General features: G+C 61.8%; 99 protein-coding genes, 1 tRNA gene, 2 pseudogenes and 1 riboswitch (2 of these 103 only partly in view). Of the genes and pseudogenes, 62 read left to right on the plus strand and 40 right to left on the minus strand.

The window, feature by feature from the left end; all coding sequences use genetic code 11:
- The 3 genes and pseudogenes from FHX14_RS03945 to bfr all read left to right on the plus strand — a co-directional run.
- A protein-coding gene (locus FHX14_RS03945; RefSeq protein WP_184376368.1) for an error-prone DNA polymerase crosses the window boundary here: on the plus strand, positions 1–2728 show its 3' portion. It extends 737 nt beyond the left edge of the window; only the last 2728 of its 3465 coding nucleotides appear in the window; its start codon lies off the left edge, out of view; it ends in the stop codon at positions 2726–2728.
- A gap of 122 nt (positions 2729–2850) precedes the next feature.
- On the plus strand, positions 2851–3249 hold the full coding sequence (locus FHX14_RS32975; RefSeq protein WP_082366254.1) for a (2Fe-2S)-binding protein: 399 nt from the start codon (positions 2851–2853) through the stop codon (positions 3247–3249).
- Positions 3215–3701, plus strand: a pseudogene (gene bfr, locus FHX14_RS03955) (bacterioferritin). Before FHX14_RS32975 ends, bfr begins: the two are co-directional and overlap by 35 nt.
- Positions 3702–3785: 84 nt before the next feature.
- Here bfr and FHX14_RS03960 read toward each other — a convergent pair.
- The 6 genes from FHX14_RS03960 to rsfS form a co-directional block, all read right to left on the minus strand.
- Positions 3786–4319 carry an RNA pyrophosphohydrolase gene (locus FHX14_RS03960; protein ID WP_184376369.1) on the minus strand — a complete coding sequence of 178 codons (534 nt, stop codon included), beginning with the start codon at positions 4317–4319 and terminating at the stop codon, positions 3786–3788.
- A 37-nt stretch (positions 4320–4356) separates the two neighbouring features.
- A complete protein-coding gene (locus tag FHX14_RS03965) occupies positions 4357–5550 on the minus strand; it encodes a divergent polysaccharide deacetylase family protein (protein ID WP_184376370.1) in 1194 nt (397 codons plus the stop codon).
- 74 nt (positions 5551–5624) lie between these two features.
- Complete coding sequence (locus tag FHX14_RS03970; protein ID WP_003543943.1) at positions 5625–6947, minus strand: S41 family peptidase; 1323 nt, start codon at positions 6945–6947, stop codon at positions 5625–5627.
- Complete coding sequence (locus FHX14_RS03975) at positions 6937–8337, minus strand: murein hydrolase activator EnvC (protein ID WP_184376371.1); 1401 nt, start codon at positions 8335–8337, stop codon at positions 6937–6939. Before FHX14_RS03975 ends, FHX14_RS03970 begins: the two co-directional genes overlap by 11 nt.
- Before the next feature lie 163 nt (positions 8338–8500).
- Positions 8501–8983 (minus strand): 23S rRNA (pseudouridine(1915)-N(3))-methyltransferase RlmH, encoded by a 483-nt coding sequence (gene rlmH / locus FHX14_RS03980; RefSeq protein ID WP_184376372.1) that lies wholly within the window; start codon positions 8981–8983, stop codon positions 8501–8503.
- A 116-nt stretch (positions 8984–9099) separates the two neighbouring features.
- Complete coding sequence (rsfS, locus tag FHX14_RS03985) at positions 9100–9543, minus strand: ribosome silencing factor (protein ID WP_003589592.1); 444 nt, start codon at positions 9541–9543, stop codon at positions 9100–9102.
- A gap of 209 nt (positions 9544–9752) precedes the next feature.
- On the opposite strand from rsfS, the gene FHX14_RS03990 reads away from it, so the two are divergent.
- Positions 9753–10112 carry a winged helix-turn-helix domain-containing protein gene (locus FHX14_RS03990; protein WP_003589594.1) on the plus strand — a complete coding sequence of 120 codons (360 nt, stop codon included), beginning with the start codon at positions 9753–9755 and terminating at the stop codon, positions 10110–10112.
- A 6-nt stretch (positions 10113–10118) separates the two neighbouring features.
- Here the strand turns inward: FHX14_RS03990 and modC are convergent, their stop codons facing one another.
- The 7 genes from modC to obgE form a co-directional block, all read right to left on the minus strand.
- A complete protein-coding gene (gene modC / locus FHX14_RS03995) occupies positions 10119–11186 on the minus strand; it encodes a molybdenum ABC transporter ATP-binding protein (protein WP_184376373.1) in 1068 nt (355 codons plus the stop codon).
- The gene (gene modB / locus FHX14_RS04000; protein WP_003589596.1) at positions 11183–11884 is read right to left on the minus strand and encodes a molybdate ABC transporter permease subunit; all 702 of its coding nucleotides are present in this window, start codon (positions 11882–11884) and stop codon (positions 11183–11185) included. The genes modC and modB overlap by 4 nt, the downstream gene beginning before the upstream one ends.
- A 267-nt stretch (positions 11885–12151) precedes the next feature.
- A complete protein-coding gene (gene modA, locus FHX14_RS04005; RefSeq protein ID WP_184376374.1) occupies positions 12152–12943 on the minus strand; it encodes a molybdate ABC transporter substrate-binding protein in 792 nt (263 codons plus the stop codon).
- A gap of 484 nt (positions 12944–13427) precedes the next feature.
- On the minus strand, positions 13428–14027 hold the full coding sequence (locus FHX14_RS04010; protein ID WP_246713356.1) for a nicotinate-nucleotide adenylyltransferase: 600 nt from the start codon (positions 14025–14027) through the stop codon (positions 13428–13430).
- A 37-nt stretch (positions 14028–14064) separates the two neighbouring features.
- Entirely contained in the window at positions 14065–15348 is a 1284-nt protein-coding gene (locus FHX14_RS04015) for a glutamate-5-semialdehyde dehydrogenase (protein WP_184376376.1), read from the minus strand.
- The gene (proB, locus tag FHX14_RS04020; RefSeq protein WP_184376377.1) at positions 15341–16510 is read right to left on the minus strand and encodes a glutamate 5-kinase; all 1170 of its coding nucleotides are present in this window, start codon (positions 16508–16510) and stop codon (positions 15341–15343) included. The genes FHX14_RS04015 and proB overlap by 8 nt, the downstream gene beginning before the upstream one ends.
- Complete coding sequence (gene obgE, locus FHX14_RS04025; RefSeq protein ID WP_003589602.1) at positions 16497–17591, minus strand: GTPase ObgE; 1095 nt, start codon at positions 17589–17591, stop codon at positions 16497–16499. The genes proB and obgE overlap by 14 nt, the downstream gene beginning before the upstream one ends.
- Positions 17592–17675: 84 nt before the next feature.
- Here obgE and FHX14_RS04030 point away from each other — a divergent pair, with 84 nt between their 5' ends.
- Positions 17676–18542 carry an endonuclease/exonuclease/phosphatase family protein gene (locus FHX14_RS04030; RefSeq protein WP_184376378.1) on the plus strand — a complete coding sequence of 289 codons (867 nt, stop codon included), beginning with the start codon at positions 17676–17678 and terminating at the stop codon, positions 18540–18542.
- A gap of 92 nt (positions 18543–18634) precedes the next feature.
- Here the strand turns inward: FHX14_RS04030 and FHX14_RS04035 are convergent, their stop codons facing one another.
- The 4 genes from FHX14_RS04035 to rplU all read right to left on the minus strand — a co-directional run bounded on the left by FHX14_RS04035 (position 18635) and on the right by rplU (position 20621).
- Positions 18635–19222, minus strand: coding sequence for a GNAT family N-acetyltransferase (locus FHX14_RS04035; RefSeq protein WP_184376379.1), 588 nt, complete (start codon positions 19220–19222; stop codon positions 18635–18637).
- Positions 19219–19875 (minus strand): GNAT family protein, encoded by a 657-nt coding sequence (locus FHX14_RS04040; RefSeq protein WP_184376380.1) that lies wholly within the window; start codon positions 19873–19875, stop codon positions 19219–19221. Before FHX14_RS04040 ends, FHX14_RS04035 begins: the two co-directional genes overlap by 4 nt.
- Positions 19876–20000: 125 nt before the next feature.
- Entirely contained in the window at positions 20001–20270 is a 270-nt protein-coding gene (rpmA, locus tag FHX14_RS04045; RefSeq protein WP_003543909.1) for a 50S ribosomal protein L27, read from the minus strand.
- A gap of 33 nt (positions 20271–20303) precedes the next feature.
- Positions 20304–20621: a 50S ribosomal protein L21 gene (gene rplU, locus FHX14_RS04050; RefSeq protein ID WP_003543907.1), complete on the minus strand. Its 318-nt coding sequence runs from the start codon at positions 20619–20621 to the stop codon at positions 20304–20306.
- A 304-nt stretch (positions 20622–20925) separates the two neighbouring features.
- On the opposite strand from rplU, the gene FHX14_RS04055 reads away from it, so the two are divergent.
- Positions 20926–21015, plus strand: a tRNA-Ser gene (locus tag FHX14_RS04055).
- 53 nt (positions 21016–21068) lie between these two features.
- On the opposite strand, the gene FHX14_RS04060 is transcribed toward FHX14_RS04055, so the two are convergent.
- Both FHX14_RS04060 and FHX14_RS04065 read right to left on the minus strand, forming a co-directional pair.
- The gene (locus FHX14_RS04060) at positions 21069–21629 is read right to left on the minus strand and encodes a thioredoxin domain-containing protein (protein WP_179611945.1); all 561 of its coding nucleotides are present in this window, start codon (positions 21627–21629) and stop codon (positions 21069–21071) included.
- Positions 21630–21661: 32 nt separating this feature from the next.
- Positions 21662–23092: a DUF6880 family protein gene (locus tag FHX14_RS04065; RefSeq protein WP_184376381.1), complete on the minus strand. Its 1431-nt coding sequence runs from the start codon at positions 23090–23092 to the stop codon at positions 21662–21664.
- Between the two features lie 243 nt (positions 23093–23335).
- Here FHX14_RS04065 and FHX14_RS04070 point away from each other — a divergent pair, with 243 nt between their 5' ends.
- On the plus strand, positions 23336–23590 hold the full coding sequence (locus FHX14_RS04070; protein WP_003589609.1) for a DUF2934 domain-containing protein: 255 nt from the start codon (positions 23336–23338) through the stop codon (positions 23588–23590).
- A gap of 22 nt (positions 23591–23612) precedes the next feature.
- Here the strand turns inward: FHX14_RS04070 and FHX14_RS04075 are convergent, their stop codons facing one another.
- Both FHX14_RS04075 and FHX14_RS04080 read right to left on the minus strand, forming a co-directional pair.
- On the minus strand, positions 23613–24179 hold the full coding sequence (locus FHX14_RS04075) for a GNAT family N-acetyltransferase (protein ID WP_184376382.1): 567 nt from the start codon (positions 24177–24179) through the stop codon (positions 23613–23615).
- A 64-nt stretch (positions 24180–24243) separates the two neighbouring features.
- On the minus strand, positions 24244–24888 hold the full coding sequence (locus FHX14_RS04080) for a ThuA domain-containing protein (RefSeq protein ID WP_184376383.1): 645 nt from the start codon (positions 24886–24888) through the stop codon (positions 24244–24246).
- 225 nt (positions 24889–25113) lie between these two features.
- Here FHX14_RS04080 and galE point away from each other — a divergent pair, with 225 nt between their 5' ends.
- Together galE and FHX14_RS04090 are read left to right on the plus strand one after the other, a co-directional pair.
- On the plus strand, positions 25114–26097 hold the full coding sequence (galE, locus tag FHX14_RS04085) for a UDP-glucose 4-epimerase GalE (protein ID WP_184376384.1): 984 nt from the start codon (positions 25114–25116) through the stop codon (positions 26095–26097).
- Positions 26075–27634, plus strand: a complete 1560-nt coding sequence (locus FHX14_RS04090; RefSeq protein ID WP_184376385.1) for an alkaline phosphatase family protein — start codon at positions 26075–26077, stop codon at positions 27632–27634. Before galE ends, FHX14_RS04090 begins: the two co-directional genes overlap by 23 nt.
- A gap of 5 nt (positions 27635–27639) precedes the next feature.
- On the opposite strand, the gene FHX14_RS04095 is transcribed toward FHX14_RS04090, so the two are convergent.
- The gene (locus tag FHX14_RS04095) at positions 27640–28137 is read right to left on the minus strand and encodes a DUF1993 domain-containing protein (RefSeq protein ID WP_184376386.1); all 498 of its coding nucleotides are present in this window, start codon (positions 28135–28137) and stop codon (positions 27640–27642) included.
- A 373-nt stretch (positions 28138–28510) separates the two neighbouring features.
- Here FHX14_RS04095 and FHX14_RS04100 point away from each other — a divergent pair, with 373 nt between their 5' ends.
- From FHX14_RS04100 to opgC, 13 genes are all read left to right on the plus strand, one after another.
- On the plus strand, positions 28511–29440 hold the full coding sequence (locus tag FHX14_RS04100; RefSeq protein ID WP_183692477.1) for a sugar ABC transporter substrate-binding protein: 930 nt from the start codon (positions 28511–28513) through the stop codon (positions 29438–29440).
- A 64-nt stretch (positions 29441–29504) separates the two neighbouring features.
- Positions 29505–31046: a sugar ABC transporter ATP-binding protein gene (locus tag FHX14_RS04105; RefSeq protein WP_184376387.1), complete on the plus strand. Its 1542-nt coding sequence runs from the start codon at positions 29505–29507 to the stop codon at positions 31044–31046.
- 34 nt (positions 31047–31080) lie between these two features.
- Entirely contained in the window at positions 31081–32106 is a 1026-nt protein-coding gene (locus tag FHX14_RS04110; RefSeq protein WP_003583093.1) for an ABC transporter permease, read from the plus strand.
- Positions 32107–32243: 137 nt separating this feature from the next.
- Positions 32244–33302: a dipeptidase gene (locus FHX14_RS04115; protein ID WP_184376388.1), complete on the plus strand. Its 1059-nt coding sequence runs from the start codon at positions 32244–32246 to the stop codon at positions 33300–33302.
- Between the two features lie 98 nt (positions 33303–33400).
- Positions 33401–35044, plus strand: coding sequence for an ABC transporter substrate-binding protein (locus FHX14_RS04120; RefSeq protein WP_184376389.1), 1644 nt, complete (start codon positions 33401–33403; stop codon positions 35042–35044).
- A gap of 18 nt (positions 35045–35062) precedes the next feature.
- Positions 35063–36130, plus strand: coding sequence for an ABC transporter permease (locus FHX14_RS04125; RefSeq protein ID WP_184376390.1), 1068 nt, complete (start codon positions 35063–35065; stop codon positions 36128–36130).
- Positions 36127–37062, plus strand: a complete 936-nt coding sequence (gene nikC / locus FHX14_RS04130) for a nickel transporter permease (protein WP_184376391.1) — start codon at positions 36127–36129, stop codon at positions 37060–37062. The genes FHX14_RS04125 and nikC overlap by 4 nt, the downstream gene beginning before the upstream one ends.
- Positions 37059–37892 carry an ABC transporter ATP-binding protein gene (locus FHX14_RS04135; protein WP_184376392.1) on the plus strand — a complete coding sequence of 278 codons (834 nt, stop codon included), beginning with the start codon at positions 37059–37061 and terminating at the stop codon, positions 37890–37892. The genes nikC and FHX14_RS04135 overlap by 4 nt, the downstream gene beginning before the upstream one ends.
- Complete coding sequence (locus FHX14_RS04140) at positions 37889–38638, plus strand: ABC transporter ATP-binding protein (RefSeq protein ID WP_183692492.1); 750 nt, start codon at positions 37889–37891, stop codon at positions 38636–38638. The genes FHX14_RS04135 and FHX14_RS04140 overlap by 4 nt, the downstream gene beginning before the upstream one ends.
- 162 nt (positions 38639–38800) lie before the next feature.
- The gene (locus FHX14_RS04145) at positions 38801–38989 is read left to right on the plus strand and encodes a hypothetical protein (RefSeq protein WP_003589625.1); all 189 of its coding nucleotides are present in this window, start codon (positions 38801–38803) and stop codon (positions 38987–38989) included.
- A 158-nt stretch (positions 38990–39147) separates the two neighbouring features.
- Positions 39148–39312, plus strand: a complete 165-nt coding sequence (locus FHX14_RS04150) for a hypothetical protein (protein WP_179611955.1) — start codon at positions 39148–39150, stop codon at positions 39310–39312.
- A 555-nt stretch (positions 39313–39867) separates the two neighbouring features.
- Positions 39868–48387, plus strand: coding sequence for a glucoamylase family protein (locus FHX14_RS04155; protein WP_184376393.1), 8520 nt, complete (start codon positions 39868–39870; stop codon positions 48385–48387).
- 100 nt (positions 48388–48487) lie between these two features.
- Positions 48488–49726, plus strand: coding sequence for an OpgC domain-containing protein (gene opgC, locus FHX14_RS04160; protein ID WP_184376394.1), 1239 nt, complete (start codon positions 48488–48490; stop codon positions 49724–49726).
- 51 nt (positions 49727–49777) lie between these two features.
- Here opgC and FHX14_RS04165 read toward each other — a convergent pair whose 3' ends face one another.
- On the minus strand, positions 49778–50131 hold the full coding sequence (locus tag FHX14_RS04165) for a VOC family protein (RefSeq protein ID WP_184376395.1): 354 nt from the start codon (positions 50129–50131) through the stop codon (positions 49778–49780).
- A 629-nt stretch (positions 50132–50760) separates the two neighbouring features.
- The gene (locus tag FHX14_RS04170; protein ID WP_003589633.1) at positions 50761–52524 is read right to left on the minus strand and encodes a glucan ABC transporter ATP-binding protein/ permease; all 1764 of its coding nucleotides are present in this window, start codon (positions 52522–52524) and stop codon (positions 50761–50763) included.
- 324 nt (positions 52525–52848) lie between these two features.
- Here FHX14_RS04170 and FHX14_RS04175 point away from each other — a divergent pair, with 324 nt between their 5' ends.
- From FHX14_RS04175 to FHX14_RS04185, 3 genes are all read left to right on the plus strand, one after another.
- Positions 52849–53604, plus strand: coding sequence for a LuxR family transcriptional regulator (locus tag FHX14_RS04175; protein WP_012559328.1), 756 nt, complete (start codon positions 52849–52851; stop codon positions 53602–53604).
- Positions 53605–53820: 216 nt separating this feature from the next.
- On the plus strand, positions 53821–57285 hold the full coding sequence (gene pyc / locus FHX14_RS04180) for a pyruvate carboxylase (protein WP_184376396.1): 3465 nt from the start codon (positions 53821–53823) through the stop codon (positions 57283–57285).
- 185 nt (positions 57286–57470) lie between these two features.
- Complete coding sequence (locus FHX14_RS04185) at positions 57471–58043, plus strand: NAD(P)H-dependent oxidoreductase (protein WP_012559326.1); 573 nt, start codon at positions 57471–57473, stop codon at positions 58041–58043.
- Positions 58044–58087: 44 nt separating this feature from the next.
- Here FHX14_RS04185 and FHX14_RS04190 read toward each other — a convergent pair whose 3' ends face one another.
- The 4 genes from FHX14_RS04190 to FHX14_RS04205 all read right to left on the minus strand — a co-directional run bounded on the left by FHX14_RS04190 (position 58088) and on the right by FHX14_RS04205 (position 61540).
- Positions 58088–58849, minus strand: a complete 762-nt coding sequence (locus tag FHX14_RS04190) for an amino acid ABC transporter ATP-binding protein (protein WP_183692508.1) — start codon at positions 58847–58849, stop codon at positions 58088–58090.
- Entirely contained in the window at positions 58846–59526 is a 681-nt protein-coding gene (locus FHX14_RS04195) for an amino acid ABC transporter permease (protein ID WP_003589639.1), read from the minus strand. The genes FHX14_RS04190 and FHX14_RS04195 overlap by 4 nt, the downstream gene beginning before the upstream one ends.
- Positions 59527–59743: 217 nt before the next feature.
- Complete coding sequence (locus FHX14_RS04200; RefSeq protein ID WP_003589640.1) at positions 59744–60517, minus strand: amino acid ABC transporter substrate-binding protein; 774 nt, start codon at positions 60515–60517, stop codon at positions 59744–59746.
- Between the two features lie 153 nt (positions 60518–60670).
- Positions 60671–61540, minus strand: coding sequence for a DMT family transporter (locus FHX14_RS04205; protein ID WP_184376397.1), 870 nt, complete (start codon positions 61538–61540; stop codon positions 60671–60673).
- Between the two features lie 213 nt (positions 61541–61753).
- Between FHX14_RS04205 and FHX14_RS04210 the strand changes: the two genes are divergently transcribed.
- The 4 genes from FHX14_RS04210 (at position 61754) to hisC (ending at position 66213) form a co-directional block, all read left to right on the plus strand.
- Positions 61754–62530, plus strand: coding sequence for a DeoR/GlpR family DNA-binding transcription regulator (locus tag FHX14_RS04210; protein ID WP_184376398.1), 777 nt, complete (start codon positions 61754–61756; stop codon positions 62528–62530).
- A gap of 64 nt (positions 62531–62594) precedes the next feature.
- The gene (locus FHX14_RS04215) at positions 62595–63788 is read left to right on the plus strand and encodes an MFS transporter (RefSeq protein WP_184376399.1); all 1194 of its coding nucleotides are present in this window, start codon (positions 62595–62597) and stop codon (positions 63786–63788) included.
- Between the two features lie 96 nt (positions 63789–63884).
- Positions 63885–65135: a flavodoxin-dependent (E)-4-hydroxy-3-methylbut-2-enyl-diphosphate synthase gene (gene ispG / locus FHX14_RS04220; RefSeq protein ID WP_003589644.1), complete on the plus strand. Its 1251-nt coding sequence runs from the start codon at positions 63885–63887 to the stop codon at positions 65133–65135.
- A gap of 16 nt (positions 65136–65151) precedes the next feature.
- Positions 65152–66213 (plus strand): histidinol-phosphate transaminase, encoded by a 1062-nt coding sequence (gene hisC / locus FHX14_RS04225; protein ID WP_184376400.1) that lies wholly within the window; start codon positions 65152–65154, stop codon positions 66211–66213.
- An 8-nt stretch (positions 66214–66221) separates the two neighbouring features.
- Here the strand turns inward: hisC and FHX14_RS04230 are convergent, their stop codons facing one another.
- On the minus strand, positions 66222–67136 hold the full coding sequence (locus tag FHX14_RS04230) for a polyprenyl synthetase family protein (protein ID WP_184376401.1): 915 nt from the start codon (positions 67134–67136) through the stop codon (positions 66222–66224).
- A 134-nt stretch (positions 67137–67270) separates the two neighbouring features.
- Between FHX14_RS04230 and mtgA the strand changes: the two genes are divergently transcribed.
- The 5 genes and pseudogenes from mtgA (at position 67271) to FHX14_RS04250 (ending at position 70493) form a co-directional block, all read left to right on the plus strand.
- Positions 67271–68008, plus strand: a complete 738-nt coding sequence (gene mtgA / locus FHX14_RS04235) for a monofunctional biosynthetic peptidoglycan transglycosylase (protein WP_184376538.1) — start codon at positions 67271–67273, stop codon at positions 68006–68008.
- A gap of 95 nt (positions 68009–68103) precedes the next feature.
- On the plus strand, positions 68104–68826 hold the full coding sequence (locus tag FHX14_RS04240) for a DUF1868 domain-containing protein (RefSeq protein WP_012559317.1): 723 nt from the start codon (positions 68104–68106) through the stop codon (positions 68824–68826).
- 13 nt (positions 68827–68839) lie between these two features.
- Positions 68840–69484, plus strand: a pseudogene (locus tag FHX14_RS04245) (glutathione S-transferase family protein); the annotation flags it as partial.
- 159 nt (positions 69485–69643) lie between these two features.
- Positions 69644–69829: a 50S ribosomal protein L32 gene (rpmF, locus tag FHX14_RS32980; protein ID WP_003543812.1), complete on the plus strand. Its 186-nt coding sequence runs from the start codon at positions 69644–69646 to the stop codon at positions 69827–69829.
- A 256-nt stretch (positions 69830–70085) separates the two neighbouring features.
- On the plus strand, positions 70086–70493 hold the full coding sequence (locus FHX14_RS04250) for a hypothetical protein (RefSeq protein ID WP_003589652.1): 408 nt from the start codon (positions 70086–70088) through the stop codon (positions 70491–70493).
- On the opposite strand, the gene phaR is transcribed toward FHX14_RS04250, so the two are convergent.
- Positions 70488–71060: a polyhydroxyalkanoate synthesis repressor PhaR gene (gene phaR, locus FHX14_RS04255; protein WP_003583046.1), complete on the minus strand. Its 573-nt coding sequence runs from the start codon at positions 71058–71060 to the stop codon at positions 70488–70490. The genes FHX14_RS04250 and phaR overlap by 6 nt on opposite strands.
- A gap of 238 nt (positions 71061–71298) precedes the next feature.
- Here phaR and FHX14_RS04260 point away from each other — a divergent pair, with 238 nt between their 5' ends.
- Positions 71299–72480 (plus strand): acetyl-CoA C-acetyltransferase, encoded by a 1182-nt coding sequence (locus FHX14_RS04260; protein WP_184376403.1) that lies wholly within the window; start codon positions 71299–71301, stop codon positions 72478–72480.
- Between the two features lie 68 nt (positions 72481–72548).
- Positions 72549–73274 (plus strand): beta-ketoacyl-ACP reductase, encoded by a 726-nt coding sequence (locus FHX14_RS04265; protein WP_003589654.1) that lies wholly within the window; start codon positions 72549–72551, stop codon positions 73272–73274.
- Between the two features lie 90 nt (positions 73275–73364).
- On the opposite strand, the gene FHX14_RS04270 is transcribed toward FHX14_RS04265, so the two are convergent.
- The 3 genes from FHX14_RS04270 to FHX14_RS04280 all read right to left on the minus strand — a co-directional run bounded on the left by FHX14_RS04270 (position 73365) and on the right by FHX14_RS04280 (position 74160).
- Positions 73365–73523, minus strand: coding sequence for a hypothetical protein (locus tag FHX14_RS04270; protein WP_003589655.1), 159 nt, complete (start codon positions 73521–73523; stop codon positions 73365–73367).
- Between the two features lie 196 nt (positions 73524–73719).
- Complete coding sequence (locus FHX14_RS04275) at positions 73720–73977, minus strand: YMGG-like glycine zipper-containing protein (protein WP_003589657.1); 258 nt, start codon at positions 73975–73977, stop codon at positions 73720–73722.
- A gap of 27 nt (positions 73978–74004) precedes the next feature.
- Positions 74005–74160 carry a DUF3309 family protein gene (locus FHX14_RS04280; protein ID WP_003543790.1) on the minus strand — a complete coding sequence of 52 codons (156 nt, stop codon included), beginning with the start codon at positions 74158–74160 and terminating at the stop codon, positions 74005–74007.
- Between the two features lie 795 nt (positions 74161–74955).
- On the opposite strand from FHX14_RS04280, the gene FHX14_RS04285 reads away from it, so the two are divergent.
- The 5 genes from FHX14_RS04285 (at position 74956) to FHX14_RS04305 (ending at position 81369) form a co-directional block, all read left to right on the plus strand.
- On the plus strand, positions 74956–78219 hold the full coding sequence (locus tag FHX14_RS04285) for a helicase-related protein (RefSeq protein WP_184376404.1): 3264 nt from the start codon (positions 74956–74958) through the stop codon (positions 78217–78219).
- A gap of 2 nt (positions 78220–78221) precedes the next feature.
- Positions 78222–78626, plus strand: a complete 405-nt coding sequence (locus FHX14_RS04290) for an RNA-binding S4 domain-containing protein (protein WP_054182351.1) — start codon at positions 78222–78224, stop codon at positions 78624–78626.
- Between the two features lie 194 nt (positions 78627–78820).
- On the plus strand, positions 78821–79159 hold the full coding sequence (gene fdxA, locus FHX14_RS04295; RefSeq protein ID WP_003567552.1) for a ferredoxin FdxA: 339 nt from the start codon (positions 78821–78823) through the stop codon (positions 79157–79159).
- Positions 79160–79554: 395 nt separating this feature from the next.
- The gene (locus tag FHX14_RS04300) at positions 79555–80127 is read left to right on the plus strand and encodes a CarD family transcriptional regulator (protein WP_003543775.1); all 573 of its coding nucleotides are present in this window, start codon (positions 79555–79557) and stop codon (positions 80125–80127) included.
- 378 nt (positions 80128–80505) lie between these two features.
- Complete coding sequence (locus FHX14_RS04305; RefSeq protein ID WP_012559312.1) at positions 80506–81369, plus strand: RNA polymerase factor sigma-32; 864 nt, start codon at positions 80506–80508, stop codon at positions 81367–81369.
- A 102-nt stretch (positions 81370–81471) separates the two neighbouring features.
- On the opposite strand, the gene FHX14_RS04310 is transcribed toward FHX14_RS04305, so the two are convergent.
- Together FHX14_RS04310 and FHX14_RS04315 are read right to left on the minus strand one after the other, a co-directional pair.
- Positions 81472–83016, minus strand: coding sequence for a M48 family metalloprotease (locus FHX14_RS04310; RefSeq protein ID WP_184376405.1), 1545 nt, complete (start codon positions 83014–83016; stop codon positions 81472–81474).
- A 382-nt stretch (positions 83017–83398) separates the two neighbouring features.
- On the minus strand, positions 83399–84937 hold the full coding sequence (locus tag FHX14_RS04315; protein ID WP_184376406.1) for an MDR family MFS transporter: 1539 nt from the start codon (positions 84935–84937) through the stop codon (positions 83399–83401).
- 115 nt (positions 84938–85052) lie between these two features.
- Here FHX14_RS04315 and FHX14_RS04320 point away from each other — a divergent pair, with 115 nt between their 5' ends.
- From FHX14_RS04320 to FHX14_RS04335, 4 genes are all read left to right on the plus strand, one after another.
- A complete protein-coding gene (locus FHX14_RS04320; RefSeq protein ID WP_184376407.1) occupies positions 85053–85580 on the plus strand; it encodes a MarR family winged helix-turn-helix transcriptional regulator in 528 nt (175 codons plus the stop codon).
- 120 nt (positions 85581–85700) lie between these two features.
- Positions 85701–86357 carry a thiamine diphosphokinase gene (locus FHX14_RS04325; RefSeq protein WP_184376408.1) on the plus strand — a complete coding sequence of 219 codons (657 nt, stop codon included), beginning with the start codon at positions 85701–85703 and terminating at the stop codon, positions 86355–86357.
- A gap of 3 nt (positions 86358–86360) precedes the next feature.
- Positions 86361–88181: an ABC-F family ATP-binding cassette domain-containing protein gene (locus FHX14_RS04330; protein WP_184376409.1), complete on the plus strand. Its 1821-nt coding sequence runs from the start codon at positions 86361–86363 to the stop codon at positions 88179–88181.
- 171 nt (positions 88182–88352) lie between these two features.
- Positions 88353–88982, plus strand: a complete 630-nt coding sequence (locus FHX14_RS04335; RefSeq protein ID WP_246713352.1) for a DUF5666 domain-containing protein — start codon at positions 88353–88355, stop codon at positions 88980–88982.
- Between the two features lie 46 nt (positions 88983–89028).
- Here the strand turns inward: FHX14_RS04335 and FHX14_RS04340 are convergent, their stop codons facing one another.
- Positions 89029–90894, minus strand: a complete 1866-nt coding sequence (locus FHX14_RS04340) for an ABC transporter ATP-binding protein/permease (RefSeq protein WP_054182356.1) — start codon at positions 90892–90894, stop codon at positions 89029–89031.
- Positions 90895–91049: 155 nt separating this feature from the next.
- Positions 91050–91127, plus strand: a riboswitch (SAM riboswitch).
- 49 nt (positions 91128–91176) lie between these two features.
- Between FHX14_RS04340 and metA the strand changes: the two genes are divergently transcribed.
- The 6 genes from metA (at position 91177) to FHX14_RS04370 (ending at position 97062) form a co-directional block, all read left to right on the plus strand.
- Positions 91177–92100, plus strand: coding sequence for a homoserine O-succinyltransferase (metA, locus tag FHX14_RS04345; protein WP_012559304.1), 924 nt, complete (start codon positions 91177–91179; stop codon positions 92098–92100).
- A gap of 93 nt (positions 92101–92193) precedes the next feature.
- Complete coding sequence (locus FHX14_RS04350; protein ID WP_003589669.1) at positions 92194–93216, plus strand: aldose epimerase family protein; 1023 nt, start codon at positions 92194–92196, stop codon at positions 93214–93216.
- A gap of 147 nt (positions 93217–93363) precedes the next feature.
- Positions 93364–94137, plus strand: a complete 774-nt coding sequence (locus FHX14_RS04355) for a GntR family transcriptional regulator (RefSeq protein ID WP_012559303.1) — start codon at positions 93364–93366, stop codon at positions 94135–94137.
- Positions 94134–95165, plus strand: coding sequence for an SIS domain-containing protein (locus FHX14_RS04360; protein WP_184376411.1), 1032 nt, complete (start codon positions 94134–94136; stop codon positions 95163–95165). Before FHX14_RS04355 ends, FHX14_RS04360 begins: the two co-directional genes overlap by 4 nt.
- Positions 95165–96316: an N-acetylglucosamine-6-phosphate deacetylase gene (nagA, locus tag FHX14_RS04365; RefSeq protein WP_184376412.1), complete on the plus strand. Its 1152-nt coding sequence runs from the start codon at positions 95165–95167 to the stop codon at positions 96314–96316. The genes FHX14_RS04360 and nagA overlap by 1 nt, the downstream gene beginning before the upstream one ends.
- Before the next feature lie 17 nt (positions 96317–96333).
- Positions 96334–97062 carry an SIS domain-containing protein gene (locus tag FHX14_RS04370; RefSeq protein WP_054182360.1) on the plus strand — a complete coding sequence of 243 codons (729 nt, stop codon included), beginning with the start codon at positions 96334–96336 and terminating at the stop codon, positions 97060–97062.
- Between the two features lie 157 nt (positions 97063–97219).
- Here the strand turns inward: FHX14_RS04370 and efp are convergent, their stop codons facing one another.
- Positions 97220–97789 carry an elongation factor P gene (gene efp / locus FHX14_RS04375; protein ID WP_003589676.1) on the minus strand — a complete coding sequence of 190 codons (570 nt, stop codon included), beginning with the start codon at positions 97787–97789 and terminating at the stop codon, positions 97220–97222.
- A 147-nt stretch (positions 97790–97936) separates the two neighbouring features.
- Here efp and epmA point away from each other — a divergent pair, with 147 nt between their 5' ends.
- The 9 genes from epmA (at position 97937) to FHX14_RS04420 (ending at position 110822) form a co-directional block, all read left to right on the plus strand.
- Complete coding sequence (gene epmA, locus FHX14_RS04380; RefSeq protein ID WP_184376413.1) at positions 97937–98998, plus strand: EF-P lysine aminoacylase EpmA; 1062 nt, start codon at positions 97937–97939, stop codon at positions 98996–98998.
- Positions 98995–100047, plus strand: a complete 1053-nt coding sequence (locus FHX14_RS04385) for a lysine-2,3-aminomutase-like protein (RefSeq protein WP_184376414.1) — start codon at positions 98995–98997, stop codon at positions 100045–100047. The genes epmA and FHX14_RS04385 overlap by 4 nt, the downstream gene beginning before the upstream one ends.
- Positions 100048–100309: 262 nt before the next feature.
- On the plus strand, positions 100310–100561 hold the full coding sequence (locus FHX14_RS04390) for an acyl carrier protein (RefSeq protein ID WP_012559298.1): 252 nt from the start codon (positions 100310–100312) through the stop codon (positions 100559–100561).
- Positions 100561–101742: an acyl-CoA dehydrogenase family protein gene (locus FHX14_RS04395; RefSeq protein ID WP_184376415.1), complete on the plus strand. Its 1182-nt coding sequence runs from the start codon at positions 100561–100563 to the stop codon at positions 101740–101742. Before FHX14_RS04390 ends, FHX14_RS04395 begins: the two co-directional genes overlap by 1 nt.
- Before the next feature lie 4 nt (positions 101743–101746).
- A complete protein-coding gene (locus FHX14_RS04400) occupies positions 101747–102655 on the plus strand; it encodes an amino acid--[acyl-carrier-protein] ligase (RefSeq protein WP_184376416.1) in 909 nt (302 codons plus the stop codon).
- Positions 102646–103626: a DUF1839 family protein gene (locus FHX14_RS04405; protein WP_184376539.1), complete on the plus strand. Its 981-nt coding sequence runs from the start codon at positions 102646–102648 to the stop codon at positions 103624–103626. The genes FHX14_RS04400 and FHX14_RS04405 overlap by 10 nt, the downstream gene beginning before the upstream one ends.
- A 16-nt stretch (positions 103627–103642) precedes the next feature.
- Positions 103643–106123, plus strand: a complete 2481-nt coding sequence (locus tag FHX14_RS04410; protein WP_184376417.1) for a glycoside hydrolase family 2 protein — start codon at positions 103643–103645, stop codon at positions 106121–106123.
- A gap of 45 nt (positions 106124–106168) precedes the next feature.
- On the plus strand, positions 106169–107347 hold the full coding sequence (locus FHX14_RS04415; RefSeq protein ID WP_184376418.1) for a glycosyltransferase family 4 protein: 1179 nt from the start codon (positions 106169–106171) through the stop codon (positions 107345–107347).
- Positions 107348–107510: 163 nt separating this feature from the next.
- Positions 107511–110822 carry an alpha/beta fold hydrolase gene (locus FHX14_RS04420; RefSeq protein WP_184376419.1) on the plus strand — a complete coding sequence of 1104 codons (3312 nt, stop codon included), beginning with the start codon at positions 107511–107513 and terminating at the stop codon, positions 110820–110822.
- Between the two features lie 19 nt (positions 110823–110841).
- Here the strand turns inward: FHX14_RS04420 and FHX14_RS04425 are convergent, their stop codons facing one another.
- The 3 genes from FHX14_RS04425 to FHX14_RS04435 all read right to left on the minus strand — a co-directional run bounded on the left by FHX14_RS04425 (position 110842) and on the right by FHX14_RS04435 (position 113382).
- The gene (locus FHX14_RS04425; RefSeq protein WP_184376420.1) at positions 110842–112020 is read right to left on the minus strand and encodes a glycosyltransferase family 4 protein; all 1179 of its coding nucleotides are present in this window, start codon (positions 112018–112020) and stop codon (positions 110842–110844) included.
- Between the two features lie 146 nt (positions 112021–112166).
- Entirely contained in the window at positions 112167–112403 is a 237-nt protein-coding gene (locus FHX14_RS04430) for an Lrp/AsnC ligand binding domain-containing protein (protein ID WP_003567502.1), read from the minus strand.
- 70 nt (positions 112404–112473) lie between these two features.
- Positions 112474–113382, minus strand: coding sequence for a LysR family transcriptional regulator (locus FHX14_RS04435; RefSeq protein ID WP_184376421.1), 909 nt, complete (start codon positions 113380–113382; stop codon positions 112474–112476).
- Between the two features lie 84 nt (positions 113383–113466).
- On the opposite strand from FHX14_RS04435, the gene FHX14_RS04440 reads away from it, so the two are divergent.
- Together FHX14_RS04440 and FHX14_RS04445 are read left to right on the plus strand one after the other, a co-directional pair.
- Positions 113467–114897: a VOC family protein gene (locus FHX14_RS04440; protein ID WP_184376422.1), complete on the plus strand. Its 1431-nt coding sequence runs from the start codon at positions 113467–113469 to the stop codon at positions 114895–114897.
- A 65-nt stretch (positions 114898–114962) separates the two neighbouring features.
- Positions 114963–115343: the 5' portion of an FAD-binding oxidoreductase gene (locus FHX14_RS04445; RefSeq protein ID WP_184376423.1), read on the plus strand. 903 nt of this gene lie beyond the right edge of the window; 381 of the gene's 1284 nt are visible here — the first part of the coding sequence; its start codon is at positions 114963–114965; its stop codon lies off the right edge, out of view.

Here is a 115343-nt window from a genome sequence, read left to right on the forward strand (position 1 = left end):
AGCCGGATTCCTGCTGGCGCCAAATGCCGAGCGCTACCTCAAGGATTCACGTGAAATGGTCCGGATCTTCCGGGACTATCCTGGTGCGATCGAAAATACCCAGGTCTTCTTCGGCAGGTTGACCTTTTCGCTGAAGGAGTTGGAGCATAATTATCCGCCTGAAAACGATCCCGGCGAAACGCCGCAGGAGACGCTCGAGAGGCTGACGAGGGCGGGAGCGGCAAGGCGCTATCCCGAGGGTATCCCGGCCAAGGTGGCAAAGCAGATCGATTATGAGCTAAAACTCATCGGCGATAAGAACTATGCCTCCTATTTTCTGACGGTTCACAGGATCATCCATCACGCCCGTTATGACCTCAAGGTCCTGTGCCAAGGGCGCGGATCGGCGGCAAATTCGGTCATCTGCTATTGCCTCGAAATTACGGAAGTCGATCCTCAGAAGAGCACGCTGCTCTTCGACCGCTTCATTTCGATGGACCGTGACGAGCCGCCGGATATCGATGTCGATTTCGAGCATGATCGGCGCGAAGAGGTCATCCAGTTCATCTACAGAAACTACAAGAGAGAACATGCCGGGCTGACGGCTGGGGTGACCACCTACCGCACCCGTTCAGCCGGCCGCGAAGTCGCCAAGGCCTTCGGTCTGTCGGAGGATGTGCAGTCGGCGATCAGCAGCCTCGTCTGGGGCTGGTCGGAGGACAATCTCTCCGAGCGGGATGCAAAGGCGGCTGGTCTCGACATCAAGGATCCGGTCACCAGGAACGTGCTGAAATATGCCTCCGAGCTTCTCGGCTTCCCGCGCCACCTCACCCAGCATGTCGGCGGTTTCGTCATCACGCGGGACCGGCTCGACGAGGTGGTGCCGATCATGAAGACGGCGATGCCGGATCGTTACATGATCGAATGGGACAAGGACGACCTCGACAACGTCAAGATCCTCAAGGTGGATGTGCTGGCGCTCGGCATGCTGACCTGCCTGCGGAAGGGGTTTTCGCTGCTTGAACTGCATTACGGCGTGAAGAAGACGCTGGCGGATCTCGGCAACAGGGAACATGGGGAGGAAGGCAGGCCGGTTTACGAGATGATGGGCCGGGCCGATACGCTTGGCGTCTTCCAGATCGAGAGCCGGGCGCAGATGAGCATGCTGCCGCGCCTCAAGCCGAAACTGTTCTACGACCTCGTCATCGAGGTGGCGATCGTCCGGCCGGGACCGATCCAGGGCGATATGGTGCATCCCTATTTGAAGCGCCGGGAGCAGCGGGCCAAGAACATCCCGATCGAATATCCGAGTGAGGAGCTGAAAGCGGTTCTGGAAAGAACCCTCGGCGTGCCGCTGTTTCAGGAACAGGCGATGCAGATCGCCATTACTGCTGCAGGCTTCAAACCGGCAGAGGCCGACAAGCTTCGCAGGGCGATGGCGACATTCAAGAGAACCGGCACGATCGGCAATTTCGAGACGCGGTTCATCGAGGGAATGACCTCAAAAGGGTATGCTCGGGAATTCGCGCAGCAGTGTTTTAGCCAGATCAAAGGCTTCGGTGAATATGGTTTCCCTGAAAGCCATGCCGCCTCCTTTGCGCTGCTCGTCTATGCCTCCTCATGGCTCAAGGCCTATTATCCCGACGTCTTCTGCGCGGCGATGCTGAATTCCCAGCCAATGGGGTTTTATGCGCCGGCGCAGCTGGTGCGGGATGCACGCGAGCACGGGGTCAAAATCCTGCCGGTCGACATCAACGAATCCGACTGGGATTGCGGTCTGGAAGAGGCCGCTTTCGATCCGAGTGCCGTCGATTTCCGCCACCGCGAGATGCGCGGGATCATCAGGGCCCGGCACGCGGTGCGGCTCGGCTTCCGGCAGATCAAGGGCGTCTCGGATAAGGAGATGGAGCTGCTCGTCAAAAATCGAGGCAAAGGCTACGGTTCCGTTCGGGATCTCTGGCTGCGGTCCGGCCTGCAGAAATCCGTCATCGAGCGACTGGCGGATGCGGATGCGTTCCAATCCCTGAGGCTCTCACGACGTGACGCGCTCTGGGCGGTGCGGGCGTTGGATGTGAAGAGCGCGGCCGAGGAGCTGCCGCTTTTCGAACAGGCCCGTCATGTCGATCTCCAGGCCGAACCGGCAACGAAGCTGCCGGAAATGCTGCCGGGAGAGCAGGTCATCGAGGACTATCGTTATCTCTCGCTGTCGCTGAAGGCGCATCCGGTCTCCTTCCTGCGCGAGGAATTGCGGCATGCGGGTGTGACGCGCAATGTCGATCTGCTGACGGTTGCAAACGGGCGTAGGGTGACGATCGCCGGCCTTGTGCTGGTGCGCCAGCGGCCGGGGTCGGCCAAAGGTGTGATCTTCATGACGCTTGAAGATGAGACCGGCGTCGCCAATGCGATCGTCTGGCCGAAAATCTTCGACACATACCGCTCGGTCGTGATGGGCGCCCGGCTGGTGAAAATCCGCGGCAGACTGCAAAGCCAGAGCGGCGTGATCCATACGGTCGTCGAGCATATCGAGGACATGACGCCGGCGCTCGGCATTCTGCAACGCGAGGCCCGGCGTTTCGGCGTCTGTGAGCGGGCAGACGAAGTGCTGAGTCCCGGTGTCGATCAGCGGCAGAGAAAGCTTGCGCAGGCGCAGGAGAGAGCGGAGCTGGAAAAACGGATGGTGGCCACAGGCCGCAATTCCGGCGCAACGGAAACCGCCGAGGTGATGCCGCGCGGACGCAACTTCCATTAAAATGCGTGGGCATCGATCAGGATCGTCCGGTCCCCGTCATTTTCCTGATGGGGTCATCACCCTGGAAGCACTGCATAATCCAGGACGATATGCATTGGCTTGTCATTCCGACATCGCGTCCGATGAAGCGGGGCTCGAATTTTTTCTTGACAGCCACCATCTTCTTTAGCAGAAAACACGATAGTCAGTGTCATGTTTGGAATGAAGACGTGCTTGTCTGCAGCTGCAATTATATAACCGACAAGGAAATCCGGGAGGTTATCACCAATCTTCTCGATGAAGACTGTTGGCAGCTTATCGTGCCGGCGAAGGTCTATCACGCTATGGAAAAACGCGGCCGTTGCTGCGGCTGTTTCCCCAATGTCGTCGACATCATTATCCAGACGACCGAGGAATATCACGCCCGTCGCCACTCGACGGAGACCGAAATATTTGATTTCATGTCCCGCTTGAAACAATTCCATGAGGAAAACAGGAGAGCGGACATTGAAAGGCGACAAAAAAGTCATCGAGCGGCTTAACGAGGCGTTGTTCCTCGAGCTCGGGGCAGTCAATCAATATTGGGTTCATTATCGTCTTCTTGAGGACTGGGGTTACACCAAGCTCGCCAAGAAGGAGCGCGCCGAATCGATCGAAGAGATGCATCATGCCGACCGGCTTGTTGCGCGCATCATTTTCCTTGAAGGCCATCCCAATCTGCAGACCCTAGCACCTCTGCGCATCGGCCAGAACGTCAAGGAAGTGCTGGAGGCCGATCTTGCCGGCGAATACGACGCCCGCGCAGCATACAAGAAGTCGCGCGATATCTGTCACGAAGCCGGCGATTACGTTTCCATGAAGCTCTTCGAAGAGCTGCTGATGGATGAGGAAGGCCATAATCGACTTCCTCGAAACGCAGCTCGATCTGCTCGGGAAAATCGGCGAGAGCAAATACGGCCAGCTCAACGCCGATTCCGCCAACGAGGCAGAATAAGCTCCCACGAGATGCCGGCCGCCTTTGGGCGGCCGGAACTTCTCCCGCTTGCCGAGCGCAAACGGAGGCGTCACTCCGGCATGATCAGTCTTCCGATTGCAGTGTCGCCAGATGCTGGAATTCGGCGATGACCTGATCGTAGACGGCCCGCTTGAAAGGGACGATCAGGCTGGGCAGTTCCTGCATCGGCTTCCATTCCCACGCATCGAATTCCGGCTCGTGGCCGCCGGGCGGCGGGTTGATGGCGATCTCGCTGTCGCCGCCGTCGAAGCGGAAGGCGAACCAGCGCTGCGTCTGGCCGCGGAATTTTCCCCTCAGCCCGATACCGATCAGTGCCGGCGGCAGATCATAGTTGATCCAGTCTTTCGCTTCGGCAAGCAAGGTCACCGTCTTGATGCCGGTCTCCTCGTAGAGTTCGCGGTAGGCGGCGTCCAATGGATCCTCGCCCTTGTCGATGCCCCCCTGAGGCATCTGCCAGAGCTGCGGCGAGCCGTCATATTCCGAATTGCCGTCGGGAATGCGTCGCCCGGCCCAGACCAGGCCAGCGCGGTTCAGGATCATCACGCCGACGCAGGGGCGATAGGGCAGATCCTCGGCTTTCACGGTCGCCTGGCTCATCTTTTTCTCCGTTCGGGAATATTCTCGGGAATTATTTTCACGGGTTACGGGGATCGGTGGAAAGGGCGGCGACGCCGACGATCTCGATGCCGCGCATCGCGGCCTCCTCGCTCCATTTGGCGATGGCGTCGACGCTTTCATCGAAAGCCGAGGCGACGCCGATCGCCTGGCCGTTCGTGCGGGCGATGCGCTCGAGCTCGTCGAGTTTCTTCAGGACGGCGTTGATATCGAGCTGGCCGTCGAGCTGCAGGTCGGCGAAGGCATAGGGCAGTTCGGTTCCCTTGGCGACATCAGCCGTCTTCGACTGCGCCGAGGTGCCGTCGTCGAGGAACAGCAGGCCGCGCTTGCCGATATCGCGCATGACCGGTTCCATGGCGGTGGAATCGGACAGGAAACGACCGCCGAGATAATTCATGACGCCGGTGTAATTGGTGATCTCGCCCATCGCCTTGTGCAGGTTCTCGATATTGCGGGCCACGGGTTTTGTGGTCAGCAGCGTCTCCGGGCCGGGATCATTCGCCGGGTAATCGAAAGGCTCGAGCGGCACCTGCAGCAGAATCTCGTGGCCGCCGCGGCGGGCTTCCTGCATCCAGCGCTGCAGGCTGTTGCCGCTTGCGGCAAAGGCGAAGGTGATTTCCTCTGGCAATTCGGCGATGGCGCGCTGCGTCCCGGTCTGGCTGAGCCCGAGACCGCTGACGACAATGGCGATACGGACGCCACGCGCGCTGGACGAGGGACGGGCATATTGATCCATCGGCCGTCGGCCATCGGGGCCGACGATCGGCAGCCTGCCGAAAGGGGTGTCTTCGAGCAGCGCTTCATTCGGCTGGGCCGCCATGCGTGGATCCTGGCCGATCTGCATGGCGTCGACCAGCACCGGCCCGCTGCCGTCGCGCGGGCGGGGGCTGTATTTGGTGACGACGGAGCCGTCGCCGGTGACCATCTGTTCGACATTTGCGCCCGAGCGCGGTTCGGCGCGCGGCATGCCGTCCGCCGGCTGGTTGGCGGTCGTCGTCGGTGGTTGAAGGGTATCGGAGGGGGGCGTTGCGGCTTGTTCGGCCGGCGGTTTGGTGCGTTCGAGCCCATCGCCGCGAAACGCCGTATAGAGGGAAAAGCCGCCTATCGCGAAAAGACAAAGACTGGCGGCGATGCGGCCGAGGCGCAGAACACCCGGGCGCCGGCTGCCGGCTTTGCGGTTGCGGCCCAAAGGCGCATGCAGGTCCGTTCCCAATTTTTCACCCGCTCCAAAACCGGGAAACAGCAGAAAGGGTCAAGGCCGGGCAGTGCCCGGCCTTGAGGTGATCATTACTTGGCGACGACGGCCTTATCAGGGTTCGGCGGGAAGGCCGGATCGGTCTTCTTGCCGCGCAGCAGATCGAGCGCGTAGTTCAACTGAACGTCGTCCTTCGGATCCGGGGGCACATAGGCAACCGAGCCCGAACCCTCATCGGTCTCGCTCTGGCCCTTGATATGGCCGCGCAGGCTGGATTCGCCTTCGGTCACCATCTTGCCCTGCAGTTCTTCCGGCAGCGGCTCCTCGACCTTGATGTCGGGGGTGATGCCGGTGCCCTGGATCGAGCGGCCCGACGGCGTGTAATAGAGCGCGGTGGTCAGGCGCAGCGCGCCATTTTCGCCGAGCGGGATGATCGTCTGGACGGAACCCTTGCCGAAGGAGCGGGTGCCGAGAACGGTGGCGCGGCGCAGATCCTGAAGCGCGCCGGCGACGATTTCCGATGCGGAAGCCGAACCGCCGTTGATCAGCACGATAACCGGCTTGCCATCCGTCAGGTCGCCCGGGCCGGCATTGAAGCGGCGGGTTTCATCGGGATTGCGGCCGCGGGTGGAAACGACCTCGCCGCGCTGCAAGAGGGCGTCGGAGACGTTGATCGCTTGGTCGAGCAGGCCGCCCGGATTGAGGCGCAGGTCGAGGACGTAACCCTTCAGCTTGTCGGCCGGCACGGTGTCCTTGATCTTCTTGATCGCCTTTTCCATGTCGGGATAGGTCTTCTCGGTGAAGGAGATGATGCGGAGATAACCGACATCGTCCTCGACACGCGACTTGACGGCCTGGACGGCGACGACGTCACGGACGATCGTCAGCTCGATCGGCTTGTCGGCGCCCTTGCGGATCAGCGTCAGCTTGATCGGGGTGTTGACGGCGCCGCGCATCTTCTCGACGGCGTCCTCAAGCTTCAGGCCGCGCACGGACTGGCCGTCGATCTCGGAGATATAATCGCCGGCGAGAACGCCGGCCTTGGCGGCGGGCGTATCGTCGATCGGGGTGATGACCTTGACTAGTTCGTCTTCCATGGTGACTTCGATGCCGAGGCCGCCGAACTCACCCTTGGTCTGGGTGCGCATATCCTCGGCGTCCTTCGCATTCATGTAGCTCGAATGCGGATCCAGCGAGGAGAGCATGCCGTTGATGGCGTTTTCGATCAGCTTGTCCTCGGCCGGCGGCGTCACGTACTGGGCGCGCACACGCTCGAAGACATCGCCGAACACCGAGAGTTCCTTGTACGTGGACGATCCGGCCGCTTCTGCCGGCACACCCGCCGAGTAAATGACGCTCATGGCGGTCGCACCCATCAATGCGCCGACCAGAACAAGAGAAGCCCTACGAATCATTGCGTGCCTTTCCAGTGTCTTTGGCGGTCCACCACGGTCGGGAATCGACCGGTTTACCGTCCTTTCGAAATTCAATGTAAAGCGTTGGCCGGTCCGTTTCCAGCGCCAATGCAGTTGCGCTTGCGACTCTTTTCGCGCCCATCACGGCGAGCGGCTCGCCGGCGAAAACGAATTTTCCCTGACGGGTATTGATCGTCTCCATTCCCGAGAGAACCAAGTGGTAGCCATCGCCGGTGTCGAGGATGATCATCTGGCCGTAACTGCGGAAAGCGCCGGCGAAAACCACCAGGCCATCGGCAGGCGCCGTCACCACCGTCTCCGGATTGGTGGCGACCGTCATTCCCATTGCCTCGTGCCCGGTGCCGTCGGCATCGCCGAACTGGCGCAGGATATCGCCCGCAACGGGCACCTCCAATTTCGCCTTCAATTCTCCGAAGGGATATGCGGGCGCAATGCGGTTTTTATCGGGCACACCGCTGTCGGCCAATGCCTTGGCCTGAGCGCGCTGCTCGTCGCTCATCAGCCTGCGATTCTCCTCGGCCTGGCGGGCGGCGGCGGCCGCGTCGCGCACCGAAGCGATCTCGGATTCCATCGAGGCGACGAGGCCCTCAAGGCTGGTCGCCTTACCTGCCAGTTCCTCGGAGCGTTTCCTCTCGGCCTCGAGTTCGGCGGCATTGCTGCGGCTGAGCTTGTCGTTTTCGGCAAGCAGCAGGTCCATGCGCCGTTCTTCCTCGATACTGTCCGTCATTGTTGCGGTCAGGCCGGCCTTCTCGGCCGCACTTGCGGTCTGCAAAGCGGCGAGGCTTGCAAGGTCTCCGGCAAGCTTGTCGGTCTCCTTGCGGATGCCTGGCACCACGGCGCCGAGCAGGATGGCGCTGCGCACCGAGGCGAGCGCGTCATCGGGGGTGACGAGCAAAGCGGGCGGCGGGTTGCGGCCCATGCGCTGGAGGGCTGCCAGCACCTCGGCCAAAAGGCCGCGGCGCTCGTGCAGGGAACGGCGGATGCCATCCTCCTTGACGCCGAGATCGGCAAGCTTCTTCTCGCTTGCGAGGATCTGCTTGTCGAGCGCCTTGCGGCGGGCGGCGGACTCGATCAGCGCCTGGCGGATGCTCTGCGTGCTCTTGTCCAGATCGGCGATGCTCTGTTGAAGCGCGCTCACCTTGTCGCTGGAAAGACTGATCGTTTTCGACAGGGTTTCCAGTTCGGCACGGGTCTTATCCCGTTTGGCGGCCAGTTCGGCGGCCGGATCGGGTCGCGGCGGCTCGGCGGCCGGCTGCGACGCGGATTGTGCCGCTTCAGGTGCGGCATCCTGCGCCCGGACGATGAAGGGATCTGCCGACACGGCAATCACCGCCACACCGACACCGGCCGCGATAGCCGGCAGGATCATGCGGTGTCGCCTGGTTGCTTCTCTCGTCATGCGTGTTAGGGCACTTTCTCAAATCGCGCGGAGACTAAGCTGATTTGGCGCGCTTTGCCAGAAAGTTTGACGGGCAAAGGCCGGCAGGCAGAACACGGCTGCGTGACCATGCGAATTGCCGAGCGGTGGGGCATCAGACGCGGTGATAGGGGTGGCCGGACAGGATGGTCACGGCGCGATAGAGCTGTTCGGCAATCAGTATGCGCACGAGCTGATGCGGCCAGGTCATCTCGCCCAGGCAAAGCGTGGCGTCGGCACGGTCGTAGAGGGAAGGATCGAGGCCGTCGGCGCCGCCGATGGCGATGGTCAGGTCACGTTTGCCCTGGTCGCGATAGGAGCCGAGCAGGCTGGAGAAGGCTTCGCTGTCGAGCGCCTTGCCGCGTTCGTCGAGAAGAATGAGGATGCTGCCATCGGCAAGCGATTTCAGAAGCATCGCCGCTTCCTCGCGCTTGCGGGTTTCCGCATTGGAGGCGCGGCTTTCGGCCACTTCGGCAACACGGGCAAGTTCGAGGCCGACGGCAGGGCCGGCCTTGGCGAAACGGTCGAAGTAACGGGCCGCAAGATCCTTTTCGGGGCCGGATTTCAGCCGTCCCACCGCAAAAAGACCAATTCGCATTCATCCGCTCCCGCTGATGCGGCACATTTTGCGCACAAGGCGCCGCCGGCCGGTTTTCATGTCGTCCGGCCAGCCAATGCCACGTTCAGGCGCCGGACAAAATGCCGGCCCGCCTGTCAGTGCCGTGTTTCTTCATCCATATCCGGAGCCGCCCACATCTTTTCGATGTTGTAGAACTCGCGGATTTCAGGACGGAACACATGCACGATAATGTCACCGGTGTCGATCAGCACCCAATCGCCGCCCTCCTGACCTTCGACGCGGGCCGTGCCGAGGCCGTCGTCCTTCAGGTCGGTGAGCAGGTGATCCGAGATCGCCATGACATGCCTGTTCGAGCGGCCGGAGACGACGATCATGTAGTCTCCCAGCGCCGATTTTCCGGCAATGTCGATGGTGACGATATCTTCAGCTTTGGAGTCCTCGAGGCTGGCGAGGACGGTTTCTAGGGCACGGGCGGCGGCATCGGCGCCACGTTCCGCACTCTTCGGGATAACGGCGAACGTTTTTCCCTTGGCGTGTACTGTTGTCAGTGCTTTCCCTTTCCTGGAATGACAAACCATGCACAACACGAGATCCGATCGAGACCGGATCATGGTTAAGATAGGCATCAAACCATTAATGTTTCAAGACGTGCTAAGATACAGAACGGTCGAAAATCCGATCTGGCGTCCGAATTGAAGAATATTGCCGCGCGGGCTGCTTGTGGGGGCGGTGTACAGTTTCCGTACCGCGGCGTAAAGTGCGGCAAATTTCACGATTTCACGATTCGATGACCGATCCAGCCGCCAAAACACTCGTGCCCGTCCTGCGAATCAGCTTCCCGGATGAGGATCGGCTCGGTCACGGCAAGATGGAGCTCTTGGAGCATATCCGCGCGACCGGGTCGATCTCGGCGGCGGGGCGGGCAATGGACATGTCCTATCGCCGCGCATGGCTGCTGGTCAGCGAGATGAACCGGATGTTTTGCGAACAGGTGGTCGAGCCGCAGCGCGGCGGCCAGAAGGGCGGCGGCGCGGCGCTGACGCCGTTCGGTGAGGAATTGCTGGACCGTTTCCGCCGAATGGAGAAGACGATGCGCGAAAGCCTCGCCGAGGATCTTGCCTGGCTCGAAGCAAAACGTAGTCTGTAAGGAACCTCAGGCCTCCAGAGCAACCGTCTTGATGACGGCGAAGACGGTCTTGCCGGGGCGAAGATCGAGGCGCTCGCAGGACAGCGCGGTGATGCGGGAAAGAATGGTGTCGCCGCCGCAGTCGATCCGGATTTCGACCGTTCCGTCCTCGTCCGACGATATGGCTTCGATCCTGCCTTCGAGAATGTTCAACGCGCTGAGGCCCTCGGGCCTGGCGGTCGCCAGCATGACGTCGCGCGACGGAATGCGGATGCGCACTGGTCTGCCGGAAGCGAGTGCCGCACTCGGAATATGCAGCTGCGATGATTTCAAGGCGACAGTCGACAGGCGGTGACGCGCATCGAAGCTTTCGACGGTGCCTTCGATCAGCGCGCCCGCCTCTTTCCGGTCGGCCGCCGCAGAGGGACGGCTCAAGATGTCGACGGCCGGGCCGGTCGCTTCCACCTTGCCGTCGCTGAGGACGACCACCTGGTTTGCCAGCCGCGCCACCTCCGCGATCGAATGGCTGACATAGATGATCGGAATTTCGGTCTGATCGCGCAATCGCTCCAGATATGGCAGGATCTCGGCCTTGCGCGCCTCGTCGAGGGCCGCCAGCGGCTCGTCCATCAACAGCAGGCGGGGCGCGGAGAGAAGGGCGCGGCCGATTGCGACGCGCTGCTTCTCGCCGCCGGAAAGTTTTGCCGGGCTGCGCTCCAGCAGCGGCTCGATGCCGAGCAGGTCGACGATGCGATCGAAACTTTCACCGCGTAGGGTTTTCGCCGTGAACCAGCGGCCGTAGGAAAGATTGGCGCGGACGCTGAGATGCGGAAACAGCCGGGCCTCCTGGAAGACATAACCGAAGCGGCGGCGATGTTTCGGGACGAAGGTGCCGGTTTTGGTCTCGGTCAGGATCTCGCCGTCAAGGACGACGCGGCCTTCGTCCGGGCGGGCGAGGCCGGCGATGATGCGGATCATCGAGGTCTTGCCGGAGCCGGAGCGGCCGAACAGCGCGGTGACGCCACGCTCGGAGGTGAAAGCGGCGTCGAGCAAAAAGCCGCCGAGCTTCTGTTTTGCTTCGACGATCAGCGTCATTCCGGATCGATCCTTTGGCCGGCGAGGCGGGCGAGGAATTCGGAGGCGAGCAGTGCGGCCATGGAAATGACGATGGCGACGAGCGTCAGGCGCAGCGCGCCGGCATCGCCGCCCGGCACCTGGGTGAAGGTGTAGATTGCGGCGGACAGCGTCTGGGTTTCGCCGGGAATGTTGGAAACGAAGGTGATCGTCGCGCCGAATTCACCCATCGCCTTGGCGAAGGAAAGGATCATGCCGGTGATGATGCCGGGCAGCGTCAGCGGCAGGGTGATCGTCAGGAAGACCCAGGCGGGACCGGCGCCAAGGGTTCCGGCCGCCTCCTCCAGCTTGCGGTCGACCGCCTCGATCGACAGGCGGATGCTGCGCACCATCAGCGGAAAGGCCATGACGGCGCAGGCGAGCGCTGCGCCCGTCCAGCGGAAGGAAAAGACGATGCCGAAATACTGGTCGAGCAGGCTGCCGACCGGACCGCGGCGGCCGAACAGGATGAGAAGGAGGAAGCCGGTGACGACGGGCGGCAGGATCAGCGGCAGGTGAACGATGCCGTTCAGCACCGACTTGCCCCAGAAGCGGCCGCGGGCAAGCAGCAAGGCGACGAGGATGCCGAGGGGCAGGCTCGCCAGCATGGCGACAAAGGAAACGCGCAGGCTGAGCAGGATCGCCGTCCATTCCTCGTTACTCAGGCCCAATATGTCCAAACGCGGCTATCTCCCCCGGAAATTAGGTGTCACCCGGTGCCTGCCCCTCATCCGCCTGCCGGCACCTTCTCCCCGTAAACGGGGCGAAGGGGATATGCTGCGACCTCTCCGTCCCCTCCAACTTCTCGCTGGGCACGTCCCCTCGCCCCGTTTACGGGGAGAGGGTTAGGGTGAGGGGCGGCCATCGGCTCGAACCGAACAGGAGGCGCGCCTAGGTGAGCCTTCACGCTAAGCTGTCGTCGCCGATTCCGCAATCAATTCAGGCCATCACTTGAGAATAGTGAAACCCTGCGCCGTGAAAAAGGCGGCTGCCTTGTCGGACTTCAGGAAGTCGAGATAGGCTGCCGCATCCGGGTTCTTGCTCTCGGCAAGAATTGCGACCGGATAGATGATCGGTGGATGGGAATCGGCCGGGAAGGTGCCGACGACGGCCACACCCTTATCGGCGGCGGCGTCGGTCTGGTAGACGATGCCGTAGGGCGCTTCGCCGCGGGAGACGAGGGCCAGGGCGGCACGGACGCTTTCGGCGCCGGCGACCTTGGTTTCCACCGATTTCCAGACGCCAAGTTTGTCGAGTGCGGCCATGCCGTATTTGCCGGCCGGAACCGATTTCGGCTCACCCATGGCCAGCTTGCCGTCACCCAGAAGTCCTGCGAGATCGAAGCCCTGCTTGATCTCGACCGGCTTTGCCTTGGCCTTCTCGGCAACGAGCACGATTCGGTTTCCAAGCAGGTTCGAACGGGTATCGGCCTTGATGAGGTTCTTCTCGGCGACGTAATCCATCCAGGCAAGGTCGGCCGAGATGAAGACATCGGCGGGTGCGGCGTTTTCGATCTGCTTGGCCAGTGCTCCGCTCGCCGCATAGGAGGCGACGGCTTCCTTGCCGCTTTCCTTGGCCCAGGCGGCATTGGCGGCATCGAGCGCATCCTTGAGGCTTGCCGCGGCAAAGACGGTGAGCTTCTCGGCGGCTGCGGCAGGCGTCGGAAGCGCTGCTGCGCCAAGCCACAGGGCTGATATTGCGGCGGTTGCCAGTTTCATCCATTGGCGGCGGTTCTGCATGATTTACTCCCCAGGGTTCGAAATATTGCGACGAATATAACGATGCTCATGGCTTGGCTAGGGATATATCCAACAAAATATAACCGTATCGGCCGGGCACCTGACATTCACGTATTCAGAAAGCGCATGGGTTTCGGAGAAAACAGATCCGCGGGAGCGAAACTGGCCCGGGGATATACGATGACATGCTATGGGCCTCCCCGGACAAAGGGTGTCTGGCTGGTCCTGCCGATAAAAATGGCATCGTTCCGCGGTTTGTCTTCGACAGGATTGCATCGCTCGCATTGCTGCATTGCACAAAACGATATTCACCTTCCTGCGGAATATGATAAAACATACTCGTCGAAACGGCTTTCTCCTCCTCCCATAAGCCGTTCGACAGGGTCGACAACACTCCTCCTCCCAGTTGTCGATCGAGTTTATAAGCCCGACGGATCCTCCCCCGTCGGGCTTTCTCGTTTCTGGGATTTCCCTAAGAATTTGCCTATTCGGCGCTGTCCGGCACCGAACCGTTGCGGATTGCCGTCGAGCTCAGGCCGGAGCGCGGGCCGTGGATGAAGGTCCAGGCCGGCGCGGGTTTCTTCCAGAGAATGCGCGCGTCGTCCTCGTCGACACGGGCGAAATCGAAGGTCCTCGTCATTTTCGAGGAGAGGTAGGAGAGCGTTGCGCCCGGCCGGTCGATCACGGCGATCGGAAAGGTGCGGACGATTTCCTGCCATTTCTGCCATTTGTGGAAGGTCTGCAGGCCGTCGGCGCCCATGATCCAGATGAAATGCACATGCGGATTGCGGGCCTTGACCCAGGCGAGCGTATTGGCGGTGTAGCTGACGCCGAGCGACTGTTCGAAGGCGGTGACCTTGACGCGCGGATCGGCGGCGACACGCTCGCTTTCGGCAATGCGCTCGGCAAGCGGTGCCAGCTGGTTGCGGCTCTTCAGCGGATTGCCGGGGGTGACCATCCACCAGAGCTGGTCGAGGCCGAGCCGCTTGATGGCGATCTCGGCGACGAGTGCGTGGCCCTGGTGCGGCGGATTGAACGAACCGCCGAACAGGCCGACGACCATGCCGCGCTCGCTGTGCGGCATGCGGAGATAATGCCGGTCCACACTCTCCGCCGTCACGTCAGGGCCGCGTCTGTCCGGCGCCGTGCACCCGATATTTGAAGGAGGTGAGCTGTTCGACGCCGACCGGGCCGCGGGCATGCATCTTGCCGGTGGCAATGCCGATTTCCGCGCCCATGCCGAACTCGCCGCCATCGGCGAACTGCGTCGAGGCATTGTGCAGCAGGATCGCTGAATCGACCTCGGTGAAGAACCGCGCGACGACGTCGGGATCCTCGGCGATCACGGCCTCGGTATGGTTCGAGGAATATTTCTGGATATGGGCGATCGCGCCCGATATGCCGTCGACGATGGCGACAGAAATGATCGCGTCGAGATATTCGGTCGACCAATCGTCTTCGGTCGCGGGCTTCAGGCCGGGTGCGACCTTCAGCACCGTTGGCGAAGCGCGGACCTCGCAGCCGGCGCTGGTGAGCACCTCGAGCAACGGCGTCAGATGCGTGCCGATCGCGGCGCCATCGACGAGCAGGGTTTCAGCCGCGCCGCAGATACCGGTACGGCGCATCTTGGCATTGACGACGATCTGCTTCGCCATCTCGATATCGGCCGAGCCATCGACATAGATATGGCAAAGGCCTTCGAGATGGGCAAAGACCGGCACGCGGGCCTCGCTCTGCACGCGGGCGACCAGGCTCTTGCCGCCACGCGGCACGATGACGTCGACCGCTCCATCCAGGCCGCGCAGCATGGCGCCGACCGCGGCGCGGTCGGTGACCGGGACGAGCTGGATAGCATGCTCTGGAAGTCCTGCCGCCTTCAGACCTTCGACAAGGCAGGCATGGATCGCTTGCGATGAACGGCGCGAATCCGAGCCGCAGCGCAGGATGACGGCATTGCCCGCCTTGAGGCAGAGGGCGCCGGCGTCGGCCGTGACGTTCGGTCGGCTTTCGAAGATGACGCCGATCACGCCGAGCGGCGTGCGGACGCGCTCGATCTTCAAGCCGTTCGGCCGGTCCCAAGCGGCGATGACTTCGCCGACCGGGTCGGCAAGGGCGGCGATGGCGCGGATTCCCTCGGCCATCTCGGCGACGCGCTTGTCGTTCAATGTTAGCCGGTCGACAAAGGAGGCGAGCATCTCGCTGCCTTCGGTGTCTTTCAGGTCCTTGGCATTCTCGGCAAGAATCTCAGCCTTGTTCGCCAGGATCGCATCGGCCATGGCGTTCAACGCCCTGTTTTTGACCTCGGTGGACGCAAAGCTCAGCGGTCGTGCGGCAGCCTTTGCCTTGCGGCCGATGTCGTTCATCAGCGCGTCAATCTCGGGGCTTAGCGCAACGGTATCAAGCATGGGCCGCGTCCTTCTTCTGCCTTTCCGATTTCGATCCGATCTGCGCGGTCATCACCATGTCGTCGCGATGGACCATGGCGGCGCGGCCGGGATAACCGAGAATCGCCTCGATCTCCGCCGACTTGCGACCGGCGATCCGGCGGGCGTCCTCGGCATCATAGCTGACAAGGCCACGGGCGATCTCGCGGCCGGCGGGACCGATGATCGCCACCGTATCGCCGCGGCCGAAGAGGCCGGAAATGCTGCGTACGCCGGCCGGAAGCAGGCTCTTGCCGGCGCCGAGGGCCGTGACGGCGCCGTCATCGACATGCAGTCCGCCGGCCGGCTGCAGCTGTCCGGCGATCCAGGTCTTGCGGGCGGTGACCGGTGTGCCCGACGGGGCGAACCAGGAGGAACGCGCGCCGTTTTCGATCGCCGACAGCGGGCTGTCGGTCTTGCCGGAGGCGATGATCATCGCGCAGCCGGATGTCGTCGCGATCTTGCCGGCATCGATCTTGGTGCGCATGCCGCCGCGCGACAACTCGGAGGCCGCGCCTCCTGCCATCGCCTCGATCTCGGGGGTAATTTCGGAAATCGTCTCCAGGAATGTTGCGTTCGGGTCGAGATGCGGCGGCGCGGTGTAGAGCCCGTCGATATCGGAGAGCAGGACGAGGAGGTCAGCGCCGGTCATCGTCGCGACCCGGGCGGCCAGGCGATCATTGTCGCCATAGCGGATTTCGCTGGTGGCGACCGTGTCGTTCTCGTTGATGATCGGCACGGCGCCGATTTTCAGAAGCTGATTGATGGTGGCGCGCGCATTGAGATAGCGGCGGCGCTCCTCGGTATCCCCCAGCGTCAGCAGGATCTGGCCGGCGACGATCTCGCCGCGCGACAGGCTTTCCGACCATGCGCGCGCCAGCGCGATCTGGCCGACGGCGGCAGCCGCCTGGCTTTCTTCCAGCTTCAGCGCACCGGAAGCCAGGTCGAGCACCGAGCGGCCGAGCGCGATGGCGCCGGAGGACACGACGAGCACATCGATGCCTTTGGCTTTCAGGCCCGCAATATCGGCGCACATGGCGTTGAGCCAGGCCTTCTTCAAGCCGGCCTTGCGGTCGACCAGCAGCGCCGAGCCGATCTTGATGACGATGCGGCGGTAGCGTCCAAGCGGCTTACGGCTGGTCATCGGCCCCATCCTCGCCAACGTCCTCGCCCTCGTCGGCGACAACAATGTCGCGGTGGCGCTGCTTCGGCACCTTAGCCGGCTTTTCCTCGGCATTTTCCTCGACGATGATGTCGCGCAGCGCGCGCAGCACCTCGGTCATGCCCTTGCCGGTGACGGCCGAAATCTGGAACGGCGTCTTGCCGCAGGCCTTGGCCAATTCCTTGGTCTTCTTCTTCAGTTCGGCCTCATCGAGCACGTCGATCTGCGACAGCGCCACGATCTCCGGCTTATCAGTCAGCTCGTTGCCATAGGCTTCGAGCTCGTGTTTGACCGTCTTATAGGCTTTGCCGACCTTTTCCTCCTGGGCGGAGACGAGGTGCAGCAGCACGCGGGTGCGCTCGACATGGCCGAGGAAACGGTCGCCGATGCCGACGCCCTCATGGGCGCCTTCGATCAGGCCCGGAATGTCGGCCAGGATGAATTCCCGTTCGTCGATGGTGGCGACGCCGAGATTGGGATGCAGCGTGGTGAAGGGATAGTTGGCGATCTTCGGCCGGGCGCGGGTGACCGATGCCAGGAAGGTCGACTTGCCGGCATTGGGCATGCCGACGAGGCCGGCATCGGCAATCAGCTTGAGCCGCAGCCAGAGGGTCTTTTCTTCGCCGGGCAGGCCGGGATTGGCCCAATCCGGCGCCTGGTTGGTCGAGGTCTTGAAATGGGCGTTGCCGAAGCCGCCATTGCCGCCATGGGCGAGGCAATAACGCTGGCCTTCGACGGTGAGATCGCAGATCAGCGTTTCCCGATCTTCCTCGAAGATCTGGGTTCCCACGGGAACCTTCAGCGTCACGTCGCTGCCATTGGCGCCGGTCCGGTTCCTGCCCATGCCATGGGTGCCGATCGTCGCCTTGAAATGCTGCTGAAAACGGAAATCGATCAGCGTATTGAGGCCGTTGACGGTCTCGACCCAGACGTCGCCGCCACGTCCGCCATCACCGCCGTCGGGGCCGCCGAACTCGATGAATTTCTCGCGTCGGAAGGAAACGCTGCCCCCGCCGCCGTCTCCGGATCGGATATAGACCTTTGCTTCGTCGAGAAATTTCATTTTACTTCCAGTATCCGGTGGCAGTTGGACGGCCCGTCTTGGCCCATTCGATATAGGCGGTTCCGACGGAGGTCAAAGATTATCGTGAATTTAGCGAGCTATAACATACAGTACGGCTTCGGTCTCGACGGCAGATACGATCTCGCGCGCATTGCGCGGAGCCTCGAGGGCGCCGATGTCATCGCGCTGCAGGAGGTGACCCGCGGCTTCTCGCGCAACGGTTTTGCCGACATGGCGGCCGAGCTCGCAGCCTTCTTTCCCGACTATTTCTGGGTGTATGGGCCGGCCTGCGATATCCATGTCGAGGCTGATGGCGGCGGCCGTCAGCCGCTGCGGGGCACCCGCTTCCAGTTCGGCAATATGGTGCTGTCGCGCTGGCCGATCCTTTCGACCCGGACGCTGCTTCTGCCGCGCAGCCGCACGATCGGCAAGATCAACCTGCAGCGCGGCGCAACCGAGGCGGTGATCGCGGTGCCGGGCGGGGCGATCCGCGTCTATTCCGTTCATCTCGACCACGTCTCTCCCGACGAACGCATCCGCCAGCTGCAATTTTTGAACGCGCATATCAATGCTTTCGTCCAGGAGGGCGGGTCGCTGACGGGGGGTAGCGAATTCGATCTGCCCGAGCCGCCGCTGCCGGAGGATTACGTCATCCTGGGGGATTTCAACATGGAGCCGGAATCGCCGGAATATTGCGCGCTTGCCGGTGCCGGCGGCGGATATTACGGCCGGGTCGCCAGGATCGGCACGCCGGTCGACGCCTTTGCGGCGCTCGAAGCCTATGGCCCGGGCAGCTACAGCTGGATGAATCCCGACGATCACGGCGAACGCATGCATCTCGATTATTGCTTCGTCAGTTGCGGCCTTGTGAGCCGGTTGCAATCCGCCCGGATCGATACGCAATCCGTCGGCTCCGATCATTTCCCGCTATGGGTGGAGATCGGCAATTGACGGAGACGCCGCCGCGGGCGGCGGCATCTCCTTTCTTGGTATGAGCATGATGTTATCCGAAAACCGCTCACACTTTTCGGCATCATGCTCTGTTACGCCACCTTGCGCGGCTGCAGCATGCCCGGCTGCAGCACGGTTTCGATGTGCGAGACCATGGTGTTGCGGGCGAAACAATAGATTTCGCCGCAGCCCACCATGCGGAAACCGAGCTTCTCCTGCAATCTGAGCGATGCCGGATTGTCGGCGAAGACGCCGGAATGGATCGGCGTCTCCGGCATGCGGCGCGAAAAGCGCTCGATAATTCCAGCCACCGCCTCGCTCATATAGCCGCGACGCCAGTAGTAGCGGTTCAGCCAGTAGCCGAGGTGCCAGCGGCCGTGGCGGAGCTCGATCGAGACGTTGCCGATATGGACATCGTCCTTACCGGTGATCGCTAAGGGCCAGTCCGGCAGGGCGCCCGAGGTGACCGGGACCAGCCAGTCCAGCGCATCCTGCCGGTCGAACGGCGAGGGCACGCGGGACAGCATGCGCGTGACGGCGAAATCGGAAAGCGATTCCGCAATGTCAGGCGCATCGCTCAGCCTGTGGGGGCGGAGCGTCAGCCGGGCGGTCGAGATGACCGGCGCGGGGCCTGGAATCATCGCCTTGGTTTCCGGCCTTTGCAGCGCGGTCGTGCTCATGCGATGTTCCCCCAGCTTCTGAGCGACATCCAGGTCTTGCGGTCGAGCCTGTACCATTCCACCGGCACGTTGCTGCCGAGCGCCAGCGAGGCGGCGAGCCCCGATCCCTGGAACTGGAAACCGCACTTCTGGATGACGCGGCGCGAGGCGACGTTCATCACCCGGCAACGGGCGTCGATCTGATCGACGTCCTGGCGGGTCCTGAACACCATATCGACCAGGGCATGGCAGGCCTCGGTGGTATAACCCTTGTTCCAATAGGGTTCGCCCAGCCAGTAACCGATCTCGACGGTCCTGCCGTCGGCATGCGGCTCCACACCGCAGCAGCCGATAAAGGCGCCGTTTTCGGCTTTGGTGATCGCATAGACGCACTTGCCAATCTCGCCTTTTTTCGTGCGAAGCACGAAGTCGGCAGCATCATCGGCGGTATAAGGGTGCGGCATACGCGATACCATGGTGGCGACTTTGGCGTTATTGGCGAGATGGGCAAGGGCGTCGATGTCTTCTTCGTGAGGCGCGCGCATGACGAGCCTTTCCGATAACAAGACAGGGCAATCGGTCCTTAACCGCTCCGGCCTCAGCCGTTCTTCGGAAGACACCTGGCCTTCCCGGGGCGACCGTGATTGGTCAACCCTTAACAATTCGCCTTGCATGTTCAGTCCTCCTGTTTGGACAAAGAAAAAGGGGAGATGGCGCCCCATCTCCCCTGTTTTCTGGACTGAACCTGATACGGACAGCCGGGTCGATGAGACGCCGGCTGTTTTTGAGCGCTACCGGCTTATTCCGCTGCTTCCGCTTTCGGCATGACAGACACGTAGACGCGACCGTTGGCCTTCGTTCGGTAGTTCACATTGCCGGCGGTAAGCGCAAAAATCGTGTGATCCTTGCCGAGGCCGACGTTGGAACCCGGATGCCACTCAGTGCCGCGCTGACGCACGATGATGTTGCCTGCGATGACGGCTTCGCCGCCGAACTTCTTCACGCCAAGGCGCTTGGACTGAGAATCGCGACCGTTGCGCGATGAACCGCCAGCTTTTTTGTGTGCCATTGGAGTTCTCCTTTAAACCCTGTCCCGTTGATCTTACTTGGCAGCCACGATGTCCGTGATACGGACGACCGTGTGATGCTGACGATGGCCGCGCGAACGCTTCGAATTCTGACGGCGGCGCTTCTTGAAGGCGATGACCTTCTTGCCGCGGTTCTGTTCGACGACTTCTGCCTTGACAGAGGCGCCGGTGACGAAGGGCGCACCGATCGCAGCGTCGGCGCCTTCGCCGATCACGAGCACTTCGGTGAATTCAATGGAATCGCCAGCGGTGGCTTCCAGCTTTTCGATGGTCAGCACGTCGTTGGCTGCCACACGGTACTGTTTACCGCCGGTCTTGATGACTGCGAACATTTTTTATCCTTTCATGTTCGTTCCAGCTCTCCCCGCTGCTTCAGCAGGGCGGCCGTCTTTTTATCAGTCGAAGTTAAGCAGGGATTTCAGAGGCTAATCCTCGAATTCGTCCTGCCGGTGAAGCCCCGCGCGAGCGCGGGACGGCTAAGGCACGGATTACTCCGAACCTAGTGCGCAGCCGAGATACGCGAGTGACAAAAAAGTGTCAAGGCAAAAGGATGGAATGCTTCGACTTTTCGGCTTGCCAACCTGTCATAGGCCCGTTATGAGAACGCCCGCGCCGAACAAGCGCCGACCAGACCGCGGAGAGGTGGCAGAGTGGTCGAATGCACCGCACTCGAAATGCGGCATACCTGCAAGGGTATCGTGGGTTCAAATCCCACCCTCTCCGCCATAAGCTTCCGGGGCGCCAGCGATTGCGATTTTAGCCCGTCAACATAGCCGGCGTCAGTGCCCCAGCACCTTCTTCACCCAGGCCGCAACCTCATCGCCGCTGCCCATATCCGATTGCACCAGCCCGTCGATCATAAAGGTCGGCGAGACGTGGATGCCGTTTTGCCGGGCATATTTGCAGTGCCATTTGATCTCCCGGTCGAGATCCGGGATAGCGAAGGCGTCCTTCAGCGACACACCGCTATAGCCTTCCAGGCGCTCGATGATCTGGTTCGGCGTCACATCCATGTTCGGCCCGCCGGCATGGTGCTCGAACTCGAACTCCTCCCGATGCGCGGCGATGGCGGCCATGACCTTCTTTGCCGTCTCCTTGCCGCCTGCCAGCGTCGAGGCCGCGATGATGCAGCGGACGAGGACGCCGGAATACATGTGCCAGGGCTGTGACTGCAGACGGATCTTTATGGTGATCTTGTCTCTGCCTGTTTGATCGAGAAGGGCGTCGAGCTTGCCGAACGCCCTGACCGAGTAAGGGCAGGTCGGCTCGAGGAAGGCCTCGAAGATGCGCGGGCCGTTGCCCCAAGTCAGCGGATCGGCGTGCCAGGAAGTTCCGGTCATGGTGATGTCCTTTTCGTTGGGGGCTGTTCTGCCTAACGCAGCAGGCTCCAGAAGCCATGCTTATTTCCATGTTGGCGCTTCAGCTCGGCAACATAGGCGTCGTGAGGCCGGGCGCTGCCGAAATCGTCGATATGAGGCGCGAGCGATGCGCATTCCGCCAGGTGGCGCGCGGCATGCCTGTAACGGCTGGATCGGCCGTAATCGAGGGCGAAGCCGATCATCGAGCGTAACAAGATTGTTGCCGCGAGCGGGTGTTTCTCCTGCAGCATTTCGGCGCCCGACGTCATCAGTTCGTAGAGATTGCCGTCCAGTTCCGCCTGGCGCTTGAAGATGAGTTTCGCGGCTTCGGCCGATAAGGGCCAGGCAAGGAAAAAGGCAAGGGCTCGATGAACATCCGGAAAGCCGTGCGCGAAGGCGAATGCTTTTTCCTCGGCTTCGATGTCGTCGAAGTCGGCGAGTTTTCGCAGGAAAGCGCGAAGGTGCTCCCCGTTCAGCGACTGCTCGAAACATTGCCATTGATAGGCCTGCGCTTCCTCCCCCCGTCCGAGCGCTTCGAGCACTTCGACGCGGGCTTCCTGCCATTCAAAAGGCATTTCGAACCGGTGATCAACGCCGTCCAAAATCCTCAATGCTTCCTCGGCGCGTCCAGCCAGGAGCAAGCGGTCGGAAATCGCGATCGCGACCATCGGCATCCTTAAGGTCTCTTCCGGCTGCTGGGCGATGAAGGCATCAGCATCATCCTGGGCATCGGCAATGTCCTGCAGAGCGATGCGCGCCCTTTGTTGCCGATGCCTGGCATAGATCTCGTCCAGGTAGGTCGTTCCGCCGCCGCCCCAGTCGAGAGTTTCCCGGTCGGCGTCGGCAGACTCCTTCTCCTCTTCGTTCAACCATTGCACCAGGAGACCCTTCAAACGTTCCAGGCCGTCCTTACCAAGCACCGGAACCATCTCGGCGATCAGCGGGTCATATTGGCCGTGGTCGTTATCCTGCAACGCTGTGAAAACCTTGTCGGCAAGGACATCGATATCGATCCCCGCCGACCTGGCGATGACGGCGGCATCGGCGCATGCCTGATGGAACGTCTCGGTGAAGGCGATGTCGTTGCTGTTGGATCGGTGGAATATCGAATCGGCAACGGTAAGGAATTGCCAGATGAGATCGAACGCTTCCTTCGGATCATCGGCGGCCACGACGGTGACGATCGCGGATCGCTGCGTTTCGAGGTCCGCGTTGATCTTCTTCACCTTGTGCCATTCGATGACGGTTCGTGCCCGCGCGATGCTGGCGAGACGCTTGCGGATCTCACGAGCCACTTCCGCACTGCCTTGATCGCCGGCCAGCTCCATGCGAAGCCGCCGTTTGTGGGCAGCGCTGCCCGTGCTGATCTCGATCAGCAGTTCGGCGAGACGCTGCGCGCCGAGGGTTTCCAGGTTTTTCGCGTTGAGAGTTGTCTTTGCTGCCATGGACCGTCGCTATCGTTTCAGACCGACAGTATCTCGGTGCTCACGTCAATCCAAGATGCTAAGCGCGGCGGCGGTAAAGCAGCGCTTCTACCGCGAATTCGTATGACTTTATCGGCGGTTAGTCTCGCCGAATCATGGACGTTAGCTAAAAAATAACGCTGCCTCGTAACGACTCCTAAAGCCCGCTTTGGCACCTTGTTGCCTATCGATATTTGCTTCCAAATTTTTCCGCTGGGGTTTGTCATGAGTCATAATAAAGACGCCTGGGTCAGCCAGCGCGCCTATTCGCTATGGGAATCGGAAGGCAGGCCGGATGGGCGCGGGGAAAGCCATTGGGCGCAGGCGCTGAGGGAGTTCGAGCAGTTGGAGCTGACGAAGGCCTCGCCCGATGGAAACGATCTCATCGCGAAGCTGAAGGCGGCCGGGCGGCTGATGCGGGTCTATGACGAGGCGGCTCCCGGCGTCGACGACGACCGGCAATTAAAGGCGGCCCGTTAGGCGCCGGCCGCTCCCCGAATATTCAGCGGCATTCCAGGCGGACGATCCGTCTTGTGGGCAGGCGTCTTGCCACTTCGACGAAACCCTCATCAAGAAATATGGCGAGCGTTCCCGGGTAGAGGCCGCCCACTCTTGATGGGCGAATCTGGTCGACGGGGTATGCCTCGAGACATTCGGCGCCGTTTGCCCTTGCATATTCGACGGCATGTTTCAGGAGAAGGCGCGACAGGCCCTGCCGCCGAAACGGTTTGCGGACGACGAAGCAATTGATCGACCAGACGGGCCTGTCGTCGACCGGGGCAAAGGGTTTCGAGCGGTGCAGCCGGTCGAAGACGATGCGCGGCGCCACGCCGCACCATCCGGCCGGCTCGTTCTCGTGAATGGCGAGAATGCCCGGCGGGCGCGGCTGGGCGACAAGGCCTCGAAACCAGCTGCGATTTCCTTCGCCCCATCCGGCCTTGTAGTCGGCATTCGGAGGATACCAGTAGGCGCAGCGGCAATTGCGGGCGTCGGCGCAATCATCGAAAACCGCTTCGATATCGGCCAGGCGATCGGCTGTGGCGGGGACGAATGAGAAACGGTCCTGCATGCCGGCAAATTATGGTGCGGGCGGTCGGTCGGCAAGCGGCCGCTTTTTACGGCCCTTCCCAAATCTACTGGCGGGCGGCCCAGCTGAGGCCACGGCGCAGGATGAGCGGCATGTAGGGATGGTCGAATTCGGCGGCGACATGGCCGAGCGCGGAATAGAAGATGCGGCCGGCGCCGAAATGGCGCTTGAAGACGACCGGCATCACGACATTGCGGGCAGCAGGATCGTAAGCGCCGGTAAAGGTCGTGGTCGCCAGGATTTCGACAGTCGGGTCATAATGCAGATAATATTGCTCCGACCGGTAGTCGAAGTCGGGAATGCCCTCCATGACGGGATCGTCCTGGCGGGTGACGGCGACGCGGAAGTCGATGATGTTGCCGGGATGAGCAACCCAGGTGACGCCAGAGACATAGCGGAAAGGCGCGCTTTCCTTGAAGGAGGTGGCGAGCGCGCCGTGATGGCCGGCAAGCCCCAGCCCGCCGCGCACCGCTTCGACCAAGGCGCTCGCATGGGGTTTTTCCAGCGTTTCGCCGGTGATGATCGGCACCAGCAAGTCGGCTTTCGCGAGCGTCGGCGATCCGAATATGCCGAGATCGCCGGTGATCTCGACCGTAAAACCGTCCTCGCGCAGGAGGTCGGCGACGATATGAGCGCATTGCTCCGGCTCATGGCCTTGCCAGCCGCCCCAAACGACCAAAGCCTTCCTCATTCGCGCGCTCCCTGGCTGCCACATGGTGGTAAAGCCCCTTAAAACGGGCGGTTATGCAAATCACGCGAATAATTCACCGATCGCCGATCCGGCACAATTCGCACGCGGCCGGAGCAGTTCGGCGTTTGACGTATTGACCGTTCGCGCCTATCGCAATTCCTTCTTTTTATTGACGTGTATCTCGTCTAGGTTTCTTTCATCTCTCGCTAATAATAAGGGTGGTGCATGGCAGGTGAAACGGTTCTTGTCGTCGGCGGCGCTGGTTATATCGGCTCGCATACGTGTCTCGACCTGGCGAACAAGGGCTACAAGCCTGTCGTCTTCGACAATTTTTCGAACGGCCATCGCGAGTTCGTCAAATGGGGACCGGCCGAGGAAGGCGATATTCGCGACCGCGCTCGGCTGGACGAGGTGCTGGCCAAACACAAGCCGGCGGCGATCCTGCATTTCGCGGCGCTGATCGAGGTCGGCGAATCGGTCAAGGATCCGGTTTCCTTCTATGAGAACAATGTCATCGGCACGTTGACGCTGCTGTCGGCGGCGCAGGCGGCCGGCATCAACGCCTTCGTCTTCTCCTCCACCTGCGCCACCTACGGGCTGCCGCAGAGCGTGCCGCTCGACGAGACGCACCGGCAGGTGCCGATCAACCCCTATGGGCGGACGAAATATATCGTCGAACAGGCGCTCGCCGATTACGACCAGTACAGGAGCCTGCGCTCGGTGGTGCTGCGTTATTTCAATGCGGCGGGTGCCGATTTCGAAGGCCGGATCGGCGAATGGCACCAGCCGGAAACGCATGCGATCCCGCTGGCGATCGACGCGGCACTCGGCCGCCGCCAGGGCTTCAAGGTGTTCGGCAGCGATTACGAGACCCGCGACGGCACCTGCGTGCGCGACTATATCCATGTGCTGGATCTTGCCGATGCGCATGTGCGCGCCGTCGAATATCTGTTGAAGGGCGGCGATTCCGTCGCGCTCAACCTCGGTACCGGCACCGGCACGACGGTCAAGGAATTGCTCAGGGCGATCGAGGATGTGTCGAACCGGCCTTTCCCGGTCGAATATATCGGCCGGCGCGAAGGCGATTCGCATACGCTCGTCGCCAATAACGACAAGGCGCGCGATGTGCTCGGCTGGGTGCCGCAGTATGATCTCTCCCAGATCATCCGCTCCGCCTGGGACTGGCATGCAAAATCCAACCAGCATTGAGCCCAGAATTGAGAAGGGCCGCCGGCCGAACATCCTGCTGATCACGGCGGATCAGTGGCGCGGTGATTGCCTGTCTTCTGCCGGTCATGCTTGCGTGAAAACACCGAATGTCGATGCCTTGGCGCGCCAGGGAACGCTCTTTCGGCGGCACTATGCCGGGGCGGCCCCCTGCTCGCCGGCGCGGGCCACGCTCTATACCGGCCTCTATCAGATGAACCACCGCGTCTGCCGCAACGGTTCGCCGCTCGATGCCCGCTTCGACAATCTGGCGCTGGCCGCCCGGCGGGCAGGATACGATCCGACGCTGTTCGGCTATACCGACACGGCCCCCGATCCGCGCGGCATGGATGCCAATGATCCACATCTGACGACCTATGAAGGCGTGCTGCCGGGCTTTACCGCACGCCAGCTTCTGCCCGAGCATGAAAAACAATGGCTCTCCTGGCTCAGGTCCCGCGGTCATGCAGATGCCGTCAGCCGCGACATCCATATTCCCGTCGGCGCTGAAGCCGGCGACATTTCCGACGCGGCGCCGGCCTATTCCAGCGATGAGACCCAGACGGCTTTCCTGGCCGGCGAGTTCATCCGCTGGCTGGGCGAACAGGACAGGCCTTGGTTCGCGCATGTCTCGTTCCTGCGTCCGCACCCACCCTTTTCCGTGCCGGAGCCGTTCAACCGGATGTTCAGGCCGGGTGAGGGGCCAGCTTTTGCGCGTGCGGCGAACCGGGAAGCGGAAGAGGCAAGTCACCCCTATCTCGCTTTTGCCATGCCGCGCACCGGCAAGGGCGCCTTCATCCATGGCGCGACGGGGCCGCTCGGCGACTGGAACGGCGAGGATTTCGCCGCGATCCGGGCGATCTATTACGGCATGATCGCAGAGGTCGATGCCCAGCTCGGCCGGATCTGGCAGGCCCTGAAGGATGCCGGCGCCTGGGACAATACGCTTATTGTCTTCACTTCGGACCACGCCGAGATGGCCGGCGATCACTGGACGCTGGGGAAGGGCGGCTTTTTCGACGGCAGCTACCATATTCCGCTTGTCATTCGCGATCCGGCAAGCGGTGCCGCCGGCGGGATTGTCGATGGTTTCACCAGTGCTGCGGATATTTTTCCGACCCTTTGCGAAAGGCTCGACATCGAGGCGGAGAACGGGCTCGACGGCCGGTCGCTGATGCCATTCGTCAATGGCCGGAGCAGGCCGGATTGGCGGGATGCGGCATTCTGGGAGTTCGATTTCCGCGATATCGCCGGGGGCGAGACGGAGCGGTATTTCGGGCTCAAGTCCAACAAATGCAATCTCGCGGTGCTCCGCGATGCGCAGTTCAAATATGTGCATTTTGCCGCCTTGCCGCCGCTGCTCTTCAATCTCAGCGACGATCCGATGGAGCTCGACAATATCGCAGGCGATCCCGCCTATGCGGCGATCCGGCTCGGCTATGCCGAAAGACTGCTGTCGCTGAGGGCGCGGCATCTGGATCAGACGCTTGCCTATACCGAGCTGACGGAAAAAGGGCCGGTGACGCGCCGGCCCTCATAATTCGATCAGCCGAGATAATCGCGCTTGCCGATCGGCGCACCCTGGTTGCGCAGGATGGCGTGAGCTGTCGTGACGTGGAAATAGAAGTTCGGCAGGGCGAAGGTGGTGACATAGTCGGCGCCCGGAAGCACGATGCCGCTCTTGCCCGGCAGGGTGATTTCACGCGTTTCCGTGCCCTCCAGCGCTTCCTGGGAAAAGCCAGCGAGATAGGCTTCGGTTTTTGCCAGACGCTCGCGCAGCTCGTCGAACGTTTTTTCGTTGTCCTCGAACTTCGGGGCGTCGGTGGCGGTCAGCCTGGAGAGGGTGAATTTGGCGCTGTCGCTGGCGCGCTGATACTGGCCGGAGAGCGGCAGCATATCGGGCGCAAGGCGCGCAGCGACCAAGACCGCGGGATCGATATTCTTTTCCTTCGCATAGGCTTCCGCCTTGTCGAGGTAGGTTTTCAGGCTGGCGAGGCCGCGCTGGAACATCGGAACGGTGAGGCGATAGATCGAAATGGACATCTGTCCTGTCTCCAAAATCTTTAAATGACCGGCCGCGTCGAGGATATCGAAGACGCCTGCGGCCGCGGCTTTGTCTTCGAGCCCTCCATAGATGGAGGCGGCCTTGGTCTTTCACAACAGAGGCAATGCGGGCGCCGGTCGTGACCTTAGCGGCATTGCGCCTTTATCGCTATCTCGTCGCCGCTAAAGAGGCTTGACGTCGTTCCCAGAAAATGGAATGAATATTCCGAAGAACAAATTTTACGGTTTGTTTGTTCCGTTTTGCACGGAGCGCCGCAGGAGAGGCGGCGAGAAAATTGCGGCTTCAGGGCAAATGCCTGGAGCTCCGGCGTGAGGAGGGTGCAGCCGGGCACCATCTGTGGAGGAAGTGAAAATGAAAAAGTTTATCCTGGGCACTGCGATGGCGCTCGTCATGTCGACGGCCGCTCACGCAGAAACCGTCGGCGTTTCGATGGCGAAATTCGACGACAACTTTCTGACCGTTCTGCGCAACGGCATGACCGATTATGCCAAGACGCTGAGCGGCGTGACGCTGCAGGTCGAAGACGCGCAGAACGACGTTTCCAAGCAGCAGAGCCAGATCCAGAATTTCATCGCCTCGAAGGTCGATGCGATCATCGTCAACCCTGTCGATACCGATGCGACCACGGCAATGTCGAAGCTCGCCGCCGATGCCGGCATTCCGCTGGTTTACGTCAACCGCCAGCCGGTCAACGTCGACACGCTGCCGGACAAGCAGGCCTTCGTCGCATCCAACGAGCAGGAATCCGGCACGCTGGAAACCAAGGAAATTTGCCGCATTCTCGGCGGCAAGGGCAAGGCCGTCGTCATCATGGGCGAGCTGTCCAACCAGGCTGCGCGCATGCGCACCCAGGACGTCCATGACGTCGTCAAGACCGATGAATGCAAGGGCCTGCAGATCGTCGAAGAGCAGACCGCCAACTGGGATCGCACCCAGGGCGCCGACCTGATGACCAACTGGCTCTCCAGCGGCATCGAATTCGACGCCGTGATCTCCAACAACGACGAAATGGCGATCGGCGCCATCCAGGCGCTGAAGGCAGCCGGCAAGGATATGACCAAGGTCGTCGTCGGCGGTGTTGACGCCACGCAGGACGCGCTTGCCGCCATGCAGGCCGGCGATCTCGACGTTACCGTGTTCCAGGATGCCGCTGGCCAGGGCAAGGGCTCGCTCGATACGGCGCTGAAAATCGCCAAGGGCGAAAAGGTCGAGAAGAAGGTCTATATTCCCTTCCAGCTCGTTACGCCTGAAAACGTCAAGGACTTCGTCACCAAGAACTGAGGCGAACATCAAACCGGATGCGGGCTATTGCCCGCATCCTTTTCGCCTGTCCGGAGGAGATGATATGGCCGTCAGCCCGACAACCATGGCCGCCGTGCGTGCGAGCGGTGCAGTCCCGAATGCGGAATATCTGTTGAGCGCCGAAGGCGTTCGCAAGGAATTTCCCGGTGTCGTCGCCCTCGACGACGTGCAGTTCCGGCTGAAGCGCGCCTCGGTGCATGCGCTGATGGGCGAAAACGGCGCCGGCAAATCGACGCTGATGAAGATCCTCGCCGGCATCTATATACCCGACAAAGGCGATATCCGCCTGAAAGGCATCGAGATCCAGCTGAAATCTCCGCTCGACGCGCTGGAGAACGGCATTGCCATGATCCATCAGGAACTGAACCTGATGCCGTTCATGACGGTCGCCGAAAATATCTGGATCCGCCGCGAACCGAAGAACCGCTTCGGCTTCGTCGATCACGGCGTGATGCATCGCATGACCGAAGAGCTGTTTGCCCGGCTGAATATCGACATCGATCCCGATATCGAGGTTCGGTACCTGTCGGTCGCCAACCGGCAGATGGTCGAGATCGCCAAGGCGGTTTCCTATAATTCCGACGTGCTGATCATGGACGAGCCGACTTCGGCGCTGACGGAGCGCGAGGTCGAGCACCTCTTCCGCATCATCCGCGACCTGAGGGCCCAGGGCATCGGCATCGTCTACATCACCCACAAGATGAACGAGCTGTTCGAAATCGCCGACGAGTTCTCGGTCTTCCGCGACGGCCGTTATATCGGCACGCATGCCTCAACCGAGGTGACCCGCGACGACATCATCCGCATGATGGTCGGGCGCGAGATCACCCAGATGTTTCCGAAAGAAGAAGTGCCGATCGGCGAGGTGATGCTCTCGGTCAAGGATCTCTGTCTCAACGGCGTCTTCAAGGACGTCTCCTTCGAGGTAAGGGCGGGCGAGATCCTCGGCGTGGCCGGCCTTGTGGGGTCCGGGCGCTCGAACGTTGCCGAGACGCTTTTCGGCGTGACGCCGGCAAGCTCCGGCTCGATCGAGCTTTACGGCAAGCCGGTGACGATTTCTTCGCCGACCGAGGCCATCCGCCATCAAATGGCCTTCCTAACCGAGGACCGCAAGGACACCGGCTGTCTGCTGATCCTCGATATTCTCGAGAACATGCAGATCGCCGTTCTGCAGGACAGATATGTCAAGGGCGGCTTCGTGCAGCAGGGCGCCATCGAGGCGACCTGCGAAGACATGGCAAAAAAGCTGCGGGTGAAGACGCCCAATCTCTACGAGCGGGTGGAAAATCTTTCCGGCGGCAATCAGCAGAAGGTGCTGATCGGGCGCTGGCTGCTCACCAATCCGCGGATCCTCATCCTCGACGAGCCGACGCGCGGCATCGATGTCGGCGCCAAGGCGGAAATCCACCGGCTGGTCACCGACATGGCGCGAAACGGCGTGGCTGTGATCATGATCTCGTCCGAGATGCCCGAGGTGCTCGGGATGAGCGACCGCATCATGGTCATGCATGAGGGGCGCGTGACCGGTTTCCTCAATCGCGATGAAGCAACGCAGATCAAGGTGATGGAGCTGGCTGCGCAGTGATGCGCCGTCGGCGATCGCCCAAGGGAGGTTTGACATGAGTACCAAGGCAGCAGAGGGCGCGGCTCCGCTCGCAACCCGGCAAAGGCGGCGGCGTTTACCGACCGAGCTCAGCATTTTCCTCGTGCTCGTCGGCATCGCGCTCATCTATGAAGTGCTCGGCTGGATGTTCATCGGCCAAAGCTTCCTGATGAATTCGCAGCGCCTGACGATCATGATCCTGCAGGTTTCCGTCATCGGCATCATCGCCGTCGGCGTCACCCAGGTCATCATCACCGGCGGCATCGATCTTTCCTCGGGCTCGGTCGTCGGCATGACGGCGATGATCGCGACAAGCTTCGCCCAGTCGTCGACCTGGGGACGGGCGGTCTTTCCCTCGCTGACCGACCTGCCGGCTGTCGTGCCGATCATGGTCGGCCTGCTGATCGGGGCGGCGGCTGGTCTCGCGAACGGTGCGCTTATCGCTTACACGAAAATCCCGCCATTCATCGCAACGCTCGGCATGTTCGTTTCGGCCCGCGGTGTGGCGAAGTGGTATACGAAGGGACAGCCGGTTTCCGGGATCACCGAGCAGTTTCATTTCATCGGAACCAAAGCCTGGCCGGTCGTCGTCTTCCTGGTCGTTGCGCTGATCTTTCATATTGCGCTGCGCTACACCCGTTATGGCAAGTTCACCTACGCCATCGGCGCCAATCCGCAGGCCGCCCGCGTTTCCGGCATCAACATCGAGGCGCATCTCGTCAAGGTCTATGTGATCGCCGGATTGCTCGCCGGCCTTGCCGGGATCGTCACGGCCGCACGTGCGGAAACCGCGCAGGCCAGCATGGGCGTCGGATATGAACTCGATGCGATCGCCGCGACCGTCATCGGCGGCACTTCGCTCACCGGCGGCGTCGGGCGCATCACCGGCACCGTCATCGGCACCATCATCCTCGGCGTCATGACCTCGGGCTTCACCTTCCTCAGGATCGACGCCTATTACCAGGAGATCGTCAAAGGTCTGATCATCGTCGCGGCTGTGGTCATCGACGTCTACCGCCAGAAGAAGCGCCGCAAGCACTGATCTTTGTCATCCGATGATTTTGGCGGGGGCTTCGGCCCCCGTTTCATTTTGACGATGACGGATTTCTAAAAAAGAGGTGGCGAATTCCGTCAGCTTTTCTATTCTGGTCTTCCCGCTCGGGCAGCGCAGGAAGACAGATGCAATTCGTATTTGACGGTCACAACGACGTTCTCCTTCGACTCTGGACACATTCAAAAGACGGCAGCGATCCGATCGCGGAATTTGCAGACGGCACGACGGTCGGGCATATCGATGCGCGCCGGGCCAGGGAGGGCGGCCTTTCGGGCGGTCTTTGCGCCATCTACATTCCCTCCGGCGATCTAGTCTTTGCCGATCCGGATGCCGATGGCCGTTATATCACGCCGATGGCGGCGCCTCTCGATCCGCTGCCGTCCCTTGCCATCGCCACTGAAATGGCGGCGATCGCGTTGCGGCTCGACCAGGCCGGCGCCTGGCGCCTCTGCCGGACGGTGATGGATATTCGCGGCGCCATGGCGGACGATATTTTTGCCGCCGTCCTGCATATGGAAGGCTGCGAGGCGATCGGCGCCGATCTTGCGGCGCTCGAAGTCTTCTACGCAGCCGGGTTGCGGTCGCTCGGGCCGGTCTGGAGCCGGCACAATGTCTTCGGTTACGGCGTGCCCTTCGCCTTTCCGATGTCGCCGGACACGGCACCCGGCCTCACCGATGCCGGTTTCGCGCTGGTCAGGGAATGCAATCGCCTCGGTATCGTGATCGACCTTGCCCACATCACCGAGAAGGGCTTCTGGGACGTGGCGAAGACGACGGACCAGCCGCTGGTCTCCAGCCATTCCAATGCCCATGCGCTGACGCCGGTCGCGCGCAATCTGACCGACAGGCAGCTCGATGCGATCCGCGAAAGCCGCGGGCTCGTCGGCATCAATTATGCCACCGCCATGCTGCGTCCCGACGGCCGCTCGGACAGCGATACGCCGCTTGCCGACATGATCCGCCATATCGATTATCTGGTGAACCGAATCGGCATCGATTGCGTGGGCCTCGGATCGGACTTCGACGGGGCCACAATTCCTGAGGAAATCGGCGACGCCAGCGGCAATCAGAAGCTGATTGCCGCTCTCAGGGGGGTTGGTTATGGTGAGGCCGATCTCACGAAACTTGCCCGTGAAAATTGGCTTCGCATCCTCGCACAAGCCTGGCGGGAGGACGACGCCTAAAGCGTTGCGCCCTCTGGACGCGCCAGGAACGGACAATAGTTTTATAAGGCAGGACCGACAAAACGCTTCGTAATCAATCAAAACAGGGGGAACTGACCATGATGATAACTAAGCTTAGCCGCAATTTCCGCATGCTTTCCGCAGGCGCCGCTCTTTCGCTCCTGATGATGGCCGCACCCTCCGCCTTCGCCGAGACACCCAAGGATACGCTGGTCGAGGGCTTTGCCATCGACGACATCATTACGATGGATCCGGGCGAGGCGTTCGAGCTTTCGACCGCCGAAATCACCAGCAACAGCTACAGCCTGCTTGTCCGTCTCGACATGGACGACACGTCCAAGGTCAAGGGCGATCTGGCCGACAGCTGGAGCGTTTCCGACGACGGTCTGACCTATACGTTCAAGCTGAAGTCGGGCATGAAATTCGCCTCCGGCAACCCGATCACCGCCGAAGATGTCGCCTGGTCGTTCGAGCGCGCCGTCAAGCTCGACAAGAGCCCGGCCTTCATCCTCACCCAGTTCGGCCTGACCGGCGACAACGTCACCGAAAAGGCCAAGGCGGCCGATGCCGGCACCTTCGTCTTCACCGTCGACAAGGCCTATGCGCCGAGCTTCGTTCTCAACTGCCTGACGGCGACGGTTGCCTCCGTTGTCGACAAGAAACTGGTGATGGATCATGTGAAGGCGGTAACACCAGATGCCGAGCACAAATACGACAATGATTTCGGCAATGAATGGCTGAAGACCGGCTATGCCGGCTCCGGCGCCTTCAAGCTGCGGGAATGGCGCGCCAATGAAGTGGTCGTTCTGGAACGCAACGACAATTATTACGGCGACAAGGCAAAGCTCAACCGCGTCATCTATCGCTACATGAAGGAAAGCTCGGCCCAGCGGCTGGCGCTCGAAGCCGGGGATATCGACATCGCCCGCAACCTCGAGCCTGGCGACATCGACGCCGTTTCGAAGAATGCCGATCTCGCGACGACGAGTGCGCCGAAGGGCACGATCTATTATGTCAGCCTCAACAACAAGAACGAGAACCTGAAGAAGCCCGAGGTGCAGGAAGCCTTCAAATACCTGGTCGACTATGATGCGATCGGCGCGACCTTGATCAAGGGTATCGGCGAAATCCACCAGACCTTCCTGCCGAAGGGCCAACTCGGCGCGCTCGACGAAAATCCCTACAAGCTCGATGTCGCCAAGGCCAAGGAACTGCTGGCCAAGGCCGGCGTGCCCGATGGTTTCTCAATTACCATGGACGTGCGCAACAGCCAGCCGGTGACCGGTATCGCCGAATCCATGCAGCAGACGCTGGCGCAGGCCGGCGTGAAGATGGAAATCATTCCGGGCGATGGCAAGCAGACGCTGACGAAGTACCGCGCCCGTACTCACGACATGTATATCGGCCAGTGGGGCTCGGACTATTTCGACCCGAATTCCAACGCCGATACCTTTACCGGCAATCCCGACAATTCCGATGCCGGCACGGTGAAGACGCTTGCATGGCGTAATACCTGGGAAGCGCCGGAGCTCGACAAGGAAGCCAAGGCCGCACTTCTCGAACGCGATGCCGCCAAGCGCGCCGCCATATATCAGGATATCCAGAAGAAATACCTGGCAAACAGCCCCTTCGTCTTCATCTTCCAGCAGACCGAAGTGGCCGGTTACCGCAAGAACCTCAAGGACTTCAAGCTGGGTCCGAGCTTCGATACCAATTTCGTCGGTCCGATCGCCAAGGAATAGTCCGGCAGGATCGATCGCTTGAGCACCGTCGAAACTACATCAGAGGCGCGGCCCCGAAAGGGCCGTGCCAGGGCCTTTGCAAAGGCGCTGGGGCGGTTCCTGTTTGCTGCCGTCACCACCTATCTCGGCCTGCTGGCCGTCACCTTCTTCATCGGCCGCGTCGTGCCGATCGATCCCGTGCTCGCCATTCTCGGCGACCGCGCCCCCAACCATGTCGTCGAGCGGGTGCGCCAGGAAATGGGCTTCAACCTACCGCTCTATCAGCAGTTCTTCATCTATATCAAAGGCATCCTGTCCGGTGATTTCGGCAATTCGGTGCTGACCACCAATCCCGTCATGGTCGATATCCGCCGTGTCCTGCCGGCAACGATCGAGCTTGCGACGTTCGGAACGCTGATCGGCGCTTTCGTCGGCGTGCCGCTCGGCGTTCTCGCCGCCGTGCGCCGCGGCAGTATCGCCGACCAGGTCGTGCGCGTTGTCGGCCTAGTGGGCTATTCGGTGCCGATCTTCTGGCTGGCGCTGATTTCGCTCGTCATCTTCTATGCGCAACTGCGCTGGGTGGCTTTTCCCGGCCGCATCGACATCGTCTTCGAATATACGTTCACGCCGATCACCGGCCTGTATCTGCTGGACAGCGCCTGGCAGGGACAATGGGATGTCTTTTACGACGTCTTCCGCCACATCATCCTGCCGGCATCGCTGCTCGGCTATTTCTCGCTCGCCTATATCAGCCGCATGACGCGCAGCTTCATGCTGAACGAGCTTTCCCAGGAATATATCGTTGCCGCGCGCGCCAAGGGGCTTTCGGAAACGCGGGTGATCTGGGGCCATGCGCTGCGCAATGCCGCCGTGCCGCTGGTCACCGTCATTGCGCTTTCCTATGCCGGCCTGCTCGAAGGATCGGTGCTGACAGAGACCGTCTTTTCCTGGCCGGGCATCGGGCTCTATATCACCAATTCGCTGCAGAACGCCGATATGAACGCCGTGCTCGGCGGCACCATCGTCATCGGCACTGTTTTCATCGGCATCAACCTTCTGTCCGATCTTCTCTACCGGACGCTCGACCCGAGGACGCGAAACCGATGACCGTTCCTGTCAGCCCATCTCCTGCGATGAGCCGCCGCGAATGGCTGCTGTCCGACCGGCCGCAATCGCGCCTGCAGGCCCGTCTCGGCCGCGCCTACGTCACCTGGCGGCAGTTCACGGCCAACCAGCTTGCCGTCGTCGGCCTGCTGATCATCATTGCGCTGCTTTTCATCGCCGCCTTCGCCAATCTTATCGCCACCCACGATCCCGTCGTCGGCGATCTGCGCAATGCGCGGCTGCTGCCGCCGGGGACGGCTGAATACCTGCTCGGCACCGACGACCAGGGCCGCGATATCTTTTCGCGGCTGATCTACGGATCACGTTTGACGCTGCTCGTCATCGTGCTCGTCGCCGTCATCTCGGCGCCGATCGGGCTGGTCGTCGGCACGGTCTCCGGATATGCCGGAGGCTGGGTCGATGCGACGCTGATGCGCATCACCGATATTTTCCTCGCCTTTCCGAAGCTGGTGCTGGCGCTCGCCTTCGTCGCGGCCCTCGGTCCCGGCATCCAGAACGCCATCATTGCCATCGCCATCACCTCATGGCCGCCCTATGCCCGCATCGCCCGCGCCGAGACGCTGACGGTCCGGCGCTCCGACTATATCTCGGCGGTGAAGCTGATGGGCGCCTCGCCGCTGCGCATCATCCTGCGCCATGTCATGCCGCTCTGCATTTCCTCGCTGATCGTGCGCGTGACGCTCGACATGGCGGGCATCATCCTGACGGCCGCCGGTCTCGGCTTTCTCGGTCTCGGGGCGCAGCCGCCGCTGCCGGAATGGGGTGCGATGATCGCCTCGGGACGGCGCTTCATCCTCGATCAATGGTGGGTGGCGGCGATGCCCGGCATCGCCATCCTCATCGTCAGCCTTGGCTTCAACCTGCTTGGCGACGGACTGCGCGACGCGCTCGATCCAAAGGAGGCCGGCCAGTGACGACACTTCTGACAGTCGACAATCTCAAGGTCAGCTATCCCACCCGCACCGGCGTGATCGAGGCCGTGCGCGGCGTCTCCTTCACGCTCGGCAAGGAAAGGCTCGGCATCGTCGGCGAATCCGGTTCCGGCAAGTCGCAGACCGGCCGAGCGATCATGGGGCTGACGCCGAAACATGGCATCGTCACCGCCGACAGGCTGAATTTCAACGGCATCGACCTGCTCAAGGCTTCCGCCGGCGAAAGGCGAAGGCTGCGCGGCAAGCGTATCGCCATGATCCTGCAGGATCCGAAATATTCGCTCGATCCGGTGATGACGATCGGGCGACAGATCTGCGAAACGCTGCGCACGCATGAAAAAGTCGGCAAGGCGGAGGCGCGCGAGCGGGCGCTCGCCATGCTGGAGGCGGTGCAGATCCGCGACCCGAAACGTGTCTTCGACCTGCATCCGCATGAGGTTTCGGGCGGCATGGGGCAGCGCGCGATGATCGCCATGATGCTAATTGCCGGGCCCGAACTGCTGATCGCCGACGAGCCGACCTCGGCGCTCGACGTGACGGTGCAGCTCGATGTGCTCAGAATCATGGACAGGCTGGTGGCCGACCGCGGCATGGGGCTGATCTTCGTCTCCCATGATCTCAGGCTGGTTTCCTCGTTCTGCGACCGGGTGATCGTCATGTATGCCGGAAAGATCGTCGAGGAGCTCGCGGCCGCCGATCTCAAACATGCGCAACATCCCTATACCCAAGGGCTGCTGAACTGCATGCCCGAGATCGGCTCGAACCGTCATCCGCTGCCGGTGCTCGACCGCAAGCCGGAGTGGGCGGCATGAGCGCAGCTCTCGAGATCGACAATCTCAGCGTCGTCTACGATGAATTTCATGCGCTGAAGGATGTCAGCCTTGCCGTCGAACGCGGCGAATCCTTTGGTCTCGTCGGTGAATCCGGCTCGGGAAAATCGACCTTGCTGCGGGCTGTCGCCGGCCTTGCGCCGATCAGCAGCGGGGCGATCCGCATCGATGGCGAAGCGCTGAAGGGTTCGAAGCGCAGCAAAATCTTCTATCGCCGCGTGCAGATGGTCTTTCAGGATCCCTATGGTTCGCTACATCCGCGCCAGACCATCGACCGGCTTCTGCTCGAGCCGCTGGCAATCCATGATATTGACGACAGCGAGAGGCGCATCGAACGCGCGCTCGACGAGGTCGGCCTCGGCAATGGTTTCCGTTTCCGCTATCCGCACCAACTCTCCGGCGGCCAGCGGCAGCGTGTGGCGATCGCCCGGGCATTGATCGTCGAGCCGTCGATCCTGCTGCTCGACGAGCCGACCTCGGCGCTCGACGCCTCGGTGCAGGCCGAGGTGCTGAACCTGCTGGAGCAGATCCGGCGCGATCGCAAGCTTACCTTCGTGATGGTGAGCCATGACCTCGGCGTCGTCACCCACATGTGCGAAAGGCTGGCGGTGATGCGCAACGGCGCCGTCGTCGAGCGGCTGAGCTCCCGGGAACTGGCGGAGGGTGCGGTTCATGAGGACTACACGAGAAATTTGATGATCGCCAGCAAGGGCTTCGTCAAAGCCTGAAAGCCAATCTTTTCAACCCGTTGAAAAGCAAAGACCAGCAGCGGCGTTAAGGATAAGATTTCCCTAAAAGACGACCATTCAACTAGACTATTGACAGCTGCCCCGCTTCTGTCATGATCCTGTTAACGATTGTTAGCTTTCGTGATCGATGGAGGTTGAGGCATGTTCTTTCTCGGTGGGATGACCATGGGCTACCTCGATCCTCCCGTTAAAGCCGATCGCCGGGAACAGGTTTCGGCCTCCATTCCCGCGGAAAAGGATCGTCGGCTCATCGAGATCCCCGCCAACCCGTCTCAGACCGAGGACAGCGTCGAGCGTTCGTGGATCTGGGCATGGCGCACGCTCTGCTAAAGAGTGGGCTGCTAAGAAAGCGAGCCGCTAAAAGGGCTGGTTGAATTTTCTCTTTCGTTCGCTCTGGACGGAAATTTATCTCTACCTACTTGATAGAGAATATAAGAATATCAACGCGAGCCGCACAACCGGCCGCTTAAAAACAACGGAGGCGACATATGGCAGATCTGGGTATTTCGCATGCTCACGTGAACCAGTACGGTTCCGTAGGGACCAAGAAGCCGCTGACCACACGCCACAGGCTTCAAACTGTGCTCCATGGAGCAATCTTCACGGCGGCATTCCTGTTCGTCGTAGCCATGGTTTGCGGCGTCGTCGGCTGATCGGCGAGTGTTAGACGCCGGCAAGTGCCGGCGTTGCGGCGTTTTTCGCCTGGTTGATCGGCATCCGATCCCTGCTTCATTTTTCTATACGTCTTCATGTCATCACGAGCGTCCGCATCGAACTTCCTCGTGCGGCGCATTTCCGATCTGTGTTTGCATGTCGGCGTTTTCGAACCAATGATGCCATCCGAGATCGCGCATCTTCTCCCAAAATCGCAGAGTCTTTACATCGCCGGAACCGGGGCGGGCATTGTGGCGTTCATGCACGTCCCAAGCTCGCCGGGCGCGCCGCTCATGCCTCTTGACTTGAATTATCCGGATGGTGTCCAATTTTCGACATGGCTTTCGCGGAGAGGGTATGGATCGTCTTGATCACCCGTCGGGCCACGCTCCGAACCGGGGCTTAACCCGTTCGCATCGCTTGGCCCAAGCGTCATTTATCCCGGCTTCATCGATCTTCGAAGAAACGGGCTCCGTTCATGTAGCAGTCATGATAAGCAGTGCAAAAGGCTGAGCAAAACAGCCATAACTTCGTTTGGATCCAGAACCGAACCCATGTCTATTTCAAATCTTTCTCCGAGCCTTCCGCGCGAACCTGAGACCAAGCAGATCGATCACAACGATTCGATCCGCTCGACCTATCTTGCCATCGAGGACATCAAGGCGATCGGCAATACGGTCGCCCGCGGCGGTGTCGACCGGCTGCCGGCTTTCGCCCCCTTCGATTTCTTCGCGCGTCACAAGGAAAACGAGAAGGAAATTCTGCGCGTCTACCGGACCACGGCGACCGACGTCGAAGCCGGCGAGACGATCACGCCGGCGGCGGAATGGCTTCTGGACAATCATTATATCGTCGAAGAGGCGATCCAGGAGGTGCGGCGCGACTTCCCCCGCCGTTTCTATCGCGAATTGCCGACCATGGTGGTCGGCGGTGTCGAGGTGCCGCGCACCCTCGTGCTTGCCTGGCTCTATGTCGCTCACACCCACAGCACGATCTCGCAGGAAAGCCTGACGGCGCTGGTCGACGGTTTTCAGGCCAGCGAGACGCTGAGGATCGGCGAACTCTGGGCCTTGCCTTCGCTTGTGCGCTACGTGCTCGTCGAAAACCTTCGCCGCATTTCCAGCCGTGTCGAAGCCAGCCGCCGACTGCGCCGCCGCGCCAACGAGGCGGCCGACGAACTGGTGCGCCTGACCGATCCGGCCGCGGCGGCCGCCTATCTGAAGACGCTGGAACCGCTTGCCGAGGACAATACCTTCTCGACGCAGTTCCTCTATCGCATGCGTGACGGCTCGCAGACGTCGAGCCTGGCGATCACCTGGCTCGACGAGCGGCTGGAAGAGCTTGGCCGCAACACCGAAGAGGCGACGACGGCCGAACACAGCCGTCTCTCTTCCGGCAACGTGACGATGGGCAACATCATCCGCAGCCTGCGCGAGATCGACGATGCCGAATGGTCGGTCTGGGTCGAGCAGGTCAGCCATGTCGACAAGTTGCTCTGGGAGCATTCGGATTACGGCATTCTCGATTCCGGCTCGCGCAACAAATACCGCAAACAGATCGAAAAGCTGGCCAAACGCTCGCCGCTGACCGAAATGGAAATCGCCCAGCTGGCGCTCGACATGACGGATGCCGCCAAGGCCTCCGACGAGCCGCAGCCGCATGAACCGAATGTCGGCGGTTTCCTCTCCGGCGCCCAGCGGCCGAAGCTCGAGGCGCGGGCGAACTATCGCCCGACCATCACACAGCATTTCGTGCGCGCGGTGCGCCGGTTCAACTGGCTGGCAATTGCCGTGCCCGTCATGCTTTTGACGGTCATCGCCATGGCGATCGTCGGCCGGTTCATGGCCAATGCCGGCATGGGGCCGATCGAAATCGCCCTGCTGCTGATCATGTTCTCACTGCCGGCGTCGGAGGGGGCGACGGGCCTCTTCAATACCGTGCTTTCCTTCTTCGTGACGCCGGCGCGCCTTGTCGGCTACGAGTTCAAGGAAGGCATTCCGGAGGATGCACGCACACTGCTCGTCGTGCCCTGCCTGATCTCGAACCGCGACAGCGTCGACGACCACGTGCGCAATCTCGAGGTTCATTATCTCGCCAATCCGCGCGGCGAGCTCTATTTCGCGCTGCTCAGCGATTGGCCGGACAGCGAGGCCGAGGAATCGCCCGCCGATCTCGAGGTTCTCGACTATGCCAGGCGCGAGATCGCCAATCTCTCCGCCCGCTATGCCTATGACGGCAAGACGCGGTTCTATCTGCTGCATCGCCGCCGCCTCTACAATCCCTCCGAAGGTGTGTGGATGGGCTGGGAGCGTAAACGCGGCAAGCTGCACGAGCTGAACATGCTCTTGCGCGGCGACCGCGACACGACCTATCTGCCGGGCGCCAACACCGTGCCGGCCAATGTGCAATATGTCATGACGCTCGATGCCGATACGCGCCTGATGCGCGATGCCGTCACCAAGCTCGTCGGCAAGCTCTATCATCCGATCAATCGTCCGGTCATCAATCCGAAAACCGGCCGTGTCGAAAGCGGTTACGGCGTACTGCAGCCGCGCGTCACCCCGTCGCTGACGACGGGCAAGGACGCGTCGGTCTTCCAGCGCGTCTTTTCGATCAACCGCGGCCTCGACCCTTACGTCTTCACCGTTTCCGACGTCTATCAGGATCTCGCCGGCGAAGGCACCTTCACCGGCAAGGGCCTTTATCATGTCGATGCCTTCGAAGCTTCGCTGAAGGGCCGGATCGACGAAAACTCCGTGCTCAGCCACGATCTTCTCGAAGGCTCGATGGCGCGCTGCGCGCTGGTCACCGATCTCGAGCTGGTGGAGGATTTCCCGATCCGCTACGAGGTCGAAACCTCACGCCAGCATCGCTGGGCGCGTGGCGACTGGCAGCTGCTGCCGTATATGTTCAATCCGAAATACGGCGTCACGGCACTCGGCCGCTGGAAGATGTTCGACAATCTGCGCCGCTCGCTGACGCCGATCGCCTGGTTCTTCGCCTCCGTGCTCGGCTGGTATTTCATGGGTCCGCTCGGCGCGCTGATCTGGCAGATCCTGCTGATCTTCTGCCTCTTCGTCGCGCCGACGCTGTCGCTGATCAACGGCATCATTCCGCGCACCAGCGATATCGTCGCCCGCGCCCATCTCTATACCGTCTGGTCCGATATCACGGCCGCCAATGCCCAGGTTGCCCTGCGGATCGTCTTCATCGCCGATTCCGCCGCGATGATGGCCGATGCGATCGGCCGGTCGCTCTACCGCCTGTTCGTCAGCCGCAAGCTGATGCTGCAGTGGCGGACCGCCGCCAGCGTTCAGGCCGGCGGCCAGGGGACGCTGATCGCCTATTACAAGGCGATGTGGCATGCGCCGGTGCTGGCGCTGCTGGCCCTTGGTTTTGCCGCCCTGCCCGGCGGCAGCGCCTTCGTCGTCGGCATTCCCTTCGCGCTGTTGTGGATCCTGTCGCCTGTGGTCGCCTGGTATGTCAGCCAGTCGGCGGAGACCGAGGACCGGCTCGAGGTCGCCGATTCGGTATCGAGCGAACTGCGCAAGATCGCTCGGCGCACCTGGCGTTATTTCGAGACCTTCACCACGGCGGAGCAGAATTATCTGCCGCCTGATAATGTCCAGGAAACGCCGCATGTGATCGTCGCGGCGCGCACCTCGCCGACCAATATCGGCGTCTATCTGCTCTCCGTCGTCTCCGGCCGGCAGTTCGGCTGGTTCTCCTTCGAGGAGACGCTCGATCGGCTGGAGCAGACGATTTCGACGATCGACAGAATGGAGAAATTCCGCGGCCATCTGTTCAACTGGTATCACACCGATACGCTGCAGACGCTCGGGCCGCGTTATGTCTCGGCGGTCGACAGCGGCAATCTCGCCGGCCATCTGATCGCCATTTCGTCGGCCTGCCGCAACTGGGCCGAGGCGCCGTCCGCCCATATGCAGGGCAATCTCGACGGCGTCGGCGACACGGCCGGCATTCTCGGTGAAGTGCTGGCGGACCTGCCCGATGACCGCAAGACCGTGCGGCCGCTGCGCCGGCGCCTGGAGGAACGCATCGTCGGTTTCCAGAACGCGCTTGCCGCCGTCAAACGCGAGCATGAATTCGCCTCGATCCGCATCATCAACCTTGCCGTTCTCGCCCGCGACATCGAGAAGCTCGCCGCCAATCTCGACCATGAGGTCAAGTCGAAGCAGAGCGAAGAGGTCACCCAATGGGCGGCGTCCCTGGTGAAGGTCTGCGAGGCGCATATTTCAGACAGCACCTTCGACCTTTCCAAGGTCGATGCGCTGAGGCCGCGACTGGTGGCGCTGCGCGACAAGGCCCGCGATCTGGCTTTCTCGATGGATTTCGGCTTCCTGTTCCGGCCGGAGCGGCGCCTGCTGTCGATCGGATACCGCGTCGAAAGCGGTGAACTCGACCAGGCCTGCTACGACCTTCTCGCGTCGGAATGCCGCCTGACCAGCCTGTTCGGCATCGCCAAGGGCGATCTGCCGACGGAGCACTGGTACCGTCTCGGCCGCCAGGTCGTGCCTGTGGGATCGCGCGGCGCGCTGGTCTCCTGGTCCGGCTCGATGTTCGAATATCTGATGCCGCCGCTCGTCATGCAGGAGCGCGGCGGGGGCATTCTCAACCAGACCAACAATCTGGTTGTCGTCGAACAGATGAATTACGCCCGCAAGCTCGGCATTCCGTGGGGCATTTCGGAAGCGGCCTTCAATGCCCGCGACCATAACCTCAACTATCAGTACACGAATTTCGGCGTGCCGACGCTCGGCCTGAAGCGCGGCCTCGGCCACAATGCCGTCATCGCGCCTTATGCCTCGCTGCTCGCCAGCCAGTACGACCCGCCGGGCGCGCTCGAAAATCTGCAGAGGCTGCGCAAGGTCGGTGCGCTCGGCAAGTTCGGCTTCCACGATGCCGTCGACTTCACGCCGACGCGCGTGCCGGAAGGCAAGAAATGCGCGGTGGTCTACAATTATTATGCCCACCATCACGGCATGTCGATCGCAGCCGTCGCCAACGTCGCCTTCAACGGCCATCTGCGCGAACTCTTCCATGCCGATCCGGTCATCGAGGCAGCCGAGCTTCTGCTGCAGGAAAAGGCGCCGCGCGACATTCCGGTGATGAGCGGCAAGCATGAATCCGACACACCGGCCAGCATCCAGGAAGATCTGCTGCGGCCGGAGATCAGGAAGATCAGCGATCCGGCGTCGCGCGACCGCGAACTGGTATTCCTGTCCAACGGTCATTATTCGCTGATGCTGACGGCGACAGGCGCCGGTTATTCCCGCTGGAACGGTCTTTCCGTTTCCCGCTGGAAAGCCGATCCGACCGAAGACCGCTGGGGCAGCTTCATCTTCCTGCGCGATACCGCCACTAACGAATGGTGGTCGACGACATCGGAGCCGAAGGGTGTCGAAGGCGAAACGATCAAGGTGGAATTCGCCGACGAGAAGGCGCAGTTCACCAAGACGGTCGGCGACCTGACGAGCGAGGTGGAATGCATCATCGCCACCGAGCATGATGCCGAGGCCCGCCGCGTCACCCTGCTCAACATGGGTACGGAAGATCGGTTCATCGAAGTCACCTCCTATCTCGAACCGGTGATCACCTCCGACGATACCGACAATGCGCATCCGGCCTTCGCCCGCATGTTCGTCAAGACCGAGATCGGCAAACGCGGTGACGTCATCCGCGCCGAACGCAACAAGCGCGATCCGAACGAGCCGAACATCAGCATCGCCCATCTGATCGTCGACAATGCCGGCGACACCCGCCACACGGAATTCGAGACCGACCGGCGCAAGTTCATCGGCCGTGGCCGCAGCCTTGCCGATGCGGCGGCTTTCGATCCGGGGGCGACGCTTTCCGGTAGCGACGGCTTCATGCTCGACGCGGTAATGTCGCTGCGCCGCACCGTCCGCGTGCCGGTCGGCAAGAAAGTCAGCGTGATCTTCTGGACGATCGCAGCGCCGAGCCGCGACGAAGTCGACAAGGCGGTCAATCGCTACCGTCATCCCGACGCCTTCACCCACGAGCTGGTCCAGGCCTGGACACGCACGCAGGTGCAGATGCGTCACGTCGGCGTCACCTCGCAGCAGGCGGCGGCCTTCCAGCATCTCGGCCGCTACCTCGTCTATCCCGACATGCAGCTGCGCAAGGACGAGGCGACCGTCGAGGCCGGCCTGCAGTCGCAATCGGCGCTGTGGCCGCTAGCGATCTCCGGCGACTTCCCGATCTTCACATTGCGCATCAACGACGACATGGATCTCGAAATCGCCCGCGAGGCGCTGCTGGCGCAGGAATATCTGCGCTCGCGCGGCGTCACCGCCGATCTCGTCATCATGAACGAACGCGCCTCTTCCTATGCGCAGGACATGCAGCACGCGCTCGACGCCATGTGCGAAAACGTGCGCCGCATGGGCCAGGCCGACGGCTTGCGCCAGCATATCTTTGCGGTTCGCAAGGATCTGATGGAGGAGAGCACCTATCACGCGCTGATCGCGGCTTCCCGTGTCACGCTGCATACGAAGAACGGCAAGGTGGTCGACCAGATCAACCGCGCCGTCGCTCTGTTTGTCCCCTCCAAGGAGGAGCTGCAGGAGATGGAACGGGCCGAGCGCAATAAGGTCCCGGTCAAGCGCGTCGCGCCGGTGCCGCCACCCGCCGTGCCCGCCGTCGTCATCGAGGAAGAGGGCGATCTCGACTTCTGGAACGGCATCGGCGGCTTTGCCCGTGACGGACGCGAATATGTCGTTCGCCTGCCCGGAGGCCACGCGACGCCGCAGCCCTGGATCAACGTCATCTCCAATGACAGGTTCGGCTTCCACGTCTCGGCGGAGGGCGCGGGCTTCACCTGGAGCGCCAATTCGCGCGACTATCAGCTGACCTCCTGGTCGAACGATGCGGTGATCAACCGTTCGGGTGAGGCGTTCTATCTCGCCGATCTCGACAGCGGTGCGGTGATGACGCCGTTCGCAGCGCTTTCTCGCCGGCCGGACGTCCGTTTCGAAGCCCGCCACGGGCTCGGCTATTCCGTTTTCTCCAGCGTTCAGCACGATATCGCGCTGGAGCTGACGCAGACGATCGACCGCGAAAGGCCGGTGAAACTGCAGCGCCTGCGCCTGCGCAACACCGGTTCGACCAGCCGCAGGCTGCGTCTCTACGGTTACGTCGAGTGGATCCTCGGCAGCAATGCGGCACGCACCGCGCCCTTCATCCTGTCGAAACACGACGAGGAGACGGGGGCGCTGTTTGCCACCAATCCCTACAGCATCGATTATTCCAACCGCACCGCCTTCTTCGCGGCGAGCGAGGCTCTTTCGAGCTTCTCGGCAAGCCGGCGCGAATTCGTCGGCAAGGCGGGAACGATCCAGGCGCCGCAAGCCGTGATCTCTGCCGCCTCGCTTTCCGGCACGGCCGACCTCGACGGGGATCCGGCCGCAGCCCTTGCGATCGACGTCCAGCTTGCCGCCGGCGAGGAGCGCGACTTCACCTTCTTCCTCGGCGATACGCCGACGGAGGACGAAGCGCGTGGTGTCATCGCCGATATCCGCAAGGTTTCGTTCGACGATGCCGTCGAGACGAACCGGGCCTTCTGGCGGGACTTTACCGGCAGGCTGCAGATATCGACGCCGGATCGCGGGATGAACAATCTCGTCAACACCTGGCTGCCCTATCAGAGCCTCGGCTGCCGCATCATGGCCCGCACCGCCTTCTACCAGGCAAGCGGCGCCTTCGGCTTCCGCGATCAGCTGCAGGACACGCTGGCCTTCGTGCTGCACGAACCCTCGCTTGCCCGCGGGCAGATCCTGAACGCCGCGTCGCGCCAATTCCGCGAAGGCGACGTGCAGCATTGGTGGCTGCCGGGAACCGGTGCCGGCGTGCGTACATTGATCTCGGACGACGTCGTCTGGCTCGCTTACGCGATCCATCATTATTGCACGGTGACCAGCGACAGAACCGTGCTCGACGAGGAGATCGCCTTCCTGGAAGGACCGGCTCTGCTCGAAGGTCAGCACGATTCCTTCTACAGGCCGGAAATTTCCGAGGACAAGGCGAGCGTCTACGAACACGCGGCGCTGGCGCTCGATCTCGCCATCGCCCGCAAGGGAGCAAACGGCCTGCCGCTGTTCCTCGGCGGCGACTGGAACGACGGCATGAACCGCGTCGGCATCGGCGGGCGCGGCACCAGCGTCTGGCTCGGCTGGTTCCTGGCAGGCGCCTTGCGCTCCTTCATTCCCTATGCCGAAGAACGCGGCGACAAGGCTCGCACAGAGCGCTGGTCGGCGCATCTGAGCGAGCTGAAGAAGGCGCTCGAAACTGCGGCCTGGGATGGCAGCTACTATCGCCGCGGCACGTTCGACGACGGCGCGCTGCTCGGCTCCAGGGAAAGCCCGGAATGCCGGATCGATTCGATTGCGCAGTCATGGAGCGTGCTGTCCGGCGAGGGTGATCCGGCCCGCGCCGTAAAGGCGATGGATGCCGTGCTCGACCAGCTGGTTGACGAGGATGCCCGCATCATCCGGCTTTTCACGCCGCCTTTCGTCAATTCCGCCAGGGATCCCGGCTATATCAAGGCCTACCCCCCGGGGGTGCGCGAAAACGGCGGGCAATATACCCATGCCGCGACCTGGGTGGTGATGGCGCTGGCGGAGCTGAAGCGGGGCGATGACGCGTTGCGCTGCTTCCAGATCCTCAACCCGATCACCCATGCACTCGACAAGGCCTCGGCGGAGCAATACCGCGTCGAACCCTATGTCGTGGCGGCCGACGTCTACGGTCATGAGCCCTACACGTCGCGCGGCGGCTGGACCTGGTATACCGGCTCCGCCGGCTGGCTCTACCGCGCCGCCGTCGAGGGCATCCTCGGCATCCGGCTGAAGGGTGGGAAGCTTTATGTGCGGCCGTCGCTCCCGTCGGAATGGGACGGTTTTGCGGCAGAGGTGGAACAGGGCGGCGACAAATACCGCATTTCGGTCTCAAAAGCGTCCAATGACAGCGGCTACACTCTGTCTATCAACGGTTGCGAAGTCACCGATCCCGAAGAGGGATATCCGCTCGGATAACAGCGTTCTCCACGCTGAAAAACACGGCGATTCGCGACGGCCAAAAGGGAACCCTTTTGGCCGTCGTCGCGTTTGCAAATCGGATGACAAGGAGAGACCCATGGCAAGCACGCCGACCGAAGCCATCGTCACCGGGCGCAGTCCCCTATCCACAGCTGCACCAATGCGTGACACCAGGCTGGACGTCTTGCGCGGCGTGGCGCTGATCATGATCTTCATCAATCATGTTCCCGGACAGATTTTCGAATATGTGACGACGAAGAATTTCGGCTTCTCCGATGCTGCCGAGGCCTTCGTGCTGATCTCGGGCATCGCCGTCGGCCTTGCCTATGGATCCGGATTCCGGCCGGGCAACCGGCTCAAGATGGCGATCAAGGCGGCGAAGCGCGCCTTCACGCTTTATCTCGCTCATATGATCACCACCTTCATGACGCTGGCGCTGTTCATCTCAGGCGCGTGGCTGTTTCACCGGCCGGGCTTGCTTGTTGAAATCAACATCCTGGCGGTGCTGATGAACCTGAAGGAAGGTATTCCGGCGCTGCTGCTGCTCGGCCATCAGATCGGCTACAACAATATTCTGCCGATGTACGGCGCGCTGATGCTGATGGTGCCGATCATCCTGCTCTTGAATGCGCGCAGCCCGTTGCTGGCGCTCGGCGTCTCCGGCACGGTCTGGCTGCTTGCGGGCATCTATCAGGTGGCGCCGCACAATATGCTGATCGAGAGCTACTGGTTCCTCAATCCGCTTTCCTGGCAGTTCCTGTTTACGATCGGCATCGTTTCGATGCTGCATATCAAGCGGGGCGGCACGATCCCGCGGCATCCACTGCTGTTTGCGGTCGCTGCCAGTTACGTCGCGCTTTCCTTCGTCTGGGTGACCGGTCATCTCTGGGCCTTCGGCAATTCGCTGGCAGCCCTTGGTCTGCCGCCTGTCATCACGGGTTTCGACAAGACCTTCCTGTCGCTGCCGCGGCTGCTGCATGTGCTGGCGCTGACCTATCTCGTCATCAGCATTCCGGCGTTCTCGCGCATTCTGCGCCGGCCTGCGGACCATCCGCTGACCATTCTCGGCCGTCATTCGCTGAACATCTTCGTTGCCGGCACGATCCTCGCCATGATCGGCCAGGTGGTGCTCTATATCACCAACAAGGACCCGCTGGTCGGTCCGCTCTTCGTGGTCGCCGGCATCGCGACGCAATTCGCCTATGCCTATTATCTCGAACGCAAGCGCCAGCAGGGCAAGGTCAAGGGGAAACTCGTCACCCAGCCCGCCAGCATCCCGGTGCCGGTGCGCATCGGCGGAACGGCAAACGCCTACCGCCGCAACGATCGGAAATAAGTTTCCGACGCGTCTGTGAGATGAAGGAGCCGGTGGCCGATGGCCGCCGGCTCAATTTTTATGGACGAGAATGTTCACCAGCTTGCCCAAGGGATCGCGCACATAAAAGCGCCTGACGCCCCAGGGCTCGTCGGCCGGCCCATACTCGATCGCAAAACCGGCAGCCGACATCGCCTCGAACACGGCATCGAGATTATCAACTTCGATCGAAAGATCTGGCACGGGCGTTCCGGAACCGCCCTCGCTGGCGATGCTCAGCTGAACGTTCATCGGCCTCGCGGCGCCGAAGGTCGTGATCCAGCCGTGATCCATGACGACGTCGAGACCGAGGATGTCCTGATAGAAGCGCCGGGCAAGCGTGATGTCAGGTGCCTGGATATTGGCGACGATGCGCAGGACGGTCATGGGCTTTCCCTTCGATACCTAAAGCGCATCGCGTCAAATTTGATTCATGCGACGCACTTCAGCTCTTTGTTTTTACGCATGTCGTTCGCGGCAAAAGCGCTTAGCGCTTTGCCTGGCAAAACCGCTGCACAGTTTTGCGCGACATGCTCTCGTGACAAGGCGGAAGGTAGGAAGATCGGCAGGGTGGTCAATCGGGGTTTGGCTTGGAATGGCGACGCGGCGGCCTGTGGCACCCCCCTCTGCCCTGCCGGGCATCTCCCCCACAAGGAGGGAGATCGGCTGGGCGCGATGGTTTCCCCAAGCAACTCCGCATTGGGCGCGTCACGATCTTCAGATGAGCTCCTCGCGCTTTTAGGCTTTTACGCTTGTCGTAAACCGCTGCGCGCATTTGCGCGACCTGCTTTAGCTGCCGATACGGCGGAGAGGGACGGACGATCCAGCTTCTTGCCGATCTCCCTCCTTGTGGGGGAGATGCCCGGCAGGGCAGAGGGGGGCGCCACTCGGATACTGCCCAATACATGTCGCCCGCGGCGGCGCTGGCAGCATTCGATGCAGCCGCTTAAGCCAGCCCAAACAAAAAGGCCGGAAGGGAGCTACCCTTCCGGCCTTTGTCTTGAAACCCGAAGCGATCAGGCGGCTTCGGTGGCGTGGGCCTTGCGGACCTCTTCGTCCGTCAGGATACCGCTGGCGCGCAGCAGGGCGGCGAAGCGGCCGTTGCTGTGGCTGAGTTCGTCGAAGCTGCCCTGTTCGACGACGCGGCCGTCATCCAGGAAGAGCACCATATCGGCTTCGCGGACCGTCGAGAGGCGGTGGGCGATGATGAAGGTGGTGCGATTCTCACGCAGATTGTCGATCGCCGCCTTGACGCGGTTTTCGGTTTCGACATCGAGCGCCGAGGTCGCCTCGTCGAGCACCAGGATCGGCGCGTCCTTGAGGATGGCGCGGGCAATCGCGATGCGCTGGCGCTCGCCGCCGGAGAGCTTGTTGCCGCGTTCACCGACATGCGTATCGTAGCGATCCTCACGGGTCTCGATGAAGTCGGCGGCAGCTGCGGCTTCGGCCGCACGGCGCATTTCCTCTTCGCTCGCACCCTCGCGGCCGAGCCGGATATTCTCGCTGATCGAGCGGTTCAGCAGGCCTGCGTCCTGGAAGACCGTGGCGATGTGGCGACGCAGCGACTTGCGGGTCACCTTGGTGATGTCGGTGCCGTCGACGAGGATCTGGCCGCCCTGGGCGTCGTAGACGCGCTGCAGCAGGTTGACGAGCGTCGTCTTGCCGGCGCCGGTCGGGCCGACGATCGCAACCGTCTGGCCTGCCTTCACCGAGAAGGAGACATTGTGCAGGCCCTGCGAGCTGTTGCCGAAGCCGAAGGAGACGTCGCGGAATTCGACCTCACCCTTGACGTCCTTGATCTCGCCATTGCCGGCCGGTTCTTCGCGTTCACGCACCGAGTCTTCGAGAGCATAGAATTCCTCGAGCTTGGAACGGGCTTCGAAAATCTGGGTGGCGAACTGGCGCATCAGGTCGAGGCGACCGATCAGCAGGTTGGCAAAGCCGATGAAGGCGATGACGTCGCCGACGCGCAGCTGGCCGGCCTGTACGAGCATGGTGCCGATGATCAGAACCACCATCATTGCAATGGTCGAGGCCATGCGGTTCAGCGCGCTGGCGATCGCCCACCAGTCGAGCACCGGATACTGGGCTTCGAGCAGACGGTCGGCAAAGGATTTCAGCGCCCGGGTTTCAGCCTCGATGCGGTTGTAGCTGTGCAGGACCGAAACGTTGCTGATCGAGTCGCTGACGTGCGAGAAGACGGTGTGATAATGGTTTTCGACCGAAGCCTGACCGTCCTTGGTGCGGCTCATGACGACGCGGCCGATCAGCCAGTAGGCGACGGCGAGCACCATCAGTACGGCGGAAAGGCGCAGGTCCATCGCCATTGCGGTCGGGATCAGAAGGGCAAGCGCGATGACCGTCGACAGGTGATTGCGCATGAATTCCAGCCAGAGGCCGAACAGCGTTTCACAGGCGCGCAGCAATGTATGCAGCGCGTTGGAGGTGCCGCGCTGATGGTGCCAGCCAAGCGGCATGGAAATGATCCGGCCGAAGGCTTCCGTCAGCAGCGTCGCTCGCCGGCCATGGGCCAGCCGGTCAGCCTCGCGGGCGACCAGGACGAAGGCGACAGTGTTGAAGACCGCGAAAGTCGCCCACATGAAAAGGATGGGCTTGACCTCACCCTTGCCGGAAATCGCATCGATAATGCGACCGAACAGGATCGGCTCCGCGATGGTAATCGTCGCCAGAACGATGTTTGCCACCACGACCAGGGATACGCGCAGCTTGTAGGCGCCAAGATAGCGCAGAGCTCTTGCATAGACCTTGAATAGCGTCACGTCGAACCTCTTGTGCATCTGCGAAAACGGGATGATGCCATGCTACAAAAGGCTACCTGAACCGGCGATTAACGGAGTATTCAGGGTTCAATCCAGGCGACGATTCACCCGATCGTACTATCGCAGGATGCGACGAGATAGGCTATGGCGCTGAAATTGTTACTCGGCTATATCCGCGCAACAATTTGCGCTTGCATTTTAATAAATTTTTAGCGCAGCATTAAAATTAGAGACTGCATTTTTTGAGAAGACCGTTTCGCGACCCATTTGACAAGCCGCCGACGGCCTCGGATGCGGGCGTCACGTCCGGGCAAGGGGCATTGTGTGAATATTAATTTGTTAATTCAATTGCTTATAGTTCTGGAAGAATCGCCGAACGCTCGGGCATTGGTGACCGAGTTCGAACGGGTGATCGACGATTGCGGCTTCGAATATTACGGCCTGCTGCGCCATTTGCCGCAAAATCCGGCGCAGCGCCATCCAGAACCCCGGGCGGCGGCGCTTGCCGATCGCTGGCCGGAACAATGGCCGCAAATCTATTCCGCGAAAAAATATGTCATGATCGATCCGATGGTGCGCTATCTCGCCCATGCGCAGCGGCCTTTCCGCTGGCGGGAAAGCCTGGCGGCCTTCGGCAAGGATGCGCAGCGCCGCCGCATGGAGCAGATGATGGTCGATGCCTTCGGTCACGGACTGGAAGACGGTTATATCTTTCCCGTCCACGGACGGAACGGCATTCTCGGCAGCCTGAGTCTCGCCGGCAAACCTGTCGAGCTGTCGCCGGTGGAGATCGCCCTGTTTGAGGCGGTGGCACGCAAGAGCTTCTGGCGAATGCTCGAACTGAAGGACGAGGCGCAGGCGCTGGAAACCGTGCTGCCGGCCGACACGCCCCTGACGCGACGTGAAATGGAGATCCTGCATTATCTCGCCGAAGGCATGACCTCGATGGAAATCGGCAAGGTGCTGAAGATCTCAAACCACACCGTCGACTGGTATATGAACGGCTTGCAGAACAAGCTGAAGGCGAAAAACCGGCAACAGGCGGTGGCGCTTGCCTTCCGTCACCGGCTGATAAGCTAAAGCATCATGCTGGCAACATAAGCGATTTCTATAATACCTCTTTGATTTCGATAAGGATTCTGATCCAGGTCGAGCCGATCTGGCATTATTCGTATCCAGAATGGCGAGAAATTGCATTTCGCAGTCGCAAGAGAAATTGAACTTCCTGTGACAAGAAGTTAAGAATTTCCTTCGCGGGTGCAGCATGCCCGCGTCTGAACGTCTGAGGAGACCGTTTTGCCCATTTCCAAGATTCTCGTTGCCAATCGCTCCGAAATTGCCATTCGCGTGTTCCGCGCGGCCAACGAGCTTGGAATAAAAACCGTGGCGATCTGGGCAGAAGAGGACAAGCTGGCGCTGCATCGCTTCAAGGCGGACGAAAGCTACCAGGTCGGCCGCGGTCCGCATCTTGCGCGTGATCTCGGACCGATCGAAAGCTATCTGTCGATCGACGAGGTGATCCGCGTCGCCAAGCTCTCGGGCGCCGACGCCATTCACCCGGGTTACGGCCTGCTGTCGGAAAGCCCCGAATTCGTCGATGCCTGCAACAAGGCCGGTATCATCTTCATCGGCCCGAGGGCCGATACGATGCGCCAGCTCGGCAACAAGGTCGCGGCCCGCAATCTGGCGATCTCGGTCGGCGTGCCTGTCGTGCCGGCGACCGAGCCGCTGCCCGACGATATGGCCGTGGTGGCGAAGATGGCGAAAGAGATCGGTTATCCCGTCATGCTGAAGGCCTCCTGGGGCGGCGGCGGGCGCGGCATGCGCGCCATCCGCGACCCGAAGGATCTCGCCCGTGAGGTGACCGAGGCCAAGCGCGAGGCGATGGCCGCCTTCGGCAAGGACGAGGTCTATCTGGAAAAGCTGGTCGAACGCGCCCGCCACGTCGAAAGCCAGGTTCTCGGCGATACGCACGGCAATGTCGTGCATCTGTTCGAGCGTGACTGCTCCATCCAGCGCCGCAACCAGAAGGTCGTCGAGCGGGCGCCGGCCCCCTATCTTTCCGAGGCGCAGCGCCAGGAGCTCGCCGCCTATTCGCTGAAGATCGCAGCGGCGACCAATTATGTCGGCGCCGGCACCGTCGAATATCTGATGGATGCCGATACCGGCAAATTCTACTTCATCGAGGTCAATCCGCGCATCCAGGTCGAGCACACGGTGACCGAAGTCGTTACCGGCATCGACATCGTCAAGGCGCAGATCCACATCCTTGACGGCGCCGCGATCGGCACGCCGGAATCCGGCGTTCCCGCTCAAGCCGATATCCGTCTCAACGGCCATGCGCTGCAGTGCCGCATCACCACCGAGGATCCGGAACACAACTTCATTCCGGATTACGGCCGCATCACCGCCTATCGCTCGGCTTCCGGTTTCGGCATCCGCCTCGACGGCGGCACCTCCTATTCCGGTGCCATCATCACCCGCTTTTACGATCCGCTGCTCGTCAAGGTCACGGCCTGGGCGCCGAACCCCTCCGAAGCGATTTCCCGCATGGACCGGGCGCTGCGCGAATTCCGTATTCGCGGCGTCGCCACCAACCTGACCTTCCTCGAAGCGATCATCGGCCATCCGAAATTCCGCGACAACAGCTACACCACGCGCTTCATCGACACGACGCCGGAACTCTTCCAGCAGGTTAAGCGCCAGGACCGCGCGACGAAGCTGCTGACCTATCTCGCCGACGTCACCGTCAACGGTCATCCGGAAGCCAAGGATAGGCCAAGGCCGCTTGATAACGCCGCCCAGCCGGTGGTGCCCTATGGCAACGGCAATGGCGTCAAGGACGGCACCAAGCAGCTTCTCGACACCCTCGGCCCGAAGAAATTCGGCGAATGGATGCGCAACGAAAAGCGTGTGCTTCTGACCGACACGACGATGCGCGACGGCCACCAGTCGCTGCTCGCCACCCGCATGCGTACCTATGACATCGCCCGCATCGCCGGCACCTATGCGCATGCGCTGCCGAACCTGCTCTCGCTGGAATGTTGGGGCGGCGCCACTTTCGACGTCTCGATGCGCTTCCTGACGGAAGATCCGTGGGAGCGCCTGGCGCTGATCCGCGAGGGCGCGCCGAACCTGCTGCTGCAGATGCTGCTGCGCGGCGCCAACGGTGTCGGCTACACCAACTATCCCGACAATGTCGTCAAATACTTCGTCCGCCAGGCGGCCCGCGGCGGCATCGATCTCTTCCGCGTCTTCGACTGCCTGAACTGGGTCGAGAACATGCGCGTCTCGATGGATGCCATCGCCGAAGAGAACAAGCTCTGCGAGGCGGCGATCTGCTATACCGGCGATATTCTCAATTCGGCCCGCCCGAAATATGACCTGAAATATTATACCGACCTTGCGGTCGAGCTGGAAAAGGCCGGCGCCCATATCATCGCGCTCAAGGACATGGCGGGCCTGCTCAAGCCTGCGGCGGCGAAGGTTCTGTTCAAGGCGCTGCGCGAGGCGACCAGCCTGCCGATCCATTTCCACACGCATGACACATCGGGCATTGCCGCGGCGACCGTTCTTGCCGCGGTCGACGCCGGCGTCGATGCCGTCGATGCGGCCATGGATGCGCTGTCCGGCAATACGTCGCAGCCCTGTCTCGGCTCGATCGTCGAGGCGCTGCGCGGTACGGAGCGCGATCCGGGTCTCGATCCGGAATGGATCCGCCGCGTCTCCTTCTATTGGGAAGCGGTGCGCAACCAATATGCCGCCTTCGAAAGCGATCTGAAGGGGCCGGCATCGGAAGTCTATCTGCATGAAATGCCGGGCGGTCAGTTCACCAACCTCAAGGAACAGGCCCGCTCGCTGGGTCTGGAGACCCGCTGGCATCGGGTGGCGCAGGCTTATGCCGACGCCAACCAGATGTTCGGCGACATCGTCAAGGTGACGCCGTCCTCCAAGGTGGTCGGCGACATGGCGCTGATGATGGTGAGCCAGGACCTGACGGTCGCCGACGTCGTCAGCCCCGAGCGCGAAGTCTCCTTCCCGGAATCGGTGGTGTCGATGCTGAAGGGCGATCTCGGCCAGCCGCCGTCGGGATGGCCGGAAGCGCTGCAGAAGAAGGCGCTGAAGGGCGACAAGCCCTACACGGTGCGTCCCGGCTCGCTGCTGAAGGAAGCCGATCTCGATGCCGAACGTAAGGTCATCGAGACGAAGCTGGAGCGCGAGGTCAGCGATTTCGAGTTCGCCTCCTATCTGATGTATCCGAAGGTCTTTACCGACTTCGCGCTCGCCTCCGATACCTACGGCCCGGTTTCGGTGCTGCCGACGCCTGCCTATTTCTACGGGCTTGGGGATGGCGAAGAGCTGTTTGCCGATATCGAACGCGGCAAGACGCTTGTCATCGTCAACCAGGCGATGAGCGCCACCGACAGCCAGGGCATGGTCACCATCTTCTTCGAACTCAACGGCCAGCCGCGCCGTATCAAGGTGCCGGACCGGGCCCATGGGGCGACGGGGGCGGCGGTCCGCCGCAAGGCCGAACCGGGCAATGCCGTCCATGTCGGTGCGCCGATGCCGGGCGTCATCTCACGCGTCTTCGTCTCTTCTGGCCAAGCGGTCAGTGCCGGCGACGTGCTCGTTTCGATCGAGGCGATGAAGATGGAAACGGCGCTGCATGCGGAGAAGGACGGCACCATCGCCGAAGTGCTGGTCAAGGCGGGCGATCAGATCGACGCCAAGGACCTGCTCGTCGTCTATGGCGGTTAAGCAATGGGCGGCTGTTCTGCTACCGGCGGTCTGTAGCCAATCACCCGATTGTGTATGATCGGGCTGCCCAAAAGCTGATTTTTTTGAAGAATTAGCCGCCTCCTCGCCTTGCCCGGCGAGGAGGCTTTCTCATAGACTTGCGCTCCCGCCATCCGCCCCCCAAGACCAATCAGGAAATCATCCCCATGAGCAAGCTGAAGATTGCCGTCATTGTCGGCAGCACGCGTATTGGCCGTTTTGCCGAACATCCGGCCAAGTGGATCGCCGATCTCACCGGCCAGCGCCCCGATCTGGAAGTCGAGGTTCTCGATCTTCTCGACTATCCCATGCATTTCTTCGGCGAAGCCCGCGCCACGACGGCCGAAAGCGATGCCGCCGAGCGTTGGAAGAAGAAGCTGCGTGAATTCGACGGCTTCATCTTCACCGTCGCCGAATACAATCATGCGCCGACGGCCGTTCTGAAGAACGCGATCGATCTCGGCGAATTCATCCAGAAGCCGGTCGGTTTCGTCGGTTACGGCGGCGTTGGCGGCGCCCGTGCGGTCGAGCAGCTGCGTCTGATCTTCGTGGAAATGAGCGCTGCTTCCGTCAAAACAGGCGTCCATATCGCATTCAGCGAATATCTTGCCGTTCTCAAGGAGGGCAAGAGCCTTGGCGATTACGCCCATCTCAACGAGGCTGCCAAGAACCTGCTCGATCAGATCACCTGGTGGGGCAATGCGCTGAAGGCTGCGCGCTCCGTCGTCACGGCCTCCTGATTGGCGTTCCAGCAATGCCGGGGTGCCCGCATCCCGGCATTGCTTCAGATATCGTAAGTATGGGCGGCGTTGATCGTCGAGATGAAGCGCTTGGTGCGTTCGCGCTCCGGTGCCGTGAAGATCGCCCTGGCGCTGCCCGTTTCCACAACGCTGCCGGCTTCCAGGAAGACGACGTCATTGGCGATCTTCGAGGCGAGTCGAAGATCGTGGGTCGCCATCACCATTGTCGTGCCTTCTTTGGCGAGACGACCGAGCACATCGACCACTTCGGCCGAAAGTTCCGGATCGAGCGCCGAAGTCGGCTCGTCGCAGAGAAGCACGCGCGGCGACGGCGCCAAGGCGCGAGCGATCGCCACACGCTGCTGCTGGCCGCCTGAGAGCGTCGACGGCCAGGCGTCGGCCTTGTGGGTCATGCCGACCTTGGTCAACAGCTCCATGGCGCGTTCACGCGCCTTTTCCCGCGGCCATTTCAGCACCGTCACCAGGCCCTCCATGACATTCTCGATCGCGGTCTGATGCGGGAAAAGCTGAAAATTCTGGAAGACCATGCCGGTCTGGCGGCGGATCTTCTGGATCGCCTGCCAGCTCGTTCGTTTGCCCGGTGCAAAGGACAGTGTTTCCTCTCCGAGGCGGATCGCCCCGGCCGTCGGGATTTCGAGCAGGTTGATACAGCGCAGCAGCGTGCTCTTGCCGCCGCCTGAGGGGCCGACCAGCGCGGTGACGCTGCCTTCGGGAATGCGGATGCTGATATCCTTCAGGATGACGGCGTCGCCGAAGCGCTTTTCGATGTTGGAAAGCTCGATCATGCATTGGCCTCCAGCATGCCGCCATAACGCGCGAAACGGCGTTCCAGCCGCACCTGCAGCTGCGAGAGGACGGAGCTCAGCACGAGATAGAGCAGCGCCGCCTCGATATAGAGGATCAGCGGCTCATAGGTGGTGGCGACGATGCGCTGCGCCGCCTGGAAGAGTTCCGGCACGGTGATGGCGGCGGCAAGCGAGGTATCCTTGACCAGCGAGATGAAGGTGTTCGACAGCGGCGGCACGGCGACGCGGGCGGCCTGCGGCAGGATGGTGCGGCTCATCGCCTGGCGCCAGCTCATGCCGATCGAATAGGCGGCCTCCCACTGGCCCTTGGGCACCGAGGAGATGACGGCGCGGATGATCTCGGAGCTGTAGGCGCCGATATTCAGGGTGAAACCGATGAGGGCGGCGGGAAAGGCATCGAGCAGGATACCGATGCTCGGCAGGCCGTAGAAAATCACGAAGAGCTGGACGAGCAGCGGCGTGCCGCGGATGACCCAGACATAGAAACGAGCGATAGCCGCGACTGGCCCCGGACCGAACAGGCGGGCAATCGCGGTGATCAGCCCGAGGATCAGGCCGAAGGCGAAGGACAGCAGCGTGAGGGGGATGGTGAAGATCAGTCCCGCCCAGAGAAGCGAGGGGAGCGATTCCGCCATCAGTTGAAGCCAGTGCGGCAAGGGTCTTCCCTCTCATGGATTGAGCAGTGATACTTCGGAATACCCCTCCCCAACCCCTCCCCACAAGGGGGAGGGACTTAATCCGGCTCCCGCGTGGCATGAACGAGCGACCGAACTGCAAGTCGAAACGTCTATTTTGAGATGAGGCGGTGCCCCGGCCAAAGCCCCTCCCCCTTGTGGGGAGGGGTTGGGGAGGGGACTTTTTCCCGAGTGGAGCTTACTTCGAGACGTCCTGGCCGAAATACTTGTCGGCGATCTTCTTGTAGGTGCCGTCGGCCTTGATGTCGGCGAGCGCCTTGTTGATTTCGGCAAGAAGCTCCGGTTCGTTCTTGCGGATGATGACGCCGGAATAATCGGCATTTTCCTGCTCGGCGGCGATCTTCACCGGCGCGTCCGGCTTGTGCTTCTTGAAATCGAGGAAGGAGAGGCTGTCGTTGATCGTCGCGTCGGCGCGCTTGGTCAGCACAAGCTGGATCGACTGGTCGAAACCGTCGGTGCCGACGAGTTCGGCGCCGGCTTCGGTTGCGATCTTGCCGAAGTTGCTGGTCAGCGACTGGGCGGATTTCTTGCCCTTCAAGTCGGCGAAGGTCTTGATGCTGTCGTCGCCGTCGCGGACGATCAGCACGGCCTTGGAGGCGATATAGGGTTCGGAGAAATCATATTTCTGCTTGCGGGCCTCGGTGATGCCGACCTGGTTGATGACGGTGTCGTAGCGCTTGGCGTCGAGGCCGGCGATCAGGCCATCCCACTTGCCTTCGACGAACTCGGCCTTGACGCCGAGCTTGGCAGCGATCGCTTCGCCGATCTCGACGTCGAAGCCGACGAGCTTGCCGCTTTCGTCATGATAGGTGAAGGGCGCATAGGTGCCTTCGGTGCCGATCTTGAAGACGCCGGCCGATTTGATGGCGGCGAGGTTTTCGCCGGCATGGGCGGGCAGGAGGGCAGCAGCCTGAATGAGGGCGGCAGCGGCGACGGTTTTCAACCAGTTCATTGTTTTATCCATCCTTGGGAGGTTGTCATCGGATGAGGGATAGTTCGCAGAAATTTAGGGCGCCGGAAGCGTAAAAAACTGCGAATAAAAGCAGCAACTGCAAATATTTTTCTCAAGCGGCCGTCTCAGCCGTGAATCCTGCAGAAACAGGCATCACGCCGCGATGCGGCGGCGCAGCTTTTCGCTGACGATGATAATCAGTCCGGCGGCGAGGATCATGGCCGCGCCGAAGACGACATTGGGCGTGGGGATATCGGCCCATATCAGATAACCCAGGAGGAAGGCCCAGACGAGGGATGTATATTCGAATGGCGCAAGCACGGAGACCGGCGCCTGCCGCATGCCCTCGAAGAGCGCGAACTGCGCGCCGCCGGCGACGACGCCGGTGGCAATGAGAAGCAACAGCTGCGTCATATCGGGGGTCTTCCAGGTGTAGAGAACGGCAATGCCGGTCATCACAAGGAAAAAGACGTTGGAGACGGTAAGCTGGATGATGGTCTTCTCGTGCAGCGAGGTCTTGCGCAGCAGCACCATGGCTGAGGCCCAGAGAACGGCTGCCTGCAGTGCCAGGTAGACCGGCCAAGAAATGGTGAGGCCGATGGGGTTGCAGGCAATCAGCACGCCGACGAAGCCGACGCCGACGGCAAGCCAGCGCGCAGGCGTGACCTCTTCCTTCAGGATGAGCCATGCAAGCACGGTGCCGACGATCGGTGCTGCGTAATAGAGCGTCGTCACTTCGGCCAGCTGCAGGCGGCTTGCGGCGGAATAATAGGAAAGCCAGGCACAGAGAAGAAGGATGCTGCGGGCGATCATCGGCTTGATGATCGGCGATCGCATCGTCTGGCGGACGAGCTTGCCGCGGCCAAAGGCGAGACAGCCGGTAAGGATGGTGAGACTGCGGAAAAACAGGATCTGCCAGACCGGAATGCTTGAGGTCAGGATCTTGATGATCGCATCATGGAAGGTGAACGCCATATAGGCGAGGCTCGTGAGCAGGATGCCCAAGCTGACGGAGTTTTTCACGGGAGCGCACCAGTTGGCAGAAAGCCGGCGGGGAAGTGGGGAATGGTCGATCGATATTCCCGGCCTCTTGACCGGTCAATAGGCGATCTTTCGCTCTGATTTGTGGAGCTTTGTTTCACAGCGTCAGGAAATGTGTGTTTGTGCATATTGTGCGCCGGATCATAAGCGTTTATGCACGTTTCTAGTTTCTAAGGTTTTCAATCCGGTAAAAACATGCAGGATTTCTTGTTGCGCGAGCGCCAGGGTGTGATTTCCGACAGGCTGCGGCTGAATGGCCGCGTGCTGGCGACGGAACTTGCGCTCGAATTCGGCGTCTCCGAAGATACGGTGCGGCGCGATCTGCGCGAGATGGCCGCGGCAGGGCTCTGCGAGCGGGTTTACGGCGGCGCATTGCCGATCTCGCCGGCGCGTGGAAGCCTGACGCAGCGGATCGGTTTTGCCGTGGACCGGAAACAGGCGCTGGCGCGCGCTGCAACACAGCAGATTGCCGCCGGTTCGACCGTATTCTTCGATGCTGGCAGCACCAATCTGGCGATTGCCAATGCACTGCCGGATGAACTTGCGCTGACGGCTGCGACGAATGCGCCGGCGATCGCCGCAGCGCTGATCGACAAGCCGTCCGTCAACGTCATCCTGATCGGCGGAATGGTGGACCGGCAGACGGGCGGCTCGCTCGGTGCCAAAGCCTTGCGGGATATGGAGCAGATTTCGCCCGATCTTTGCATTCTCGGCGCCTGCGGCGTCGATCTTGAGGCCGGCATCACCGTATTCGGTTTCGAAGATGCCGAGTTCAAGCGCTATGCGGCGTCGCGAAGCAAAAAGGTATTGGTGGCGGCAACCTCGGAGAAATTCGGCACTGCAGCCCCCCATAGCATTCTGCCGGTTGCCCATTGCGAATGCCTGGTCGTCGAGCACGATGCCGATCCGGCCATTCTCGCCGATTACCGCGCGCGCGGATGCAGGACTGTCGTCGCCGAGAAAACGAACTGAGACTCTCGTCATCGAGTTTAGGGAAACCAGGCGTGCAAGCCCGGCAATGAGGAAAGACCGAGAAATGGATAGTCATGTGAATGCGCCGCCGGCAGCTCGAAGCGGCTTCATCACCAGAAGCAGGGCGGCGGTTTCCCTGCTCTTTCTCATGAACGGCTTCGTCGTCGGCTGCTGGGCACCGAAGATCCCGGATTTTGCCGAGCGGCTGGCGCTCTCCAAGTTCGAGCTTGGGCTGATGATCCTGGTCTTCGGCGTCGGCTCGCTGGTGATGATGCCGATCGCCGGGGCGCAGATTGCCAAACACGGCTCGCGTATCGTCGTCCAGTTGCTGGCTGTCTGCGTGTTGCCGCTGCTCTTGGCATTGACGCTCGCGCCGAATGTGATCACCGGGGCAATCTCGCTCTTCCTGTTCGGCGGTTTCATCGGCGCCATGGATGTGGCGATGAATGCCAATGCAGTGTCGGTCGAAAAATCCATGCGCCGCTCCATCATGTCGTCCTGCCATGCTTTCTGGAGTCTTGGCGGACTGATCGGCTCTGGTCTCGGCGGCATCGTGATCTCCAAGCTCGGCATTCTCGGTCATGCCGAACTGGCGACGGTGCTGGCGGCGATCTTCCTCGCGATCGCCTGGCCGATGATCCTGGCCGATCCGCCGCATCCCGATGCCAAGAAGGAAAAGACCAGGCTGCCGATGGTGCCGCTGCCGTGGCTGCTCGGATTGATGGCCTTGTTCTCCATGGTGCCGGAAGGCGCGGTTCTGGATTGGGGCGCACTCTATCTCCGCCAGGAAATGGATGCCTCCGTGGCGCTCTCCGGCCTTGGTTTTGCAGCCTTTTCGGCGACGATGGCCATCATGCGTTTTGCCGGCGACGTGGTGCGCGATCGTCTGGGCGGCGTCAAAACGCTGCGGATCTGCACGGTGTTTGCCATCGTCGGCATGCTGCTTGCAGGTCTGGCGCCCAATGCCGAGATCGCCATTCTGGGCTTTGCCCTTTGCGGCATCGGCATTTCCAACATGGTGCCGATCGCCTTCTCGGCGGCGGGCAACATTCCCGGCCTCAAGCCCGGCATCGGCATCTCGGTCGTGACGACCATGGGCTATTCCGGCATGCTGGTTGCGCCGTCGCTGATCGGCTTCGTCGCCGAGCATGTCGGCTTTGCGGCGGTCTTCATGGCGCTGCCGGCGCTGCTGCTCGTCGTTCTGCTATTCTCCAAACTGGCCCGTTATGCCGATGGAGTCTCCGGCGGCGGCCACTAAGCCGCCTCCCGACAAAAGTGATATCAGGAACGGTTGACAAGAAAGCAGTCATGATCCACCTGAAAGGCACTGTTTTCAGGGGTGCAGGAACTCTTAATGTCTCCAACTGCCGATTTTGATCCGAAACCGCGCCGCGCGTCTGTTGCCGTCGATGTTGGCGGCGTCATCGTTGGCGGCGGGGCGCCGGTCGTCGTGCAATCGATGACGAATACCGATACGGCCGATATCGATTCGACCGTGGCTCAGGTCGCCGCTCTCCACCGGGCGGGCTCGGAATTGGTGCGCATCACCGTCGACCGTGACGAGAGTGCGGCCGCCGTGCCGAAGATCCGCGAGAGGCTGTTGCGGCTCGGCATGGACGTGCCATTGATCGGCGATTTCCATTATATCGGCCACAAACTGCTTGCCGATCACCCTGACTGTGCCGCAGCGCTGGCGAAATACCGCATCAACCCCGGCAATGTCGGCTTCAAGGACAAGAAGGACAAGCAGTTCGCCGAGATCATCGAGATGGCGATCCGCTATGACAAGCCGGTGCGCATCGGCGTTAACTGGGGTTCGCTCGATCAGGATCTGTTGACGGCGCTGATGGATGAGAATGCTAGCGCCGGCTCGCCGCTTTCGGCCCGGCAGGTGACGCGCGAGGCGATCGTGCAATCGGCGCTGCTTTCGGCGGCCCTGGCCGAAGAGATCGGCTTGCCGCGCAACCGCATCATCCTGTCGGCCAAGGTCAGCCAGGTCCAGGACCTGATCGCCGTCAATTCCATGCTCGCCGAGCGTTCCAATCACGCGCTGCATCTCGGCTTGACCGAAGCCGGCATGGGCACCAAGGGCATCGTCGCCTCGTCGGCGGCGATGGGCTTCGTGCTGCAGCACGGCATCGGCGATACGATCCGTGTATCGCTGACGCCGGAGCCGAACGGCGACCGCACGCGCGAAGTTCAGGTAGCGCAGGAAATCCTGCAGGTCATGGGCTTCCGCCAGTTCATTCCTGTCGTTGCCGCCTGTCCCGGCTGCGGACGCACGACGTCGACGGTGTTCCAGGAGCTTGCGCAGAACATCCAGAACGACATCCGCAAGAACATGCCGGTCTGGCGCGAGAAATATCCGGGCGTCGAGGCGCTGAACGTTGCCGTCATGGGCTGCATCGTCAACGGGCCGGGCGAAAGCAAACATGCCGATATCGGCATTTCGCTTCCCGGCACCGGCGAGACGCCGGCAGCCCCGGTCTTCATCGACGGGAAGAAGGCGCTGACATTGCGCGGTCCCAATATCGCTGCCGACTTCGAGGCGCTCGTCGTCGACTATATCGAGAAGCGTTTCGGCCAGCGGACGGCGGCGGAATGAAGGTCGGCGAATTCGCATGAGCCGCTACTGGTCTGATATCGTCAGCAAGCTCCGACCCTATGTCGCCGGGGAGCAACCCCGTATCCCCGGTCTGGTCAAGCTCAACACCAACGAGAACCCCTACGGCCCGTCTCCAGCGGCGCTGGAAGCGATCGGCCAAGCGGCGGATGATCGTCTGCGGCTCTATCCCGATCCGGCGGCGACGGAATTGCGCGAGACGATCGCTGCCCGTCACGGCCTGACGGCGGATGAAGTCTTCGTCGGCAACGGCTCAGACGAGGTCCTCGCCCATGCGTTTCAGGCGCTGCTGAAACATGAGCTGCCGCTTCTCTATCCCGACATAAGCTACAGCTTCTATCCGACTTATAGCCTGCTATACGACATCGAAGCGATCGAAGTGCCGGTCGATGATACGTTCCAGATCCGGCTGGCGGATTACGACAGGCCGTGCGGGGCGATCATCATCCCCAATCCGAATGCGCCGACCGGCATCGGCCTGCCGCTTGCCGACATAGAGGCGCTTGTCGCCGCCCATCCGGACGCGGTCGTGGTGATCGACGAGGCCTATGTCGATTTCGGCGGTGACAGTGCCATCCCGCTCATTTCCAAATATCCCAACCTGCTTGTCGTTCAGACCCTGTCGAAATCCCGCTCCTTCGCCGGCCTGCGCGTCGGCTTCGCGCTCGGGCAGCGGGAGCTGATCGAGGCGCTGGTGCGCGTCAAGGACAGCTTCAATTCCTATCCGCTCGATCGCCTGGCGCAGGTTGCCGCAACGGCGGCGATCAAGGACGAGGCGTGGTTCGAGGCATGCCGGACGAAGCTCATCGCCAGCCGAGACGGTCTCGTCCGGGACCTCGAAGCGCTGGAATTCGAAGTGCTGCCGTCTCAGGCGAATTTCGTTTTCGCACGGCATGAAAGCCGGTCGGGTGCCGCCCTGCAAGCCGCTCTGCGGGAGCGAGGTGTTCTCGTTCGGCATTTCGCCAAGCCGCGTATTTCGGATTTCCTGCGCATCAGCATCGGCACGAACGAGGAGTGCACCCGTCTGGTTTCCGCTCTCAAGGAAATACTGGCAGCCTGAGTGACGCTTCAGCTCTTCCGGTCGGCGATGAAATGCGCTGCGGCGATCAGGGTCGAGGCGCGGGCGCCGTAGGGGGCAAGCAGCGCCTCGGCATCGCGGACATGCTGGCGGAGCTGCTCCTCGGCCCATTCGATGCCATGCAGCGCCACGAGCGTTCCCTTGCCGCGGGCCGCATCCTTGCCGGTCGCCTTGCCCATGGTCGCGGCATCCGAGGTCAGGTCGAGAATGTCGTCGGCGAGCTGGAAGGCAAGGCCGATCTTTTCGCCGAAGGCGCGCAGGCGGCGCCGATCTTCCGGCGGGCTTGCCGCGATGAGGGCGCCGGCTTCGCAGGCGAAGCGGATCAGCGCGCCGGTTTTCATCGCCTGCAGGCGGATAATACCGGCCTCGTCCGGCGCCTGTTTTTCCGCCGCGAGATCGAGCGCCTGGCCGCCGGCCATGCCGCCGAGACCGGCGGCGCGGGCAAGCGCCAGCACCAGCGGGGCCTTGCTGGTATCAGCAAGCGCCGTTTCCGGCGCGGCGATGATGTCGAAGGCGTAGGTCAGCAGGCTGTCGCCTGCGAGGATCGCGGTGGCTTCATCGAACTTGATATGAACCGTCGGTTTGCCGCGGCGGAGATCATCATCGTCCATGGCGGGCAGATCGTCATGGACGAGCGAATAACAGTGGACGCATTCGAGTGCGGCGCCGACGCGGCGTGCGGCCTCGTCATCGCCGCCGAGAAGGGCGGCGCTTTCGACCACCAGGAACGGGCGCAGCCGCTTGCCGCCGTTCAGCACGGCATAGTGCATGGCGCTACGCAGCGTCTCGGGCCTGGCGATTTCGTCGGAAAGGGCGTTCGGTAAAAGCAATGCATCGAGCAGCGCCTCGATCTCGCCGGCGTTGTTCTTCAGCCTCGTCTCGAAAGTGTCCCGGTTCGCATCCATGGGCGCTGTTTGGCATGAGCGCCCCCGGGCTTGCAACGGAATTGTCGATGGCGCGGCAAGATTCGCCACGCACTCTGGCATAAGCGGCCTACAGGCGTTATGAGAACGACAGGAGCGAAATCGGGTTGGGGACATTGGATATAGCGCCGGAGAGAGAGGACATCGCCGACATGCCGGCTCGTCGGCAATGGTTCGGAGACCGGCGCGTGTTGAAACGCATCGTGCTTGCCGTGCTGGCGCTGGTGATCCTTCCTTACGCGCTGATCTTTTTGTACGTGCTGCCTTTCATTCACCCGGTCTCGACGCTGATGCTGCGCGATCTCGTACTGCTGCGCGGCTATGACCGCAGATGGGTGTCGCTTGACGAGATCGCCCCGGTTCTGGTGCAGTCGGTGATGATGTCCGAAGACGGGCAATATTGCTTTCACGGCGGTGTCGACTGGGCGGAAATGCGCATGCTGGTCGAAGATACACTGAAGGGCCAGGCAACGCGCGGCGGCAGCACCATCCCGATGCAGACGGCGAAGAACCTCTTTCTCTGGAACAGCCGTTCCTTCGTGCGCAAGGCGATGGAGCTTCCGCTGGCCGTCTCCACGGATTTCGTCCTGTCGAAACGACGGCTGATGGAAATCTATCTCAACATCGCCGAATGGGGTCCGGGCATTTACGGCATCGAGGCGGCGGCGCAGCATCATTTCAAGGTGCCGGCCTCGAAGCTGACGCGGCGCCAGGCATCGCTGCTTTCTGTGTCGCTGCCGAACCCGATCGACCGCAATGCCGGCAAACCAGGCCGCGGCCTTCGCCGGCTTGCCGGCGTAATCGAGAGACGGGCACAGGGTTCCGGCGATTACATCAAATGCATCTATGAGTGAGATCAGAACTTCTCGTTAGAAGGACCAGGCGTCATCTGACATTCTTGGTTCTGCCATATGGGCGGTGCAGTCCAATCAGAACCCTCGAGTCGCCCATGACCGCTACGATGTTTTCTCCCGAGCTTCTCCTCTATTCGAAGACGCACAATCCGAACCCGCCCACCCATCTCGGCAGCCGTTATCACAAGGTTGGCGGCTTTTTGCCCGAGGCCGGCAACACCATCGTCTGCCATGCCGAGAAGGGATCGCGGACGCAGACGGTGCTGATCGAGGCACGGGAGAAATATCTGGCGATGCCGGAGGTCCAGCAGTTCCTCTTCACGCCGATATCAAGCCTTCACATGACGCTTTTCGAAGGCGTCATCGAGACCAGGCGCCGGCAAGATTGCTGGCCGGGCGATCTTCCGATCGAGACGCCGATCGGCGACATGACCGAACTGATGGCGGCGCGGCTCGAAGGTTTTTCGATGGCTGACCCCTTCCATGTCGCCGTGGTCGAAGCGCGCCCGTCAGGCCTGCTCCTCGACGGGGCGACGGAGAACGACCGTAAGGTCATGCGCGCCTGGCGCGACGCCTTTGCCGATCTCCTCGGCTACCGCCAGCCGAACCATGACGACTACAAGTTTCACATGACCTTTGCCTATGCGATCGAGCGGCTGGAGGACGAAGCCTTGCCGCGCTGGCAGGCGATGCTTGATCACGTTGCCGAGGATATCCGCCGCAAGGCCCCTGTTTTCGAGCTGACGCCACCGGCATTCTGCGTCTTCGAGGACATGAACCATTTCCACGAAGTGCTGATTTTCCATTTCGACACCTGAACGGGAGAAGCCCATGGATAGGCTGACGCTCTATATCGCCAACAAAAACTATTCCTCCTGGTCTTTCCGGCCCTGGATGGCGCTGACGGGCGTCGGCATCGATTTCGAGGAGGTCCTGATCCCCTTCGACGACGCGGCCGGCAATCCCAATATCAAGGCCGTATCTCCGACCGGGCGGGTGCCGCTTCTGCAGCATGGCGCGTTGAAGATCTGGGAATCGCTGGCGATCATCGAATATGCCGCCGAGCTTTATCCGGACGCCGGTCTTCTGCCTGCCGATCGCGCCCACAGGGCGCTCGCCCGCTCGGTTTCGATGGAAATGCTCTCGAGCTTCCGGGCTCTGCGCAGCGCTTGCCCGATGAATATCCGCCGGCCGAAGGCAAGGATCGCGCTGCCGGATGGTGTCGATACCGATATCAGCCGCATCGAGACGATCTGGCGGGATCTCCTGCAGCAATCCGGCGGGCCGTTTCTCTTCGGCGCGTTCGGGGCCGCGGATGCGATGTTTGCGCCCGTCGTCAACCGGTTCGAGATCTATGATCTGGTCGACCGAAGCGATACGCTCGCCTATATGCAGACCATGAAGGCGCATCCGGCCTGGCGCAAATGGGAAGAGGCGGCGCGCGCCGAGCCTTGGGTCGTGCCGGAAGACGAAGTCCGAGGCGGGAATCGTCGGCGTGTCAAAAAATATGCATGGGGACTGGTCAAGCCCGCCCCTTGCATGTATAAGCGCGCAAAATTTCCGAAATCGCGACATGTCCGTTTCGGCCGCCAGTCTGGCCGTGGGAATGTTTTGCCCGCAAGTGGAGTAAGAGAAATGGCTGTACCGAAGAGAAAAACAAGCCCGTCCAAGCGCGGCATGCGCCGTTCGGCTGATGCGCTGAAGGCTCCGACCTATGTCGAAGACAAGAACTCCGGCGAACTGCGCCGCCCGCATCACATCGACCTGAAGACTGGCATGTATCGCGGCCGCCAGGTTCTGACGCCGAAGGAAAGCGCATAATTTCCGATTCGGCTTGTCCGATCGAAAGTTTTAAGGCCGGCGTCACGCCGGCCTTTTCATATTCGGCGATATAATATTTGCAATGTCTTGCGGTGGGGCAATGCTTTGCGGCAGTATTCTTCCAGTCGCTAGAACAGGATGATTTTAGGCCCGGTTGGCCTAAAATCTGAATCCTGTTCTCAATTAAAGAGTTAGAGCATGATGTCGCCCGAAAACCGCGCACACTTTTCGGCATCATGCTCTAAGGAGATTGCCGATGATAGCCGCAATGCCGCTGATGATTATCCCGTTCGTTCTCTACAATCTGGCGATGCTCGGCCTGATGGGCGAGGGCGGTATTCCGGCGCTGCAGCATGACGTCATCGTATTGTCGATGATATCAGGCGCCATCTGGAGCATGGCGCTCGGCGATCTCTTCATCGTCATAGCGCTTGTCGTGCTGTTCTTCGAAATCCTGAAAGCGACCAGAACGGGTCCCGGCAACCTCATCAACCACATATTGTCGATGCTGGTTTTCATCGCCTTCCTGGTCGAGTTTCTGCTCGTCCGGGATGCTGCGACGCAGGTCTTCTTCATTTTGATGACGATCGCTCTGATCGATGTGATCGGCGGGTTTGCCGTGTCGATCCGGAGCGCCGGGCGGGATGTCTCGATCGGATTATAGGTTGTCGAGTTTGTTCTGAAGGGCGCGGAGCTGTTCCTTCAACTCATCGATATCCTTGGCCTCGGCCTTGCGGCTTTCCTTGGCCGGCGGCGTCATGAAGGGCGAGAACATCTGCATCGCCTGCTGAAACAGCTCGGTGTTGCGGCGAACCTGGTCCTCGACCATCTGCATCGGCAGTTGCAGGTTCTTACCGAGCGGTGTTTCGCCGAAGGCGCGGTTCACCTGCTCGCGCATCTGGGACTGCTGTTCGCTGAAGGCGCGCATCGAATGTTCGAGAAAGCTCGGCACGACCATCTGCATCTGGTCGCCGTAATAGGTGATGAGCTGGCGCAGGAAGGAGATCGGGAGAAGCGTGTTGCCGGTCTTCGATTCCTGCTCGAAGATGATCTGGGTCAGCACCGAATGAGTGATGTCATCTCCGCTTTTTGCATCCTGGACGGTAAATTCCTCGCCCTTCTTCACCATCTCCGCCAGGTCTTCCAGCGTGACGTAGGTGCTGGTGCCCGTATTGTATAGCCGGCGATTGGCGTATTTCTTGATGACTATCTGACCCTCATGCTTCGCCATATCAGTCTCCTGGACCCCCGTCTGAATTATGGATATTCCTCCACTTCAGACTGTAAACGCAAAAGAAGGCCGGTGACAATCTCTTTGTGCGATGCGGCAAACCTTTCACAGAGCAGATGAATTCGGGCTTTCGCGTTCGTGCCGAAAAATGACCGTGACCGGTCTTCGCGTTTGACTTGCGCTCCAAGCTTTGCCAGTTTCCTCTTATGTAAGTGAGACGAAAACGAGGAGCGTCACCATGAGCAGTTCATCCATCGTCATCGCCAGTGCAGGTCGAACGGCCGTCGGCTCGTTCAACGGCGCTTTCGCAACGGTTCCCGCGCATGAGCTCGGCGCGGCCGTCATCAAGGGTGCGCTCGCGCGCGCCGGCGTCGATGCCGGCGAAGTGGATGAGGTGATCCTCGGTCAGGTGCTCTCTGCCGGCGAGGGCCAGAACCCGGCGCGCCAGGCGGCGATAAAAGCCGGCATTCCGAAGGAGGCGACGGCCTGGGGCGTCAACCAGCTCTGCGGTTCCGGTCTGCGCGCCGTCGCGCTCGGCATGCAGCAGATCGCTACCGGCGACGCCAAGATCATCGTTGCCGGCGGCCAGGAATCCATGTCGATGGCGCCGCATGCCATGCATTTGCGCGGCGGCGTCAAGATGGGCGATGCCAAGATGGTCGACACGATGATCAAGGACGGCCTGACCGATGCCTTCCATGGCTACCACATGGGCATCACCGCCGAGAATATCGCCCGTCAGTGGCAGCTTTCGCGCGACGAGCAGGATCAGTTCGCCGTCGCCTCGCAGAACAAGGCCGAGGCTGCGCAGAAGGCCGGCCGCTTTGCCGACGAGATCATCCCCTACATCATCCAGACGCGTAAGGGCGACGTTACGGTCGATGCCGACGAATATATCCGCCATGGCGCCACGCTGGAGGCGATGGGCAAGCTGCGCCCGGCCTTCGATAAGGAGGGCACGGTGACGGCCGCGAATGCTTCAGGCCTCAACGACGGCGCCGCCGCCGCGGTGCTGATGAGCGAAGCAGAGGCCGTCCGGCGCGGCATCCAGCCGCTCGCCCGAATCGCTTCCTGGGCAACGGCGGGCGTCGATCCGCAGATCATGGGGACCGGCCCGATCCCGGCATCCCGCAAGGCGCTCGAAAGGGCCGGCTGGTCGGTCGGCGATCTCGATCTCGTCGAAGCCAACGAGGCTTTTGCGGCGCAGGCCTGCGCCGTCACCAAGGATCTCGGTTGGGATCCGGCGATCGTCAACGTCAACGGCGGGGCGATCGCAATCGGCCATCCGATCGGCGCTTCCGGCGCGCGCGTCCTCAACACGCTGTTGTTCGAAATGAAGCGCCGCGGCGCCAAGAAGGGCCTGGCTACGCTTTGCATCGGTGGTGGCATGGGTGTCGCCATGTGCTTCGAAGCACTTTAAACAGCATACGATCCGTCATTGATTGAAAAATCCCGCCACGGCGGGCGAAAACAAAAGGGGAGCGGAACATGAGCAGAGTGGCTGTGGTTACCGGGGGTACGCGCGGCATTGGTGCGGCCATATCCGTGGCGCTGAAAACCGCCGGTTACAGGGTTGCCGCCAATTATGCCGGCAACGACGAGAAGGCCAAAGCCTTCCACGACGCCACCGGCGTGCCGGTATTCAAATGGGATGTTTCGGATTACGCCGCCTGCGGCGAGGGGATCGCCCGGATCGAGAGTGAGATCGGGCCGGTCGAAGTGCTCGTCAACAATGCCGGCATCACCCGCGACGCGATGTTCCACAAGATGACGCCGCAGCAATGGCACGAGGTGATCAATACCAACCTCACCGGCCTGTTCAACATGACGCATCAGGTCTGGACCGGCATGCGCGACCGCAGCTTCGGCCGCATCGTCAATATCTCGTCGATCAACGGCCAGAAGGGCCAGATGGGTCAGGCGAACTATTCGGCGGCCAAGGCCGGCGATCTGGGCTTCACTAAGGCGCTGGCCCAGGAAGGGGCGGCCAAGAACATCACCGTCAACGCCATCTGCCCCGGTTACATCGGAACCGAGATGGTGCTTGCCGTGCCGGAGAAGGTGCTGAACGAACGTATCATTCCGCAGATTCCCGTCGGGCGTCTCGGCGAGCCTGAGGAAATCGCGCGCTGCGTTACCTTCCTCGCCTCCGACGATGCCGGCTTCATCACCGGTTCCACGCTGACCGCCAATGGCGGGCAGTTCTTCGTCTAACCTGCCCGATAATCGGAATCGACTTGAAAGCGATAGCGCGTCCCGCGGGACGCGCTATCGCTTTTTGTATGGATGCTCTCCGTGCGGGCATCAGGAACGGTCGCCGGCCTTTTGGTGACGCCGTGGCGGAATCTTGACCGGCACGCGCTGCGGCGAGCGATCCTCGCCGCGAAGCGCTGAGATCGCGGTTGTCAGGAAAGCCAGGCCGATGAGAATGGCGACGGCGGAATTCAGGAAAATCTGACCCATGGAAGCGTTCCTTTCAGATGCGCCGGGCGGCTTCGCCTACCCACTGCGCTCATGAAGGAAATATGCGCCTGCCTGATGAAGGCTGGTAGGTTTGGCTTTGGCGACCGATCGTCAACGCCGCGTTGACGGAGCCGGGGCATCAAAGAAAAACGGGCGCCGAAGCGCCCGTTGGGAAGTCCGATATGCTTCTTGCCGATTAGCGGCAACGAGCCTCGTAGCGGCGGCCGTAGCGGTCGCGATAGACGCAGTAGCCGCGGCGCTCGACCGACTGACCGATGAGAGCGCCGGTCAGACCGCCGGCAACGGCGCCGACGGCGGCACCACCCCAGCTGTTGGTGACCACACCGCCGATGACCGCACCGGTGCCGGCGCCGATCGCCGTGCCTTGCTCGGTCGCTGTGCAGGATGCCAGAGCGCCGACGAGCGCACCAATAAGAACAATCTTCTTCATCATGTCGTAACTCCCCAGGTTTGTTGGCCTTTAGATGCGGCCCATGAGTACAAGGATAATGATAATCACGAGAACTAGCCCCAAACCGCCAGAAGGTCCATAGCCCCAGCCACGGCTATAACCCCAATTCGGCAAGGCTCCGATCAAGAGCAGAATGAGGATAACAAGAAGTATTGTGCCAAGCATGGTGTGTTTCCTTCATTTCATCCGCAATTTGAATGGACCAGAAACACGCATTGGCGATTTTTGTTCCCGGTTAAGCCAGGAAATGTGACGCGCCCGGACCCCCGCCCTATCGGAAACCTGCCCGTATGGTTAAAAAGTCGTTTAAATACAATATGTTGCGGTGAACAAAGCGAGAAGGTCCCGATGTCGCCGATTCGTCAGCGATTCGTTCCGTATTTGATCGGCGCGCCGCCAGTGACCATCCCGGCTTAACGGGATATGAATCCGGCTTCCGAAAGATTAATGCCGATGCGGCAAGGCGGAACGGGCAAGACGGGAGGCGATCCGCATTTAGCGCATGGACCGAATTTCGCCACCAGATGTGGCCGTGAACGAAAGGCGAAAACGATGCGGTCAGCGATTCGTCGCCGATTCGTTCCGGCTTTGGTCGAGAGGTTAATTTCGGGCGCAATTTTCGATTGTGCGTCGCTTGCCGGATTCGCAGATGGCGGCGACGAAAATGCCAAGCGGAGGGAGTCTGACGATTCAGCATCTAGTGGGAAAAAGTGATTCAAAATCAATACTTAGCCGTGAACAAAAGCTGAATCATCGGGAGTCAGCGATTCGTCGCTGATTCGTTCTCACGCTGTTCCGAATCGCAGATGCGGGCGTTCCGCGTGACTCGCAAAGGTCGTAATCCCGGCAGCATTTTGAAATCTGCCCTTGCGTTTGCGGCGGCGGCTGTCCATGTGTTCTCTGGCTTCCGTCGCGGAAGCACTGTTTTCCCGGGGGCTGCCCGCCTCATTTGCATGGACCATGACTCTGACTTCGCAGCCGATGATTCTGAGCGGGCGCGGTGTGACCGCGGTGCTCGGGCCGACCAATACCGGTAAGACCCATTATGCCATCGAGCGCATGGTCGCGCACGGGACCGGCGTGATCGGCCTGCCGCTCAGGCTGCTGGCGCGCGAGGTCTATACGCGGGTGGTGGAGAAGGTCGGCGCGCAGAATGTGGCGCTGGTCACCGGCGAGGAAAAGATTTCGCCGCCCAATGCGCGTTTTTCGGTCTGCACCGTCGAGGCGATGCCGCGTGAGACCAAGGCCGCCTTCGTCGCAATCGACGAGGTGCAGCTCGCCGGCGATCTCGAGCGCGGCCATATCTTCACCGACCGCATCCTGCATCTTCGCGGCCGCGAGGAAACGCTGCTGCTCGGAGCGGCGACGATGCAGCCGATCCTGCAGCAGCTCCTGCCCGGCATCACGATCGTCGAGCGGCCGCGGCTTTCGCATCTTTTCTATGCCGGGCAGAAGAAGATCACCCGGCTGCCGCAGCGCTCGGCCATCGTCGCCTTCTCGGCCGACGAGGTCTATGCCATCGCCGAGCTCATCCGCCGGCAGCGCGGCGGCGCGGCTGTCGTGCTCGGTGCGCTCAGCCCGCGCACCCGCAATGCGCAGGTGGCGCTTTATCAGGCGGGCGATGTCGAATATCTGGTGGCGACCGATGCGATCGGCATGGGCCTCAACCTCGATGTCGACCACGTCGCCTTCGCCCAGGACCGGAAATTCGACGGCTACCAGTTCCGCAATCTCAATCCGGGCGAACTCGGCCAGATCGCCGGGCGCGCCGGGCGGCACGTCCGCGACGGTACCTTCGGCGTCACCGGGCAGGTTTCGCCCTTCGACGAGGAACTGGTGCAGCGCATCGAGAGCCACCAATTCGACAACGTCAAGGTTTTGCAGTGGCGCACCACCGAGATGGACTTCTCCTCGATCCAATCGCTGCGCGCCAGCCTCGAGGCGGGACCGCGCGTGGCGGGGTTGACGCGGGCGCTGCCTGCGGTCGACCAGCAGGCGCTGGAACAGCTTTCGCGTTATCCCGAGGTGATCAACCTTGCCGACAGGCCGGCCCGGGTCGAAAAACTCTGGGAGGCTTGCGCCCTTCCCGACTATCGGCGTATCACCCCGGCACAACATGCCGATCTTATCTCGACCCTCTTTTCCGATCTCGTGCGCTATGGCACGGTGAACGAGCAGTTTCTCGCGGAACAGGTTCATCGCTCTGATCGGACAGATGGGGAAATTGACACGCTTTCGGCGCGAATCGCGCAGATAAGAACCTGGACCTATGTTTCGAATCGGCCTGGTTGGCTTGCCGATCCGACACACTGGCAGGAAAAGACGCGGGAAATCGAAGATCGATTGTCCGACGCGTTACATGAAAGGTTGACGAAACGCTTTGTTGATCGCAGGACATCTGTGCTCATGAAGCGCCTGAGAGAGAATGCGATGCTGGAAGCTGAAATCAGTGTGAATGGCGATGTCTTCGTTGAAGGACATCATGTAGGGCAATTGAGCGGATTCCGTTTCACGCCGGTGGCGGGAACGGACGGACCGGATGCCAAGGCGGTTCAGGCTGCGTCGCAAAAAGCGCTCGCGCTCGAATTCGAGGCCCGTGCGGCGCGAATCCATGCCGCTGGCAACAGCGACCTGGCGATCGGTTCGGATGGGTTGATCCGTTGGATCGGCGACCCGGTGGCGCGGCTTTCGGGCAGCGATCACATCATGCGTCCGCGGGTGATTCTGCTGGCCGACGAACAGTTGACGGGCAATGCCCGCGATCATGTCGCCGCCCGTGTCGAACGCTTCGTCAATCATCATATCAGCACGGTGCTGAAGCCGCTCGATGATCTGTCGCGCGCCGAGGATCTGCAGGGACTGGCCAAGGGGCTGGCCTTCCAGCTCGTCGAGAATCTCGGCGTGCTGTTCCGCCGCGACGTGACCGAGGAGGTCAAGTCGCTCGACCAGGAGGCCCGCGCCTCGATGCGCCGCTACGGCGTGCGTTTCGGCGCTTACCATATTTTCGTTCCGGCACTTCTGAAGCCGGCGCCGGCCGAGCTCATCACGCTGCTCTGGGTGCTGAAGAACGACGGTTTGGACAAGCCGGGCTACGGCGATCTCATTCCGGTGCTTGCCGCCGGCCGCACCTCGGTCGTCACCGACCCGAGTTTCGAGCGAATGTTCTACAAGCTCGCCGGCTTCCGATTCCTCGGCAAGCGTGCCGTGCGCATCGACATCCTCGAACGGCTTGCCGATATCATCCGGCCGCTGCTGCAATGGAAGCCCGGTCAGAGCAACCGCCCGGAGGGCGCCTATGACGGCCGCCGCTTCACGACGACGACGGCGATGCTGTCGATCCTCGGGGCGACGCTCGAGGACATGGAAGAAATCCTCAAGGGCCTCGGCTATCGCGCCGATGCCGTGAAGGCGGAAGAGGCATCTGCACATCTTGCGACGCAGGATGCGGCCTCAGTGCCGGCAACGACGACGGAAACGCCTGCCGACGAGACGGCCGAAAAAGCCGATCACGACGATGCCGACGGCGCGACGGAAGACACTGCCGCCGAGCCATCTGCGACCGAGGCGGCTTCGGCTGATGTCGACACGCCGGTGGCGGAAGCGGTGGAAACCGCCGCTCCTGATGAAGCGGTCGAGACATCTGCTCCTGATGAAGCTTCTGCTCCCATTGAAGCGGCGTCTGCGCCTGAGGAAGCAGCATCCGCTGAGGAAGCGGTGTCGGCTTCCGAGGAGGCCGGCGAGCCGGTGGAACCGAAGCCGGTTCTTCTGTGGCGTCTCGGCGGCCGCAACGACAATCAGCGCCAGGCGCGCGGCGGGCATGGCGAACGCCGTGGCGGCCAGGGCCAGGAGCGCGGTCAGAACCAGGAACGCGGCGACCGCAATCGCCGGCCGGGCGGCGGTGAAGGCGGCGAAGGCAATCGCGGCGGCGAAGGCCGCGACAATAATCGCCAAAACCGCGGCAAGGACGGCGGCAGCCGCGATGGCGGCCGGCCGCAGCAGGCAAGAGGCGACCGCAACAACCAGCCGCGAGGCGACCAGCCGCGCGGCGACCGGCAGGACCGCAAGGATCGCGGCGAGCGCAATGACCGCAACGATCGCAACAACAACCGCGGCGGTTCGCAGCCGCTGCGCTTCGAGGCCAAGCCGCCGCGCAAGGAGAAGCCGATCGATCCGGATTCACCTTTCGCCAAGCTCGCGGCTCTCAAGGAGCAGATGAAGAAGTAATCATGAGCGGGGAGACACAGCCGACAAGCGGTTCGCGCCAGCGCATCGACAAGTGGCTGTTCTTCGCGCGCATGGTGAAGTCACGCTCGCTGGCGCAGAGCCATGTCCAATCGGGCCATGTGCGCGTCAACGGCGAGCGCTGCAATCATCCAAGCCAGATGGTCAAGCCGGGTGACCGCATCGAGCTGACGCTGGAGCGGCGCGACGTCGTTCTCGTCATCCGCCTCGTCGGCGAGCGGCGGGGGCCTTATGAGGAGGCCCGGCTGCTCTACGAGGACCTGTCGCCGCCGCCCGATGAGGCAAAACGCCTCACCCCCTTCGAGCAGGCGATCCGGGCGACCGGCACCGGCCGTCCGACCAAAAAGGAACGACGCGCAATCGACAGGCTGATGTCGGACGAGGATTAGAAAACTCTGCCCGCGGCGGCGGCTTTTGCAGATCGTTTATCCTTGAAATCCGGCGTTAAAGCCGATACGTCACTGACAACCTGCCGGAAGCGTGCTTGCCTCCCAAGCCTGCCCACGCTTTTCCTCCGGCACGGGGATAGGCGCGACGTTCCAGGTTGCCCGGCCCCCATCAGCATGGAATCCTGGAGTTCTTCATGACCTATGTCGTGACCGACAATTGCATCAAGTGCAAATACACCGATTGCGTGGAAGTCTGCCCCGTCGACTGCTTCTACGAGGGCGAGAATTTCCTCGTCATCCATCCCGACGAATGCATCGATTGCGGCGTCTGCGAACCTGAATGTCCCGCCGAGGCGATCAAGCCGGATACCGAGCCGGGCCTCGACAAATGGCTGAAGATCAACACCGAATATGCCACCATCTGGCCGAATATCACGGTGAAGAAGGATCCGTTGCCGGAGGCCAAGGAGATGGATGGCGAGACCGGAAAGTTCGAGAAGTATTTCTCGGAAAAACCCGGTTCCGGCGATTGAGATGGCGGCCATAATCGGCCGCCGGATTGGGGCGGCCGTGGGGTAAAACGTTTTAAAAGCTGCGTGAGGAATATGGGTGACATGTGTTGCCCGCATGACTCAAGCGAAGCAAATTATTGATTTCCTCATATTTTTATGATAGGTTTCGTCTACTGTTCCATTTGTGGCATGACGCATGCCCAAAACCATCACGAAAGCAAAACCAAATCCGTACGCGGTTTCCGTGACATATCAACGCTTTGAGCGCCGGGTCCCAAGATCGTGCGCAAGAAGTTCTTTGCTTTTGCCCGATGGGACCAGAGTGAAGTCACCCGACGGATTCTACCGTCTCACCCGGGCCTGACTGACCCGGCTCCGGCCGCCGCCGGAAGCGTAACAGGGAGTTTTTGAATAGAATGACGACTCAGCAGAAAAAGCCTTCCACAGCACGCCATGGCTTCAAGACCGGTGAATCGATCGTCTACCCCGCTCACGGCGTCGGTACCATCACCGCTATCGAAGAGCAAGAAGTTGCCGGCATGAAGCTCGAACTTTTCGTTATCGATTTCGAAAAGGACAAGATGCGGCTGAAGGTTCCGGTCGCGAAGGCGATGAGCATCGGCATGCGCAAGCTTTCGGAAACGGATTTCGTCGAGCGTGCATTGAAGGTCGTGCAGGGCAAGGCCCGCGTCAAGCGCACCATGTGGTCCCGCCGCGCCCAGGAATATGATGCCAAGATCAATTCCGGCGACCTGATTTCCATCGCTGAAGTCGTGCGCGATCTCTATCGTGCCGAAAACCAGCCTGAACAGTCCTATTCCGAGCGCCAGCTTTATGAGGCTGCGCTCGACCGCATGGCGCGCGAAATCGCCGCTGTCAACAAGATGTCGGAAACCGAAGCCGTCCGCCTCGTCGAGACCAATCTCAACAAGGGTCCGAAGCGCGGCAAGGCGATTGAAGAAGACGATTCGCAGGACGAAGCCGCCTAAGGCGATCCTGTTTTTTCCTATCAAAAAACCCGGCGCAAGCCGGGTTTTTTATTGGAACTTTTTCACGGCTGCCGCGTTTAACACACGTAATTGCGGACTGCTCGTCGGGCAATATGCCTCGACGGGCGAACTGCTATTCCGTCAATGTTCGGTGAGGAGCGGATCATGCCTTTTCAATATTGCCCATCCGGCAACGTGAAGAAACAGGTCCGGCCCGGCCGTCTCAACGGCACATGATAAGAAATAGGGCCTCCCCCTGAAAAGTCCAGGGGCGAGGCCTTCATGCATTCAGAACCCCAATTCAGTCCGGACAGCGATGTTCCGGAAGGTGCGTTTTATTGTTCATTTAGGGCGAGAGGCCTGTTTCAGGAGATCGAAATGAAGAACATGTCTGCAGACCGGCGCATGATCAAGATCGCGATGGCCGCCCCCTATCTCGCCCGCCAGGAAGAGCATGATCTCGCTATCCGCTGGAAGGATCACGACGACCGAGGCGCGCGCAACCAGATCGCCATGGCCCATATGCGGCTCGTCATATCGATGGCGGGCAAGTTCCGTAATTTCGGCCTGCCGATGAGCGATCTCGTGCAGGAGGGCTATGTCGGCCTGCTGGAGGCCGCCGCCCGCTTCGAGCCGGAACGCGACGTGCGCTTTTCGACCTATGCCAGCTGGTGGATCAGGGCTTCGATCCAGGATTATATTCTGCGCAACTGGTCGATCGTGCGCGGCGGCACGAGCTCGGCGCAAAAGGCGCTGTTCTTCAATCTGCGTCGTCTGCGCGCCAAGCTCGCCAAGGGCGACACGCAGCTGACGCTGCAATCCATTCACCAGGAAATCGCCGCGGCGCTCGGCGTCAGCCTTGCCGATGTGCAGACGATGGATGCCAGGCTTTCCGGCAACGACGCCTCGCTGCAGGCGCCTTCGGTCTCCGGCGATGCCGAGAGTGCGGAGAAGATGGACTTCCTCGTCAGCGACGATCCCCTGCCGGACGAGCAGGTTTCCAACATGATCGACGGCGAGCGCCGCCGCGTCTGGCTCGCCTCGGCGCTGAAACATCTCAACGAACGCGAGATGAAAATCATCAGCGCCCGGCGTCTGGCGGAAGACGGCGCCACGCTCGAAGAACTCGGCGCCGATCTCGGTATTTCCAAGGAGCGCGTGCGGCAGATCGAAAGCCGGGCGATGGAGAAGCTCCGCAGCGCGCTGGTGAGCGCCGATCCGCATATGGCGGCCTATGCTTAGATTTAAAATTCCGCTGCGTCCTGTGGGCGTCGAAAGACGCCCGGCGCGGTAACTTCGTTCCCCTCCAGCAGCACTGACTCGCCCGGCGTAAGCCGGGTTTTTTTATTCGGCGATGATCTTGACGCGATCGCCGGGTGAAACGGCTGCACCCGTGGGCAGGGCATTGATGAGTTTGAAGAGATCGAGTTTGCGATCGGTGCCCATCATGCGGGCGGCGAGCGTCGAGATGTTTTCACCCGGCCGGACGGTGACGACACGGATGCGCAGGGGCTTCAGCGAGGCTGCCTCGGCCGGTGTCATGCGACGGAAACTTGCGCGCAGGACATTGGCGGTCGGCTCGAGCGCGTCGCTGCCTTTCGGCACGGCGGTCAGGAAACGGAAGATCTGCGAATTGTTGCGGATCACGGTAACATCGAAATCCCAGCGATCCGCGCTTGCTCGTGCTGTCGCTGCTTCCATGCCGTTGATGGTGACCGGCTGGATGGTCGACGGGTTGAGGCCGGTCACCCAGCCGCTGGAGATATAGTTGGTGAGGCTCTGGTTCTGATTGTCGGCGACGCCATCGAAGCGGACGGCGATGTCGTTCGGGCCGGTGGCCATCACGGCTTCGACCTTGTTGTCGATGTGGAAGTCCGGCGGCACGTCGAAGCGGATGCCGAGGCCTCCATGCAGGAAGGTCTGTCCGCGCACATAGCCTTCCTCAGGGCTATCGCCGTAGAGCAGGCCGTCTATGCCGTCGAGATAATAGTCGCGGCCCTTGTCGCCGACCGACCCTTCCTGGCCGAAGGCACGCGCATGGGTGCGGGCAAGCTCGATGCGCTGCGCCGAATTCGGATGGCTCGACAAGAAGTCGAGGCTTTGATCGGCTTCGGGATCGACCGACATGAAGCGGCTGTACGCGGCCATGGAATCGAGGAAGCGGGCAGCGGAATAGGGGTCGTAGCCGGCTTCGCCGAGCATGCGTACGCCGATGACATCGGCCTGTAGTTCCTGCTGGCGGGAGAAGGCGGCGAGCCGCAGTTTGCCGCGGGCCAGTGCCTGTTTGCCGGCGATATCGCTGGAAAGGACCTCGGCGACGACGCGGCTGGCGATGACCTCAGCCTCTTCGCGCTTCTGCCGCTCGATGCCGTGGTTTGCCGTCACATGGCCCATCTCGTGCGACAGCACGGCGGCGACTTCGGAGGCGTCGTTGGCAAGGGCGAGCAGGCCGCGGGTGACGTAGAGATAACCGCCCGGCAGCGCGAAGGCGTTGATCGCCGGTGAATTCAGGATGGTGATGCGGTAGGACTGGCTCGGATTCTCCGACACCGCCGTCAGCGCGCCGGCGATGCGGGCGACGAGGCGCTCGGTCTTGGCGTCCTTGTATTCGCCGCCGTAGCTTGCGACGATGCGCGGATGTTCGCGGGCGCCCATCGCCGCGCGCGGGTCGTTCTTCTGCACCTCGTCGACGATCTGCGGATTGGAAGAAGGCGAGACGCTCGGCTGATAGGATTGCTCGATCAGCGTTTGACAGCCATTCAGCGCCATTGCGACGGCCGAAAGCAGCATCAGGCGACGCGCAAAGCGCCGGGGCGCGAAGATGGCATCACTGGAAAGCGCGGGCGATTTCCACGTCGTCAAGCTTTCCAGTCTGGTTCTCCGCATCATGTCGCTATTTTGCCGGTTCGCCGCAGATTGGCACCGACCGTGGCAAGGGGAATTCAACAGGTGCCTACCCCTGATCTCGCGCTGCACAATCGGCCGATACAAGTCCTTGCTGTAGCTGATTTACGCATCGGTTGCATAGCGAGACTCTGCTTAAATGTGGCGGCGTTGCATTTTGGCAAGCCTCGGGCGTTGAGGCCTCCCTTCGCTCGGATGAAATTATGGCGAAAGTTCCGTCAGAAAGCGCAGATTCGTCGGCTGCGCAGAAAAAGAACGGCGCGATTGAAGCAATCGAGCGGACAGCGGCAGTCAGGCGAGAAAATTACAATCTTTGATAGTCGCGGCCGAGAAGAAATGCCTTTTAATGAGGTATCCGCCCGATTCGTTATTCCGCGGCTTCCGCCGTCGTCGGTTGCGGTCTCTGCGCCTCGCCGGCGCGGGGCAGTTGCACAGGCTTCAGCATGAGAGCGGCCACAAGGCCGATCAGCGCAATGGCGCAGGCGGTCAGGAAGAGCGGCGAGAAGGCGGCGGCATAGAGATCGGCGACAGACTGGCGGCTTGCTTCGGGAAGGGAAGCCATCATCTTCGGCGTCAGCTGCTCGATATCGGCGACACCGGGAATGGACACGCCGACCTTGTTAAGCTGAGAGGCGATGATGGCGCCATAGATGGAGATGGCGATCGACGCGCCTCCCATGCGCGACAGGGTCACCGACCCGGTGGCGGCGCCGACGTCGCGGGCCGGCGCTGCATTCTGCACGCCGATGACGGGAACCTGCTGGGCAAGGCCGATGCCGATGCCATGCAGCATCATGATCGCGCCGATGAAAGCGATCGGCGTTCCCGCATGGATCTGCGACATCAGTGCGAAGGCGATGGCGCTGCAGGTCAGGCTTGCAATAGCGAAGGGCTTGTAGCGGCCGGTCTTTGAGATAATGCGGCCTGCAGACAGCGATCCGCAGACGAGGCCGCCCGTCAGAAGGATGAAGAGAAGACCGGCGGCAGAGGGCGAAAGGCCGGTGGTGGTCTGCAGAAAGAGCGCGAGGTAATTGACCATGCCGATGGCAATGGCGCCGCCCATGATCGAGATCACCAGAAGCAGGTTGAAGGTCGAATTACGAAAGAGCTCCAGCGGCACGATCGGCTCCGGCGCGCGGCGCTCGACGAATACCCAGGTGACCGCGCAGACGACGCCGAAGGCGACGATGGCGATACTCTGCGGCGAAACCAATGCGCCGAACAGTTCGCTGCTGTCGGTGGCAAGCACGATACTGGTCGTCGTCAGGGCGAGCAGCAGCGCTCCGGCATAATCGATCCTCGGGCGGCGATGCGGCTTGCGATAGGGCAACATCACGGCAAGGCCGGCAAGCGCGATCAGGCCGATCGGCACGTTGACGAGAAAAATCGAACGCCAGCCGAAAAGGTCGCTCATCGTGCCGCCGAGCACCGGACCGATCGCGCCCGACGCCATCAACACGAGGCTGGAATAGCTCTGGTAACGCGCCCGCTCGCGCGGCTCGAACAGATCGGCATTGACGGCGAAGATCGATACCATGATGCCGCCGCCGCCGAGACCCTGCAGCACGCGGGCGGCGATCAGCGTGTTCATCGAGACCGCGAGGCCGCAGACCGCCGAGCCGACGGTGAAAATCATGATCGCCGTCATCATCACATATTTGCGGCCGAAGAGATCGCCGAGCTTGCCATAGAGCGGCATGACGGCGCTGAGCGCCAGGAGATAGGCCGAGCCGATCCAGCCGAAACGCTCGAGATGGCCGAATTCGCCGACGATCGTCGGCAGCGCCGTCGAAACGATCTGATTATCGAGCGTCGCCATGAACATGGCCGTCATCAGGAAGAAGAAGAGGATAAGCCGGCGACGAGGATCCGTCACGAGCGGCTGAGGCGCGAGTTGCATGTCCATGGGAGCATCATTCCGGGTTGGCCGCCTTTTATGTGCTGACAGCATATATTTGTCAATGGCACATTAATGACATCGGCATATTCAAAATCCGAAACGGCTCTGATATGGTCCGATCATGAATGACGTGCTGACCAAGACCAATTCCCCGGAACCGGCTGCGCCGGATGAGAAAAACGTCCCGCGCATCGGCCGGAGCATGGGGCGCATGCGGTTGATGACCGGGCGGCGGTTGATCGGCCGGCTGGCAATCCAGAGTGCCGCGCCGGGCCTGGAACTTTCGCATCTCGATGTGCTCGATGCCGTGCGCAGGGCGCAGCCTGCCGACGAAGTCACGGTCGGCATGATCGCGGAGATGCTGCGCATCGATCCGTCACGGGCAAGCCGGGTGGTGGCCGACATGGTTGGGCGCAACGTGCTGCGCCGCGAGGCTTCACAGGCCGATGCCCGGCGCATTGTCGTCGTCATGACCGAGGTCGGCCAGAAACTGCTTGCCGAGATCGTCGCGCAGAAACTCGCGATCATCTCCGAGATCGTCTCCGACTGGCCTGAGGAGGATGTCGATCGCTTCGCTATATTGTTCGAGCGTTTCATCGGCGGCTACGAGGCGGTCTTCCAGTCGCGCGACAAGGACACGCCGGGCTAGCTCCTTTTCACATGAGCGGGCGCTCCCAAGTGCGTCCTGTTGGATGCGCGGCGCTCGACGGCAAATGGAGCCGATCGAGCCGCGCCCCTTCCCCTCGACCCCTCGTTTGCGCTAAGGGCAATGCCCATGAGCCAATCCACCTTCACCATTCTCCTTGGCGGCGAACTCAGCCTGACGGAGCGCCTGCGCCTTGCCGTCGGCGACAGCCGTTTCATCGCGGCCGATGGCGGTATGCGGCATGCGGCGGCACTCGGCATTACGCCGGAGATCTGGGTCGGCGATTTCGATTCGACCCCGGCCGATCTCGAAGGCGCCTTTCCCGATGTGCCGAAACAGCCCTATCCCGCGGCAAAGGCGGCGACGGACGGTGAAATCGCCGTGTCGGAAGCGATCGCGCGGGGTGCGCGGCGGCTGATTCTTGCCGGTGCGCTTGGCGGCGAACGCTCGGACCACGCGCTTCAGCATCTGCTGTCGGCCGTCAGTCTGGCTGAACAGGGTTTCGACCTGCTGCTGACCTCGGGCAAGGAGGAGGCGGTGCCGCTGCTTGCCGGTATGATCGAGCTGGATCTTCCCAAGGCCAGCCTGTTTTCCGTGCTCGGGTTCAGCGAGCTGACCGGGCTTTGCATCGACAATGCGCGTTATCCACTGGCCGATTTCCATCTGCCTTTCGGCTCGTCGCGCACCATTTCCAATGTCGCGGAAGGCACGGTTCGCTTTTCGCTCCGCAGCGGCCGGGCGATTGTGCTCGCCAGGCCCTATGATCTTTCCGGAGTCTGATTTTTGGCCCCTCCCATTCTGAAACTCGACGATATCTTTCTGAGCTTCGGCGGCGCGCCGCTTCTGGCCGGCGCCAGCCTGCAGATCGAGCCCGGCGACAAAATCTGTCTCGTCGGGCGCAACGGCTCGGGGAAATCGACGCTCCTGAAGATCGCCGCCGGCCTGGTCGAGGCGCAATCCGGCGAGGTCTTCCGTCATCCGTCCTCGACGGTGCGTTATCTCGAACAGGCGCCCGATTTTGCTGGTTTCAACACTGTCCAGGCCTATGCCGAGGCCGGCCTCGGGCCGGGCGACGACCCGTATCGCGTCACCTATCTGCTGTCCCATCTCGGGCTGACCGGCGAGGAAGATCCGAGCACCCTTTCCGGCGGCGAATCGCGCCGCGCAGCACTTGCCCGCGTGCTGGCGCCGGAGCCCGACATTCTCCTGCTCGACGAGCCGACCAACCATCTCGACCTTCCCACAATCGAATGGCTGGAAGGCGAGCTGCAGAAGACGCGCAGCGCCCTGGTGCTGATCTCGCACGACCGCCGTTTCCTCGAAAAGGTTTCGACGGCAACCGTCTGGCTCGACCGCGGCACCTCACGCCGGCTCGACAGGGGATTTTCGCATTTCGAGGCCTGGCGCGACCAGGTGCTCGAGGCCGAAGAACTGGAGCAGCACAAACTCGGCAAGGCGATCGAGCGCGAGGAGCACTGGCTGCGTTACGGCGTCACGGCGCGGCGCAAGCGCAACATGCGCCGTCTCGGCGAGTTGCAGACGATGCGCTCGCAATATCGCGGCCACAAGGGGCCGCAGGGCACGGTGCAGGCGACGGCTTCGGACGCGCAGGAATCCGGCAAGCTGGTGATCGAGGCCGACAAGATCACCAAGAGCTTCGGCGACCGGCCGATCGTCACGCCCTTCTCGATCCGCGTGCATCGCGGCGATTGCATCGGTCTGGTCGGGCCGAACGGCGCCGGCAAGACAACGCTGCTGAAGATGCTGACCGGGCAGCTTTTGCCGGACAGCGGCACGATAAAGCTCGGCACCAATCTGGAGATCGCGACACTCGACCAGAAACGCGAGGATCTCGATCCCGAGGATACGCTCGCCAATTACCTGACGGACGGGCGCGGCGAAAACCTGCTCGTCAACGGCGAGCAGCGCCATGTGACCGGCTACATGAAGGAATTCCTGTTCCAGCCGGAGCAGGCGCGAACGCCGATCAGAAGCCTCTCGGGCGGCGAGCGCGCGAGGCTGATGCTGGCGCGTATTCTCTCGCGCCCGGCGAACCTGTTGATCCTCGACGAACCGACCAACGATCTCGATATCGAAACACTCGATCTGCTGCAGGAGATCGTCGCCGGTTTTCCCGGCACCGTCATTCTCGTCAGCCACGACCGCGATTTCCTCGACCGCACCGTGACCTCGACGATTGCACCCGCCGTGCCGGACGCGCCTGATGGCCGCTGGATCGAATATGCCGGCGGCTATTCCGACATGCTTGCGCAGCGCAAGGGCGCGATCGACGAGCGCAAGCGGGCCGAGAAGGCGGCGGAGAAGCCGAAGTCCCAGGAGGCGGCACCTTCCGGCGGAGGCTCGAAGAGCAAGCTCTCCTTCAAGCAGAAATTCGCGTTGGACAATTTGCCGAAGGAGATGGCGAAAGCCGAAGCCGAGATCGCCAAACGCGAACAGGCGATGGCTGATCCCAACCTTTTTACGCGCGATGCGGCTGCCTTCAACCGGCTTGCCAGCGAGATGGAGAAGCTGCGGGCCAGCCTCACCAAGATGGAAGAGGAGTGGCTGGAGCTCGAAATGCTGCGGGAAGAGCTGGAAGGCTGAGGCTTTCCAACACTACCCGCCTCACCTTTCCTTGATTGGCCAGTCTGCCGTTGCACGGCATAAGGTGCCGTCCGGCAGAAAATCCAAGTGTTGCAGCCTCCGTTGTGCGTCTGAAAAGACGCGCGGCGCTGTGAGGATATGCCGATCGCAATGGCGACAAGGAAAACTCATATGTCCCGCAAGCCTCATTCCAGAATTTTCACGCTACTTGCCGCCGGCGGCCTCGCTGCGCTTGCCGCTTTGCAGGCCGCACAGGCACAAGATGGCAACCGCATTCGCGTTCGCGGTGCCATTGAAAGCTTCAGCGGCGATAGTCTCGTCGTCAAGACGCGCGAAGGCGGCGATGCGACGATCACGCTGAAAGCCGGCTGGAAAGTCGGTGGCATCAAAAAAGCGTCGGTCGAGGATATCAAGCCCGGCGACTTCGTCGGTGTTGCCTCGCTCCCGAAAGGCAGCGGCCCGGATGGGGCGATCGAGGTGCTGATCTTTCCGGTGTCGATGAAGGGAACCGGCGAGGGCAACCGCCCCTGGGATGCGCAGCCGAACAGCCAGATGACCAACGCGACTGTCAGCAACGCCGTCAAATCCGTCGACGGCCATACGATCACGCTGGCCTATCAGGGCAAGGAAAAGACGATCACCATCGCCGATACGACACCGATCGTGACCTTGGCGCCGGCGACCAAGGACGATCTGAAGGCTGGCGCCGGCGTCATCGTCATCGGCGAGAAAGCGGCGGACGGCAGCATTTCGGCCAGCCAGGTGGCCGTCGGCCTCAACGGAATCACGCCGCCGATGTGACCATACGTGAAATTCGAAGGGATGTAGCGTCTGTCGGCGCGGCGCTCTACAGCGCCGGCGCGGGCATGGCGGCGGCACCCGTGGCGGCGCTGGCGCCGGTACGGGTGACTTGCTGCTGTTGCTGCTGCGGTTCCTCGGATTTTGCCGGCAGCGCCTGCAGATGCAGCACGCGCGGCTTCAATGCCTCGAGATAGGCCTCGGAACGGCCGATATAGATCATGCCGCTTTCCGGCATGGAGGTGAGCAGCCCGGCCATCGTTTCCTGCCATTCCGGCTCCATGCCCTCAAGCACTTCGTCGAAAATGATCCAGCGCGGACGGGCGAGAAGCAGGCGGGCGAAGCCGATTGCCTTCTGTTCGTCGCTGTCGAGCAGTTTGTCCCAGCGGGCGCGGGTATCGAGCCTTGATATCAGCGAATGCAGGCCGGCCTTGTCGAGGGCTGCGTCAACGGCGGCTTTCTCATAGGCATCGGGGCTTTCGGGGAAGGCCAGCGCCTCACGCAGCGTGCCGCCGGGAATATAGGCGATCTGTGGGACGAACAGCATGTCGTCGACTGGCGGCAGGCCCATCGTGCCGCTGCCGCACGGCCAGAGGCCGGCCATCGCCTGGAAGAGCAGCTTGCGGTTGACGCTGTGATCGCCGTTGATCATGATCTTTTCGCCTGATTTGATCACGACATCGGTTTCGCGCAGGCGGAAGCCGCCGCATTCGTCGATCTCTTCACCGATCTTGGCGACGATCACCACATCCTTCAATGTCAGCGTATCGGGCGCGGTGTTTTCATAGGCGATGCCGTCCTTCAGGGCGAATTCCTCTTCCATGTCGAGCAGCGCCTGGCGGAAATCGGTGACGCGCATCAGCGTGGCGCGCCATTCGGCGATCGGACCGAAATTGGCGACATACCAGCGTAGCGCCGTGTTGACCTGGTTGAAGGCGCCGACCGACATCATCAGCTGACCAAGGGTGAGGCCGCCGGAGAAATAGGCGGGTGCTGCGACGATGATCGGAATGACGATGACCAGCCAGCCGTAGCCGGCCGAAACCCAGGTGAGGTTGGTATTGGCCATGGCGAGCCGCTTGACGACCCTCAGCACCGAGCTGATGTCGGTGTTGATGCGCCGGCGTTCGTTCTCCTCGCCGCGGGCAACGGTGATTGCCGGCATGTTCTCGTTGGCATGCATCAGCGTGAAGCGAAGCTCAGCCTCCTTTGAGAAGCGGTCCGCATTGAGCTTCACCAGCTTGCGGCCGACGACTTGGCTCAGCACCGAGGCGGAGGCGGCGTAGAAAATCGCCGCCCAGACCATGTAGCCGGGAATGGAGAAGCTGTGGCCGCTGATGTGGAAGATGAAGCCGCTGGAAAGCTCCCAGAGCACGCCAATGAAGCTTACGAGAAGAATGGTCGACTGCAGCAGGCCGAGAACGAGCCCTGTCGTGCTTTCGGCGAGATTGCGGGAATCCTCGTGCAGGCGCTGGTCCGGATTGACGCCGATCAGGCCGCTGGAGGCGAGCCGCAGCGCCCGCTTGCGCTTCAGCCACTGGTCGACGAGGTCGCGCGACAGGCCCTCGCGCATATAGAGCGCGGTCATCTGATTCAGCCATGCCTGCAGCACGTTGAGCAGCAGCAGCGTGCCGGCGATCATCGCGAAGATTTCGAGCTGGTGGAAGAATTCGCCGAGGTCGCGGCGCTCCAGCGAATCGTAGAAGGGAGCATTCCACTTATTGAGGATGACCTGGCCGTAGGACGTCGCCAGGATGACGAGGATCAGCACGGTCGCCAGAAACAGCACCTTGCCACGCACTTGCGAATTCCAGAATGCTGAGAACATCACCCCGAGGCGGTCAGTCAGGCTGAGATCATAGCCTACCCTATCCTGCCTTCGGATGCCCGGCCTCCCCTCGGTCTTATCTGCCATCACGCTTTTCCAACATCGCCCATGCTTACCATTATTAACATGGTGGCGTTACCGGTCTATCAACAGATTCTATCAGTCATTAAACTGTGATGATGCTTGCATGAGTCGCTCCCGCATGCATTCGGCAGTTGATTCGTGGCTCGACTGGGTCTATTTAAGCGTTCCGTGGTGATTTGGCCGGCCGGCTTGCAGCCACGTTAAAAAATTCGCTAAAGGGCCGCGTGCGGACCGGTAGCGATTTTTTTCGCCGCCGGTTTTTTGCTTTTTGATCGAGTGACCGCAATGCCCATCAAGATTCCTGACACGCTGCCCGCCTTTGAAACCCTCGTTCAAGAGGGTGTGCGGGTGATGACCGAGACGCTGGCGATTCGTCAGGATATTCGTCCGCTGCAGATCGGACTGCTCAACTTGATGCCGAACAAGATCAAGACCGAATTGCAGATGGCCCGCCTTGTCGGCGCCTCGCCGCTGCAGGTCGAGCTGTCGCTGATCCGCATCGGCGGCCACAAGGCGAAGAACACCTCCGAAGATCACCTGCTTGCCTTCTACCAGACCTGGGAGGAGGTGAAGCACCGCAAATTCGACGGCTTCATCATCACCGGGGCGCCGATCGAGTTATTGCCCTACGAGGACGTGACCTATTGGCCGGAGATGCAGGAGATTCTCGACTGGACGGAAACGAATGTGCATTCGACGATGAACGTCTGCTGGGGCGCGATGGCGGCAATCTATCATTTCCACGGCGTGCCGAAATACGAGCTGAAGGAGAAGGCGTTCGGCGTCTATCGCCACCGCAACCTGAAGCCCTCGTCCATCTATCTCAACGGCTTTTCCGACAATTTCGAGGTGCCGGTGTCGCGCTGGACCGAGGTGCGCCGCGACGATATCGAGAAATCGGACGAGCTGGAGATCCTGATGGAATCCAGCGAGATGGGCGTCTGCCTCGTGCACGAGAAGCGCGGCCGTCGGCTCTATATGTTCAACCACGTCGAATATGATTCCACCTCGCTGTCCGACGAGTATTTCCGCGATGTCAATACCGGCGTGCCGATCAAGATGCCGCACAATTATTTCCCGCATAATGATCCGGCGCTTGCGCCGCAGAACCGCTGGCGCAGCCATGCGCATCTTTTGTTCGGCAACTGGATCAACGAGATCTATCAGACGACGCCGTTTGATGTAGAGGAGATCGGAATGGATCTGTGAGGGGCATCCCTTTCTGATCTCGGCCGGTTGCGGTTTGGAACAAATGCGGGCAGGTTCCGGTCGGAATGCTAGATATCAAACGGACGGTCGATCATGTCGGATAAGTTGGAACGGGAAGTTTTCGGGCAGACCAAGGCGGGCGAGACCGTTTATCGCGTCGTCATCAGGGGCGGCGGGCTGACGGCCAAGATCATTAGCTGGGGCGCGGTCATCCAGGATCTGCGCCTGGAAGGGCATGACGCGCCGCTGCAGCTCGGCTTTGAGGATTTTGACAGCTACCCGCTCTATTCGGCTTATTTCGGCGCGACGCCCGGCCGCTGTGCCAACCGTGTCGGCGGCGGCGCCTTTACGCTCGACGGCAAGGACCACCAGCTCGAGCTGAACGAAAACGGCGTGACGCATCTGCATGGCGGCAGCGACAATATCGCCAAACGCAACTGGACGGTCGTCGAGCACGATGTCGACCGCGTGGTGCTGAAGATCGTCGATCCCGATGGCCGTGCCGGCTATCCCGGCAATTGCACCATCCAGGCAACCTTCTGGGTGCACGGCAACGGCGAACTGTCGGTGACCTACGAATCCACAAGCGACCAGCCGACGCTCGCCAATGTCTGCCAGCATGCCTATTTCAATCTCGATGGCCGCGAGGACGCGCTCGGCCACGACATCATGATCGCTGCCGACCACTATCTGCCGACCGACGAGAAACAGGTGCCGACCGGCGAGATCCGTTCCGTCGCCGGCACGGAATTCGATTTCCGCGAGATGGCGCCGATGAAGCGTTTCGCCGGCAGCGAACAGATGCTGTACGACCATAATTTCTGCCTGTCCGGCGAACGTACCGCCAAGCGTAGCGTTGCGCTCGCCCGAAGCCTCTATTCCGGTGTGTCGCTTGAGGTGCGCAGCACCGAGCCGGGTGTGCAGTTCTATGCCGGTTTCAAGCTGAATACCGGTGCTCCCGGCCTCGGCGGGCGCAAATACGGCCCCTTCGCCGGCTTCTGCCTGGAGACGCAGGTCTGGCCGGATGCCATCAATCACCAGGGTTTCCCGAATGCGGTGCTGCGCCCCGGCGAAGTGCTGCGTCAGGAAACGGATTATATCTTCACCAAGAGCTGAGCGTCTTTTTCGAGACGCGATGCCGGGACGTACGGCTGTCAAATTTTATCGCTATGAAAACCTCTCCGGCCCGCCGGGGAGGTTTTTTCTTGCTTGTCCATGATTCTATCTTGCTGATTGGTTCTAAATAGGTTCTATTGTGTGCCTATGGATAGAACCAGTCTGATAGCGGAGCTGAACGGCCGCGGCCTGCGCGATGCGGCGCTGACCGGGCCGCTCTACAAGCGGCTGGCGCAGACGCTGACCGGCCTTATTCAGGAAGGATTGCTGAAGCCCGGCACGGCGCTGCCGGGGGAGCGCGATCTTGCCGAGGCCTTGAAGCTCGGCCGCGTCACCGTGCGTACCGCCTATCGCGATCTGATGGCATCCGGCGCACTGGAATCGCGCCACGGAAGCGGTACTTTCGTATCGAGCAAGGTGGAGCGCATGGAGCAGTCGCTCTGGCGGCTGTCCTCCTTCTCCGCCGATATGCGCTCGCGCGGGCGTCAACCAGCTGCAAAGATCTTGTCACGGACGGTCAATACGCCGTCGCCGGACGAATCCTTCCTGCTCGGGCTTGGCGGTGACGAGCCGGTGCTCAGGCTCGACCGGCTGCGTCTCGCCGACGGGCTGCCGCTGGCGATCGAGCGCGCCGTGGTGCCGATCAAGTTTTTAGGCGACGATGCCGGCGGCGAGGGATCGCTCTATGATGCGCTGACCGCCAACGGCCACAGGCCGGTGCGGGCGCTGCAGCGGCTGACCGCGGTGACGCTTGACCCGTCCTCCGCAGCGATCCTGAACGTCGATGCCGGCGCGCCGGCGCTGCTGATCGAACGCGTCTCGCGCCTGGAAGACCAGCGCGTCGTTGAATACACCCGCTCGCACTATCGCGGCGATGCCTATGATTTCGTTGCCGAATTGAGAATCGGAGATGACCTATGAGTGAGAATCAGTCGCTGATGCTGCAGGAAGCAGGCCAATCGCCGGAGGTGGTGGCCACGCTTCTCGAAAAGGAAAAACCGGTCTTTGCCGAGATCGCCCGTCTGTTTTCGTCCACCCGCCCGAGCGTGGTGACAACGGCGGCGCGCGGCTCCTCGGACCACGCCGCCACCTTCTTCAAATATCTTTTCGAGATCACCTGCGGCGTCCCGGTCGCATCGGTCGGTCCGTCGATCGCTTCGGTCTATGGCGCTGCCCTCCATCTGAAGGGCGGCGTTCATTTCACCGTCTCGCAGTCGGGCGCCAGCCCGGATATCGTCGCATTGCAGGATGCGGCCAAGAAGGGCGGGGCAACGACGATCGCCGTCGTCAACGTCACCGACAGCCCGCTGGCGAAACAGGCCGATATCGTTCTCGGCCTCAATGCCGGTGCGGAAAAGAGCGTCGCGGCGACAAAATCCTTCATCGCCTCGGTCGCTGCCCTTTCCGGGGTGACGGCTGCGATCGGCGGCGCGTCCGAGCTGCAGGCCGCACTCGGCAAGCTGCCGGAGGCGCTTTCGGCCACCGCCGGGATCGACACGGCGGCAGCCGAAGAGGTGCTCTTCAACGCGACCTCGCTCTATACGGCCGGTCGCGGCCCGGCCTTCGCGATCGCGCTCGAAGCGGCGCTGAAGGCCAAGGAAACGTCCGGCCTGCATGCCGAAGCCTTCTCGCTGGCGGAACTGATGCACGGTCCGATGCGCCTGGTGCAGCCGGGCTTTCCGATCGTCGCCTTTGCGCCCGACGATGCGGCCTTCGCCAATAACGGCCAGGCGCTGGAGCGTCTGCAGAAGCTCGGCGCCACCACTGTCGGTTTCTCCACGCAGCCGCTTTCCGGCGTCGATCTGCGCGTGCCGACAACGGGCAACGGCCTGGTCGATCCGCTGGTGTCACTGCTCGTCTATTATCGGCTGATCGAGTCGGTCACGCGCCGCAAGGGCTTCGATCCCGACAGGCCGGCAAACCTGCTCAAGGTGACGGAGACGGTCTGATGGCCCGCAAGATCTTCGTCGGCGCGCGCATCTTCGATGGCGAGCGCTTCCATGACGACAAGGCGCTCATCGTTGCCGATGGACGGGTCGAAGCGATTGCGGCTGGAAACGATCTGCCGGATGGCGAGACGGTGACGCTTGCCGGCGGCGTGCTGTCGGCCGGCTTCATCGATGCGCAGGTCAATGGCGGCGCCGGGCGGATGCTGAACGACGAACCTTCCGCCGCCTCGATGGCGATCATCGCCGGCGGGCACCGGCCCTATGGCACGACATCGCTGCTGCCGACGCTGATCACCGATACATCGGAGGCATCCATTGCCGCGATCGAGGCGGCGACAGAAGCGGTCAAGGCGAACCGCGGCGTCGCCGGCCTGCATCTCGAAGGCCCACATCTGGCGCCGGCCCGCAAGGGCGCGCATCTGGCCGAACTGATGCGGCCGGTCGAGGACCGCGACGTCAAGGCCTTCATCCGGGCACGCGAGGCGATCGGCACGCTGCTCGTCACCATGGCGGCCGAGCAGGTAACGGTTGCCCAGGTGCGCGAACTTGCCGAAGGCGGCGTCACCGTCAGCATCGGCCATTCCGATTGCTCGAGCGAGGCGGCGGAGGAACGTTTCGATGCCGGGGCGCGAGGTGTCACGCATCTTTTCAACGCCATGAGCCAGATGGGGCACCGTGCGCCAGGTCTCGTCGGCGCGGCGATCGACCATCCCTCGACCTGGTGCGGCATCATCGCCGACGGTCACCATGTCGATCCGAAAGCCCTGCGCACGGCGCTGCGCGCCAAGCGCGGCGAAGGCAAGCTGTTCTTCGTCACCGATGCAATGTCGCTCGTCGGGTCTGAGAAGGATTCCTTTACGCTGAACGGGCGCACCGTCCGGCGCGAAAGAGGCGGCTTCTGCTCGAAGCTGGTGCTGTCCGACGGCACGCTGGCCGGTTCCGACGTCGACATGATCTCGACGATCCGCTACGGCGTCACCTATCTCGACCTGACGCTCGCCGAAGCCTTGCGCATGGCGACGCTTTACCCCGCCCGTTTCCTCAGGCTTGCCGATCGCGGCTATCTCTCGCCGGGCGCGCGCGCCGATCTCGTGCATCTCACCGATGCGCTTACCGTCACCGCCACCTGGCTTGCCGGCGAAACGGTGTGACCTCAAGGAGACGTGGGATGACCGATATCACCGATGCCTACTTCTCCAACCTGATCGGCCGGCTGGAAGAATTGAAGCAGACGCTGGCCGAGCCGATGGCGCAGGCGGCTGATGTCATTCTCGATGCTGCCCGCGGCGACAAGCGCGTCTATGTCTTCGGCACCGGCCATTCGCATATGCTGGCGGAAGAGGTGCATTATCGGGCCGGCGGCCTCGCCTTCACCGTGCCGGTGCTCGTCGGCTCGGCCATGCTGCATGAGGGGGCGGTCATCAGTTCGGTCTATGAGCGCACGCAGGGTCTGGTGCGGCCGATGTTGGAACGTTACGGCATGCAGCCGGGCGACGTCATCATCATCGCCTCCAATTCGGGCGTGAACGCCGCGCCGATCGAGGCTGCCGACTATGCGCGCGAAATCGGCGCAAAGGTGATTGCCATCACGTCGATCGCCTATTCCTCAGCGATCGCCAATGGCCGCCGGCGGCTTGCCGACGCGGCCGATGTGGTGCTCGACAACGGGTTGCCGCCGGGAGATGCCGTTCTCGATCTGGAAGGCACGGGGCTTCGGGTTGGACCGGTCTCGACGGCGGTCGGGGTGACGGTCATCAATGCGATCTTCGCCGAAGTCGCCTCGGAGCTTTCGAAATCCGGCGATGCGCCGGTTTATCTCAGCGCCAACATGCCGGGTGCCGCAGAGATCAATCAGAAGCTCGTGCGGAAATACCGGCCGCGCAACCCACATCTCTAAAAGCGCGTGGCATCGAATTTGATTCATGCAACGCGCTTTCGTTTTTGATTTTTTATGCATGTCGTTATCCCGGGCCGCTGCACACTTCCGGGCGACATGCAGCGGACATAAAAAAGGCCGGTCAAAACCGGCCTTTTGCATGAAGTGAGAGCCAGGATCAGTCCTTGGCGCGTTCGACGTAGGAATTGTCTTCCGTTGCGATGACGACGCGGGTGCCGGCATTGATGTGCGGCGGCACCATGGTGCGCACGCCGTTCGACAGCATGGCCGGCTTGTAGGAAGACGATGCCGTCTGACCCTTGACGACCGGCTCGGTCTCGGTGATTTCGAGCGTCACGTGGCGCGGCAGTTCGAGCGCCAGCGGAATGCCTTCATGGATCGACAGGATGCAGGACATGCCTTCCTGCAGATAGGCCTTCTGATCGCCCATGGTTTCGACATCGACCACGACCTGATCGTAGTTGCCCGGGTTCATGAAGTGGAAGCCTTCGCCGTCTTCATAGAGATACTGGAAGGAGACGTCCTCAACGAAGGCGCGCTCGACCTGTTCGGTGGTGCGCCAGCGCTCGGAGACCTTCACGCCGTCGACGATGCGGCGCATGTCGACCTGGGTGACCGGCGTGCCCTTGCCCGGGTGAAAGTTCTGGGCGGTGAGAACGACGTAGAGCTTGCCGTCGACATCGAGAACGTTGCCCTTGCGGACCGAAGAGGCGATGACCTTGACCATAAGACTTCCTTGTAACTCGGCTTTCGGCGTCGTAGATGACTGTCGAGACGCCTCTGAGACGCAAATATTTTTCTTTGGGGCGCAACTAACCTAAAATCCGGGAAATAGCCATCCCCATACCGGCTTCTCCGGCGAAGAAAGCTTGGAATGAACTCTTCGGCGAAAGCGTCCCCTTGGTGGACCCCGTCCGTGCATGCCGATCGCCGCCCGTTCCTGATCGGGCGCAATGCGATCCAGGCGGCGTTGCGCGGCTTTTTCGCCCGCGAGGATTTCCTCGAGGTGGATACGGCGGCGCTGCAGATCTCGCCGGGCAACGAGGCGCATCTGCATGCCTTCGCCACGGAAGCGCTGACGACGGACGGGCAAAAGGCGCCGTTCTATCTGCACACCTCGCCGGAATTCGCCTGCAAGAAGCTGCTTGCGGCGGGCGAGGAACGTATCTCGTGTTTTGCCCATGTCTATCGCAACCGTGAGCGCGGGCCGCTGCACCATCCCGAATTCACCATGCTCGAATGGTATCGGGCCGGCGAAAGCTATGAGAGCCTGATGATGGATTGCGTGCGGATCCTGGCGCTTGCCGCCGAAACGGCAAAGACTGAAAAGCTCGCCTATCGCGGCGGCGAGAGCGATCCTTTTGCCGGTCCGGAGCGGATCAGCGTTGCCGAAGCCTTTGAGCGCCATGCCGGTATCGATCTTCTCGCCTCGGTCGCCGCCGACGGTTCGACCGATCGCGATCATCTGGCGGCCGAGATGAAGCGTGTCGGCATGCGTGTTGCCGATGACGACGGCTGGGCCGATCTGTTCAGCCGGGTGCTGGTCGAAAAGATCGAGCCGCATCTCGGCTTCGGCCGCATCACCATCCTCGACGAATATCCGGTCTCGGAGGCAGCGCTTGCGCGCCCTTCGGCCCGCGATCCAAGGGTTGCCGAGCGTTTCGAGCTCTATGCCTGCGGCGTCGAACTTGCCAACGGCTTCGGCGAACTGACCAACGCTGCCGAGCAGCGCCGCCGGTTCGAGATCGAGATGGCGGAGAAGGCGCGTATCTATGGCGAGACCTATCCGATCGACGAGGATTTTCTCTCTGCACTTTCGCTGATGCCCGAGGCAAGCGGCATCGCGCTCGGCTTCGACCGGCTGGTGATGCTGGCGACGGGAGCGTCGCGCATCGATCAGGTGCTCTGGGCGCCGGTCGCGGAGTATGGAAGATGAATGTCGTCAAGCCCCTCAAGAGCATCGACGATCTGGTGATGGCGGGGCTGGTCGCGCCGGCCGATCGCAGAGCGCTCGAGGAGGTTGCCGCGCGTTACGCAATTGCCCTGACGCCCGATATGACCAGGCTGATCGATCGCGCCGATCCCGATGATCCGATCGCGCGGCAGTTCGTGCCCGATGCCGCCGAACTGACGGTCTTGCCCGAAGAACGCGCCGATCCGATCGGCGATCAAGCCCACAGCCCGGTCGAAGGCATCGTTCACCGCTATCCCGATCGCGTGCTGCTGAAGGCCGTGCATGTCTGCCCGGTCTATTGCCGCTTTTGCTTCCGGCGCGAAATGGTTGGGCCGCAGGGTCTCGGCACGCTCGATGCGGAGGCGATGCAGGCAGCCTTCGATTATATCAGAGGTCACGAGGAGATCTGGGAGGTCATCCTCACCGGTGGTGATCCGCTGGTGCTGTCGCCGCGCCGCCTTCGCGATATCATGGAGGCCTTAGCGGACATTGCGCATGTGAAGATCGTGCGTTTCCACACGCGTGTTCCCGTCGTCGATCCCGACAAGATCGACGACGCATTGATCGCCGCGCTGAAGGCGAGCGGCAAGACGGTCTATGTGGCGCTGCATGCCAATCACGTCAGGGAACTGACGGCGGAAGCGCATGCGGCCTGCGCGCGTCTCATCGATGCCGGCATTGCCATGGTCAGCCAGTCGGTGCTGCTCAAAGGCGTCAACGACGATCCCGACGTGCTTGCGGCGCTGATGAAGGCTTTCGTCGAAATCCGCGTCAAACCCTATTATCTGCATCACCCGGATCTGGCGCCCGGCACCGGCCATTTCAGATTGACGATCGAGGAGGGACAAAGGATCGTCGCGGCGTTGCGCGGACGGATTTCCGGGCTGTGCCAGCCGACCTATATCCTCGATATTCCGGGCGGTTACGGCAAGACCGTCGTCAGCGGCAGCACCGTGCAGGCCAGGGGCGATGGATGTTATTCCGTCTCGGATTATCGCGGTGACGAGCATTCCTATCCGCCCGCTGAATGACGCGAAACGGCGTTTTGCGTGTCATTTCTGTACTCGCCGCGGCGAAAATTGCGTCGAGCGCCGTCGACGAAATCGGCATAAGATATTGATTTTAAATCAATATTGTAACTCAGGCCACGGCAATCGCTAAAATTCTAACTGTGAGCCTTAGTCATATTTAACGCTATAAATTAGCGGAATTTTCTGTTTTCCGCACTAAAAGAACGCTCATGACAAGGCGATGAACGCCGGTTCGGGATCATGAGAATCTTGGAGTGATGGGATGAATAAGACAATCCGCGACCTCGTAGCCAAATTCGGCAAACTTCCGGCGTCGATCGACCAGGTCGCCGACGATGCCGATCTTTATGCGGCAGGTCTGACGTCCTTTGCTTCGGTGCAGCTGATGCTTGGCATCGAAGAAGCGTTCGACATCGAATTTCCCGACAATCTCCTGAACCGCAAATCCTTCGCGAGCATCTCGGCGATCGCCAGGACGGTCGATCTCATTCGGGACAGCCGGAAGGTCGCCTGATGAATTTCCCCGTCAAGATCATGCAGGACGGTCTTGTCGCAAGGGTCGCCCGCGTCGCCGAAATCGCGGCGAAACACGCCGATGCGGTCGACGTCGAAGCCCGCTTCCCCAGAGAAGCCGTGGATGCCATGAAGGCCGAAAGGCTGCTCGGCATCCAGGTGCCGCGCCAATTCGGCGGCGAATCCGCCTCGATCACCGAGATCGCCGAATTGTGCTCGATGCTCGGCCAGGCCTGCGCTGCAAGCGCCATGGTGTTCGCGATGCATCACATCAAGCTGTCGAGCCTCGTCGAACATGGCGCCGACAGCGAATGGCATAGCGACTTCATGCGTCGCATTGCCGCCGAGCAGCTGCTGATCGCATCGGCCACTACCGAGGGCGGTATCGGCGGAAACCTGCGCAACAGCATTTGCGCTGTCGAAGTCGACGGTGATACCTGCCGCCTGGAAAAGGATGCGACCGTCATTTCCTACGGTTCGCATGCCGACGCCATCCTCATCACCTCGCGTGCCCATGCGCAGGCGGCTTCCTCAGACCAAGTGCTGACGGCCTTCCTCAAGGACCAGTACACGCTCGAGAAGACGCACGCCTGGAATACGCTCGGCATGCGCGGCACCTGCTCCGACGGTTTCCTCTTCAAGGGCGAAGCGCCGGCGCGTCAGATCCTGCCGAAGCCTTTCGCCGAGATCGCGGCACAATCGATGCTCGCCTCCTCGCACCTCTTATGGAGCGGCGTCTGGTACGGCATCGCGGTCGATGCCGTCGTACGCGCCCAGGCTTTCGTGCGCGCCGCTGCCCGCAAGGCGCCCGATACTCAGCCGCCCGGCGCCTTGCGCCTCGCCGAGGTTTCGAACCTGCTGCAGATGGTCAAATCCAACGTGGTTGCCGGGCTCAAGGCCTATGAGGATGCAAAAGCCGATGTCGACAGGCTGTCCTCGATGGGCTTTGTCGTGGCGATGAACAACGTCAAGATCGCTTCTTCCGAGACGATCCTGGAGATCGTCAACCATGCCATGCTGATCTGTGGCATCATGGGCTACAAGAACGGCACGCCCTTCAGCCTCGGACGCCATCTGCGCGACGCACATTCCGCACAGCTCATGATCTCGAACGACCGTATCCTCGGCAATACGTCGAGCATGCTTCTCGTCCACAAGCAGGACACTAGCCTACTGGGGTAAAGCCATGGATATGCAGACCTCGTTTCTCGACCGGCTCTTCGAGTCCGGCCTGCTGATCGATACCGGCGTTGATGGTCTCTATGGCCGCAGCGGCCAGTTCGAAGATGTCATTACCGCTTTCGAACGGCTGATCGACACGTTCGGCGGCGCCGACGGCGCCGAGGCGATGCGTTTCCCGCCCGGCATGAACGTCGCGCTCTTCGAAAAGAGCGGTTACATGAAGAGCTTCCCGCAGCTCGCCGGCACGGTGCACAGCTTCTGCGGCAGCGAGCTCGATCATATGAGCCTGCTGCAGTGCATGGAAGTCGGCGACGACTGGACCAAGGACCAGAAGGCGACCGATATCGTGCTGACGCCGGCTGCCTGCTACCCGCTCTATCCGACGGTCGCCAAGCGCGGCAACCTGCCGAAGACGGGCGGCCTGTTCGATCTGCAGTCCTATTGCTTCCGCCATGAGCCTTCGAAGGATCCCGCCCGCCAGCAGCTGTTCCGCATGCGTGAATATGTCTGCATGGGCACGGAGCAGCACGTCACCGATTTCCGTCAGACATGGATGGATCGCGGTGTCGAAATGATGAAGCAGCTCGGCCTCGATGTGACCATCGACGTTGCCAACGACCCGTTCTTCGGCCGTGCCGGCAAGATGATGGTCAACAATCAGCGCGACCAGAACCTGAAGTTCGAGCTGCTGATCCCGATCACCTCGACTGCCAATCCGACCGCCTGCATGAGCTTCAACTACCATCAGGATTCATTCGGCCTGAAGTGGCGTCTGAACCTCGAAGACGGCAGCGTGGCGCACACCGCCTGCGTCGGCTTCGGCCTGGAGCGCATCGCGCTTGCCCTCTTCCACCATCACGGGCTCGACGTGAAGGAATGGCCGGCCAACGTGCGGAAAGCGCTGTGGGGCTGAGCCGGTCGATGACATCGGTATTTTCGGGGATCGACCCGGAAACCTACCGTCAGCACGCGCTGCATTCTAGCGAGCGCGCCTGGCCGGAAACCAATTGTTACGTCGATCTCTGGATCGAGGTGCTGGCGACCTCGGGTGTAGCGCCCGAGGCGATGCTCGGTTTCACCCTGACGCAGGATTTCGAGGGCGATCAGTTCACCTTCTTCAAGGTGCCGCTCGAGGATCTCGACACGCTCTACGGCATTCGCGCGACCGAGCTTGCCATCTACGACCGTGTCGAACGGCATGTCGACGTGCAGATCGCGCGGGGCCGTCTCTGCCTGGTCGAGATGGATTCCTTCTACATGCCGGATACACGCGGCACCGCCTACCGGCAGGAGCACGGCAAGACGACGGTTGCGATCAACCGGCTGGACGTTGCGGCCAAGCGCGTCGATTATTTCCACAATGCCGGCTATTTCCGCCTCGAAGGCGAGGATTTCGACGGGCTGTTCCAACTGCAGCTGACAGAGAACGAGCCGCCGTTCCTGCCCTATACGGAATTCGCACGGTTCCCGGAAAAGCCCGCTGATGAACCGCATCTGCGCCCGACAGCCCGGCGGCTTGCCGGCGTTCATTTCAACAGGCGTCCCCGCGAAAATCCGATCCGCGCCTTTGCAGCGGTCTTTCCGCAGCAGGTCGAGGCGGTGGCGGAGCGGCCGTTCGGCTTCTTCCACAAATATGCCTTCAATACGCTTCGCCAGGTGGGCGCCAATTTCGAGCTGGCGGCCGATCACCTCGCCTGGCTCTCTCCGGATGAATTCGCCGCTGCCGCCGAGCATGCAAGGCGCATTTCGGATACGGCGAAATCGGTGCAGTTCCAGCTTGCCCGCGCCATCGCCCGCCGGAAGTTCGAACCGCTGCAGGCAGCCCTTGATCCGGCCGCCGATGCATGGGATTCCATGATGACATCGCTTGCGGAGCGAATCTGAGGCCGGAGATCTGACCATGCGGGGGCGTTTGGCAAGCATCGGTGCCGAGGAAAGCCTGCTTTCCGAAGGCTGGAACCTGATCCTGACGGAGCCGGGCGCCTGCGCCGTGCCGCATGACATTCCGCTTTCCGCGCAATTCATTCCAGCCCCCGTTCCCGGCACCGTTGCCGCAGCACTCGAAAAGGCCGGGCTGTTCGACCGGGAAAATCCAGAGCCGTTGAATACCAGGGATGCCTGGTATCTCTGCCGGCTGTTCGATGCCGAGCCGGGTGAAGCGATCCTGCGTTTCGCGGGACTTGCCACGCTTTGCCATGTCTTCCTCAACGGCCAGGAAATCCTGTTTTCCGAGAGCATGTTCACGGCCCATGAAATCCCGGTGACGCTTGTGGGGGGCGACGAACTCGCGCTGTGCTTCCGGGCGCTTGGCCCCCGCCTGTCGGAGCCCGGCCCGCGGGCACGCTGGCGGCCGCAGATGATCACGCCGGCGGGTCTCAAAAATTTCCGCACGACACTGCTCGGCCATATGCCGGGCTGGTGCCCCGATATTCATGCGGTCGGGCCATGGCGGCCGATCTCGCTGGTGCGGCGCAACCCCGTCTCGATCGACAATGTCTCCGTCCGCGCCGTGTTGGACGAGAATGGCGTCGGCCGTCTCAGCGTTTCCCTGCACAGCAACGCTGAGGATCCGGCAATGCTGCTGCGCTGCGGCGGCATGGAGCAGCCTTTCGAGAAGATCGGCGACAGTCACTACTCGGCTATCCTCAAGCTTGCCGACATCGAGCCCTGGTGGCCGCACACGCATGGCCTCCCGCGTCTTTACGATTTGGCGCTGGTTTCCGACGGCGTGGACTATCCGCTCGGCACGACCGGCTTCCGGCGGATCGAGGTCGAGCGTGGCGCCGATGGCGACGACTTTGCGCTCCTTATCAACGGCGAACGCATCTTCTGCCGCGGGGCGGTGTGGACGACAGCCGATATCGCGCGTCTGCCGGGCACGCGGGCGGATTACGAGCCGTTCCTGCGGCTGGCGGCGCAAGCCGGCATGAACATGATCCGCATCGGCGGCACCATGGCCTATGAGACACCGGATTTCTTCGCGCTTTGCGACGAGCTCGGCCTGCTGGTCTGGCAGGATTTCATGTTCGCCAATTTCGACTATCCACGCAACGACAAGGCGTTTCTCGGCCACGTGCATGCGGAGGTCGAGGAATTCCTGCACGACGTCCAGGCCTCGCCCTCGCTGGCGGTGCTCTGCGGCGGCAGCGAAATCCATCAGCAGGCGGCGATGCTCGGCCTGCCCGTGGAATTCTGGAGCGGGCCGGTCACCGATGAAATCATCCCGGCCATCGTCACGCGCATGCGTCCCGACGTGCCCTATGTTCCGAATTCGCCCTATGGCGGGGCGATGCCGTTTTCGCCGAATGCCGGTATCGCCCATTATTACGGCGTCGGCGCCTATATGCGACCGCTTGCCGATGCGCGCCGTGCGGATGTGCGTTTTGCCTCCGAAAGCCTTGCCTTTGCGCATGTGCCGCAGCAAAGGACGCTGCATCGTCATCTCGACGTGCCCTCAGTCCACAGCCCGCTCTGGAAGGCTCGCGTGCCGCGCGACCGCAGCGCATCCTGGGATTTCGAGGATGTTCGCGATTTCTATCTGGAGCTTCTCTATGGTTTCGATCCGGCCCGGCTGCGGCGCGAAGATCCGGGACTTTATCTCGATTTCTCCCGCGCCGTCACCGGCGAGGTGATCGAGGAGACCTTTGCCGAATGGCGGCGCAAGGGTTCGGCTTGCAACGGCGCGCTCGTCTGGACGCTGCAGGACCTGCTGCCCGGTCCCGGCTGGGGGGTGATCGATTCCACCGGCGAGCCGAAGCCGGTCTGGTATGCGATGCGCCGCGCCTTCCGGCCGGTGCAGACGGTGTTCACCGACGAGGGAACCAACGGCCTCGACGTGCATGTCGTCAACGAGACGGACGCGGACCTCGACGTCGAGCTCGAGGTCGTCTGTCTGCGCGACGGAAAGCAGCAGGTCGTCAGCGGCAGCAGAGCCTTCAAGCTGGCGGCAAGGGACACGGAGCGTCTTGCCGCGACCGCGCTGTTCGGCGCTTTCTTCGATACGACCTATGCCTTCCGTTTCGGACCGCCGTCGCATGATGTCAGTGTGGCGCGCCTGCGTTCGCTGGCGGATGGCGCCGTTCTCGCCGAAAGCTTCCACTTTCCCTGCGGACGGGACAAGGCGCTGCATGAAGCAGGCATCGAGGCATCGCTCGGCAGAGATGGCGACGACTGGTTCGTCGATCTCAGGACCGACCGGCTGGCGCAATCGGTTCATATCGACGTCGAAGGCTATCGGGCCGATGACGACTGGTTCCATCTCGCCCCCGGCGCAATGCGGCGGGTGAAGCTCCACGCCCTGCCCGGCACCGAAAGCGATATCGCGCCTGCAGGCGAGATCAGAAGTCTAGGCAGTTCGCATCGTGTCGTGCTCTCGGGCTGACGCTCTCCGCGAAAACGATGCCGATCCATTGAGAAAGACCGTGATTTGAGAACGACATACCGCTTTTTGCGTGCCCATGTCCTGCAGCGGCTGATCCCGCGGTCGCGTCTTGCCTTCAATCCGCGCCGGCCGGTGGAAATCGTCGGCTATCTCTCGATGGCTGTCGGCGTCGGCGAATCGGCAAGGCTCTGCGCCGGTGCGCTCTCTGAAGCCGGAAGGGCAATTTCGCTCTCCGACGTCAGCACGCATCCGGACGAGAATTCCTTCCCCGGATGGACGTCGTCGCGTCTTTCCACCGAGCCGACGGGAAGCCGGATCTGGCACCTCAATCCGCCGATGCTGCCGCGCGCCATCCTGAAGAAGGGTGTCGGCAATTTCACCCGCGCCTTCAATATCGGCTATTTCGCCTGGGAGCTGGAAGTGGTGCCGGCGGAATGGCGCAATGCCATGCACTACATGAACGCGGTCTTCGTGCCGTCGGAATTCACCCGGCGGGCGATTGCGCCGCTCACCAAGGCGCCGGTCATCGTCGTTCCCCATCCGGTGATCGAGGCGCCGGCGACCGAAGGCATGCGGGAGAGGTTCGGCATCGAGAAGGACGCCTTTCTCGTCAGCTTCATCTTCAGCGCCGGCTCGTCGATCAACCGGAAAAATCCGCAGGCCGTCATCGAGGCTTTCAGGATATTTGCCGCCGAAGCCCCAAGCGCCTTCCTGTTGATGAAGGCCAGCGGCGACGTGAACAAGGATGAAGCCCTGAGCGCGCTGGTCGCCTCGGTTGCGGGCGACGCCCGGATCAGGATCGTCACCGACAGGCTGTCGAACGCCGATATCAACGGCATCATCCGCTCTTCCGACGCCTATCTTTCCCTGCACCGTTCCGAGGGTTTCGGGCTGACGGTTGCCGAGGCGATCATGCAGGGCACACCCGTTGTCTCCACGGCCTGGTCGGGCACAGCGGATTTCTGTGACCCCTGCAATAGCTGGCTGGTCCCCTCTCCTCTGATCCCCGTCGTCGATACCCATCCCGAATTTGCCGGGCTTGACGGCGCGGTCTGGGCGGATCCGTCTCCGGAAGCCGCGGCCGCTCATTTGAGCGACATCTTCCGGGCGCCCGAGCTCGCGCTGGGGAAGGCCGAGAAAGCGCGGGAGTTCCTACGGCACTATCTCGCTGAGAACAGCTATGAGAGGGCGCTCCAGACGCTGGCGGCGATGCAGGCGAGCTAAGGTGAGGTCGTCACTCCGCTTTATTTTAACATTTTCGCATTAGAGATGACGGGTATGCGGCTTTAGAGCATGGCGCGCAAAAGTGTGCGGCGGTTTGCGATAACGGCATGCGTAAAAACAAAGAGCTAACGCGCGCTTTAGGCCGATGCCGGCGGATGGACAGATGTCGAAGGGTATTATCGCAAATTCGGTGATGAATGCGGCGGCAGGCATGCTGCTGCTGCTGACGGGATTCGTTTCGTCGATCATAACCGCGCGGCTGCTCGGGCCGGAGGCCAACGGCATCGTTGCCTTCTCGCTGTGGCTGGTGGTCACGGGCGCCTCGATCGCCGAGCTCGGTTCCAGCATCACGCTGTTGAAGACCTTGCCGCAGCTTTCGGCCGAAGGTTACGACCTGCGCCGGCGGCGGGGTTTTGCCGCCATCCTCGTCAGCTTCATGATGTTTTCGACCGTCGTGCTATTGGCGCTCTACGCGCTGTTCTTCCTGACGTCGGAGGAGATGCACTGGGCCGATACCGCGCCGTCCGTTGCGCTGGTTACCGGCGTGCTGTTTTTCGTCCAGGCGATCGGATCCTTCGTCAAATTCTACCTGATCGGCGAAAAGAAACTGGGCGCCTTCTTCCGGCTGACGGTTGCCGTCTCGATCGTGCAGCTTGCCGGCGTTGCCGCCGGCGCCGTTTTTTATGGGGTCGAGGGCGTGCTCGTCGGTTATGCGCTCGGCCAGCTCGTCCTGTTTTTTGCCACGCTGCCGATCCTGCTTGCGCGGCGCGACTGGTGCGGGGTCTCGCTGAAAGCGCTCGCCTCCTCCTCCGTCATCCTGTCGATCCAGTTCATCATCGATTCGATCTTCCTCAACCGGCTCGAGCTGCTCTTCCTGCAGCAGTTCTGGTCGGTTGAGATGGTCGGCTACTACGCCGTCGGCCTGTCGATCGCCAATATCGCGCTGCAGCTGCCGATCCAGATGACCGGCAGCCTGCTGCCCTACTATTCCGAGCGGCGGCACAACAGCGACGATTCGACCTTGCCGGTCGAGGTCTTCGCCGCCGTCACCCGCAGCATGGCCTATATCGTATTGCCGATGAGCCTCGGGCTGGCGGCGATCTCCAGCGAACTGGTGCTTGTGGTGTTCGGCGAAGCGTTCCGCCGCAGCGGAACGGTGGTGGCGCTGCTTGCGCTGGTCGCGCCCGCCTATACCTTCATGCAGATCCTCAGCCTCTACCTCTTGTCGATGGACAGGGCTCGCTCCCGCCTGAACATCAGTGTGATAGGTGGCCTTCTGATGGTAGTCGGTTGTTTACTGATCATACCTAGGCTTGCAGCCGAGGGTGCCGCACTCGTGCGCATCCTCGTCTTCGTTGCGATGTCGGTGATGATGATCAGACAGACAGGATTCGGATCCCAGCTTTCGGGCCTCTACACTAGCCTGACGAAGGTGACGCTTGCCGCCGTGCTCTGCGCTTGCGGGGCGCTCTCGGTGCTGGAATTCATCCAGGGTCCGGTCGGTCTCGTCGCCGCCATCCTTGCCGGCACATTCTGCTATCTCGTGGCACTCCGCCTGCTGCGCGTCATGCCGGCCGAAGATGTCGAGGTCATGCGCTCCATTCTCGCCAAGATGCCGCGCGTGCTGCAGCGCCCTGTCGGCTATGCGATCAATTTCATTGCGCCGAGGCTTCCTGGCGACCCCGACCGCGCCAAGGTCGCGCCCGGGGAATTTTCGCTCGAACCGGCCGAGGGCGCCGGCCGCAATGCTGCCCTGCCTGTCGTCTTCGACGGCACGATCGGGCTGTTCATGCCTGAGAATCCTCTGGCGAAGAAGCGTTCGGCCGCCGTGCTCTTCGTCAGCCCCTGGGGTTTCGAGGAAATGTGCAGCCGAAAATTCTTCCGTGTGGCCGCCGAGCATTTCTCGGATATCGGCGTGGCTAGCCTGCGCTTCGACTATCGCGGCACCGGCGATGCGCTCGATTTCGGCGCTCTGCCGGCAAGGCTGGAAACCTGGGAAAATTCGATCCGCGCCGCGGCCGCCAAGCTCAAATCGCTGAGCGGCTGCGACCGCATCATCCTCATCGGACAGGGGCTCGGCGCAACGCTTGCTCATCGCATCGGCGCCTCGATCGACGGCGTCGACAGCCTCGTCATGCTGGCGCCGGTTTTGAGCGGCCGAGCCTATCTGCGCGAACTCAACATGTGGTCCAAGATCATCGATGCCGATCTCGGCCTCGGCAAGGAGCATGTCCAGACCGCGAAGGTGCAGATCGCCGGGCTCGTCATGCCCGAAGAGATCGCCGCCGAGCTCGGCAAGCTCAACATCGCGGCGCCGCAGGCGCTTGCGGCGTCGCGTTATCTTATCCTCGAGCGTCCCGCCAAGGCCGACGATACCGGTTTTGCCGATGCACTGAAGGCGCTCGGCGCCGACGTCGAACAGACGGTTTTCGAAGGCTATGACGAACTCGCCACCAATCCGCTGTTTGCCAAGACGCCGGCTGAGGTCGTCGCGTTGCTGAAGACGTGGCTGAAGAGGGTGACGACGGAGACATCCGGCGCGCATTCGCCTGAAGCAATCGAGAATGTGCCGCTTGCCGGCGAGGGTTTTGTCGAAACACCGGTGCGTTTCGGCAGCCACGACCATCTGGTCGGCGTCGTCAGCCGGCCGCTCGGCGAGATCAAGGGCAATGCCGTGCTGTTCCTGTCGACGGCCTATGACCGGCATGCCGGCTGGGGGCGGACGACGGTGGATATGGCGCGTGAGCTCGCGCGCCAGGGCGTCGTTTCGCTGCGCTTCGATTCCGCCAATGTCGGAGACAGTCCGCCGCGGCCGGATGCGCCGGAGCAGGTGCTTTATTCCAGCACGCAGACCGAGGATGCGGTTGCCGCGCTCGATCTGCTTGAAAGCGTCGTTGCAGGTCCGGTCATGGTGGCCGGCCGATGCAGCGGCGGCTACGTCGCCTTCCGCGCCGGCGTTGCCGACGACCGGTTGAAAGCTGTCGTCTCGATCAATCCCTTCGTCTATTACTGGGATCCGGAGGTGCCGGTGCGCCGGGAGCATGTCGTTTCCGTCCCCCGCAGCCTCGATGATTACGGTCAGCGCCTGGCGCGGGTGGATACGCTGAAGCGGCTGCTCAGCGGCCAGGTGGACGTGGTGTCGGCACTGCAGAATATCGTCATCGCCGGCGGCCGGCGTCTGTCGCCCTTTATCGCGCCGCTGCTCGAGCTGCTGCCCGACCGGCGCCATATTGCCCGCGAGGTTCGGCATTCCTTCGCGCTGTTCGGCAAGCGCAAGGTGCCGCTGACACTGATCTACAGCGAAGGCGATGTTGGGCTCGATCACGTCTATTTCCATTTCGGGCCGCGCGGCGCCAAGCTTTCCCGCTATCCGAACGTGCGGCTGCTGATGCTGCCGGATGCCGACCACAATCTGACGCCGCCGCAATCGCGCAAATTCGTGCTCGACGAGATCATCCGCCTGGCGAGGGCGTGAGGAATTTCAGGCAGGTAATCTAGATGCTGTCTGCGGCGGCGACGTTCAGCGACCGATAAAGATCGATATAACGCCCGGCGACAATGTCCCAGGCGTAACCGCGCGCGGCGTCGAGAAGCCCGGCGCGGACGGCGTCCGGCTGTCGTGCGAGCGTTTCATAGGCCGCTTCGATCCCGGTCGCGGCGCTCTCCGGATTGGTGAAATCGGCAAGCGTGATGACGGGATGCCGGCCGGCAAGTGTCGTAAAGGCGTCGTTGGCGTTCAGCACCGGCAGCAGGCCGGCGCTCATCGCCTCCAGCGCCACCAGGCCGAAACCTTCATATTCCGAGGCGGAGGCGAAGAGCGAGGCCTCGGCGATGATGCGCCGGATGGCGCCGTTGTCAGGCGAGACGTGCAGGGTGACGCGGCCGGACAGGTCGCGGCCTTCGATCGCGGCTTCGACGTCGGCCCGGTTCAGATCGGATTCGGCCCCGACGATGTCGAGATGCCATTCCGCATTGCGGGTCTTCAGCACGGCCATCGCATCGAGCAAATGGTCCAGCCGCTTGTTCACCGAGAACCGGCCGATGGTGACGATGCGGCGTCTTGCCCGGCGCGACGCGGTGTCGGCGAACTTGCCGATATCGGCGCCGTTTTCGATCAGCAGGCTGTCAGGCGCGATTTCAGAGAACTGCTTGAGGTCTGAGGCGCTGCAGCAGACGACGCGCCGGTAGGCCAGTGCCGAAGCGCGGGTCAGCGTCCGGAACCAGATTTTCTTGATCGCCGCATATTTCCTGGTGTGGAAGAAGCCGCCATGGGTGGTGACGATCATCGGCTTGCGATGCAGCAGCCGGCCCCAGGCGAGCGCGTCGAAGAAGAAATCGATGGCATGGACATGCACGAGATGGGCATCGGCGAGATGGCCGAAAACTTTGGGCGCCAGCGGATAACGGCTGCTGCCGGACCAGGGAATGCGCACCACCTCGATGCCGTCGATATCCTCGCGCGGCGGCAGCTTGTCTTCAGGCGCAGTGAACAGCGAATCGAGGGTGACGACGCGGACGCGATAACCGCGGCGAACGGTCTGGCGGGCGAGATTGGCGACCACGTCTTCCAGGCCGCCTCGGTTGGGCAGGAACTGGCGCACGACATGGACGATCAGCGGCGCCGTTTCCGGCTGCGGCCTCTCGCGCACCCTGTCTGCCTCGACGATCGCCATTTTCCACCTATCGCTGCACACGCCGCCTCATGCCGAGACGGGACTCTTATAGCAACGACCAGATATCTCAGGCGTTAAGCCGTGGTTTAAGCGGCATCCCGAGAGGCGATTCTTCGTAAAAAAGGTTAACCGCGTCTGACAGAAGTTTAGAAGGCCTTGAAGGTCAGGGTCGTCAGCGAGCGGACGATGCCGGGGATATTGGCGATGTTGTCGTTGATGAACTTGCCGATATCCTGGCCTTCCTCGATATAGACCTTCAGCAGCAGGTCGTAGTCGCCGCTTGTGGAATAGAGCTCCGAGACCAGTTCGGTCTGGTAGATGGCGTCGGCGACCTCATAGGTCTTGCCGGGGGCGCATTGGAGCTGGACGAAGATCGGCTTCATGGGGATTTCCTGCAAAGGGTTGTTTGGCTGATATAATGGTCGAAAGCGCCATGCCGATGCAAGCCGTTCGTCACGCCGCCGGCTCTGCGGCCGCTTCCGCGACGATCCAGTCGCGGAAGGTGGCAAGCGGCGCATAGTCGGCGCGCTCGGGCGGAAAGGCGAGATAATAGCGCTCGCGGCTTTCCATTTCGCGGTCGACAGCGGCGACCAGATCGCCGCGCCGCAGCTCTTCCTGCATCAGAAATGTCGGCAAGAGAGCGATGCCGAGACCGGCGATCGCCGCTTGCGCGGCGGTGGCGAACTGGTCGAAGAGCATGCCGTGCACGCTTTCGAACGAAACGCCGTTGCCGGCGAACCATTGCTCCCAGGCATCGGGCCGCGTCGTCAGATGCAGCAGCGGAACGGAGAGCAGATCCTGCGGCCCGTAGATCGTGTATCGCTTCAGAAAATCGGGGCTGCAGGCCGGCACCGTGTGCTCCGACATCAGAAAGGCAAGCTCAGCGCCCGGCCAGTGCGGATGGCCGAAATGGATGGCGGCGTCGATCGAATCGAGGCGGAAATCGAAGGGTGAAAGCCGGGTCACCAGATTGATCGTCACGCCGGGATTAGCGGCGAGGAAGCGCCCGAGGCGCGGCGCCAGCCAGCGCGTGCCGAAGGTCGGCAGGATGGCGAGATTGAGCGTGCCGCCATGCGGATTGGCGCGCAGGTTCAGCGAAGCGCTCGATATGCGCCGCAGCGCCTCGCGGATCTCGCGGGCATAAGTGTCGCCGGCCGGCGTCAGCCGCATGGTCTGACGTTCGCGCAGGAAGAGCTCGACGCCAAGCTGCTCCTCCAGCGCGCTCACCTGGCGGCTGACGGCGCTCTGGGTCAGATCGAGTTCGCGGGCGGCGGCCGTGACGCTGCCGGTGCGGGCAACGGCTTCGAAGGCGGCGAGATGTGAAATCGACGGCAGAAAACGTCTTGAAGCGAGCATGTTCATTCCATTTCAGAATGAGCTATTTCCAAAATGTCGATATTTCCGCCTTTCTGGTCGTTGTAAAGAGGCTCATCCTGCAAAAACGGAATGAGCCGGAGTTTTCAAATGCCGCACGCCTTCGTTTCCACTGACCGTATCCGCTCTCTCTTCACCGAAGCGATGTCGCAGATGTATCGGGCGGAGGTGCCGCAATATGGCACGCTGATCGAACTGGTGGCGGATGTGAATGCCGGCTGCCTCAAAAACAAACCCGAACTGCGCGAGCGGCTTGCCCGCGCCGGCGAGCTGGAGCGTATCGATGTCGAGCGCCATGGCGCCATCCGGCTCGGCACGGCGGAAGAGCTTTTCACCATCCGCCGGCTGTTTGCGGTCATGGGCATGCAGTCGGTCGGCTATTACGATCTCTCGGTCGCCGGCGTGCCTGTTCATTCCACCTGTTTCCGGCCGATCGACGAGGCCGCACTCAACATCAATCCGTTCCGCGTCTTCACCTCGCTGCTGCGATTGGAGCTGATCGAGGACGAAGGGCTGCGCAGCGAAGCCGAAGCTATCCTGGCACGGCGGCGCATCTATACGCCGCGCGCCGTCGCGCTGATCGAGCGCCACGAGCAGAATGGCGGCCTGACGGAGGCGGAAGCGACGGAATTCGTCGCCGAGGCGCTTGAAACCTTCCGCTGGCACGGCGAAGCGACGGTCAGCGTCGAGACCTATAAGCGCCTGCATGATGCACACCGGCTGATCGCCGACGTCGTCAGCTTCAAGGGGCCGCATATCAACCATCTGACGCCGCGCACGCTCGATATCGACGCGGTCCAGGCCCGCATGCCGGAACGCGGCATTACGCCGAAGGCCGTCATCGAAGGCCCGCCGCGCCGCCATTGCGATATCCTCCTGCGGCAGACGAGCTTCAAGGCGCTTGAGGAAACGATCGTCTTTGCCGGTGACGCGGACGCGGTTCAAGGAACGCATACCGCCCGCTTCGGCGAGATCGAACAGCGCGGCGTGGCGCTGACGGCCAAGGGCCGGGCGCTCTATGACCGGCTGCTTGCCTCGGTTCGCGGCGAAGTGCAGGTCGGCGCCGGCGGCGCCAAGGCCGGCGCCTATGACCAGGAACTCGCCGAGCGCTTCAAGGCGCTGCCGGACAGCTGGGACGAGCTGCGCAGGCAAGGTCTCGCCTTCTTCCGCTATCACGCGACGCCTGCGGGTATTGCCGCGGCCGTCGGCGGCACGCTACCCAAGGATCCGGAAGCGCTGATCGCCAAGGGTTACCTTGCCTTCTCGCCGATCGTCTACGAAGACTTCCTGCCCGTCAGCGCCGCCGGCATCTTTCAATCGAACCTCGGCACCGACCAGCAGCAGAATTATGCGACGCATTCGAACCGCGACGCCTTCGAGGCGGCGCTCGGCGCCACCGTTCAGGACGAGCTGGCGCTTTATGCCGAGCGCCAGGCCGCCTCGCTGGATGCGGCGATGGGAGCGCTGGGCCTCGCCCCGCTGCAGCTGAAGACCGTCGCGTAAAATGGCCTTCAACACTTCATCATATGCGTTAGAGTACCGCGATTTCGTTCCGATCGGACTAGACCATGCTGAATGATCCGCGCTCCCACGGCCTCTGGGAAAAGACCGCAGCCGAGCCGCCGGCTACCTCGCCTCTCGAAGGCGCAGTGTCGGCCGATGTCGTTATCGTCGGTGGCGGTTATGCCGGTCTCTCCTCCGCCCTGCATCTTGCCGAAGCCGGGTCGAGGGTGGTGCTCTTGGAGGCGAAGGAGATCGGTTTCGGCGGCGCGGGACGCAATGTCGGCCTGATCAATGCCGGCATGTGGGTGATGCCTGACGATCTGCCCGGCGTGCTCGGCCCGGTTCATGGCGAGCGCCTGCTTGAGCTGCTCGGCAATGCGCCGAAGCTCGTCATGGAACTGATCGACAGGCACGGGATTGCCTGTGAACTCGAGCGCAACGGCACG

This window comes from Rhizobium sp. BK619 (genome assembly GCF_014195245.1).
GTDB classification, from domain to species: domain Bacteria; phylum Pseudomonadota; class Alphaproteobacteria; order Rhizobiales; family Rhizobiaceae; genus Rhizobium; species Rhizobium acidisoli.

Coding starts and splice junctions, on each gene's coding strand:
- FHX14_RS04165 (WP_184376395.1), bottom strand. CDS start 50,131: ATGACCGTCCTGCGCATCGTCGCCAATATCCAGGCACCTGACATCACG.
- FHX14_RS04315 (WP_184376406.1), bottom strand. CDS start 84,937: ATGGACATGCAACTCGCGCCTCAGCCGCTCGTGACGGATCCTCGTCGC.
- FHX14_RS04370 (WP_054182360.1), top strand. CDS start 96,334: ATGACCGATATCACCGATGCCTACTTCTCCAACCTGATCGGCCGGCTG.
- FHX14_RS03975 (WP_184376371.1), bottom strand. CDS start 8,337: ATGATCCTGCCGGCTATCGCGGCCGGTGTCGGTGTGGCGGTGATTGCC.
- FHX14_RS04075 (WP_184376382.1), bottom strand. CDS start 24,179: ATGCAGGACCGTTTCTCATTCGTCCCCGCCACAGCCGATCGCCTGGCC.
- FHX14_RS04010 (WP_246713356.1), bottom strand. CDS start 14,027: ATGCCGCACAGCGAGCGCGGCATGGTCGTCGGCCTGTTCGGCGGTTCG.
- FHX14_RS04110 (WP_003583093.1), top strand. CDS start 31,081: ATGAGTACCAAGGCAGCAGAGGGCGCGGCTCCGCTCGCAACCCGGCAA.
- FHX14_RS04310 (WP_184376405.1), bottom strand. CDS start 83,016: ATGATGCGGAGAACCAGACTGGAAAGCTTGACGACGTGGAAATCGCCC.
- FHX14_RS04355 (WP_012559303.1), top strand. CDS start 93,364: ATGGATAGAACCAGTCTGATAGCGGAGCTGAACGGCCGCGGCCTGCGC.
- FHX14_RS04400 (WP_184376416.1), top strand. CDS start 101,747: ATGGATATGCAGACCTCGTTTCTCGACCGGCTCTTCGAGTCCGGCCTG.
- FHX14_RS04015 (WP_184376376.1), bottom strand. CDS start 15,348: ATGCTTGATACCGTTGCGCTAAGCCCCGAGATTGACGCGCTGATGAAC.
- FHX14_RS04115 (WP_184376388.1), top strand. CDS start 32,244: ATGCAATTCGTATTTGACGGTCACAACGACGTTCTCCTTCGACTCTGG.
- FHX14_RS04185 (WP_012559326.1), top strand. CDS start 57,471: ATGAGCAAGCTGAAGATTGCCGTCATTGTCGGCAGCACGCGTATTGGC.
- FHX14_RS04430 (WP_003567502.1), bottom strand. CDS start 112,403: ATGAAGCCGATCTTCGTCCAGCTCCAATGCGCCCCCGGCAAGACCTAT.
- FHX14_RS03960 (WP_184376369.1), bottom strand. CDS start 4,319: ATGAGCCAGGCGACCGTGAAAGCCGAGGATCTGCCCTATCGCCCCTGC.
- FHX14_RS04240 (WP_012559317.1), top strand. CDS start 68,104: ATGACCGCTACGATGTTTTCTCCCGAGCTTCTCCTCTATTCGAAGACG.
- FHX14_RS04250 (WP_003589652.1), top strand. CDS start 70,086: ATGATAGCCGCAATGCCGCTGATGATTATCCCGTTCGTTCTCTACAAT.
- FHX14_RS04360 (WP_184376411.1), top strand. CDS start 94,134: ATGAGTGAGAATCAGTCGCTGATGCTGCAGGAAGCAGGCCAATCGCCG.
- epmA (WP_184376413.1), top strand. CDS start 97,937: ATGAACTCTTCGGCGAAAGCGTCCCCTTGGTGGACCCCGTCCGTGCAT.
- obgE (WP_003589602.1), bottom strand. CDS start 17,591: ATGAAATTTCTCGACGAAGCAAAGGTCTATATCCGATCCGGAGACGGC.
- FHX14_RS04390 (WP_012559298.1), top strand. CDS start 100,310: ATGAATAAGACAATCCGCGACCTCGTAGCCAAATTCGGCAAACTTCCG.
- FHX14_RS04425 (WP_184376420.1), bottom strand. CDS start 112,020: ATGGCGATCGTCGAGGCAGACAGGGTGCGCGAGAGGCCGCAGCCGGAA.
- rsfS (WP_003589592.1), bottom strand. CDS start 9,543: ATGGTTTGTCATTCCAGGAAAGGGAAAGCACTGACAACAGTACACGCC.
- FHX14_RS04320 (WP_184376407.1), top strand. CDS start 85,053: ATGAATGACGTGCTGACCAAGACCAATTCCCCGGAACCGGCTGCGCCG.
- FHX14_RS04335 (WP_246713352.1), top strand. CDS start 88,353: ATGTCCCGCAAGCCTCATTCCAGAATTTTCACGCTACTTGCCGCCGGC.
- FHX14_RS04040 (WP_184376380.1), bottom strand. CDS start 19,875: ATGCAAGGCGAATTGTTAAGGGTTGACCAATCACGGTCGCCCCGGGAA.
- modC (WP_184376373.1), bottom strand. CDS start 11,186: ATGACGCTGATCGTCGAAGCAAAACAGAAGCTCGGCGGCTTTTTGCTC.
- FHX14_RS04385 (WP_184376414.1), top strand. CDS start 98,995: ATGAATGTCGTCAAGCCCCTCAAGAGCATCGACGATCTGGTGATGGCG.
- FHX14_RS04265 (WP_003589654.1), top strand. CDS start 72,549: ATGAGCAGAGTGGCTGTGGTTACCGGGGGTACGCGCGGCATTGGTGCG.
- rpmF (WP_003543812.1), top strand. CDS start 69,644: ATGGCTGTACCGAAGAGAAAAACAAGCCCGTCCAAGCGCGGCATGCGC.
- FHX14_RS04200 (WP_003589640.1), bottom strand. CDS start 60,517: ATGAACTGGTTGAAAACCGTCGCCGCTGCCGCCCTCATTCAGGCTGCT.
- FHX14_RS04410 (WP_184376417.1), top strand. CDS start 103,643: ATGCGGGGGCGTTTGGCAAGCATCGGTGCCGAGGAAAGCCTGCTTTCC.
- rpmA (WP_003543909.1), bottom strand. CDS start 20,270: ATGGCACACAAAAAAGCTGGCGGTTCATCGCGCAACGGTCGCGATTCT.
- FHX14_RS04275 (WP_003589657.1), bottom strand. CDS start 73,977: ATGATGAAGAAGATTGTTCTTATTGGTGCGCTCGTCGGCGCTCTGGCA.
- FHX14_RS04325 (WP_184376408.1), top strand. CDS start 85,701: ATGCCCATGAGCCAATCCACCTTCACCATTCTCCTTGGCGGCGAACTC.
- FHX14_RS04270 (WP_003589655.1), bottom strand. CDS start 73,523: ATGGGTCAGATTTTCCTGAATTCCGCCGTCGCCATTCTCATCGGCCTG.
- FHX14_RS04435 (WP_184376421.1), bottom strand. CDS start 113,382: ATGAACATGCTCGCTTCAAGACGTTTTCTGCCGTCGATTTCACATCTC.
- nikC (WP_184376391.1), top strand. CDS start 36,127: ATGACCGTTCCTGTCAGCCCATCTCCTGCGATGAGCCGCCGCGAATGG.
- FHX14_RS04150 (WP_179611955.1), top strand. CDS start 39,148: ATGGCAGATCTGGGTATTTCGCATGCTCACGTGAACCAGTACGGTTCC.
- FHX14_RS04210 (WP_184376398.1), top strand. CDS start 61,754: ATGCAGGATTTCTTGTTGCGCGAGCGCCAGGGTGTGATTTCCGACAGG.
- FHX14_RS04090 (WP_184376385.1), top strand. CDS start 26,075: ATGCAAAATCCAACCAGCATTGAGCCCAGAATTGAGAAGGGCCGCCGG.
- FHX14_RS04070 (WP_003589609.1), top strand. CDS start 23,336: ATGAGTCATAATAAAGACGCCTGGGTCAGCCAGCGCGCCTATTCGCTA.
- FHX14_RS04105 (WP_184376387.1), top strand. CDS start 29,505: ATGGCCGTCAGCCCGACAACCATGGCCGCCGTGCGTGCGAGCGGTGCA.
- galE (WP_184376384.1), top strand. CDS start 25,114: ATGGCAGGTGAAACGGTTCTTGTCGTCGGCGGCGCTGGTTATATCGGC.
- FHX14_RS04100 (WP_183692477.1), top strand. CDS start 28,511: ATGAAAAAGTTTATCCTGGGCACTGCGATGGCGCTCGTCATGTCGACG.
- FHX14_RS04440 (WP_184376422.1), top strand. CDS start 113,467: ATGAGCCGGAGTTTTCAAATGCCGCACGCCTTCGTTTCCACTGACCGT.
- FHX14_RS04060 (WP_179611945.1), bottom strand. CDS start 21,629: ATGACCGGAACTTCCTGGCACGCCGATCCGCTGACTTGGGGCAACGGC.
- FHX14_RS03990 (WP_003589594.1), top strand. CDS start 9,753: ATGACCGATCCAGCCGCCAAAACACTCGTGCCCGTCCTGCGAATCAGC.
- nagA (WP_184376412.1), top strand. CDS start 95,165: ATGGCCCGCAAGATCTTCGTCGGCGCGCGCATCTTCGATGGCGAGCGC.
- FHX14_RS04140 (WP_183692492.1), top strand. CDS start 37,889: ATGAGCGCAGCTCTCGAGATCGACAATCTCAGCGTCGTCTACGATGAA.
- FHX14_RS04190 (WP_183692508.1), bottom strand. CDS start 58,849: ATGATCGAGCTTTCCAACATCGAAAAGCGCTTCGGCGACGCCGTCATC.
- FHX14_RS04035 (WP_184376379.1), bottom strand. CDS start 19,222: ATGAGCACGACCGCGCTGCAAAGGCCGGAAACCAAGGCGATGATTCCA.
- FHX14_RS04215 (WP_184376399.1), top strand. CDS start 62,595: ATGGATAGTCATGTGAATGCGCCGCCGGCAGCTCGAAGCGGCTTCATC.
- FHX14_RS04350 (WP_003589669.1), top strand. CDS start 92,194: ATGTCGGATAAGTTGGAACGGGAAGTTTTCGGGCAGACCAAGGCGGGC.
- proB (WP_184376377.1), bottom strand. CDS start 16,510: ATGACCAGCCGTAAGCCGCTTGGACGCTACCGCCGCATCGTCATCAAG.
- FHX14_RS04260 (WP_184376403.1), top strand. CDS start 71,299: ATGAGCAGTTCATCCATCGTCATCGCCAGTGCAGGTCGAACGGCCGTC.
- FHX14_RS04080 (WP_184376383.1), bottom strand. CDS start 24,888: ATGAGGAAGGCTTTGGTCGTTTGGGGCGGCTGGCAAGGCCATGAGCCG.
- FHX14_RS04230 (WP_184376401.1), bottom strand. CDS start 67,136: ATGGATGCGAACCGGGACACTTTCGAGACGAGGCTGAAGAACAACGCC.
- FHX14_RS04305 (WP_012559312.1), top strand. CDS start 80,506: ATGAAGAACATGTCTGCAGACCGGCGCATGATCAAGATCGCGATGGCC.
- FHX14_RS04285 (WP_184376404.1), top strand. CDS start 74,956: ATGACTCTGACTTCGCAGCCGATGATTCTGAGCGGGCGCGGTGTGACC.
- metA (WP_012559304.1), top strand. CDS start 91,177: ATGCCCATCAAGATTCCTGACACGCTGCCCGCCTTTGAAACCCTCGTT.
- fdxA (WP_003567552.1), top strand. CDS start 78,821: ATGACCTATGTCGTGACCGACAATTGCATCAAGTGCAAATACACCGAT.
- FHX14_RS04300 (WP_003543775.1), top strand. CDS start 79,555: ATGACGACTCAGCAGAAAAAGCCTTCCACAGCACGCCATGGCTTCAAG.
- FHX14_RS04155 (WP_184376393.1), top strand. CDS start 39,868: ATGTCTATTTCAAATCTTTCTCCGAGCCTTCCGCGCGAACCTGAGACC.
- ispG (WP_003589644.1), top strand. CDS start 63,885: ATGTCTCCAACTGCCGATTTTGATCCGAAACCGCGCCGCGCGTCTGTT.
- FHX14_RS32975 (WP_082366254.1), top strand. CDS start 2,851: ATGAAGCGGGGCTCGAATTTTTTCTTGACAGCCACCATCTTCTTTAGC.
- efp (WP_003589676.1), bottom strand. CDS start 97,789: ATGGTCAAGGTCATCGCCTCTTCGGTCCGCAAGGGCAACGTTCTCGAT.
- FHX14_RS04420 (WP_184376419.1), top strand. CDS start 107,511: ATGTCGAAGGGTATTATCGCAAATTCGGTGATGAATGCGGCGGCAGGC.
- modA (WP_184376374.1), bottom strand. CDS start 12,943: ATGCAGAACCGCCGCCAATGGATGAAACTGGCAACCGCCGCAATATCA.
- FHX14_RS04340 (WP_054182356.1), bottom strand. CDS start 90,894: ATGGCAGATAAGACCGAGGGGAGGCCGGGCATCCGAAGGCAGGATAGG.
- rlmH (WP_184376372.1), bottom strand. CDS start 8,983: ATGCGAATTGGTCTTTTTGCGGTGGGACGGCTGAAATCCGGCCCCGAA.
- FHX14_RS04120 (WP_184376389.1), top strand. CDS start 33,401: ATGATGATAACTAAGCTTAGCCGCAATTTCCGCATGCTTTCCGCAGGC.
- FHX14_RS04280 (WP_003543790.1), bottom strand. CDS start 74,160: ATGCTTGGCACAATACTTCTTGTTATCCTCATTCTGCTCTTGATCGGA.
- FHX14_RS03970 (WP_003543943.1), bottom strand. CDS start 6,947: ATGATTCGTAGGGCTTCTCTTGTTCTGGTCGGCGCATTGATGGGTGCG.
- FHX14_RS04095 (WP_184376386.1), bottom strand. CDS start 28,137: ATGTCCATTTCGATCTATCGCCTCACCGTTCCGATGTTCCAGCGCGGC.
- FHX14_RS04065 (WP_184376381.1), bottom strand. CDS start 23,092: ATGGCAGCAAAGACAACTCTCAACGCGAAAAACCTGGAAACCCTCGGC.
- phaR (WP_003583046.1), bottom strand. CDS start 71,060: ATGGCGAAGCATGAGGGTCAGATAGTCATCAAGAAATACGCCAATCGC.
- FHX14_RS04395 (WP_184376415.1), top strand. CDS start 100,561: ATGAATTTCCCCGTCAAGATCATGCAGGACGGTCTTGTCGCAAGGGTC.
- hisC (WP_184376400.1), top strand. CDS start 65,152: ATGAGCCGCTACTGGTCTGATATCGTCAGCAAGCTCCGACCCTATGTC.
- FHX14_RS04290 (WP_054182351.1), top strand. CDS start 78,222: ATGAGCGGGGAGACACAGCCGACAAGCGGTTCGCGCCAGCGCATCGAC.
- FHX14_RS04145 (WP_003589625.1), top strand. CDS start 38,801: ATGTTCTTTCTCGGTGGGATGACCATGGGCTACCTCGATCCTCCCGTT.
- opgC (WP_184376394.1), top strand. CDS start 48,488: ATGGCAAGCACGCCGACCGAAGCCATCGTCACCGGGCGCAGTCCCCTA.
- rplU (WP_003543907.1), bottom strand. CDS start 20,621: ATGTTCGCAGTCATCAAGACCGGCGGTAAACAGTACCGTGTGGCAGCC.